The following is a 115,343-nucleotide window of genomic DNA, read 5'->3' on the forward strand; positions in this document are numbered from 1 at the left end:
GAGGGTCATCAATGTTCGAAAAGTACTTGAATAGCTGTAGTTGCGACATGGGTTAACTCACTTCTTACTAAAAAGAAGTATAAGATCACAAACTTAAGTCAAGGTAAAGCTTCGTGATCTTGCCCTGCTGTACGCATGAGCTCTTTTTTAATTGCCTTTGAGTGTACTCGCTTAGGTATGTTAGATAAAACCTTATAATTAACAATATGACCGTAACTATCTATATCAAACTTGACTTCAATCTGCGAGTTTACAACTTGACAGATTGGTGGCATAGAAGCAGCTATTTTGATTGAACCTTTAGGGAATAATTCAGGAGTGTTATCTAAATACACAATCTCAGTTTTAAACTCTTCTAATAGCTCAATACTGGGATCTGAACATCCTTTCACTTCTCCAAATTGAATAATACTTGCTAGAAAAATACTACCAAACATGTGCGAAACCTACAGCGTATTAGCGAGAATCCCGATAAACATCCTTAGATGTTTATCTAAAAAATCATCGTAAAAAAACACTTTAATTATCAATAATTTTAATAACTTATCAGCTTGTTTTTCACTAATCAATCACCTTTTAGTCTAGGTGAAAGCGAGAATTTAGATAGTTGAGAATAATACAAACTCGTTATGTAGCGTCAATATTTAACAAATTTTTATAATTCAATTGGATAGAATCATCCTTTAGGTAAAACCGAGATTTTTCGTAATGACATCACGAGAAACAACACTGTTATTTTAACAAACATGAATTATAACTGTATAGAAATAAGGGCTATCCACTTAGCACAACCAACCACTATATATTGTGGTTATCGATTTTTAATTAATTTATACGTTATCGGCTTAGTACGCACTGCTTGTTCAAGCAACCTGTAGAATAATAATCCCCGAGAATCTGACTTTCTTCTGTTGAAGCGAAATGTAAACTCATCTAAATAATAATCAAGTTGCTTAACCTTTACCGCACCTTGATAGGTACCTAAAAGCCATCTTTTACATAATGATGAGACTCGATGTACCCCAGGCATTGTTTCATGTGCAGGTACAGATGAACCTAAATGCACTATTCGGTTATGCTTATATCCTTTCTTGTCTATTTGTTTGTATGCTTGAGAGCCATCACTACAAATTGTACTACCAGGTTCAATTACATCTTGAATGAATTGATGGATATGTTCTTTGGTTGCACTTTCCACTTGCCTTAAACGTATCCGGCCAAATCCAGAGGGTGATAGCAGCTCAACAGCAACCAAAACGACAGCCTTACGCTTACCCTGTTGATTTTTAATAGATGATTGGGGAACTACGCCACCTATTAGTGTTTCGTCAACCTCTACGATGCCGGACAGTTTATCCCTTTCAGGATCAACCATGGCATGTCTTAACTTGTGCATTAATGACCAAGCGGTTTGATAACTCCCAAGACCTAATAGCCTTTGAACTCCAAGAGCACTGACACCATTTTTTTGATTTGTAATAAACCAGACGGCAGCAAACCAACTTTTCATTGGGGTTCTTGTTTTGTCAAAAAGTGTACTTGATGTAACTGAACACTGAGAACGGCAAGCATGACATTTTAACTTGCCATTACTTAACAGATAAGGTGATTGATGGCTTGAACAGTTTGGGCAAATGAATCCGTTTGGCCAACGAAGTGCGTAAAGGTAGCTGATGCAAGATTGTTCATCATGAAACCAATCAACAAATTCGTCCCAATTGGTAGGGTAATCAACGCCAGCTTTTAATAAATACGATGAAGTTTTCATTACTACATATTGACACTGGTGGTGCTAAATGGATAGCCCTTATAGAAATCCAGTACCCTGTCGTAAAGGTTTTTGATGTTAAGCGTAGATAAATTACCCCCCTCAAAATGGTGCTTTCATAAACTATCAATAACGATGTTAGAACAAAGTTTAATTGGATTTTTCTAACAAGGAATGGGACATAAATGAGTTACATGCTCTAACCATTTCCGATACATAAAGTAAGGCAGTATTACTTTTAATACTGCCGATTTGACATATTTAATGAAGGAACTATCGCCATAACCATTGAGATAATCATCATTATCATAATGATATAAACACTATTAACAGAGAAAATGTTGGCACTAATGTTTAATCCAAATTGAGTCATTAAATAATCTTCAGACACGCTTAAAGTCATGGTTAATATCAATCCTGCCGCGATGATACTGGTTAGGGTAATGAATAATGCTTCGACAGCAATCAGTAAAAACAGAAAGTGAGCTGGCGCACCAATAACTTGCAGTAATCGAATCTCATAATGCCTTTCACGCACAGAAGCCAATAACATGGCACAAACCCCTAAACAAGCAGAAAGAAATACCAATAACGACACGATAAGCAACGTATTTTCTAGCACGCCCATCATTTGCCACAACTCTGATAATACTACGCCGGGCAAAATGGCAATTAATGGCTCTGAGGGAAACTGATTTATGTCACGCTGTAGAGTAAACGTTGTGATTTTAGACTGGAGTCCCAACATAAAAGCGGTGATATGACTTGGTTGCAACATAGCTTGCTGATTAACCGTTCCAGACGGGTCTGCATGTATTGCATCGATACTGTGTAAACTCACATGAAGGGTATGATCGACTGGCGTACCTGTGGGAGATAAAATCCCTACAACAGTAAAAGGTTTATCTTTGTGTAAACTAAAGCTTGTGGCTGCAATACCATGGGCTAACACTAACTTATCTCCTAACTGATAATCTAATTTAGCCGCCACAGCAGATCCCAACACAACATCATACACATCAGAAAATACATGACCTTGAGCAAATACTAACGGGTGTTTTTGCCCATACTTAACGTATTTGAAAAAGTCCTGATTAGTCCCGAGTACCCGAATACCTTTATGGGAATCCCCAAGTGAAAGAGGCACAGCCCATTTGACTTTGGGGTTACCAGCAACCGTTTCAAACGATTGCCAACTGATATTATTTGTCGGTGACCCGATCCGAAATACAGAATAAAGTAATAAATTAAGGCTGCTCGTTCTGGCTCCCACAATTAAATCGACACCGGATACCGTATTCGCAAAACTCATTTTTGCTTGATGACGCACATGTTCTACACCCAATAACACCATGATACTGATTGTCATGGCCATCACAGAAAGCAATACAGAGCCTTTACGAACCGCAATGCTTTTCAAAGCAAGTTTTACAAACATGAAAGATGATCCTAGCGTTGATTTATATCACTTAATGCTTCAACGCGATTGAAGTATTGTGATAACGACATGTCATGACTAACAAATAACAAGCTGATATGACTTTCTGCGACAATCGACATTAACAATGCCATGAACGCATCACGATTTTCATGATCTAATGATGAAGTAGGCTCATCTGCAATCAATAGTGACGGTTTATTGATTAACGCTCGCGCAATTGCCACTCTTTGTTGTTGCCCTAAACTCAACTGATTAACCGGAACACCCCAATCTTGCGTTGGCATATTTAAGCTTGTCAGCAGTATGTTAATGTCATTGTTAAGGTGATGATTAGATGATTTTTTCGCAAAGTAGCTTGCTAGACGGATATTATCGATTGCACTGAGATATGGGATTAAATTGAACTGTTGAAACACATAGCCAATGTGCTTAGCTCTAAATTGGTTTCGTTGGCGGCCATTCATACGATCGATACGTTGATCTAAGATGATTAATTCACCAGAAGAAACTGGTAATACTCCACTTAGTAAGCCTAAAAGCGTAGATTTACCACATCCAGAAGGACCATAGATAAACGCTTGTTCACCTTGGGGTAATGACCAAGAAGGAATACTCAGTACTGGGAACTTTTGTTGTGGATAATGAAACGTTACATCACTGAGCACAATACTCATGGTTTATCTTCTCACAGAAATAAGTACAACAACAAAATGATACACTGTATCATTGATATATTACACTTATTTATACGGTAAACCAACAATGTTACGAACGATAAGACTAAGCAGTTTAACAATAGTGATAGGGTTATTAATGGGCTGTGATAATACCCATGCGTCTAAGAGTGAAATCGAGCACAGTGTCATTGATGATGCAGTGATTCATGATGCTGCACTCACTTATAAAACCGTAGAGTGGACAGACTTAATGCCGAAAAGTGACTTAGATGCATTATTAAATCCACCGGAGTATCTTGATGATATTGCAGATGGGTCATTTGAAGATATTATTAGCAATCAAGTGGTTAATGCCATTACATCGGCTAACGATGATCGCTATCAACAAGCGTTAATTTCAACTAATATCATCACAAAAATGGTAGACCAACCTATTAGAATTCCGGGATTTATTGTGCCATTAGAATTTGATGACCAGCAAAATATAACCCAATTCTTTTTAGTTCCTTATTTTGGCGCCTGCATCCATATGCCGCCACCGCCGCCCAATCAAATGATTTTTGTCAGCTCATCACTCGGTATTTCATCAAATGACCTATATGATCCTTTTTGGATTACCGGCATATTGAAAACGGCCATTATCGAAAATGAACTGGGTACCGCTGCTTATACTATGCAAATCACTACTATTGAACCGTACACTGAAGAGGAATAAGCAAAGTATTGGCTTAACATCCTCAAAAAAACGTGATGAAAGTGAAACATTATATTCCATCATCACGTTCATTACTGTGGCAATAGGATGATTAATTTACTCTGTAGAGCCGATATTACGTAACTATCATTAATGCACTAGCTCAATCACATTGAGCATTCATCCCCTTGATGCAGCGACTATTATGTTTGCAACGAGTAAAGTTAGCCCAATGTGCGATGATAACTAAGGTTGCACCTAACAGTGTTAATACTTTCTCACCAGACTCACCGACTAAATCATGTCCCAATAATGCAGCAAACATCAGCAACATTATTCCTGTTGCCCCAATCAATAAAAATCGATATTGATGATGCTTTTTAAAACCGGTGGTCAATGCGTATAGGCTAATGGGGATCACCGCAATTAATAGCCAAGTATGGAAGGCTTCATTATCGAGTTGCCATACGCCCAAACTGGGTAATAAAACTAATAATATGGGTAAAAATAAACAATGAATAACACATAAAAATGAGAGCGAAATGGCACATTTATCCATTATTGCTTGAATTGTTCTCATTAAATTTTTTTCCTCTATTTTCACTTAATTCGTATTTTTTGGGGTAGTGGCTATAACAAGCGACAGGTTAAAAAATCCATTTCCTTCATAATAATGACAATGCTTATGCCGCAGAGGCTAGACATTCATTACAGATGCAATTGATTTCTAACTGAGGGCTAACCAACTGAAAACCTGCGTTTTTGACAGTATTCTGAAGTTCAGCAATCGTGGACTTATTGATAGTAATCTCTTTAACGGTATGACAAGTACTGCAAATTAAAAACTGTGGAACACCGTGTTCGTGCTTACAAGTGATGTGAGAGCACGCTATATACTTGTTGGCTAACTTAAGCTTATGAACTAAATTCTCAGTTTCTAAAAAATCGAGTATACGATAAACCGACATTGCCGGTATTTTTTCGCCACTTTGTTGTAAAAACAAATCAATTAATTCGTATGCCGACAACGCTTTGCTCGACTGGACTAGCGACGACAGTATTTGTTTTCTCTTAATGGTTAAACGTGCACCATGACTTTTACAATTTTGTTCCGCTTGTTCGATAATCGTGTTGACGTTTTTCATTGGGTTATCTCAAACTAATCATGTTGTTTTTATCGCTCAATGTCACCGCACCCTGGTGTGTGTCGGTAATCCACATAGAACGAATATGATGAATACTAGGAAAAAGTGTAAATACTTTAACAGCAATACTCGAAAGTGCTGACATGTTTTCACAAGTAAACTGATAGTAAGCCGTGACATCATTATGAAGTTCATTAGCGCTATGTTCATCTATTTGACCGTGATTTGTGTCATCGTTATGTTGGATTTCAGGCTGTTCAAGTACATCCACACTGTGAGACACAAACTGACAAGCACCGCCATTAAGCACAAACAGTTCTTCTACTTTACCCAACACGGTGTGCATCTCTTTAATTGCACGTTTATTTGATTCAGAGTGGGCACGATGCTCAAACCCTACGAGATCAGATGTGGGAGTCGTTAAGGTGATATCAACTATATTGTTATCAACAGTAATAGTCATCGTCGATACCCCATGAGTATGAACATTTGCCGCGTAAACGTATGAACAGCTCAAACTCACAAACAAACTCACCAACAAACCCACCAATAAACTCTTAAAACAAATCGACTTCAGACAAGTAAATCGAATTAAGCGAGCTTGTAATCGTTTAGTGTCAACTATTGATATTTCCATCTTTCATTCTCTGTTTTATAGGGTAACCAAACACACGCCTAACAATAGATGTTATTGAATAAAGTCTAAGGTTAACAATAAACGCGACTCCCCCACCGCTAACGGTGGCGAACGATGGACCAAACCAGCGCCTTGTTGTTCATCCCACATTTCACCTTTTAATAATGCGACATCGCCACAATTCAGTTGTTGAATGTTGTGGGGTTTAGAAATCAGTCCCGATTGTTCATCAGGTAAACCTTGATTTCCTGTGCCTAATTTACTTCTATTGACCCCAGCGTGTTCCAACCATTGCGTTGCAACGCCTTGATAAGTAGTGATCAATCGACACGGAATACGGTCAACATGAAAACGGGGGCACATTGCATGTTCTAAAATAGTTAACCGAAGCCCTGCGTGTTCAATACCAAATAAACAGCAAAACATACTCACTAATTGCGCTATATCATCCGCAATGACAGTCATCGCAGCGCTTGGCTCAAATGCGCTAAATAACTGTTCGTGGACGTCTTGTTCGCTCACTTTTAAAACTGCTTGCTTCTTAGTAGACGTTTTCAGAAATTCGTCCACTGCCGATGTGAGCTCATCAGGTATCACACGCTGCCAAATGGCAATATTTGTCTCTTGTTGGTAAATCGACGGAAATACCTCCAACGACTTTCCCTGTACAGAATTGCGAATAATTCTATTGTGTAAATTAAGCGCCTCTAGCGATTCAACCATACTCATACACTATCTCCCCATTGAGGAAAGGGATCGTTAATTGTTAGCCAATAGCCTTGCCCTTTAAGCAACTCTTCATCAGATAACAAACAGTCATTAAGTGCTTGTTTCATCGCTGGGATATCAAGTTGTTGACCAATAAACACCAGCTCCTGGCGCATGTCGCCAAAGGGCTCCTGCCACTGCTCATTGATTGCCGCTAGCGATTCTTCATCTGTTGGCCATTCATCCACAGGTACCGCTTTCCAAAACATTCCAGAAATATTATAACGAGCAATACCACCAGCTTGATTCCATTGGCCAACAAACTCAGGTTGAGTTGCGAGCCAAAAATACCCTTTTGAACGAATTAATTTACCAAATGGCTCAGTATTGTGTAGAAAGTGATGAAATTTTTGCGGATGAAATGGGCGTCTCGCGACAAAATTGAAACTGCTGATGCCATATTCCTCGGTTTCAGGAATATGTTCACCACGCATTTCTTTGAGCCAACCAGGCGCTTGTTGCGCCTGTTCAAAATTAAATAAACCTGTATTTAACACTGCATCAATATTTATGTTACCGGCAACAATAGGAATAATTTTCGCATTTGTGTTAAGAACCTTGAGAATAGCAATTAGTCGATTAAGCGCAGCGCTATCAACTAGATCAGTTTTACTGATCAATAAAACATCTGCAAATTCAACTTGCTCGATCAATAAATCCGTAATGCTTCGTTCATCTTCATCACCAAGTGATTCGCCAGTATCTTGTAAGTCTTGTGCCTCATCGTAATCTTTTAAAAAATTAACCGCATCAACAACCGTTACCATAGTGTCTAACGTTGCCAATTCCGATAACGAGACACCATTTTCATCTGCAAAAGAAAATGTTTCTGCCACAGGTAAAGGTTCAGATATTCCGGTAGATTCAATAATTAAATAATCAAATCTACCCTCTTTTGCTAACTGGCCAACTTCTATCAATAAATCCTCACGCAAAGTACAACAAATACAACCATTACTCATTTCAATCAGTTTTTCATCACTGCGATTAAGCGATATCTCGTTTTTAACAACCGCGGCATCGATGTTGATTTCACTCATATCATTAACAATAACCGCCACTTTCTTACCTTGACGATTATTAAGGATATGGCTCAATACTGTCGTTTTACCTGCGCCTAAAAAGCCAGAAAGAACCGTAACGGGGAGTTTTTTTATTGGTGTCATGAAAATGCTCTCAAATAACTAATTGGGATATGTTACAACGTATCATTTTATCTTTCTAGATATATTTTGATAAATGAGCTTCCTCTAACCTAAATAACCATATGTTTTATTCAAAATGATCAATCAAAGCGAACTCATTAGTTGCAAGCGTTTAAGCGCGTCGATTCTGTACAAGACAGTAGTTAAGATTCATGTGCCGTTGAAAATGTTAGCGGCTTGTCAGACTAGCCTGTCTATAGCATTCAATTATTAGCATCTAATTATTAGTATTCTATTATGGCTTTAAACACGGATACCTATGCTTCTACTTGAGCTTATCCAAAATAGTGTTGATAACAGAGGCCTATGATCAGTAAGCTGGTCACACTGGCAACAAAATACAGATTTAGTCTTTCGGAAATCAATGATGACAACACTAACAATTTTAGACGGCGGTATGGGGCGTGAGCTCAAACGTATCGGCGCGCCTTTTTCTCAGCCGCTCTGGAGTGCGCAGGCATTAATTGAGTCGCCACAATTCGTAGCGCAAGCTCATCAAAGCTTTATCGACGCAGGGGCACAGATTATTACGATCAATAGCTATGCCTGTGTCCCTTTTCATTTAGGTGAAGCTCTGTATGCAGAGCAAGGAGCAAAGCTTGCTGAAAAAGCGGCAGAGATTGCACGTGAGGTTGTCAATCAGTCTCAACGACAGGTGCTTGTTGCTGGCTCAATCCCCCCAGCCTTAGGCTCCTATCGTCCTGAGTTATTTGAGGCAGAGCGAGCATACGAGATCTGTTCTACCTTGTTTACCGCTCAGGATAAGCAGGCCGACATCTGGCTTGCTGAAACGATTGCCAGTATTGCTGAAGCAGAGGTCATTGCTAAGGTGCTAGCCAATACCGATAAGCCCTGTTATTTCGCTTATACTCTGATTGATGAAGTTGACCAGCCGATTCGGCTACGTTCTGGGGAATTGCTCACCAATGCTGTTGCGGCATTGTTGGCAACGAATGCTACAGGTATCTTGTTTAACTGTTCGATCCCTGAAGTTATCGAGCAAGCCATTAAGGATGTTGTACAAGTATTAGCGCAACACAATAAAACGTTAACTATTGGTGTCTTTGCAAATAGTTTTACCCCAATCCAATCGGGCCATCAAGCCAATGGCACCTTGCAAACGTTGCGTCATGTTTCCGAAGAAGAATACCTTGAGTTTGCCAAGTGCTGGTACCAATTAGGAGCGACCATTATTGGTGGATGTTGTGGTATTTACCCAAGCCACATTAACGCGCTGTCCACATGGCGAGATAGCCTAGAATAAAGAAGCTCACCTGAACCTTTATAAAGAGTAAACCGCCGTTTGCAGAGTAACATGCTGGGGTTAGTGTGGCTGGGGGCTTATACCGCTAATACCTCCAGCTACCCGATGATATTTTAATCCACTTTAGTTGCTTCAATCACGATTGAACTACAATCCCCTGTAACATAAGGGCCAAGAACAAACTTTAACGACGAAAAATGATATTCTAAATCACAATTTTGGTATATCGATTCTATTGGGGAACCTTTGGTATTAAACCGTGCAACAATAAGAGTTTCACTTTGCTGAAGGATTACAGCTGAATGTGATGATAAAGCATTTTTAACGTCTTCTTGTAGCATCCCTACTTGTGGTTTTGGCGCGTTAACGAAAGTGGCAATTAGCGCATCCTTTACCTTCAAAGGGTTTTGTTGTTCAACTTTCATCACTTCTTTTAGTTCGGGTTTGTCGGTAGATGAACATGCACTGATTAACAATATTAATAACGCCCCTAAGCCAATTTCAATTTTTTTCACCAAACACTCCTTACAATACAACGATCAAAAACAGTGGCGACTTTATGCTTTCAACTGTTTGTGTAGCAACATTGCCACCTATTTTTTAAATATGATTAAACGTTTATTACACAACGACATGAGCTTCTCTAGCGCCCGCACCTAAGGCAATTTCCCTGAGTACACGATCTTCAATGTCTGATAAACCACCTTAAAGGAACTCATGTGGTTGAATAGTTATTTTGGGGGCACGTTTGAAAAAACTGATTGCGCCAAATTCTTTAAGTGCATTTTTGAGGAAACTTTCTGCAACAAAGAACTTACCGATAAGCAGTCTCGTTGTTGTGAATGGCTCTTTAGCGTAAAAAGTCATACTGCGGCCTTCAGAACTTAACACCATCTTATTAGAATACACATCGACTTTGATTTCCATATCACCTCACTCTAAAAACGTATAGATATAATGACTCACCACTAAAGCTCCTATTCACGAATGAATAAAGAATCATTGCCACCTATTCTTTTAACATTAATCGTTGAAAAAAGAGCTCGAATAGCCGGTGAATTATTCAAACTATTTTTCATTTTTAAGTTATTCACCTTTAAGATACTCACACCTACAGCCGGATAAAGAACGGTATCGCGACTAACACTACACCTATGATCAGTAAGCTGGTCACACTTGCAACAAAATACGGATACACGCATAACGTCATGCCGACACACAAAGGTACGATTGCTCGCTGGCGCTTTCCATAGACAAAAAAGCCCATTCCAATAGCACCAAACAATACACTCCACATCATCATTGTTGCATCCATTGTTGCTCCTTTATGGTTTTAATAGCTGTGCTGAGTTAAATGCATTTTACTGCTTATTACTAGCGCTAAATAAGGTTGCGCATTGAGTAGCGAAATAAAGAGTAATCAACTCGTAGCTCTCAATATTCTGACTCAGGGGTATCAATCAATATTCATTATTTTGCGTTTACGGCTGAGCAAAAGCGGTATTAGTCATATTCTTAAATCATACAGCGCCATAAATGACAGTCATATAAAGCGCTTAATGCCATAAATGACATTTTACCTGTACTCGCCTCTGTTAATTAACAACACCGACAATGAAAGTAATAAAATTAAAATATAAATTAATACTATTAAACAGTAGTTTACAGCTTTATTCAGTCAATTTAATACCATTAAAACAAAGTTGGCCCGCCCATTGCTATTACAAAGCAAGTTTGTAATCTAATTTTTAGATTCAAACTACCCTAACTTAATTTATTTGGAGTAATAACATGACTGAATCAATCGTATCTTTCCCACAACTTAACCGCCCTGCACCTGCGTTTAATACTAAAACGACTCACGGTATGCGCTCGTTAAATGATTATAAAGGTAAATGGTTAGTATTATTTTCACACCCTGCTGACTTTACCCCTGTTTGTACTACTGAATTTATGGGGTTTGCTCAACGTGCAGGTGAGTTTGCCAAGCTGAATACTGAACTTTTAGGTTTATCGATTGACAGTATTCACTCTCACATTGCTTGGGTACGTAACATTGAAGAAAACTTTGGTGTTGAAATTACGTTTCCAATCATTTCTGACTTATCAATGGAAGTCGCCAAAGCATACGGCATGATCCAACCCGGTGCTAGCGATACCGCAGCAGTAAGAGCGACCTTTATTATTGACCCTGAAGGTATTTTACGCGCAATGGTGTATTACCCAATGAGCAATGGTCGCTCAGTTGATGAATTTGTGCGCCTCGTTAAAGCATTACAAACCAGTGATGCAAATGGTGTTGCTACCCCTGAAAACTGGCAGCCTGGTGATGACGTCATTGTTCCACCACCAGCCACAACAGCCGACGCCAAAGCACGTTTAGGCCAAGGATATGATTATGTAGATTGGTACTTCAGCAAGAAATCTCTTTAATCCGTTACTGCACAGGGGGTATCCCCCGCCCCTGTGCATCTTTTTTATAGGAGATTTGTAATGAACTCAACATTTAGTGTCCATGAATTTTTAGATGATGACAGTGAAACATTCACCTATGTTATTGCAGATAATGCCACACGCTTTGCGGTGATTATCGATCCGGTTTTAGACTTTGATTATAAGTCCGGGCGAACAGACACTCGCAGTGCTCAACGTGTTCTGCACTGGGTTGAACGCCAAGAATTAAGTGTTAAATGGATACTTGAGACTCACGCACATGCAGATCATTTATCTGCTGCCAGTTATATCCGCGATCAAATAGGTGGTCAAATAGGTATTGGTGAACACATTACTCAAGTGCAACAAACCTTTAAGCAAGTCTTTAATCTTGAAAGTGATTTTTTACCCAATGGCAGCCAGTTTGACCGGTTATTTAAACACAATGAATTGTTGCAAGTGGGCAATATGGCTATTCGTATCATGCACACACCCGGCCATACCCCTGCAGACTTAGCTTACATCATCAATGAACAAGCCGCTTTTGTCGGCGACACCATATTTATGCCCGATGTAGGCACGGCTCGTTGTGATTTCCCAGGTGGTGACGCCAACACTTTATATGACTCAATTCAATCGCTGTTTAGCTTGCCTGAGTCTACGGATATCTATGTTTGTCATGATTATCCAACGGAAGGTCGCAGCCATCAATTTAAAACCCAAGTGGGCCTACAAAAAGCCAACAATATTCATGTTAAAAATGGCATCAGCAAAGCTGAGTTTGTGTCGCTACGTCAAGCTCGTGATGCCACCTTACCCATGCCAAGACTGATATTACCGTCTATTCAGGTCAATATTCGCGCGGGTAACATGCCAGCACCTGAATCGAATGGCACTGTGTATTTAAAAGTGCCGATTAACTTACTTTAAAACATAGGTTATCAATATGATACAAGCAGTTTTAGGTGCGTTAGTTATTGGCTTAGTGCTGAGCATGCTGGGTTCTGGAGGTTCAATACTCACGGTTCCTATGTTGTTATATCTTGTTGGGATGCAACCAGAGCTCGCAATAGCATCGTCTCTTTGTATTGTCGCAGCCATTAGCGCGGTGAGTAGTATCGGGTTTATTAAACAAAAAATGGTCTCATGGCCACATGTTTTTTTGTTTGGTGTACCCGGTATGGCGGGCACGTATTTAGGTGCTTGGATTAGTACCTATTTCACCAGCCAGATCCAACTGAGTGTGTTTGTGGGATTAATGCTGATCGGTGCGGTGATGATGTGGCGCAAACAAAATGCTCAATTCACCCAAGGCAAACTCAAGCTAGCTAACGTGCTATTGCAAGGATTATTAGTCGGTGTCGTCACAGGTTTTGTGGGTGTCGGTGGCGGATTTTTAATTATCCCTGCCTTGGTATTGCTCGGCGGCATTGAAATGTCGTTAGCAGTGGGTACCAGCTTGTTGATTATCACCATGAACTCTTCAATGGGGTTCATTAAATATTACAGCTTGTTGTCTGATAAAGGGCTGCAATTCGACTGGCCTGTTATTGCCATCATGATTGCTGGCGGATTTGTCGGAAGTTTAGCCGGACAGAAGCTCACTCAATACCTCCCTAAAGCCACATTACAAAAAGTATTCGCGGTGTTTTTAGTGGTAATGGCATTGTTTATTACAACTCAATCAATTATTTAGTATCACGAGGCACACATGAAAACTGCTCAAGAATATATTAGTGAAATCAAAACAACGATTGCTGAAGTCAACACGCAGCAATTACTCACAGCAATGTTAAATCCTGACATTATCATTATTGATGTGCGCGAACATGAAGAGTTTTTAACTGGCCATATCGAAGGTGCCGTTAACCTACCTCGGGGTGTATTAGAAATGAAAATTCATGAGCACCCATCAGTTAGCCATCATTGTGAGTGGGTTTTAGCGTTGAATGAGTTGGCAAACAAAGAGATTTATCTTATTTGCCGTACGGGCGGACGCTCTGCATTAGCTGCTGCCTCGTTGCAGAACATGGGCTTTACCAAACCATTATCGGTTGCTGGTGGCATGATGCAATGGGAGCAAGATGGCTTTCCCGTGATACCTCATAAAATATAGTCTGAGATTCACGGCTTTAATTCATAACGTCACCTTAAACATGAGCCTAATCTTAAACATGAGCTTATCTTTAAACCAAAGCTTATCCTCAAATTAACGCTCATAAGCATCAGTGTGAAGACATGAAGATTTATAGATGAGTTAATATCAGTGAGTCAGTACACTGCATAAGCATATAAAAATGAGCCATTTATGGCTCATTTTTATTATTGATTGTTAATGCTATTGCTTACTACTTAGCAGTACATTGTTACCATTGATTGAGCGGGATTTTTAGAAAGTAATTATCTTCACCTTCTGGGGGCGGTAAGTGTCCAGCCCTAATGTTGAGTTGTATTGCAGGTAATAACAATGATGGCATCGATGTACCTTGATGTTGCTCTTGGTGCAATTGAATAAACTCATCCAAACCTATTTTACCGCCTACAACCCGATTAGTGCGTTTTTGAGCCAGGATTGAGGTTTCAACTATGTTGCTTTGTGTCCACGCAGTTTGCGGCTGATGACCAACAAATACCCGAGTGCTATTAGGCAAGGCTAATATTTTTTGAATAGAGTGGTATAATGTCGCTGCACTGCTGTTGGGGAAATCAGCACTCACGGTACCAATGTCGGGTGAAGCAATAACATCACCAACAAATACAGCATCTTCGATAAGGTAACTCACGCATGCAGGTGTATGCCCTGGAGTATGCATGATGTGTACATCTAAGTGACCTAACTTAATCAGCTCTTCATCAACAAACAACTGGTCAAACTGTTCACCATTACAATGAAAGCTGTCATCCAGGTTAAGGATCCGCTTAAACATATGTTGCACTTTAGTAATGTGCTCGCCTATACCAGTAGAACCACCGCGTTTCTGTTTGATATAACATGCAGCAGAAATATGATCGCAATGAGCGTGGGTTTCTAAAATCCATTCAAGCTCGTAGCCATTACTGTCTAGATAGTCAATCATACTGTCTGCTAACACAGTCGTTATTTTACCCGAGGCAATATCGAAATCTAACACAGGGTCAATAATGGCACTTTGACGCGAAGCAAGATCGGTCACCACATAACTCACAGAGTGACTGCTTGGGTGATAGAAGGGATCGATGCGGATTTTGCTCATGAACAATTAACTCCCAACAAAAAGCATTGCATTTTTGTTAGATAAAACCCTAATTCAGCCTTTATTTAGCGACATATCAAGGCGGTTATTAACTACAGCATAATGTTAACTGAAAACAAAATAGTAAACTGCGGCGAGAGTCGCAACAAAGGCCCTTCGGCCGCAGAATATGTGATATCGCGGGGGTTGCGTTGGCTAATAGAGATTACCCATTAATACGCCATTAACATAACCCACCATACGCTCACCTTAAGGTTTGCCACTTATGGTTTTCAATTGTTCTGTACTGCTGATGACCTTTTGTAATGAAAATGCACCGCGTAAGTCGCCTAATTCAAAGTTTATGGCTTTATCTTCTGGATAAGCTTGTTTAATTAGCGTGCTTAGCTCTGGAGTAATGTTACTGCCATGGCAGCCTAAACACAGTTCTTGTGTTGGAATGGCTTTCATATAACGAAACTCAGTCGTGTCACCGTTAACAATGTATTCACTCGCAACAATGGGAGCATCAGCAGCTTGCTTGCCTGCGGCTTTTGTTTGTTCAAATTGCGTTAACTGTGCCAACTCCCAGGCATCTGGTGTGTTATCACTATTACGCACGCGCAAACTGGTTCGTTTGAGTGTCCAACCGTCTTTAGAGTTTTCAGCAGCAATGCTAGGGGCAACTGACTTGCACACAGACACTCCGGCAGGAAGTCCACCTTGCTTAATAGCAGCTTGTAGCTGCCCTTTTAATGCCTGACTAAATTGGGCAATTTTTTGATTGGCTTCTTGCTCAAGTTGTTGTTCGGTTAATGGTTGTGCATTGACCATGGAACTGACACAAGATAAAAGTGCAATACTGCTTATGGCTAGGGTTTTAACAAATAAAATATTAGGAGTCTTTGTTGCGTTCATTATTTTTGTTCCTTTTCCTCTTGGGACCAGATGCGGTCTTGAGATATTCAAGGATCTACCTACAAACTTTGTGCCATGTCACAAAATAAAATAAAAAGCCTATTTTATAACGCTATAGGCTAAATAGTCGTTATTGATTTAATGTCCGCGACGTATCTTGTTGACAAAAATGTCACACACTGTCATTTTTGGTGGCATTAATGACAGCTAATTTAGCGCGCATGTTTATGAGAGCTAGCACAATGAAAAATACTACCGTTGTACAATCGATGATCAACGCAATAGATAAGCCGGCCATATTCATCACCCCCGATTATATTATTCATGCCGTAAACCAAGCGTATATTGAAACCTATGATACAGAGGTAACGTTAGGTAAAAGTCGTTGTCATCAAATATCTCATCACAGCGATGAACCTTGTGACAAACATGGCGAGGAATGTCCGTTACAGCAGTGCCAAAAAACCACTCGCGCAGCAAACGCCGTTCACATACACAGTACTGCTCAAGGTAAATCGTATTGCGACATTTTAATGAAGCCCATTAAAGATGATGCTGGCATGATCATGGGCTTTCTTGAGATTTTAGATTCCATTGACTATGCATCAACTGAATCAAAAAAAGACACCATGGTGGGCCAATCGGCTCCGTTTAAACAAATGCTCAATAAAATCAACCGGGCATCGCAATCAAACATCGCTGTATTGCTGCAAGGTGAAACAGGTGCGGGTAAAGAGTTAGTCGCAAAAGCCGTACACCAAGCCAGTAATAGAAGCGACAAACCGTTTGTGGTCATTGAATGTACCGGACTTAGCGAAAATCTATTTGAAAGTGAGCTATTTGGTTTTGAAAAAGGGGCTTTTACCGGCGCGACCACCAGTAAAAAAGGACTCATTGAAATTGCCCATGGTGGGACAGTTTTTTTTGATGAGATTGGTGATGTCCCCATGAACATGCAAGTTAAGTTATTGAGGTTACTCGAAACACAATGTTATCGAGCGGTGGGAGGCTTAAAGCAAAAACGATCTGATTTTAGATTAGTCAGTGCCAGTCATAAAAACTTACTTGAATTGGTGGATAAAGGTGAATTTAGACGAGATTTGTATTATCGCATCGCTGGTTTCCCAATATACCTACCCTCATTGCGTGAGCGACAAGATGACATTCCAACCTTGATCAATCATTTTATGAAGTTGTCAGACTATAAACACAAAAAGTTTTCAGCCAATGCGTTACAACTCCTTAGCAGTTACTCGTTCCCGGGTAATATTCGCGAACTAAGAAATATTATTGAACAGTCTGCGCTGATTGCTAATGAAGATTTGATCCATAGTAGTGATTTACCTGAAAGCATCAATGCAACCGCCAGCAAAGCAGCGACTCAACATACACCAGGCTTTGATGCTAGTGCTGTTAATCTCACTGAGACGAAAATGATGAGTTTAGATGATCTTGAATCCGAGTATTTATCGCAAGTGTGTCTACAATTTACAGGTTCGCCCGCCGAATTGGCCATTATACTCAATGTCAGCGTGCGAACCTTATATCGTAAATTACAACGATACGGTTTAAAGCTGTAAGCTTGCGTGATACTTCTGCTGCAATGTGAGCGCTTAACGAATAAAGTATTAAACGAAGAAGTTTAACTACGACTTTCACTTGAGTCGTTTAATTCGCACGTAATAACGAATGCTTTTTCTGGCAACAGCGCTTGATATGCATGGGTTCGCTTAAGTCTATATCACTTTCGCCATGTTCATGAGAATCACAATGTCCGCCATGACAACCACTTTCACCATGGTTATGATCGCAACATCCGCCTTCACCTTGTTTAGCGATATGCTTAGTTGAAGGTCTGCCCTGCGATGCATCAAGATATGGCTCACATTCAGCTAAGTGTTCGTTGGCAAAATAAGCAATCTCTGTACGACCATTTTTGGCATGAAAAACATCGAGTTGTTGGTTAAGTAACTTAGACAACAATTGTTGGCCAATATTTCTCACAATCACTCGGGTCGCGCCATGGGCTTTGATAAGTTCAACTAACTTACGTTTACCTTCACAGCCATCGCTCAATGCCGGATTATCAAATCGCGCAACAATACTGGCTTGTTCATTAACCATAATGAAACTCTCTGCTTTGCTAAAATGGTTAGCAATATGCTCATCTTTAATAGGTATGACTGTAATCATTATGTCCTCTCTTGCAGTTAATTCACTGCGATAATTAATATTGTTTGGTACCAGTTACCCAATCCTTTTTAGATTACGCACACAAGTAAATGGCATATGCTATTTATATACCCATTAATGGCATATGCCAAATACTTTTTTGTTATTTTGATTCTTACATCACAGTGTCTTCATACAATCTTGTTTGAGGCACGATTTTGATTTTAGTGGGGCTTGACGTTATCAGCGTTCGCGATTGAGCTTATGGTTGGCTTGCAGGGCAAGCCTGTTATATGAAAACCACTTATAAACAAGCGTGGTATAGCGTATGCCTCATCGTATTAACATGCCACAAGCGTGAGTCTGGTCGATTATTTGAACAAAAAAATCATTACAGCTGCAATAATTAATAAAAACCGACAATAACGTCACAAATAGCTGCTAAAACTAATAATTGATATATAACAATTACTTATAAAAACCCAACTCAATCACCTAGCAATAAATTGACGCAGTTATAGTGATCTAAATCAAACAATCGCTTGATAATTAGAGGTCTAATCATTAGTATTGTTATTAATTGAACGTTCAATTAATAACGTTTCAGCCAAAAAAGGATGTCACTAATGTCAAGACCAGCAATGAAAAACGTCAGACAACAACAGCTCATAGATGCCACGTTAATGTCAGTCGAACGTCATGGATTACAGCACACCACAATTAATACGATCAGTGGTTTAGCGGGTATGTCATCAGGGATCATCAGCCACTACTTTGGTGGCAAACAAGGGTTAATTGAAGCCACGCAAAAATTCTTATTAGAAGAATTGAAGCAAGCCTTACTGACCAGAACGTCAGGCAAAACATTAACCCCAATGGCAAGATTATCAATGATAGTTGAAGCTAACTTTACTGAACTTCAACGTTCTAGTGCGGCAACAAAAACGTGGTTAAGTTTTTGGTCTCAAGCCATGCACGACCCAGGACTGGCTAGACTGCAATACATCAATAATCAGCGTCTATACAGCAACCTGCTTTATTCATTTAAACAATTATTACCCAAAACAGACGCGATTAATGCCGCCAAACAAACCGCGGCAATTATCGACGGGTTTTGGTTACGCAGTGCGTTAAGCCACAGCCCTGTAGAAGATTTTAAGCAAGCCCAAATTTTATCTAAAGCCTTTATAGAGGCTGTGATCGTGCAACACGGAGAAATTGAATGTCAGCGTTAATCACATACCAAAATTACGTTCATGGTAAGTACATATCTAATGGCAGCGGAGAAACCTTCGAAGTCGTTAATCCTGCAACAGGCAGCGTAAGTTATTTAGTAGAAGTCGCGACAGAAGCGGTACAACACGCCGCAATTGAGAGTGCCAAAACAGGTTTTGCCGTGTGGTCAAAGATGACGCCGATGGAACGTAGCCGTATTTTGCTTAAAGCCGTCGCCCTACTTCGTGAACACAATGACGAGCTTGCCGCAGGTGAAGTGCTTGACACCGGTAAACCCTGGCAAGAAGCCTCGGTTGTTGATGTCGTTACCGGCGCAGATTCAATCGAGTTTTTTGCAGGTTTAGCGCCTAGCATTGAAGGTAATCAACAATCTATTGGTGATGACTTTTACTACACTCGCCGTGAGCCGTTAGGCATTTGTGCTGGCATTGGCGCATGGAACTATCCATTACAAATTGCATGCTGGAAAGCGGCCCCTGCACTTGCTTGCGGCAATGTAATGATTTTTAAACCCTCTGAAGAAACGCCTCGCGGTGCAATGCGTTTAGCAGAAATATTCACTCAAGCAGGCGTACCCGATGGCGTGTTTAACGTTGTTCAAGGTGATGGCCGTGTAGGTGCCTGGTTAACTACTAATGACGATATTGCCAAAGTGTCATTTACTGGCGAAGTCGGCACGGGCACCAAAGTGATGGCTGCAGCATCAAGTACCTTAAAAGAAGTGACCATGGAGCTTGGCGGTAAATCACCGTTAATCATCTTTGATGATGCCGATGTTGAAAATGCGGTATCAGCAGCCATGCTGGCGAACTTTTATACCCAAGGTGAAGTGTGTACTAATGGCACACGCGTATTTGTGCAAAAAAACATGTACCCACAATTTATTGAGCGCTTAAAGCAACGCACTGAAAATAATATTGTTTGTGGCGATCCGATGGATGCAGAAACCAATTTTGGCGCATTAATCTCACGAGCACATCAACAAAAAGTGCTTGAGTATATCGCTATTGGTAAAAAAGAAGGTGCCACCTTATTAACCGGTGGTGTGGCATTAAGCCCTGATAATGCACCTCATGGGTTCTTTGTTGCTCCTACTGTCTTTACTGATTGCACTGATGACATGACCATTGCCAAAGAAGAGATTTTTGGCCCGGTAATGTCAGTCTTTACCTTTGATGATGAAGATGAAGTGATTCAGCGAGCCAATAACACTCACTTAGGTTTAGCCGCTGGCGTATTTACCCAGGACATTACTCGCGCTCACCGTGTGATTCACCAAATGCAAGCCGGTATTTGCTGGATAAACGCCTATGGTGCATCGCCAGCAGAAATGCCTGTGGGTGGCTACAAGATGTCTGGTATTGGTCGTGAGAATGGCTCTGAAACCTTAAAAGCGTATACCCAAATTAAAGCGGTTTACGTGGGTATGCAGTCACTTGAAAGCCCATTTTAGGAGTGACCCAATTAATGTCTACGCAAATGTCTCATGAATACGATTATATTATTGTTGGTGCTGGTAGCGCAGGTTGTGTATTGGCCAACCGCTTAACCGAAAACCCAGACAATAAAGTATTAATTTTAGAAACTGGTGGTAGTGATAAGAGTATTTTTATCCAAATGCCAACCGCCCTTTCAATCCCGATGAATACTAAAAAGTATGCATGGCAGTTTGAAACACAAGCCGAGCCACATTTAGATAACCGTCGTATGCATTGTCCTCGCGGTAAAGTGTTGGGCGGCTCATCGTCAATTAACGGCATGGTGTATGTACGTGGTCATGCACGTGATTTTGACGAGTGGCAACAACATGGTGCAAAAGATTGGAACTATGCCCATTGTTTACCGTATTTCAAAAAAGCCGAAACATGGTCATTTGGTGGCAACGTTTACCGCGGCGACACGGGTCCTTTAGCGGTGAATAACGGTAACGAAATGAAAAACCCGTTGTATCAAGCTTTTGTGGATGCTGGTGTCGATGCCGGATACTTAGCGACGAGTGATTATAATGCCAGTCAGCAAGAAGGCTTTGGCCCAATGCACATGACCGTTAAAAATGGCGTTCGTTGGTCTACTGCAAACGCTTATCTTCGTCCGGCGATGAAACGCGACAATTTAACCGTAGTGACTCATGCGTTAGTGCATAACGTCATAATGCAAGACAAAACAGCCGTTGGCGTGCGTTACGAGCGTAAAGGCCAAATGATTGATGTGCACTGCAATAAAGAAGTGGTGTTGTCTGCAGGCTCTATCGGTTCGCCACACATTTTACAATTGTCTGGTATTGGCGATAAGCAAATCTTAGCCGACGCAGGAATTGAAACCGTTCACCACTTACCTGGTGTCGGTCAAAATCTTCAAGATCATTTAGAGTTTTATTTCCAATTTAAGTGCTTACAGCCTATTTCACTCAACGGAAAGTTAGACCCACTGAATAAGCTATTCATTGGTACCCGTTGGATTTTAGATAAATCAGGCTTAGGTGCGACAAACCATTTTGAATCTTGTGGCTTTATCCGCTCAAAACCCGGTTTAGAGTGGCCAGATTTGCAATACCACTTTTTACCTGCAGCAATGCGTTATGACGGTAAAGAAGCGTTTGCCGGTCACGGATTTCAAGTTCACATTGGCCATAACAAGCCAAAAAGTCGCGGTGCAGTGACCGTTGTCTCTAAAGATGCCAAGGTTGCGCCACAAATTCAGTTTAATTATTTATCGCATCAAGATGACATCGAAGGCTTTAGAGCTTGCGTACGGTTAACGCGTGAAATTATTAATCAACCTGCATTAGATGAATACCGTGGTGAAGAAATTCAACCTGGCTTAGCCATACAAACCGATGAACAAATCGATTCGTTTGTGCGCAGTTCAGTTGAAAGTGCCTACCACCCTTCTTGCTCATGCAAAATGGGTGAAGATGCCATGGCGGTGGTCGATTCAGACACTAAAGTACACGGCATTAAGGGCTTAAGAGTGGTTGATTCGTCGATTTTCCCGACGATACCAAACGGTAATTTAAACTCGCCGACGATTATGGTGGCCGAGCGTGCTGCTGACATTATTTTGGGTAAACAAACGCTAGCGCCTAGCTTTGCCAAGGTGACTATCGCCGATGATTGGCAATCTCAGCAGCGGGTAAAAGCGCCGAAAAGATCGCTGAGTTAATCCATCAGTTTGAGGTAAAGGTCTTTGGTCAACCTACAATTTTGTGAATGACCAATTTAGCTATGTTCAATCTATCAGGGTTTAACTATCGACAGCGATACTTAAGGCTTGAGGGCATAACCGCCTTTAAACATTGTTCTATGGCATTAAATAAAACATACAACAAGGAGCCAACATCATGTTTGCACACACAATTAAATCAGGAGTTAAGTAATGACGACCTGGTTATCAATAGGTATTTTATTTACGTTCGCCGCTATCGCATTTGTGATTTATCGCTGGGGTAATATGCAATGTATTGGTGTGACGCCTGTACGTAAGTTTACTTTTATTGCGATTCTCTTTACCTCTGGTTTAGATGTGGGACTGATTATGTTCCCGCTGACTGAATTTGCGGGATATGCCGATTTAGCCGCCAGCCCTGAGTATGGTTTTACCAATCCCCTCGCCATTGAGTTTGGTTTTTGGGCTTGTTTAATTTGGGCTTTTTACTTTTTAACCTGTTTCTATTTCTGTGTTATTGAACCCAGAGTGAAGTATTTTGAAATTCCGTTAATCAAGTTTATTAATAACCTGGTTATTATCGGTACCTGTGCGTTTACTGCATATTTACTCCTAAGTAACTTACCATGGTATTTACCTAACTTAGGTGACGGTGAATCGGTTGTGAGTACATTCTATCTCATTGTATTTATGGTAATTGCCGCTGCAGTATATTCAAGCACCAGCATTAAATATGTACGCTACCTAAGTTTAGGCAGTACCTGGTTATTCTTTGGCTTAATCGCGCTAATGTGGTCTGGTGCATTTTTGTCAGACGATTCAAGTGTGGGTGAATTCTTTACCACTTTTGCATTAATCGGTAGCTACTTTTCAAATATGCATGAGTTTGTCTTACCCATGAATGATTATCACGAGTTCTACTTATTCTGGTGGTTTGCTTGGAGTATTATGATTGGTCAGTTTACTGCGCGTTTTGTTGGCGGCATGAAAACCTATCAAGTATTACTGGCGATGATGGTATTTCCGTCTATCCCAATTGCAATCTGGTTTACTGTACTTTATTACTACAGCGCGAATGGTATCGACACCTCAGGGTTCTATAACCTTGCGATGGTCATCGTGGGCATCACGTTTGTGATTAACTCATTAGACTCACTAGTGCGTTTATACACAGATAATTTAAACCTCACAGTAGAGCGTTTTGGTAAAGTGCCGTATATCATAGGTAATGTTGTGTTACTGAGCGGATTAACCTTATTATTTAAGTTAGACTTCTTAGAAATTCAATGGGTTGGAGCATTAGCCATCGGCCTGATATTAAGTTGTTTCTTCTTTATTTTAAAAGGTCACTTAACTAAAGTGGCAGACATTGAACGCTCGCCAAAAGCGAACAAAATTGATTTTACAAAAATTGAGTTACTGGATTAATTAATAATAATACCCAAGGAATGATAATGAACACTAAAATTAAAACACTGGCGCTATTAAGTTTATTTGCCCTACCAACATCAGTGATGGCGGGAGATTTAAGCACCACAGTTAACGCAACATCAGATTACACCTTTAATGGTGTAAGCCAAACAGACAATGACCCGGCACTACAAGCTAGCCTTGATTATGCAATGGATGACGGTTGGTATGTTGGTGCTTGGGCATCGAATGTTGATTTCGGTAGCGGCGAAGATACCTGGCTAGAGCTAGATTTCTATGCTGGTAAATACTTTGAGCTGAATGACCGCGTGTCGTTAGATGCGGGTATTGCTTACTATACTTACCATGGTGATGATGCATCAGATGATTATTACTACCCAGAAATCTACACTAAATTTGGCTACACCTCGTCGTTAGGTCAAAGTGAATTAAACTTCTGGTACTCATGGGATTACTTTGGTTTAGATGCTGGCCATTACATTGCAATGGTTGCTCACACATTTACAGTGGCAGAAGGCCATGACATTCGTGTCAGTTTTGATCGCTCAACATCAAATGACAAAAACAAATGGTCATGGGATGGCGACAAGTCATACAACCATTACCGTGCTGAGTACATGACGAGCTGGGAAGGTTTTGACTTTAATGTTGCTGTTGAAGACACTAGCATGGATACAGATTTAAGTGATACTCGCGCTGTACTTTCAGTCTCGCGCACATTTAACCTGTAATTTGATCTACGCGACATAAGCAGAATAACGGTTCGCTGTTATTCTGCTTTTTTTGATTTTACGCATGAGTAATGACCTTATATCTGTTAAGGTGCGGGCAAAATTGCTAACTCTGTGGTCTAGAGGACATTATGGAAAAGTACGAACAATTATTAATTTCATTGCGCCGAGTGATCAGAGCTATCGATATACACTCGCGTCAATTAAATAAACTCTCTGGTTTAACAGGGCCGCAACTTATGGTGATGAAGAAAATCCATGAGCTTGACGCACCATTAGCAAAACAAATTGCCCAAGAAATTAATTTAAGTGCAGCAACAGTCACCACCATTATTGATCGACTAGAAAGCCGAAATCTGGTGATCCGTACGCGTAGCGAAACCGACAAGCGTAAAGTGCATTTATCGTTGAGCGATGCGGGTAATGAAATACTCAGTAGCGCACCTAAACCGCTTCAAGAACATTTTATTAAGCATTACCAAAACTTAGAAGAATGGGAGCAAAGCCAGTTATTGTCTGCGGTTGAGCGAATTGCGTCAATGATGGACGCAGATGACATTGATGCTGCGCCAGTATTATTAGTGGGTCAAATTCAAGCAGAAGCAGCTCAGTAAACTGCCCTGCTGAATGTTAAGCATTCAGATACACAAACGCGAGCATTGGCTCGCGTTTTTTATGTCTGGTTTATACCAATGTTGCCAATGTTACCAAGGCAAATCTTGACCATTTGAATGCTTGAACACACCCGATGTCTCCATCGAAAGCGCATCAATTAAGCCGATTAATCTTGATGCTGAATCAGTAGCTGAAATATCCCCGCCATAATTCACCATCTCGGTTTGTACATATCCTGGGTGATAAATGCCTACCGCTATCTGTCTTGGTGCTAAATCATGGCTAAGCGACATTGACGCTGCATTTAACGCGGCTTTAGACATTCTATAGCCATAGCGACCACCTGAATTGTTATCGGTAATCGATCCCATCCGAGAAGTGATCATCGCCACTTTTGCACCATTGACTAAATGTGACTGTAAAGATGCAACAACCCGAAGCGGTGCCAGCGCGTTGACGTCAAATTGTTGTCTTATGGTATCGAGATTAAGATGATCAAGTCTTTCGTCGCGTAAAATGCCAGCATTACAAATTAACAGATCAATGTTTACGCCACGTAAACGGGTTTGCATGATTTCAATGCCAGCATCTTGCGTAACATCAACACCTTCAATGACTTTAACATTGTCACCTAGGGCAGCAAGTTCCACTGACGATTGACGACAAAGCGCATAAACAAGCTTATTTTGCTGCGCATATAATGTCGCGAGCGATAAGCCTATGCCGCGATTTGCACCAGTGATAACAACCGTTTTCATGCGGGTTCCTTATTATCATTTGATTTAACAGTAATCATTTTGCCTTTAAACGCGCCAAATAACGCTATACACGCACCAGCAAAAGCGGCAAATGAACAGATTAGGCGATAATCACTGTTTTCAAGAAAGAAATTGGTAACGCTAAACACCAATAGCAGCAACATGCCAATGTTTTTAATGCGCATCATTTTAGGTTCAAACATCAGCCAAGTGTTACATTTAGGGCATTGTGCTTCGACACCGTTATCGCCTTTGCGCACCACTTTTAATGCTCTTCTGGCAAATTGACTGTTACAGCTTGGACATTCCATTTTATCAACCTCATTTATCTCAATCACATTCAGCTCTATCACAATATGATACCGCGCTGTTGGTGTCTGATAAAGTTGCAATACAAATTATCATTTTAATGTGATTGAATATAATTATTGAATGAACGCTCAAAATAGTTATTGAACACTCGTTACAGTTAGTTTATAGTCATTACATCGTCTAAAGGTTGAGTGTTAACCTAATAAATACAGGATATAAGATGAACTATTCTATTGGTTTTGATGTGTACGGCACCCTTGTCGACCCAGTTGATATGGGGCAGCACCTTGAGAATCTTATTGGCGATAAAGCCTCTGAATTTGGCCAGTTATGGCACGACAAGAAAGTTGAATATGCCTTTAGACGCGCGCTGATGCAGCAATATGCTGACTTTACTGTTTGTACTCAACAGGCGCTACAATATTGTTTACGTGTTTATCAGATATCATTGACGTCTACCGAGCAACAGCAGTTAATGGCAAAGTTTGCTGAGTTAAACGCGTTTGATGATGTGATCCTTGGGCTTAAAAAGCTCAAAGAGCAAGGTCATCAGATAGCGGCATTTTCTAATGGACCTGAATTGTCTGTGCGAACGTTAATGGCTAACTCGCAGATTTTGCCACATTTACACCGTGTGATCAGTGTTGACGATTTACAGACTTACAAACCCAATCCGGATGTTTACCAATATTTAATGAGGCGCATGCAAGCTGATATGAACTCATGCATGATGGTATCGAGTAATCCTTGGGATGTGATTGGCGCTAAATCGGCTGGTTTACAAGCTGTATGGGTAAAACGAAGCCCCAGTAAAATATTTGACCCATGGGAAATTCAACCTGATTTGATCGTGAGTGATTTGATTGAATTAGCCGAAGTGCTCAAGGGTTAGGCGTAATAACTCACTTTTTATTGCAGCTGTTATGACTTATTTAAATAGTGATCGCTTAAACTGATGATACTCGTTAGTGATGCACGATTAATTAAGCATATTTAGTGCTAAGCCTATTTAGTGCAATAGAAATTAGTGAAATTGAACTTAGCGACAACAGACAGTTTGCAAACGATTATTGCGACAGATTGATGATAAAAAGATTATTTACAACACATTATTAGTATCACGCCATATTTAATGGTGACATTACATTATCGAATTTGAGGAGATTTTATGAGTAATCAATATGTTCCACCTAAAGTGTGGGTTAACGAAGCCAGTAGTGCTAACAAATGGGCCAATATTAACAGCCCTGTCGCTGGCGCCCGATTTGAAAAAACTCTGCCAGTTGGTGAACATGCATTACAGTTATATTCATTAGGCACGCCTAATGGTCAAAAAGTCACGATTATGCTTGAAGAGCTATTGGCGCTTGGCGTAAAAGAAGCGGAATACGATGCGTATTTAATTAATATCAGCGAGCTAGATCAGTTTTCATCCGGCTTTGTTGGGGTTAACCCCAACTCTAAAATCCCAGCATTGGTGGACAAATCAGGTGCTGAAGACATCAATGTGTTTGAGTCAGCCTCAATTTTGGTGCATCTAGCTGAAAAATTTGGTCATTTCTTGCCTAAATCAGGCCCTGCAAGAACGCAAACGTTTAACTGGTTATTCTGGGCGCAAGGCTCGGCACCGTTTCTGGGGGGTGGTTTTGGTCACTTCTATGCTTACGCCGATGAAAAGCAAGAATACCCAATCAATCGCTTTGCGATGGAAGTTAAGCGTCAGTTAGATGTATTAGATAAGCAATTAGCAAATAACACCTTTATCGCCGGCGAAGACTTTACCGTTGCCGACATGGCTATTTGGCCCTGGTATGGCAACCTGGTATTAGGCAACTTATATAGCGCTGCAGAGTTTTTAGATGTTGCCAGTTATAAAAATGTTGTCCGTTGGGCTAACCAACTATTACAGCGTCCTGGTGTGCAACGTGGCAAAATTGTCAATACATCATGGGGTGATGTGAGCTTAGCTGAACGTCACAGTGCAGCTGACATTGATGCTGCACTTAACAGTGAAAAATAACCTGTACTAAGGGTATTTTAAGCCAATAAAAAACCTAGCAATGATTGCTAGGTTTTTTTATTGGTTAATGCCTCAAAAGCCTTAACTGAGTTTAAATCACCATGGCCAACTCGGCACCCTGACGAATAGCACGCTTAGCATCAAGCTCTGCTGCCACATCGACTCCACCAATAAGATGAACAGGTAAGCCACTGGCTTTCATTTCATCCACTAATGTGGTGTTAGACACTTGTCCTGCACACAATACAACGTTATCAACGGCAAGAATTTCAGAGTGTTCACCCACTTTGATGTGCAGACCTTGCTCATCAAACTTTTCATAACTCACACCGGTTTTCATTTTCACTTCATGCTGCTTTAACACACTGCGGTGGATCCAACCTGTGGTTTTACCCAGGCCTTTACCCATTTTGGTGGTTTTACGTTGCAGCAGATACACATCACGACCCGGATGATGTTCAGCCTCTTCGGTTAAACCGCCAGCATGTTGGTAGGTTTTATCGATACCCCATTGCTGTAACCATTTATCGGTTTGTAAGCTGGTCGATTCACGTTCACATAAAAAGTGCGCCATATCAAAACCAATACCGCCAGCACCGATTAACGCAACAGTTTGACCAATTTCAACCTGACCATTGAGCACTTGTTGATAATCAACCACTTTAGGATTATCAAAGCCCGGTAATTTAAGTTCGCGCGGCACCACACCAGATGAAATAACCACTTCATCAAACTTTTCAGTGGCTAACACAGAAGCATCCAATTTAGTGTTTAAACGTAAATCAATCTTGTGTAATTTAATCTGATTAATAAAGTAACGAATGGTTTCGTTAAATTCTTCTTTACCTGGGATTTTACGCGCCAAGTTAAACTGACCACCGACTTCAGATTTGGCTTCAAACAACACCACATCATGGCCCCGAGTTGCGGCATAAACTGAAAACGCCATCCCTGCAGGGCCTGCGCCCATCACCGCGATGCGTTTCTTATTCGTGGTGGGTGTAAAGTTGATTTCGGTTTCGTAACATGCACGCGGATTGACTAAACAGGTGGCACGTTTCATCGAAAACGTGTGGTCTAAACAGGCTTGGTTACAACCAATACACGTGTTGATGAGTTCTGGGGTATTAGCCGCTGCTTTATTGACAAATTCAGCATCGGCCAAGAAAGGACGCGCCATTGACACCATGTCAGCTTGACCTGATGCAATAATCGATTCACCAATTTCAGGGGTGTTAATTCGGTTTGTAGCAATTAACGGCACCTTGACTTCTTTTTTAAGTCTTTCAGTCACCCAGGAAAATGCACCACGAGGAACACTTGTGGCAATGGTCGGCACACGCGCTTCATGCCAGCCAATCCCGGTATTAATAATGCTGACCCCGGCTTGCTCTAGCCACTTGGCTAATTGCACGACTTCATCCCATGTTGAACCGTTGTCAACTAAATCGAGCATCGACAGGCGGAACACAATAATAAAGTCTTTACCGACTTTTTCACGAATAGCTTCAACAATTTTTACTGGAAATTGTGCGCGGTTATCAAAACTGCCGCCCCACTCGTCACTGCGTTTGTTAGTGCGCGTGCTGATAAATTGGTTAATCAAATAACCTTCAGAGCCCATAACTTCAACACCGTCATAGCCCGCTTTTTTGGCTAATGCGGCACTGGTGGCATAATCTTTAATGGTGCTGCGCACTTGGCGGCCTGACATGGCGGATGGTGTAAACGGAGTGATCGGAGATTTTATTTTGCTCGGCGCTAAACTGAATGGATGGTAACTGTAACGGCCGGCATGCAATATTTGCATACAAATTTTTCCGCCGCCATCATGTACGGCATCGGTAACAATTTTATGTTTACTCACTTGCCAAGAAAAGCTTAACTGGCAAGCATTAGGCGCTAAACGCCCACGTAAATTAGGGGCGATACCACCGGTCACGATTAAGCCTACACCGCCTTCAGCACGTTCTTTATAAAACGCTGCCAGTTTCTCAAATCCGCCTTTTTCTTCTTCTAAGCCTGTGTGCATTGAGCCCATTAACACGCGATTTTTCAGCTGTGTAAAGCCTAGATCTAAAGGTTCTAGTAAGTGTGGAAACGACATTCAAACATCCTTTTTAAACAAGTGATTTAAACCAGCATACAACGACAATTTGAATTGCTCAATCATTTAAACGGTCGTTTGTTAAAAACCTTTACAATTGAGTTTCACATTTAGGTTGATTTTCAGTTAGGATGACTGCATTAGACTGATAAAGGAGTGGCTAATGTCCGCTAAACCCTCGTTTTTAAAAAGAATGTTTTTACTGTTGTGGAATACGGTAAACACCATTCGCAAGCTTATAATTAACTTTATATTTTTTGGTGTATTAGCCATCATATTTGTGGCGGTGCTCAGCAGTGAAGATGAAGTCGTGGTTGAAGATCAATCCGCTTTAGTCCTGAACTTATCGGGCAGCATTGTGGATCAAAAGCACTATGTTGACCCATTTGAAGCGGCATTAACCCAGGGGCAGGATAACGACCCTAGCGGTGAAATATTATTGGCAGACGTGCTGTACACCATTAATAATGCGACAGAAGATAAGCGCATTACTAGCATCGTACTTGATTTAGCCAACCTACAAAGCGCTGGGATCAGTAAAATGACCGCCATTGGTGAAGCGTTAACCGAGTTTAAAGCTGCCAACAAGTCAGTTATTGCCATGGCGAATGGTTATGATCAAGACCAGTATTTCTTGGCCAGCTTTGCTGACAAGATTTACCTAAATACTAAAGGTATGGTGTCACTTGATGGCTTAAGTCGCTACCGCTTGTATTACAAAGCGGCACTCGAAAAACTGAACATCACCACCCATGTCTTCCGTGTCGGTACGTTTAAATCTGCCGTTGAGCCATTTATTCGTGATGACATGTCTGAAGCAGACAAAGAAGCCAGTAAAGTATTACTCGGTGACATGTGGCAAAGCTACTCCACTATTGTTGCGAGTAACCGTCAAATTGCGCCTGATCAATTAGTGCTCAGCACTGATGCCTACCTTGAGCAATTAGAGCAAGCCGATGGCGACAGCGCACAAATGGCGATTAACATGAAGTGGGTTGACGAATTAGTCTCTGCTGATGCGTTTCGTTTAGCCATGATGCAGCGTGTAGGTGCTGATAAAGAAGGTAAAAACTATCGTCAAATTAGTTTTAATGATTACCGCAGCGTCACAGCTCCTATACCACAGTTTATAGAAAATGATTCTGTCGCAGTAATTGTCGCTAAAGGAAACATCCTTAACGGCAAACAACCTGCAGGTCAAATTGGTGGCGACAGTACCTCTGAACTGCTAACAAAAGCACGTTTTGACGACAAGGTGAAAGCGGTTGTACTACGTGTAGACAGCCCTGGTGGCAGTGCATTTGCGTCAGAACAGATTCGCCAAGAAGTATTGGCACTCAAAGCGGCTGGCAAACCTGTTGTGGTTAGCATGGGCAGTTTAGCCGCATCAGGCGGCTATTGGATTGCAGCCAGTGCAGACTATATTATTGCAACGCCAACCACCCTAACCGGCTCGATTGGTATTTTTGGTATGTTTGCCACTTTTGAGAAAGCACTGACTCATATTGGTGTCACATCAGACGGCGTTGCCACATCAGACTGGGCCGGTTTATCTCCAGCTCGCGAGCTGAGTCCACAAGTTGCTGCAGTGATTCAACGTCATATTGAACGCGGTTATCACGAGTTTATCTCGTTAGTGGCGCAAGAGCGCCATATGACCTTAGAACAGGTTGATAGCATTGCTCAAGGCCGCGTCTGGACAGGTAAACGTGCGCTGACCTTAGGGTTAGTTGATGAATTAGGCGATATGGAAGCGGCATTAGCCAAAGCAGCAGAATTAGCCAAAATGGATAAGTTTGATGTGAAGCTTATCGAGCAAGAATTATCTGCTGAACAACAGTTAATGCAACAAGTTCTCGGCGCGTCAGCATCATATATGCCAGAAAGTTTTGGTAAAACAACCATGGTTGAGAAAATGGTTAAGCAATGGGCGGGGGTTTATGAAGAGTTTTCAAAATTTGATGACCCAAATAATGCTTACCTTTATTGTGAACAATGTAGCTATTAATCACGGTTAGCCCTCTTTTGCAGAATAACCAAGCCGCATAAGATGAAGATTATTCAAAAAAAGCCTGCATTGCAGGCTTTTTTATTGGGTATCGTTAAATAAACTCGTATAATTTGCGATATCTTCAATGGTTGCTTTATTTGAGTCCAAACTTCATGACAAAACGCTCGATTTACGTTGCATATACTGGCGGTACTATCGGCATGCAAAAAACCGCGAATGGGTTTGTACCCGTTGCCGGTTTTTTAACAGATTGTGTTCAATCTATGCCAGAGTTTTATCATGATGAAATGCCTAATTTTGTTATCCACGAATACAGTCCACTCATCGACTCATCGAACATGGCACCGCCCGATTGGCAAATGATTGCCAATGATATTCAGGCCAACTACGACAAATACGACGGCTTTGTGATTTTGCATGGTACTGACACCATGGCATATACCGCATCGGCACTGTCGTTTATGTTGCAAGGTTTATCCAAACCCGTCATTGTGACAGGTTCGCAAATTCCATTAGCGCAATTGCGCTCTGACGGTCAAACCAACCTACTTAATTCGTTATACATTGCTGCGAACTACCCTGTGGCAGAAGTCTGTTTGTTTTTTAATAATAAATTGTTCCGTGGTAACCGCTCAACCAAAGCTCATGCCGATGGTTTTGATGCCTTTGCTTCACCGAACTTTCCGATATTGTTAGAGGCTGGCATAAAAATTAACCTTAAGGCGGGAAAAATCAGTGCGCCCACCGATCAGCCGCTCGAAGTGGTGACCATTAGCCCGCAACCTGTTGGCGTGGTGACGTTATACCCCGGTATTTCAACTGAAATTTTTATCAACATTTTGCAGCAACCCGTTAAAGCTTTAATCTTGCTCACCTTTGGCGTTGGTAATGCACCGCAAGATAAACAACTGTTAGACACGCTGAAACAGGCTGACGAACGCGGTATTGTGTTAGTGAACCTAACGCAGTGTTTTCAGGGGAAAGTCAATATGGGCGGTTATGCGACGGGTAATGCACTGGCTCAAGCTGGCGTGATTAGCGGATCAGACATGACCATTGAAGCCGCACTCGCTAAACTGCATTATTTACTATCAATTGGTTTGACATCAAATCAAATCAAACACCGTATGCAACAAAATCTGATTGGTGAGCTTACTGAAGGATAATCAATAAATCATTGATTTTATATCCTATAAAAAATAAAAATGCGAACCTAGCGGTTCGCATTTTTCATCAATTAATTTCACTCATGGTAGTGAGCGGTCGTACTCTACGCAGAATTTATCGGTTGCTAGCAATGGATAAATTACAGGTCTGCTTCTTTAAACTCAGCAATCGCTTCACCTTTAAACTGTTTTTTCAATTCAGTTTTAGACAGTTCATTAATGTTACCACCTGATGCGATGGTAAAATGCTCCGTTTGATTCAACTTACGCGCTTGATACATCATCACGACTTGTAACGTTGATTCTCGCTGCTGCTCGGTCAACACAGTTCCGTCATCCCATTTACCTAATTCAGTGGCAGACAATAAACGCTGGTACACTTCATCTGGCATTTCATCGATGACTTTATTGATATCGTTCATACTGATTTCCGTTTATGTAACACAATTCTGATCCGAGTGATCAAGTAACCTGTAAAACCTGCCACAAAGCTGGCCACAGCTAAGTACAAGGTGACACCTTGAGCAGGTTCGCCGCCCCAAAACCACACCACTACACCTGCAATGAATAAGGTCAAATAGATAAAACTTTGGTTCATTAAACTGTTTGAACGCTCTATATGACTAATAACAGACAAAGATTGCGTATTACCAGACAAATCAGTTTTACAATGCGGACATTGTTTGGCTTGGCTGGAAATACGTTTTTGACATTTAGGGCATGCAACTAACGCCATGTTATACCGTTCCTGCTGAGTTCAATTGAGATTATAAGCTATCAACGACAGCGAGCATGGCTACCAATGAAGCTTCGCCTAAATAAATACTGCGCTCTGGAGACCAACCAACAAATGGATCGGCTAGGTTTGCGTTGTCTTTAAACGGCATTTCTAATGTATTAGATAAACATGAGAATGTATTTGCTACCCAGTTAGAACCCACTGTTAAATTAGCTTTACCAGGCTCGTCTTTGTCATAACCAAACTCCGTTTGGAAATCCGCACTGGCAATGGTTAAAGCGCTAACAAACTGTTGTTGTAATGCGGCCATTTTATCATTGTAATTTGGCACACCTTCACAACCCGCTAAAAATACATACGGTAAACCTTCATCACCATGCACATCGTAAAATAGATCTACGCCAGTTTGCTGCATTTTGTTCACTACATAATACACTTCTGGGCTTTTTTCTAGGCTCGGCGTTTGCCATTCACGGTTTAAATTGGTGCCCACAGCATTGGTACGTAAATGACCACGTGCGCTTCCGTCTGGGTTCATGTTCGGTACGATATAAAAATTTGCCTTGTCTAACAGCGCTTTAGACGTTGGGCAATCGCCGTCTAGTAAACGGTTGAGTAAACCTTCTACTAACCATTCGGCCATGGTTTCGCCAGGATGTTGACGTGCGGTAATCCAGATATTTTTCTTGTCTGAGTCGCCATCACCAATTTTTAGCAACGTCATGTCACGACCATCTAAGGTTAAGCCTAAATGCTCAAGACTCACTGATGGGTGTAATTGGGCTTCACTGATGAGGTCTAGGTGACGCTCGTAGCTGTAAGGTGCAAAGTAGGCAATTTGCATTGCTTCACAGTCTAGCTCGGCTTGAATAGTGAGCACGCCATTTTCATATTGCGTTGGCAGTCTAAACCAGGTTTGACGGTCGTAACTTGCCACTGCTTGATAATCTTCCCAGCCTTTTGGATAAGATGCCGTGCCTGCGTTAAGGATATTTAAGGTATAAGTTTGACCGACTTCACCTTCTAAACGGAAATTAAACCATTGATAGAATTCATCGCCAAAGTCAGGACGAATAGCGAGTTGAATGTCATCGTGTTTGTCGATCTTGATGACGTTAATATTGCCACCGTCAAAGTTTGCACTGATCCGCATTGGAATTTCCTTTAATTTGCTTGCGCTTATATTTAACCTGAACTCGGTCTATACCTTTTTTTATGCGCCATAGCTTATCAAATGCGGCTATTAGTGTGAACCTTTTAAAAACTAAAGCTGTAACCTTGACCGCGTACCGTATTGATCATTTCTCTTGGCAGATTGCCTTTAACTAACTTACGCCGAGTATTACTGATGTGCATGTCTAAATTACGATCAAACCGGCCATGTTCTTTGTGTAGTACCCGTTGTTGTAATTCCGCTTTTGTCACGACCTCACCCTGATGTTCAAATAAATACTTAAACAAGCGATATTCAGTTTGTGTTAACACTAACGCGTTATCCACTAAATTGACCGTATAAGTGTCGTCTTCAAAGCTAATTTGGGCAGGTTTTACGTCATTAATTGCGGGTTGCGAACGGCGCTTGAGCACATTTAGGCGCAGTTGCAACTCACGAACGTTAACTGGCTGGCTCAAATAATCGTCGGCACCCAACTCAAGAGCATTAATACGCTCAAGTTCATTGTTCGCATCTGCAATGACAATAATCGGCGTCGGGGCTTGTCGGGCTACCAATAACCAAAAGGAATCCATTTTAGGCACAGAAAAATCAAGTAATATGGCTTCCAGGGTTAACGTTTCCATTTTGATCAGTGCATCAAAGGCATTATCGACTTGATGGACATAGTACCCTTGCGCGCTAAGTTGATGAAATAACTCATGAGCTGCAGAATGTAGATCAATTAATAGAATGTGTTTCATGCCTAACCACTTAATGATAACGATTTCTATTTAGATTATCACAACAATTAACAACTGACTATGTTCCTACATCACAATATGGGCATTCATTTTCATCAGGCATAAAAAATGGCCTGAACATTCAGACCATTTTATTTACACTCACGCAGCTTTGACGATTATTTTTCGCTCATTAATTGCTTAATGAACTTAACTGGCGCACTGCCATAACTTAAAAACTGTTCATGGAACTGTTTTAAGTCAAAATCATCATCTAACTTGGCTTTTTGCTGCTCACGGAAATCATAAATTTCACGATAGCCAGCATAGTAGCTCGTTAACTGGACCTGGCTTAACGTTGCACGGCGCCATTTTCCTTCAGCTTCTGCGCGTTGTTGGAACGCTTCGTTTTCAAGTAAATTAATCACGTCTTGTTCGCCCATACCATTCACCTGGATGCTGTAATCAAGAATGGTGTTGCAAATAACCCGTAAATTCCACTTGTAATACATCAGCCACATTTCAGGTTCAAAATCACCATAGCCCTCTTCTAACATCATGCGCTCAGTGTATACCGCCCAACCTTCAACCATCGCTCCGTTACCAAACAAGCTTTTTACCAGGCTTGGTGATTGGTTTGAATACACAAGCTGAGTGTAATGACCCGGGATCGCCTCATGAATATTAAGCACCTGTAAAATCCAATGATTATATTCACGTAAATAGCTTTCTGCAGATTCATCGCTCATGCCATCTAACGGCGATACGTTATAGTAGGTATTACCGCCTTGATCGTAAGGCCCTGGCGCACTGATTGACGCTCCTGCAAACCCGCGCATGTATTCTGGAGTCTCACGTACGATTAACGGCTTTTTAGGGTCGAGGGTGACTAATTGCTTGTCGTTAACAAACTTAATCAGTTCAGGAATTTGTTTGCGCACTTCTTGCACAAAATCTTCGCGCTTAACATGTTTAGCCGATAACACATCGATTAACTGACGAATGGCCAATTTGTCATCTGTTGGCTGTGGCGTTTTGATGTACTTAGACCATATTTGGGTGGTGATTTTAGCCATTTCTTGCTGAATTTGATTTTTATCTGCAACCGCTTTGTCAAATAGCTGTTTTGCTGTCATCCCAGACTGAATATCAAAGGCAAACTTTTCTTCGTATAAGGTTTCGCCAATACGAAAATCTCGCGCGCCATCTTTGGTCAGTTTGACTTCAAGTGCCGTTAACCATTCAATGTGCTGGGTTATCGCAGCAGTAGCCGCATCAAAACGTGAGGTAAACAACGCTTTTTGCTCTGCCGTTAAGCCGGAGTCTGCGACTTGTTTAACAAGCGCATCAGACAGTACTGAAAACGCACCTTGGTTTTGCATGATGGCTAATTGAGTATGCTCCAGTGTTGGATCACTAATGTTAGCTCTTGCCGCTTCGTAATAAGCAGGTACATTTTCTAATCGGGCAATAACGGAGGTTAAACGTTCATCTAGAGGGGCAAAATCTTCGTTAATGATTTGCGCAAAGCCACCAGACACATTGTAGTTAGACGGATCCCATTGCCAGCTTTTAAAACGTTGTACACCCCACTTCATCGACTCAATAAGGTTAACCAGTAATTTATAATCAATCTGCTGATTAGCCGTTAACGTTAATGGATCAAATTGTGCCAGTGCGGTTTCCTGTTTATCAACAAAAGCCAATGTGCTGTCACGGCTCTGCTGATTCGGAATATCAAGGTAGCCATCGTTTACGTGTTTACCACTGTAAAGCGCCCATGTTGGCGACAGTGTCCATAACTCATCAATAAACTGTTGTGAATAATCGTTAAAGTTTAATTCTACTGCAGCTACTGGTGTGGTAACGTCTTTTGTTGCTGTAGTTTGCTCAGTTGCTACACTCGTTTGATTGTCGCTACAGCCTAGCAAACTGGCTAGTGCAAATGAGACAGCCAACGGCAATAATGCTTTATTCATTTTATATCCCTAAGTTTATCGTTTTTGTATTTTTAATTGGTGTTTAATCGTCGCTTACATAGCGTTAACTATCTGGTTAACGCTCAAGTCGAAAAATAGATTCTCACAATGTCCATAGTTAACCATGTTCGTTTACTATTTGCAGCAACTAGACATCTTTTGTGACACTAAATGATACTTATGCCGTCAATAAATAGATATCCATTTGAGCCATTCACTCGTTATCTTTATCGTCTACCCTATTGTGTGTATCTATGAAGGAAAACACCATGCAAGCGAGCCACATTCGACTGATCCTTAACGGTAAAAAAGCGGCGATTGCCGAGATAAGACAAACCGTTATGCGGCTTCGGGATGAAGGTCATATTATCGATGTTCGGGTTACGTGGGAACACGCTGATATGCAGCGTTTTATCGATGAAGCGATTAACGATAATGTTGCACGAATTGTTGTGGGCGGCGGTGATGGAACCTTAAACGAAGCCGTCACTGCGTTGCAACTCAATGACGCTCCTGCAAATAACATAGCGCTGGCTTTATTGCCTTTAGGTACAGCAAATGATTTTGCTAGCGCTTGCCATATCCCTGTACATATTCCATCAGCTTTGCGGTTGGCTATTACAGGTAACGCGTTTTATGTTGATGTGATTAACGCATCAAATCTTGATGATAACCACCCAACACTGCAGTATTTTATAAACGCTGCAGTTGCAGGTTTTGGCGCACAAGTCACTGCCGAAACACCAAGCGAGTTAAAAGATTTTTTAGGTGGCGGCGCTTATACCTTAACCGGATTGGCTAAAGCGCTAGGATTTAAGCCTTATCAAGGAAACATCACAACCGTTAAAGGAAGGTTTGAAGGCGAGATTGTTGTTGGTGCGATGTGTAATGGCCGTCAAGCGGGTGGTGGACAGCTGTTAGCACCAAAAGCATATATTGATGACGGTTTGATGGATGTAACCTTGTTGAAGTCTTTTTCACCTTTAGACATTCCCACCGTGATAGAGGAAATATCCACTCTAAGTAGTGAAGCGAAATTTTGTTATCATTTTCAAACTCGTTGGCTTGAAATCGATTTCCCGATTGAGTTGCCACTTAATCTTGATGGCGAGCCATACCCAAGTAAGCAAATGCGTTTTGAAGTTGTACCACACGCGCTGCGAATGGTACTGCCAGATGACTGCCCTTGCCTGTCTGCAAAAACCACAAGTTAACTGGTCACAACATCATTACTAAAGCGCTTAACGTGTAAGCACCTCATGAGTGAATCTTTAATCCATAAGCAATAAGTTTATAGATTCCAAGGATTTGGCTTTGGTCCTTTCTTAACAGGCGCTTTCTGAGTTTTGGCTTTTCTAAAATCTGTGTTATAGCTTTTAGATTTACCTAAACTTAATGTCGGTCTTTCATCCTGCGTTTGGGGTTTATTTTGACGACTTTTAGGCATGTGATTGAGAATAGACTCTGGCACCGGCTTATTCGGCTCAAATCCATCAATGACTTTACGCGCTAACAAATGGCCCAAACGGCTCTCAATCATGCACAAGTTCTTAAAATCATCTTTAGAGACAAACGATATCGCTTCACCAGCAGCACCTGCACGGCCAGTACGACCAATACGGTGAATATAATCATCCGCAGGAAATGGTAAGTCGTAGTTAATCACCCGTGATAAATCGTCAATATCGATACCGCGAGATGCAATCCCTGTCGCCACCAGATACTTAATTTTACCCGATTTAAAATCCGCTAAAATTTGTTCACGCACAGGCTGACTGCGGCCACTGTGGATGCACTCCGCCTCGATATCACGTTTTTCTAATTGGCTGACTAACTTGGCGGCACCTTGCTTGGTTTCAATAAAAATAAGCGCTTGGTCCCAGGCTTCGGTTTTAATCAAATGACTTAATAAAGCAGATTTTTTGTCTTTATCAACCGTAGTTAACCATTGTGAGATTTTTGGCGCTGAGTTTTTATCAGCAATCACTGAGATTTCAACAGGGCGATGAATAGCCGTTTTAGCCAGTGCACGAACTTGGTTCGACAGTGTTGCAGAAAACAATAAGCTTTGACGTTCTGATGGCAGTTTATCAATGATTTTATTGATGTCTTCAATAAAGCCCATATCTAGCATGCGGTCAGCTTCGTCGAGCACTAATACTTCGACTTCGTCAAAATGCACGGCACGCTGGGTGTATAAATCGAGCAGACGCCCAGGGGTTGCCACTAAAATATCGACACCGTCGAGCAACGCTTGTTTTTGCGGCTTTTCATCAACACCACCATAAATCACAAACGAGCTCACACCCACATGTTTGGCATAAGCCACTATGTTACTTTGGATCTGTACAGCAAGTTCACGGGTAGGCGTTAAAATGAGGGCGCGAATGCGCTTTTTGCGTTCCGTTTGCGTGTCGGCTAAACGTTCTAATATTGGTAGCACAAAACTTGCGGTTTTACCGGTACCGGTTTGCGCGGCGGCAAGTAGGTTTTTACCTTGTAAAATCACCGGAATGGTTTGTTGTTGAATAGGCGTTGGGTTGCTATAACCCACTTCAGCTAAGGCTTTGACAATAGTGTCGCGTAATCCAAGTGTCGAAAATGGCATGAAATGAGTACTCAATAAGTAGGATAAAAAATAGCGTGGGGTCAGTATAGCATTCACTCATAGGTCAATACACTTGAGTGAAAATAATCTATTAGAAATGAAAAAAGACGTCCGAAGACGTCTTTTTTCATATTTGGCGGTGAGCGAGAGATTCGAACTCTCGTTAGGGATAAACCTAAACACACTTTCCAGGCGTGCGCCTTCAGCCACTCAGCCAGCTCACCAATTTGTCGGATTCAAATACATGACATATTCAAATCCATTTATTCGCTTTCATTAAATATACGCGTTATCAATCTAACCTTGCATATTTAATAAAGCATCACAGTGTTGTAGACGTTAACGTCCTATAGCAGCTGTGATGTTAATCGTGGCGTACTTTACGCAAATGCCGATAGCGGGTCAAGCGAAATAACCCCACTATACAAGCGTTTGCACAAATGCTCGGCAACTTAGGCAAAATCTACCCAATTAAGGTTGGAAATAAGCCTTTAACACCTGCGGCGATCACTTCAATGCCTAAAGACAACATCAGTAGACCCATTAGACGGGTAATTACGTTAATGCCAGTTTTACCTAATAATTTAAACAGCATTGGCGCCATCCGGAATAATCCCCAGCTGACAAGGCCTAAGGTAATAATGGTTAAAAACATACCAATGTAGTTGGTTATTTGGTGATGCTCCGCTGCAAACACAATCACCGCACTAATGGCACCGGGACCAGCCATTAATGGCAAAGCCAATGGCACAACTGCAACAGATTCCATACCTGAAGACTCACGGTCTTCTTCCTGGTTACGTTTCACTTCACTGATTTTACCTTGCAACATCGACATCGCAATAATACAAATCAAGCTACCACCGGCAATACGAAAAGCCGATAATGAAATACTGAACATACTAAGAATGTAATGCCCTGCTATTGCTGTCACCAATAAAATGATCACTACGGCAATATTTGCATCACGATTAGTATTTTGGCGATCCGCTTCAGTTTGATGGCTGGTTAAGCTCACAAATACAGGTAATAACCCTATAGGGTTAATGATGGCTAACAGTCCTAAGAAGAACTTGATATAAAGCATAAAATCCACTAACTAAACCCTCTTGATATTACCTGATTTGAAGCTCAATTCTGAGCGCGCTAATGTAGCCGAAACATGTGGATTTACATAATGAGATTTTTTGTTATTTCAGAGCCATTTTGCCATACAAAAGCTAATGCGAACATGCAGTAATCTCATTAATATAATCGCTAAACGAATTAAAAATTTAATATGGAAGTAATTTTATTACATTTTAAGCCGATCTGCTGAGTTTTTATGTCTGATCACTCTCATTATTGCTGAATATATACCCATAAAACGATTTTAGTGGCTGTATACCTTAAAGATATGTCGATAAATAACAAATCATAACATTGAACATAAAACCATCATGATGAAAAATTCTAACATTACTGTTATTTCGTTCATAAAAAAAGAGATGTCACCTTAAGTGACATCTCTGTTTAATTGAGTCTTACCGTTAAGTCATATTAACGGTATTGCGTCATTTCATCGTAATGACTATTTTGCTGTCCAGCGATCCATCCAACCGAGTACATTTTTGTACCATTGTTGCAGGTTGTCCTGGTTTAAAATCCAGTGATTTTCATCAGGGAATACTAACAACTCAGATGGGATACCATTACGTTGCATGTAAGTGTATGCCGCCAGGCCTTGACCATAAGGTACGCGGTAATCTTTTTCACCGTGAATGACTAACATTGGCGTTTTCCAGTTTTCAACATAGTTAACTGGGTTAAACTTCTCAAACAGTTCTTTGTTTTTGTCGTACGAACCGCCAAATTCATATTCAGGGAACCATAGCTCTTCTGTTACGTAGTACATTGAACGCATGTCAAATAGACCCGCATGGTTAACAAGACACTTGAAACCATCGTTCCATTTACCTTGGAACCAGTTCATCATGTATCCACCGTATGAGCCACCTAATGCACAAGCATTGTTTGCATCTAACCAAGGTTGCTGAGTGGTGACAGACGCCATGCCCTTTTTAAGATCTTCCAGTGGCTTGCCGCCCCAATCTTTACCGATTGAGTCAGTAAATGTTTGGCCATAACCGGTAGAACCGTGGAAGTCGACCATCACTACGCCATAACCTGCGCCAGCCCAAAGCTGGGCATTCCAACGACCACTGAATCCATTGCCAAATGAACCTTGTGGGCCACCGTGTACTAAATACGCGATTGGGTATTTTTTACCTTCTTCATAATTAGCCGGTTTTATCCAGTAACCATGTACGGTTTCATCATTCCAACCTTTAAAGTTGAACTGTTCAAACTCGCCAAATTTAATATTGGCCAATTTATCTTTGTTGACGTCAGTTAGCTTAGTAAGTTGCTCACCTTCTGCCGTTACGCTATATAGATCGCCTGGTTCAACCAGTGATGACTTTTGGAAAATCAATTTGTTGTTAGTGACCGCGATTAAACTATTGCTGCCTTGATTATAAATAGGACGCACATCACCAAATTGAGTGTTCACTTCAAAAATAGTGACCTGACCCACATCTTGCGCGGTGACATATAAAGTACGACCATCGGCACTGAAATTAAGCGAACTTGCACTGCGATCCCATAGAGGCGCGACTTCTTTTTCCTGTCCTGTGACATTGTCACGTAACATGATGCGGTAACGGTCTGCTTCATAACCTGGCTTGGTCATGGCTAAGTACGCTAAATAACGACCATCAGCAGAAAATGTAGGCTGTGAGTCCCATGCGGTATTGGCTTCGGTTAAATTAACAGTTTCGCCACCTGCCACAGGTACTTGCCATAAATCATAATTGGTTGTCCAGGCTTGATCGCTACTTGGCGCTTTTGCGCTATACACCACGTATTTACCATCTGGCGTAAAAGTCACTTCTTCCATTCCAGAAAATGGCTTAGGAGGCGTTTCAGTGTCGCGATTAGCGGTAACATTGGTTGGCTCAGTGATTTTTTTACCGTTTAATTGCGCTACAAATAAATGGTTACGTGCATGGTCTTCCCAGGTATCCCAGTGACGAACCATTAATTGCTTATATTCGCGGCCAGACGTTTTGCTTTCATCAATGGCAGTAAACTTGTCTTTAGAACACGCTAAGTCTTTACACTCAGGAAACACGCGCATGGTCATAACAACTTGCTTGCCATCTTGAGACAATTTGTAGCCATTCACATCTAACGGTAAATCCGTTACCGCGATGGCTTCGCCACCGTTGAGGGCTAACTGATATAACTGACTGCTACCCGTGCGGCTGGCAAGGAAATAAATCGACTGCCCATCTGATGAAAAACTCACATCATGTTCAGTACCCGCAGCAGCCGTTAGCTGTTTAGGTTTAGCGTTTTTGTTGCTTAAATCGAGCAAGTACAGATCCGAACTCGCCTCGCCTTTTTCATCAACGACTTTAACGCCATAAACGAGGTTTTTACCGTCGTTTGACACAGCAGCTGAATGAACTTTATTTAAATTAACGAGTTGCTGCACATTAAAAGGTGTCGGCTCAGCCGCCAGCGCTGACGTTGCCATTCCGGCGGCAACCAGTGCAAATAATACAGAGGACTTTTTCATTGTTATAGAGTCTCAGTTGTTTTAGGTAGAAATCATGCTGAACCTAATTTAGGATCAACATATCAATATCTATTGCAGACTAGCGAAAGCAAAACGCTCAAGCAACAGGCCTTTTGTAAAAAGCTGTAAACTTGAGCGTCTTATCACATGACATCTTGTTGTTTAACAAGCTTATCGATGCTTTCTAGCAGCATGCGATTACTTAGCTTTGCTATTTGCAATATTGATTTTCCATATTGCAGGTCCAGTCTCATGAGCGTTAACGCCATTAGAGTCTACAGCAACGGTAACCGGCATATCTTGAACGTCAAACTCGTAAATGGCTTCCATTCCCAAGTCTTCAAATGCAACAACACGGGCTTTTTTAATCGCTTTAGACACTAAATAAGCTGCGCCGCCCACAGCCATTAAATAAACAGCTTTGTGCTTTTTAATTGACGCTACGGTTTCAGGGCCACGCTCAGATTTACCAATCATGCCCATTAGACCGGTTTTGTCTAACATCATGTCGGTGAATTTATCCATACGGGTTGCCGTTGTTGGGCCTGCTGGGCCTACAACTTCATCACGCACTGGATCAACTGGGCCAACGTAGTAAATAAACTTGCCGGTAAAATCAACGCCTGCAGGTAAACCTTCGCCAGAATCTAATAGCGATTGAATACGCTTATGCGCAGCATCGCGACCGGTTAGCATTTTACCGTTAAGTAATAAGGTATCGCCGCTCTTCCAGGTTTCGATTTCAGCTTGAGTGATGTTATCTAGATTGACACGATGAGTGTTCTCGCCCGCTTCGCGAGTGATTTCTGGCCAATCAGATAATGATGGTGGTGCTAAATCAACTGGGCCTGTACCGTCTAAATGAAAATGCACATGGCGAGTTGCCGCGCAATTTGGGATCATCACCACTGGCTTTGAGGCTGCATGAGTTGGCGCTGATTTGATTTTAATGTCTAGCACTGTGGTTAAACCACCTAAACCTTGGGCACCTATACCTAGGTTGTTAGCGCGCTCAAAAATATCTAAACGTAATTTCTCTTCGGTCGTTACCGCACCGCGCGCCATTAACTCGTGAATATCAACCGGATCCATTAATGACTCTTTTGCCATTACTGCGGCTTTTTCAGCCGTACCGCCAATACCTATGCCAAGCATGCCTGGTGGACACCAACCTGCGCCCATAGTCGGTAAGGTTTTTTCAACCCAGGCAGCGATATCATCAGACGGGTTTAACATTGCCATTTTAGATTTGTTTTCAGAACCGCCGCCTTTGGCTGCAATCATTACTTCAACTTGATTGCCGGCAACCATATCAATGTGTACCACTGACGGGGTGTTGTCTTTGGTGTTTTTACGTGTGCCAGCAGGATCGGCGACAATCGATGCACGCAATGGGTTATCTGGATTGGTGTAAGCGCGGCGAACACCTTCATCGACCATTTCTTGTACTGTCATGTCTGTTTTATCCCACTGTACAGACATACCAATTTTAACAAATGTGGTCACAATACCGGTGTCTTGACACAGCGGACGCTTACCTTCTGCTGACATACGCGAGTTAATTAAGATTTGTGCAATCGCATCTTTAGCTGCAGCACTTTGTTCACGCTTGTAGGCATTGTACATCGCATCAACAAAATCTTTTGGGTGATAGTAAGAAATGTATTGCAGTGAATCAGCGATACTCTCAATAAAGTCGGCCTGTTTAATTACAACAGGAGTATTGGAAATCGTTGTGGGGGTATTGCTCGACATATGGGGCGCTCCAGCAGCCATTGCGGCCTAACATTATTATCTTTATCAACAGAAACGTTTGGGTAACCATCTCGTTATTATTAACTGACTCAATCACGCGTCATTAAACGGCTACCAAACGAGGTTAACTATTTAGACCAATATGATACTCTTTCCATCCTTTTTGGGCTACATCACATTTTTAGATAAGGGTAATCGATGTTTGCGCGGGTAAAAAACGCACTCTATGGGCAAAAATTAGATTGGGAAATTGACACTAAACAACTGTTTGCATTATTTAGTGATAACCCCTGGGCCATATTACTCGACTCCGCCAATGCCGCGCACCCAGATGCGAAGTTTGACATTATTGCCTTTAATCCTATTGCGACCTTAACTAGCGATGATGGCCAGTGTCAATTTACCCCAATCCATCAGGATATTGCGCAACTGAATATTACGCCTTCTGCTGCGCTGTCGCCCCTTGAAAACTTAGCCCACATTCACACTTTGCTTTATCCCACTCAACAAGCATGTGAACACCCATTTAGTGTTGGCGCCGTCGGCGCATGGGGTTATGATTTAGGCCGGACAATTGAAAAACTGCCAAAAATTGCCAACAAAGATATTCACCTGCAAGAGATGAATATCGGGTTTTACGATTTTTGCTTGCTTTATTGCTATACCGAAAAGTGCTGGTTTGCTTACCATTATAATGGAAAGATAGCGCTTGAAACTGAAGTGAATTTAATTCAATCAAAAATAAAAAATCAGTATAACCTCAATAAAGTGTCTCAAGCGGCCACACAAGATTTCACCTTAACCTCAGCATGGCAAAATCAACTCACTGAGCAGCAATACCAGCAAAAATTTGCTCAGGTACATGAGTATTTACTTAGCGGCGATTGCTATCAAATCAATTTAACTCAGCGTTTTGAAGCACACTATCAAGGTGACGAATGGCAGGCTTATTGTGCATTGTCGCATGCTAACCAAGCGCCCTTTTCAGCATTTATGCGTTTACCCGAGCATTGTGTGTTATCCATTTCGCCTGAACGCTTTATACGTTTACAACATCAATACATTGAAACAAAACCTATTAAAGGCACCTTGCCACGCAGTCTTGACCCCGTTCAGGATCAGCTTGCTGCCTACACCCTAAGCCATTCTGAAAAAGATCGCGCTGAAAATGTCATGATTGTGGATTTACTGCGTAACGATATAGGTAAAGTAGCAGCGCCTGGCAGTGTTAAGGTGCCGACATTATTCGCTATTGAAAGCTTTCCTGCGGTGCATCATTTAGTGAGCACAGTTACCGCCACACTGGCAGCCGATCATAATGCCTTTGATTTACTCCAGGCCGCCTTTCCTGGCGGTTCGATTACTGGCGCGCCTAAAATACGCGCCATGCAAATTATTGAAGAGTTAGAACCATCAAGACGTAATCTTTATTGCGGCAGTATTGGTTACATCAGCCAGGACGGTAATATGGACACCAGTATTACCATTCGCACCTTAGTTACAGAGCAAAACCGTATTTATTGTTGGGCTGGCGGCGGTATTGTGGCGGATTCTGATGCGAAAGCGGAGTATCAAGAAAGCTTTGATAAAGTCAGTAAAATCTTGCCCTTATTAGAGAGTCTTAATAAACAATAGTATAGGTCGTTAAATCTCAGTATTTAATTGAGCCAAAAAGCTTTTCATATACTCAATTCTTTTGCTGGCTTCTATTTTTGCAGATTCAGTGTGCATAGTGTCAGCAAGCTTAAATAATTTTGTGTAAAAGTGGTCAATCGCAAAAAGACGATCATTAGCTTGTCTGTTTATACAAAATGGATCATCCACATTATACAAGCTCACACCAAGGCTGGTGCTGACTTGAAGACACCTTGCAATACCTATGGCGCCTAATGCATCTAACCTGTCGGCATCTTGAACAATTTTAGCTTCTACACTTTGTGGAGCAACATTGGCGCTAAAGCTGTGCGCAACTATCGCATGGTGAATGGCAGGTAAAAATTGAGTTGGATAATCTATACTGCCTAAAAACGCGATGGCTTTATCTGCCGCATAACGTGAACTTTGAGCACGCTCTGGATGATTTTTAGCAAACGAGAAGCAATCGTGTAAATAAGCTGCTGGTATGACTATCGCAGAGTCAGCGCCTTCACTGACACATAATGCTTTAGCCGTGTTAACCACTCTAAACACATGATTAAGATCATGGGCTAAATCTTGTTGCATCTCAGCGTTAATAAACGCAATCAATTGATATTCATATTCCTCTTTCATGTTATTCCTCACGTATCGCGTTAGCCAACCTAATGAACCCAATCTGCATAGTCAATTTTTTACAGCAAGGTATTTTAACTAATAAGCATTAGCCGGCAATAACTTTAATTGGTTCAGCGAGTACCCACTTTTGAACCATATACCCGAGAAACGAAGGCGTTTATATGCTTAATTTGCGCTGTGATATTCCGCGACAAGCATTAACATCTTTGACCACTCGCTCAAATACTTCTTGAGCATTCACTCAAAACCTGTTTCAATATCAGCCTTAACTGAAAAAGGAGTTCACATGCTTAAGTTTTATTTCCACCCTGGCCCTAACCCAATGAAAGTTGCTCTATTCTTAGCTGAAACAGGTTTACCGTTTGAGCTTGTGCCTGTAGATACTCTTAAAGGTGAGCAACATACTGCTGAATTTAAAGCGATTAACCCCAATGCTAAAACGCCTGCGATTGATGATAATGGCGTAAGAGTTTTCGACTCTAACGCGATTTTGTTATACCTGGCTGATAAGTCTGGCCAGTTAACGGGTAAAGCGGAAGATCGCGGTGAGTTGTTGTCGTGGTTAATGTTTATTGCCACTGGTCTTGGTCCTTTTTCTGGTCAATCCGTGCATTTTAGACACCATGCTCCTGAAAAAATCGCCTATGCCACTAACCGTTATTCACGTGAAGCACAGCGCCATTACGAAGTATTAAACGATCATTTAGCGGGTCGTGAGTACCTAGTGGGTGATGAATACACCATTGCGGACGTTTCTGCATGGGGTTGGATTGATAAAGCGACGGTTGTGCTTGGTGAGGAAGGTTTAGCACCATACCCTAATCTACAGCGCTGGTTTGATCGCGTGAGTGCACGCCCTGCCATTGAAACGGCTCGTAATTTTGGAAAAGATGTTGCCTTTAAAGGCGAGTTTGACGAAGAAGCAAAACGAGCTTTCTTCCCACAGAACTTTCCAAAAGCTTAAACAGTAAAAGCCCCATAACATACTATTAGTTAAGTGCTTTAGGACAACCTTAGGGCAACAAACGCGTATTACTCAGTAGTACGCGTTTTTTTATGTGACGGATCCCCTCTTCACGGTCGTATATTAATGGCATTAATAGGTTATTAATATGTATTGATTTGGTTATTTAACCAGTAAATATCGTAATTTTACTTGTTCTTATGCCGTTATTTTTCTACTGTTAATGCAGCAATTGAAAATGATTATCAATGAGGTTGATCATGAATACCCACTTACAGCATCAAATTCATCACTGGTTACAACAAGACCCCGATCCTAGCACTCAAGCTCAATTACAAACATTACTCGACAATCAAGACGAAACAGCTTTAACCAACATGTTTTCAGGTCGTTTAGCCTTTGGCACCGCAGGACTTCGTGGTGAAGTGGGCCCAGGCCCCATGGGAATGAATCGCCTCGTTGTTAGACAAACAACGGCAGGTCTAGGTGCCTATTTATTGGCACAAATTAATGATGCAGCCAGCCGAGGCGTGATTATTGGCTATGACGGTCGTCATGATTCGTATGCATTTGCTCACGATGCTGCCAGAGTGCTGACCGCAATGGGCATAACCGTTCGGTTAACGGCTCGGGTTGCCGCTACACCATTAGTGGCCTTTGGGGTAAAACACTTTAACGCTGCTGCAGGCATTGTGGTGACCGCAAGCCACAACCCACCACAATACAATGGTTATAAGGTGTATTGGGAAAATGGTGCGCAAATTATTCCGCCACATGACTCAGGTATTGCCGCACAAATACAACAGGCTGCCATCCAGAGCATCCCGTTTATCTCGCTTGATGATGCCCAGAAACAAGCCAAGTTGATTTGGCTCGAAGATGATTTTTACCAAACCTACCGCGAAGGCATTCATACTGCGAGTGTATTGCAACAACATGCTAATACCCAACCGGTAAGCTTAGCGTACACCGCTATGCATGGTGTGGGCGCTGACATGGCTGAAGCCGTGTTGAAAGATGCAGGATTCACCCAAGTCTATTCTGTCGCGGCACAACGTGAACCTGACGGCGATTTCCCCACGGTTAACTTCCCTAATCCTGAAGAAAAAGGCGCAATGGATTTAGTCATTGCAGAAGCTAAAAAACATCAGGCCATGCTCGCGTGTGCCAACGATCCTGATGCCGACCGTTTTGCTGTGGCAGTGCGTACTGCTGAAAACGACTATAAAATGCTTACAGGCGATCAAGTCGGCGTATTGTTTGGCGAGTATTTATTATCACACGCCCCAACCCACCAACGTCTAGTGGGCACCACCATCGTGTCGTCAAGTTTGTTGTCTAAAGTTGCACAATCGATGCAAGCAACATGCTATACCACCCTCACCGGCTTTAAATGGTTGATGAATGTAGGAATAAACAAATGCGAGGCTGATAACCAATTCTTGTTCGCTTATGAAGAAGCGCTGGGTTATACCGTGGGCAGCATGGTGTGGGATAAAGATGGCTTATCTGCATTAGTCGCGTTTGCACAGTTGTGCGCTGAATTGGCCACCAAAAATCAAACTGTGTGGGACAAGCTAGAGCAAATTTACCGTCTGCATGGTTTTCACCTTAATGCGCAAGTCAGTATTGCCCTAAAACCTGATACGCCAAACATTGGTGAGCATTTACGCCAACAACCACCAGCCAGTATTGCCGGTTTGGCGGTAACGTCAAGCGATGATCTAAGACAGTCTTTACGAACATTTTCCGATGGTTCTACTGCGGTCATTGACTTACCTAAAAGTGATGTATTGATTTACTGCTTAGAAAATGGTGCCAGAGTCATCGTAAGACCCTCAGGCACAGAACCTAAAATTAAGTGTTATTACGAAGTCGTTGAAACCATGACAACAACTGACACTTGGGCCACTGCGCAACAACGAGCCGAACAGACGATGGATAAATTTATTAAAGCTCATCAAGCAAGTTTGCCTAGCTAATCAATTATCGTGAGCGACACCGGCTACACTGTTAAACACCTGTTAAATTTAACAGGTGTTTTTATTTGTGTTAAAAAGTAAATTAACAAACTGTTTGCATTAGTATATTTCACTATACCTGTGTGTCATTACATATGCCGTATTAAACTAACTCACCATATATTAAACAGATCTAATCTCCAGCAAAACTGGTCTATAATGTTATATAATTTCTATTAACGTTATCGCAGGATTGCTAATGTATAAAAGTCTCGTATCTTTGGCGGTCATCGCCAGTATTTCCGCCCCAGCAGCTATGGCTGAAGAGGAAGGTCTGAATCTTGAGCGTATTCAGGTCATTGGTTCACGTATTGCCCTGCGCACAGCCACTGATAGCCCAACACCTGTTGATATTATTACCTCAGAGCAACTTGAAGCGACCGGGATTACCGAAACCGCAAAAGCGCTACAGTTTGCAGCACCCAGCTACAGCTTTCCGTTTTCATCCATTACAGACGGCAGTGATGCGGTTCGCCCTGCTAGTCTTCGCGGCATGTCACCAGACCATACTTTAGTGTTGGTTAACGGTAAACGTCGTCACGGTTCTGCGTTAGTTCATTTGTCGGGCACTGTCGGTAAAGGTTCTTCTAACGTTGACTTAAATGCCATTCCAATGACTGCAATTAAGCGCATCGAAATTTTACGTGACGGCGCGTCGGCACTTTATGGCTCAGACGCCATTGCCGGCGTGATTAACGTTGTACTTAAAGACAGCGACGAAGGCGGCAGCATTTCTACCCAAATAGGCCAAACCTATGAAGGTGATGGTGAGCAAGTACGTGTAGGTGTTAACCAGGGCTTTAGCATCAGTGACGACGGCTTTGTTAACGTATCGTTAGAAGCGCATCAAAAGAATTCAACCAACCGCGCTGGTTTAGATTCTCGTCAACAATACCCGAAACTGGCTGATGGTAGTTTAGATCCTCGTGAAGACACAATTAATCTTAAAAACCACCACGTTGGTGACAGCGATTATGATAACTACGGCTTATTTGTGAATGCTGAACAAGCCATCACAGACACCAGTAAAGTGTATGCTTTTGGTGGCGTAAGCCAACGCGAATCTACCTCTGGTGCTTTTTACCGTCGCGCGATAGATTCACGTAATATTATTGAAGTATACCCAGACGGTTATTTACCGCAAATTAGCCCTGAAATCCTCGATTATTCATTTGTAATGGGTTATGACGCTGAATTAGGTGATTGGAACATTGATGCCTCTGCCGGTTACGGTAGCAACAGCTTTGAATATAACGTTGAAAACACCATTAACGCCTCTTTAGGTCCAACGAGTCCAACCGATTTTTATGCTGGCACCCTGTCTAATAGTGAGTTAAACCTCAATCTTGATGCGTCTACCTATTATGATTTTTATAATGATTCAGAAATCATGGTCGCCACAGGCGTCACTTTCCGTGAAAGTGGCTATGAGATTGAAGCGGGTCAAGAAGAGTCCTATATTTTAGGTGACTACGAAAATAAAGCGGGTGGTAGCCAGGGCTTTGGTGGCTTTACCAAAGAGTCTGAAGTCGATGAAGACCGCACAAACGTTGGTTTGTACATTGAACTTGAAAATCAACTTACCGATGACTTTTATTGGGCGGCGGCGATACGCTATGAAGATTATTCAGATTTCGGAGGCAATACCAGCTGGAAATTGTCGGGTCGTTATGATTTGACCGATAAGTTAGCGTTTCGCTTAACCACTGACACTGGTTTCCGTGCACCAAGCGTGCAACAGTTATACTTTACCAACGTGTCGACCTTTTTTGACCCAGATCCAGTCACTGGCGAATTTGTACCGCGTGAATCAGGCACCTTTAACCAGTTATCGCCAATTAAACAAGCGTTAGATATTCCCGATCTTAAAGCGGAAATCTCACACTCTTACAGTGCTGGCCTAGTTTATAACGGTGACGATGGTTTTACCGCGACATTAGATGCTTATCAAATTAATGTTGATGACCGCATTATTTTGTCTGGCTCTGTTGATCAAGAAAGTTCACCTGTTATTGCTGCAGCGCTTGCTGGCACCAATGCTGAATCTGCGCGTTTCTTTATGAACGCAGTTGATACAGAAACCCAGGGTATTGATTTAGTTATGACGCAACAATTTGACCTAGGTCAGTTTGGGGATGTGTCGGCTAATCTTGCTTATTCATACAAAGAAACCGAGATTAAGTCTGTTAATTTACCGACTATTCTCGATGGCTTAGAAAGTGAGTTATTTGATCGCATCGAAGAAATTCGTATGACAGAAGCAACCTCTAAGCATTCTGGCAACATTGGTTTTACCCATCATTATGATGACTTTACCACTAACTTACGTTTCAGCTACTTTGGTGATTACACGGTAGGTTATTCGTCGAGTGAAGTGGAATACGATGCAAAATGGACCACAGACTTAAGTACCCGTTATCAAGCCACTGATTCACTTGCGGTAACACTTGGTGTGCAAAATCTGTTTGATACCTACCCAGAGAAACGTCCTGAAGACAATAACTTCAATGGTATTTTTGTTTACCCATTAACCAATACTCCATTTGGTTTTAACGGTGGCTACTATTACTTAGATCTACGCTACACCTACTAAATAATCGTTATTAGTAAGCATTAATCAGCCGATAACTCACGCTGAAAAATAAAAAGCCAATCATGTTTGATTGGCTTTTTATTACCTCAAGCTGAACAGAGAACGATGGGGTAATAACATTAACTTACGTTGTCTTGCTAGCGGAGTAATGCTTACTGACCGTGTTTACTCACTAAGTTTAATGATCAATAGCATTAGTGACATAAAGCTTTTCAAGATACTGCTTCGCGACATCGTTCCAGCTAAACCGCTGTTTGGCAGCATTGTGCTTCACCTGTTGCCAAGTATCACTGCCATATAACTCGAGCACTTGATTAACTCGCTCAACCAGAGCTTGCGCTTGCGCTGCTAGCGTTTCACCATTAAACACCCAACCACTGACATTATCTATAATCGTGTCATTCAGTCCGCCCACGCCATGAACCAAACAAGGCTGCCCTTCCCGCATTGCCAGCATTTGACTTATCCCGCATGGCTCAAATGAACTTGGCATTAAAAATAAACTGCCCGATTGATAAAGTTGCTCAGACAATGCTTCATCATAACCGTTTAAAAACAGAAAGTTATCATAACGCGCCGCGGTAGCTTGGAGTACCTTAGCAATATGCAGATCACCACTACCAAGCAACATAAATACCCCACTCGGTTGATGTCGCTGAAGCGATTCGACTATCGCATCTAGCACTGTTTTTGTGGTGGTTCGACCTTCAGCATCAATAAATGGTTGTAATAAAATCAACATTTTTTGTTCTGTTAAACGTCCAACAAAAGTCAACAGAAAACGGTCTGTATCGGGAACAACCTGACTGTTTTTTAGCAACTGGGTGTTGGCCATTAGTGCATGTTTATATTGGTTAATGCGAGTAAGTGCAATGGAATCGATCACATTGACATTAGCAACCTTAGCTTGCCATTTAATAAGGGTATTTTCAGCTTTAAGTAACAACGCCGCATAATCATGATGAGGTTCATCGGTGTTATTAACCTCATCATAAACACAACCATTAATGATCCCGACTAACTTGCCTTGCTGACATCTAGCAATTAAGTCGTTCTCTAAACCTTCTCCACCAAAAAAACCTTTAATATAGTCAGATGGTATGAGCACTTCTCGAGCATAGGTCGGTGACACCAAATGCACTTTGTCACTCAGTACAATCCCCATTCGCATAGGATTGATGCAATTGTCATAACGAGGATCAAACAAGCTGTTATCCGCAATTGGGTTTAATTTACCCATATATTGCGGAAACCAATGGCCGAATGAAGAATCATCTCCGGTAAAGGGGCGGATCCCTTGTAATGCCAAGTTGTGAATCGTAAATACACAAGGTAAAGCCTTTAAGACTGCAAATTCATCAACACAACTGCGAAGCATTGCCACCATGGCAGTGTGCCAGTCGTGAAGGTGTAACACATCCACTCGCGGTAATACTCCTTGCACTAAACTAGTGGCCGCGCAGAGTGAAAACAAAGCAAACTTGGTCGCATCTTCGGCAAACGGTCTGTCGGCGGAACCGTTACAATAGATTTTACCGTGATGGTTAAATAACGGATGATCAAATAAATAGATTTGCGCGATTGAATCGTCAGCATCATTTTGGCTGGCCGCTGCGATGTCATCTTTGTTTTGCGGTCTAGGCATCCGATACACCGCTACAGAGTGGTGTTCACCCGCAAAGCACACCTCAATATCAACCATATGCATAGCATGATATCGCTGGGCTAAAAAACCATAATTTGGCATAGCAACATCGGCTATCACTTCGCACATGGCTAATGCTGGGGGCAAATCGCGGATAACATCCGCCATGCCACCCACTTTAGCGCCGTGAAGTGCATCGTTTTCTGCTGCCACCAGCAGTACTCGTTTTACACTACCTTGAGTCATTTCCAGTCCTTATTCGTAGCCAACAGGTAAACCCAACATTTTCCGTGTTACTAAAGTAACGCCTTTTTCGGATACCCTAAAACCCTTAGCCCTATCGTGATCATGATTATAACCAATCACCATTCCTTCAGGGATAATGCAACCCCGATCTAAAATGGCATTTTGGATTTTACAATTCTTCAATACCACCACATCGGGTAATAAAACCGAGTCTTTTACAAATGAATAAGAACATACCCTCACTTCATCAAACAACACACAACGTTTAACTTTAGCACCTGAAATAATACAGCCTCCAGAAACGATAGAGTCCACTGCCATACCGCGCCTATCATCATCATCAAACACAAATTTAGCGGGTGGTAACTGCTCTTGATAGGTCCAAATTGGCCACTTGGCATCATAAAGGTTGAGTGGAGGTGTGGGTAATAACAGCTCCATGTTTGCTTGAAAAAACGAATCTAATGTCCCAACATCACGCCAATATGAAGGTTGTCCAGCAACCGCACTGGAAAATGGAAATGCAAACACTTTGTGATTTTCAATAATGGCTGGAATGATGTCTTTGCCAAAGTCACGATCTGATTTTTCGTTGTTGGCATCTTTTTTTAACTGTTCAAATAAAAACTTAGTGTTGAATACATAGTTGCCCATCGAAGCTAAACACATTGTAGGATCACTTGGAACCGGTTTGGGCTCAGCGGGTTTTTCTTCAAAGCCAATCACCCGATGATCGCTATCAACTTCCATAACCCCAAACGCTCCAGCGGCTTCGTCAATAGGTGTTTCTAAACAACACACAGTCATCTCAGCACCTGATTCTGCATGGGCGGCTAGCAAGCCTGCATAGTCCATACGATATATATGGTCACCTGATAGGATCATCACATATTTCGGAATTTCCTGTCTAATAATATCAATATTTTGGAATACCGCATCTGCAGTACCTTGATACCAGTTACCTGATGTTTGTTGAGAAGCCGGTAATATTTCAACCGACTCCCCTAGCTCTTTTTTAAAATGTCCCCAGCCACGAGTAACATGACGAATTAATGAATGCGACTTATATTGTGTCACCACCCCTACTCGGCGTATTCCAGAGTTAATACAGTTTGATAATGGAAAATCAATAATGCGATATTTACCCCCAAAATAGAGTGCGGGCTTAGCGCGCCAATCGGTTAATTCGTACAAGCGAGAACCACGTCCCCCCGCTAAAATCAACGCATAGGTATCACGGGTTAAATTACTAATATAACGAATATTACTCATAAGCAGACTCCATTTTGCTATTTAAAATAGCCATTAATAAATAAACATTGATACATGATTTAACTTATTTGTGGCATCACATCACTTACCTGTTTACTTTTTCATCCAAATTTCGTCGCGGTAGCCCGCTATGGTGTTGTCGCTTGAAAAACGCCCGCTTGCGGCGGTATTTTTAATACTCATTTGTTGCCAGCTATCTTGATCAAGATAGGTTTTTGCCACCAGCGCTTGTGCTTGGCAATAACTGTCAAAATCAGCGGCCGTCATCCATTGATCATTAGGATCGATAATCGAGGCAATAATGCTGTCGAAAATCCCCGGTTCGACCAAATTAAAATGACCACTTTCTAACATATTCATCACCCCTTGGAGGGCTGGCGAATGATCAATAATGTGTTGAGGCTGGTAATCCATACGAGTTTGCGTTACTTGACTAGCATTTAAGCCAAATAAGAAGAAGTTTTCATGGCCAACCTCTTCAAGCATTTCTATATTGGCGCCATCTAATGTGCCAATGGTCAAGGCACCATTCATCATGAATTTCATGTTGCCTGTACCTGAAGCTTCTTTACCCGCTGTTGATATTTGCTCAGATAAATCAGTGCCCGGGCAAATTTTTTCCATCGCACTGACGTTGTAATTAGGTATAAATGCCATGCGTAAATATGGCGTAACAAGAGGATCAGAATTGACCATATGGGCTACATTATTGGCCAGCTTAATAATTTGTTTTGCCATGGCATATCCAGGAGCAGCCTTGCCACCAATTAACACACAACGTGGCACCATATCCTCGGTGTCTCCGTTAAGTATGCGGCGATATAAATGGATAACATGAAGAATATTCATCAATTGGCGTTTGTATTCGTGGATACGCTTAACTTGCACATCAAACATCATCTTTGGATCAAACTCGACGCCACACTGCTGTTTCACAAATTTGGTTAATGATTGTTTATTCTCAAATTTTACCAAGGCCCATTCTTTAACAAATGCTTTGTCACTGATACAGTCATTTAGTCCCTTAAGCCGTGACAAATCCTTAATCCAATCGTTGCCTAAACGACTACAAATCAACGAAGATAATTTTGGGTTACAAAATGCTAGCCAACGTCTAGGGGTAACACCGTTAGTTTTGTTGTTAAACTTGTGAGGCCATAATTGATAGAAGTTATTAAATAACCCCTCTTTGAGTAACTGAGTATGTAACCCTGCCACACCATTAACAGAAAAACTGGCAACGATGGCTAAGTAGGCCATTCGTATTTGCTGTTCTCCGCCCTCTTCAATAATCGACATCTCAGTCAGCTTTTGAATGTCACCAGGCCAATGATGTGCAACCAACTCTAAATACCGTGCATTAATTTCAAATATGATTTCGACAATACGAGGAAGCATATTTTTCATCATAGGAACTGACCAACGCTCTAATGCCTCAGGCAATAAAGTATGGTTGGTATATGCCATTGACTGACTTGTAATGGTCCACGCTGCGTCCCAACTTAAACCATATTGATCAAGCAACAATCGCATCAATTCAGGCACAGCAATGCTAGGATGAGTATCGTTAAGCTGCATTACGTTTAGCTCACTGAAGTGGCTAAAATCTTCACCAAACTTGTTTACATAACGGATTAATAGGTCCTGTAAACTGGCTGAAGATAAAAAATATTGTTGCTTCAACCGTAATTCTTTACCATTAACGCTAGCGTCATTGGGATACAACACCATGGTAATTTGTTCAGCCAAGTTTTTAGTTGCTACCGCTTCTGCATAATCACCTTCGTTAAACTCTGCTAAATCGAAGTCATCATTGGCTTCCGCTTTCCATAAACGTAAGGTGTTAATACGATTATTTTTATAACCTGGAATAGGCATATCATATGGAATAGCTAATACTTTTTGAGTGTTAACCAAAACATGATGCCGATGACCCTGCTTAAAAGAATGAGTTTCGGTATGACCATAAAAAGGGACAGAAACAATATGATTAGAAATTCGGACTTCCCAAGGGTTACCATTTCGTAACCAACGATCGGGTCGCTCTATCTGATAACCATCTATTATTTTTTGTACAAACATGCCGTATTGATATCGGATACCATAACCCGTAACGGGTAAATCCAAACTAGCACAACTGTCGAGAAAACAAGCCGCTAAGCGTCCGAGCCCACCATTGCCTAACCCTGCATCATGCTCAACTTGTTCAATATGTTCTAAGTTAGTGGCGTACTCTGTGAGTACTTGTTGAGCATCCTCGGTAATGTCTAAACTTAATAATGCATTACCTAATGCTCGGCCCATCAAAAACTCTAATGACAAATAGGCCACTTGTTTTTGTTGATATTGATTATCCTTGAGCCGTGTTTGTCGCCAGTCATCAAGCATTTGTTCCTTAACGCTTTGTGCTAAGGCATTAAACAATTCATGTTTATCATGGTCGTCTCTGCATAATTCGTAGCGCATATGCCTTGCTAATAAGGCCTTTAAGCTATCGCAAGGTTCTTCGTGAGAACAATTTTGTTCGTCTATTAATATCTCGGCAGTGACTTCAACTTTACTATTGGTTTTACTGATATTGGCACTGGCGTTATCTTTCGCTGTGGTCATCAATTGCTCCTTGTAAACTCGGTATGAAATAACATTAAACTACGACTCATTAAACTGACTTGCTGATCCTCATTCACTGAAGGCTCACTTTCTTGGGTATGTAATAAACAATGCCAATATCGAAGATGGGGTAATTGTGGCAGAGTAAAGGTATGAGCTAATTCATCTGTATTAATCATCAATAACAATGCTTCTGTACTCTCAGCGGCAGCACCAATATCAGCATGAGCTAAATTCCCCGTTAAAATGACACTCAAGGTCCGGATTTGATACTCACCCCAATGGCATTTGTTCATCACCTCACCCTGGCGGTTAAACCAGGCTAAACCATTATCAAAAAGGGCTTCTGGCTTATGAATAAACGCTTGATGGCATAACATTGGAAAGCGTTTACGTAAGCTGATTAATTGCGCCGTAAAGTTCACTAATGGCCAATCGATATTGTCCCAGTTAAACCACCCTATGGGATTGTCCTGACAATAGGCATTGTTATTACCTTGTTGAGTTTGGCTCGATTCATCGCCTGCCAACAACATCGGTACCCCCTGAGACAACAACAAACAGGTTAATAAGTTACGTTTTTGTCGACTGCGGATGGCATTAATGGCGTCATCGTCGCACTCACCTTCGATGCCATAATTACTACTGCAGTTTTCTTGATGTCCATCGCGGTTATCTTCACCGTTGGCCAAGTTATGACGATCGCCATAACTGACTAAATCATGCAAACTGAAACCATCATGGCTGGTGATAAAATTGATGCTCGCGGCAGGGCCACGACCGTTATGTTCGAAAAAATCGCTTGAACCGTGGAACCGCTTGGCAAACTCAGGTGATAAACCACTGTCGCCACGCCAGAATTTGCGCATGGCATCTCTATAACGGTCATTCCACTCACTGAATGCCACTGGGTAATTGCCTAACTGATACCCCCCAGGGCCAATGTCCCAAGGCTCAGCAATCAATTTGACTTTGCACAACACAGGATCTTGAGTGATGGCATCAAAAAAGCCACTTCCACGATCAAATCCATAGGCTTCTCGTCCAAGGCAACTGGCTAAATCAAATCTAAATCCATCAACGCCCATCACTTCTACCCAGTAGCGCAACGAATCCATGACCAGCATCAGTACTTGAGGATGATTAAGGTTGAAGGTATTACCGCAGCCAGTATCGTTAATGTTGAAACGTTTTTCATTGGGTAATAACCGATAGTAGCTAGCATTATCGATACCACGAAAACTGAAAGTGGGTCCCAAATGGTTTCCTTCGGCGGTATGGTTAAAAACCACATCGAGGATCACTTCAATCCCAGCAAGATGAAGTGTAGAAACCATTCGTCTGAATTCGCCAATATCTCCCTCATCCGATAAATAAGCAGAATGTGGAGCCATAAAAGCAATGCTGTTGTATCCCCAGTAATTAGTCAGGCCTTTTTGCACCAAAAAGGGTTCATCAAAAAAGCCATGCACGGGTAACAACTCTATGCAGGTAATCCCTAAGTTCTGTAAATAGTCAATTATCGGTTGGCTAGCTAACCCAGCAAACGTCCCTTGTTGGGACAATTGAATATTGGGGTGCTGTTGAGTAAAACCCTTTACATGAGTCTCGAATATGATGCTTCTAGCGAGACTAATATTAAGGGGTGCTATTGGAATATCGTTTACAAATCGACTGTCTAACACCATACATTTGGGCATATATGGTGCGCTATCTTGAGTATCAAATGATAAATCTTCATTTAAAGCATCAATGTCATAACCATAAATCGCAGGGTGGTATGTCACTTCCCCCACTAATCTTTTGGCGTAAGGATCGAGCAGAAATTTATGATGATTAAAACGGTGCCCGAGTTCAGGCTGGTAAGGCCCAAAAACTCGATAGCCATAAAGCTGTCCCGCTTTAGCACCCGATAAGTGGCAATGCCAAATCTGTCGTGTTTGATGCTGCATAATATATTGCGCTATTTCAACACTGCCTGTGGAGTCAAAAATACACAGCACTACTTTTGTTGCATGCGCCGAAAATAACGAAAAGTTCACCCCGTTATCATCGAGTGTTGCCCCAAGTGGATAAGGATAACCGCTGGTCATATCCATAACATGCCCTTGTAAAGTTGAAACCATTATTTCGTCACCCACTTATTGCGTAGGCTGATCTTGTTCGTCTAGTTCTGGAACCCAAATACTGCAACCCAACGGTGGTACTGTGATAACAATACTGTGTAACATGCCTTGCCATGGAGTAGCCTGAGCTTCACAGGGATTATCATTGACGACATCACCGCCACCATAGTGCCGATGGTCACTGTTGAGCAACTCGCGATAGTTTTGCGCCGTGGGTACACCCACTCTGAAGTCGTAATAAACCTGTGGAGACATGTTGACCACAATCACGACATGTTGTTGCTTGTCCATGCCAAAACGACAAAACACCAAAATGTTATTGTCAGCATTGTTGCAGTCGAGCCATTGGAAACCGTCGCTATGGTGATCGCGTTGATATAATGCAGGATATTGTTGATAGCATTGATTGAGATCGCGCACCCAATCTTGCACACCTTGATGTGTTGCATAGGTTAATAAATGCCAATCTAGGCTCTGGTTATGGTTCCATTCGTTGTGCTGGGCAAATTCGTTACCCATAAACAATAATTTTTTGCCCGGATGAGTCCACATAAAGCCATAATAAGCGCGTAATGTGGCGAACTTCTGCCAGTCATCACCCGGAATTTTATGCAGTAACGACCCCTTACCGTGAACCACTTCATCGTGACTGAGTGACAAAATAAATTGTTCGGTGAAGGCATACACTAAGCTAAAGGTAAGCTCACCATGATGATAACGTCGGTAAAGAGGGTCACAACTGATGTAACGTAAAGTGTCATTCATCCACCCCATGTTCCATTTAAAGCCAAAACCTAGGCCATTATTGCTGGTGGCTTGCGTCACACCTGGCCATGCGGTTGACTCTTCAGCAATCATGTTAATGCCTGGGAAGCATTGGTACATGCGCGCATTTAACTCTTGTAGAAAGCTGATAGCTTCAAGGTTTTCACGCCCGCCGAATTTATTTGGGATCCATTGATCTGCTCTTCTGCTGTAATCGAGGTAGAGCATAGACGACACAGCATCAAGCCTTAAACCATCAAAATGAAATTCATCTAACCAGTAATGGGCATTACTGTATAAAAAACTGCGAACTTCTGCGCGACCATAATTATAAATTAGTGTGTCCCAGTCCGGTTGTTCGCCTTTGCGGGGGTCAGCATGTTCGTATAAGCAACTACCGTCAAACCTTACCAATCCATGAGGATCGCGAGGAAAATGTGCTGGCACCCAATCGAGCAACACCGCAATACCTTGCTGATGGCATTCATCAATAAAAGCTTTAAGGCCATTGGCATCACCAAAGCGATAAGTCGGGGCAAATAACCCTACAGGTTGATAACCCCAAGATCCATCGAACGGATATTCGCTGATTGGCATTAACTGTAAATGAGTAAAACCCATCTCTTTTATATAAGGTACTAACTCGGCAATTAACTGCGAGTAATCAGTATATTCCTGGCCGTCATCCCCATTGCGACGCCACGAGGCTAATTGCACCTCATAGATAGACATAGGTTGTACGTGTGGCTGATGACTTGCCCGCTCTGCTAACCATTGACTATCTTGCCAGTCATAACGTTCGACATGAGGGATTTTCGACGCATTATGAGGTGATGGTTGCATGGCGACCGCGTAAGGATCGGACTTAATAACGCGATTGCCATGCATATCGCTAATGGCATATTTATAGTGTTGATCGGGTTCAACCTCAGCAATGAAAATATCCCACAGCCCACTAGCAGGATGGTGACGTAATATATGACGCTTGTTGTCCCATAAATTAAAATCCCCCATCACCGCCACTTGCTTAGCATTTGGCGCCCACACACAAAAATGAACCCCTTTCAGACCCTGATGTTCACGCCAATTAGCACCCTGAAAATGGTATGTTTGCAACTGGCTGCCTTCGCCAAATAAATACACGTCATCAGGGTTGAGTAAGCTGTCAAATTGATATGGGTCGTTAATGAGCTGCTCACATAAGGGATATTGCACCCGCAATAAATAAGCAAAAGGCTTCACTCTTCGGCCCATTTTACCGGCAAATAGACCTTGCTCGTTCACTTGCTCAAGTGTTGCCACTTTACGTCCATCTTTAGCGCTCAATACATCAACACTGATCGCACCAGGTATTAAGCAACGGACAACCAGTGTTTTACCATCATTAGCACTGTGCATGCCAAGCAGTGAAAACACATCTGTGTACTCACCATTTAATAAGGCTATTTCACTACCTTGTTGAAAATACGGGGTCGCTACAGTCATATTCAATGATCCATTAATAGGCACGTTTATCGGATGACGATGTGTTTTCTGCATTGGTTTTTACTGTTGTGTTTACGGTACTTGTGTTAACTGGATTGGCTTGAGTTCGTGACTTTCGGGCTGATGCTATCGCTTCAAGACGTTGCTGTACTTTAGGGCTTTGGGACATTTGTTTGATTGAAAGGGGTAATCGACGCTGCCAATTAGGGAATGCTTTCCAGGTGCCGGGAATATTTACTCCGTGTTTATCGGCGACTAAATCACTTAATTGCACACTAAACAGTTGTGCATTGCCTTTTGCGGCAACTCGGATCCAGGCCAATAACACACTGTCAAAATCTAATTGTTCAACCGATGTAGTAGAGGTTGGTAGCTCAAATTCCTGTTCGCGGATAAGCAAGTCAATTAATTGCTGTTTCTCTTGCTGACGCTGAGTGTTGGCCTGCTGTAACTTGTCATCGGTTTCAATCAATTCGAGCTGACGTCGTAGACGTAAGTCCGCACCAAACCACCACGCAGAAAGCGTTGGTACATCATGATTGGCCAGCATCATTAGGCTTTGACGATTATAGTTTTTTGGTGATTTAAAGTTATTGTGGTCTTTACAAAAATAAAATAATTCATTAGATAAAATGCCGGCTTCGTGCAAACACGCCACAATTTCCGGTGGTACTATGCCTAAATCCTCGCCAATCACAATGCAACGAGCGCGCTGGCTTTCTAAACAAATAATGGCTAACAAGGTTTCTAATGGATAATAGACATAACAGCCATTACCGAGTTCTTCATGTAGAGGCCACCACCACAAACGCAGTAATCCCATGACATGATCAATTCTCAATGCTCCGCAACTTTGCATATTACTGCGAACCAACTGGATAAAATGACCATAATCAAGTTGTTTTAATTTAACCGGATCGAATGGGGTTAAGCCCCAATTTTGGCCATGTTCAGCAAAAGGATCTGGTGGTGCCCCAATACTGGCGTTGCCACAAAAAAAATCGGCATTGGCACTAATTTCGGCGCCATGACTCACCGCCCCGACAGCCAAATCACGAATAAGCCCAATACTCATTCCACACTGTTTTGCATTCAATTGGCAAGCTTGTAATTGTTCATTAGCGACAAATTGTAGATACAAATAAAAGCCAACATCTTGAGTGAAATATTTAGGTGCTAATTCCACCTCGATGGTAACAAACTGCATCAGCGCAGTTTCATCTTGTGCCAAAAACGCCTTATAGGCTCTGTATCTTGGTGTTTCTAACTTGACGTGATAAGAACAAAATATTTGATACAACTTATCGAAAGCGGCATATTTCAGGCTATGCACTTCATCGTAATTAATAAGGTGTGCTTGATTCAGCACTAACCTTTTTTGCTGCCATTTTTGTGATAAAAGTTCCCCATTGAGGGCGTTATACTCATCAACGGCTTCAATTTGTATGTATAAAGGGTTTAATCGACGGCGGTCTGTCGGGCTGTATGGACTGGGGTTATCTGGCTGGCTGATGTCTACAGCATGTAGTGGATTGAGAAGAATAAAATCTGCACCAGCATGGGCAGCGTACTCTATAAGTTCAGCTAAATTGCCAAAATCACCAATCCCCCATTGCGCCTCATTACGTAAAGCATACAGTTGCGCATTAAGTCCCCATGTTTCTTTATTGTTGTTAAATGGCTGCGCTGAACGACCTTGATAAGCCGTAGACGGCGCAACCATCAATTGTCCCTGTAAGGTGTTTTTACGCTGAGGATCATGATTAAACACTAAATCAACTTGGTGATAACCTAAATGCAATGCCGAGTTATCAAGCATTAAGCGATATTGGCAATAACGCTTGTCATTAATATGATATTCGCCAGCAATAACACAATCACTTACATTGGCACTCACCGAGAGTGTGTCAATATTTTCACCGCTAATGGTCACCACAAACCCAGATGCATAATTCTCTGGCAGATAAACATCGACATAAAGCTTTTCAATGGTACACCATTGAAAAGTATGTAACGGAAGCAACCAAGGCTGTACATCGAGTTGCTCTATTCGCGCGTCTATCTTTGGTGGTGATAATTGCTGCTGAGTAAAATCCTGTATATCAAATGATTGAGGGTCGGACTCATCATGAAGATGTTCACGTTGATGAAACGATGATTGCAATAACATCGTAGTTAAAATCCCCTGCCTGTCCCTAGCGGGTATGTGAACAAGATTACCGAAACAATCGATAAATTCTGCCCCTACACCTTGCAAATATAGCAACTTCTCTAGTCCCATATTTGTCTTCCTCGCGATAATTAACTGCATTCATTCCAGCAGTTACCATGCCAGTTCATCATAACAAATTGAAGACAGATTAATGGCAATAAAATGACAACGATTACTAAATATAAATCAGCAACTTACCAATCGATGTTGACGTTTAAATGTTTAAACACACAATCATTTTAGGACTATTAAATGCACGATAATCGGGCACGTGTCACAAAATGGCGCAATTAAGCAATCAATGTCACTATAATTATTATTACTCGGTTTATTGCGTAGACGGTTGATATTAAGTAGGAACGGTTAATCGTGCAGCAAACAAATTACCTAAACTATTGAGCATTCTGATAGGCTTGTTCAAATGTTATACAATGAGTTGCTGGGCGCGACTCATTGTTGGATGTTTAAACCCATTTTATTAATTATCTGGTATTAAGTGGAAATTCTGCGGCTTATAGATAAATAATAAGATTGTTAGGCATCGTTGTTTTTCGGCAACGGCTCCTGCGTTACTCTATCTCCTACATCTGACTGCTATAGATGGTGGAAATGTTTTAATTTTATGGCAAAAATAAGACCATGCAGTTGTACCTAATAAACATATTAAGCAGCATAGAAGGTGCAGAAAACCGCCCTTAAGAATCACATAGGCTTTCCATTTATTTGTTACATTGTTTTACAAAGAAACAACCATATTTTCAACAATGCGTCTCAAACTGAAATCTGAGTGACTCTGATCGAACATATAATTAATTGAATATGTATAACACTCAATAAACTATTAATTGGATTCAAACACATCAATGAATAAACACGAATTTCAAATACGCTACCGATTACATCAATTGAGTGCCGCGATTGCATCCGCACCAACATCGTATTTGGGACGCCAAGCGGCGGTGTTAATTCCGATTATTGAAATAGATCAGCAACTGCAAATTGTATTGACCCAACGGGCAATGCATTTACGTCATCATCCTGGGCAAATTAGCTTTCCTGGCGGTAAAGTTGAACCTACGGACATAAATGCCATTGATACTGCATTGAGAGAGGCCCATGAAGAAATAGGCTTAAGCGCCGAAAACGTTGAGGTATTAGGTTTATTTCCGCCGCACAAAACATTTACGGGATTTGAGATAACCCCAGTGGTGGCTTTTGTAAAACAGCCCTTCGAGTTAATCATTGATCCGGGCGAAGTAGCAGACTGTTTTACCGTACCATTAAGCTTTTTTATTGACAGAAATAATCGACATGAGGTGTTTCATTATCGACATGGAAAACGCTATCACGTTCATTTTATGCCGTTTGAAGACCGTTTTATATGGGGAGTAACGGCAGCAATAATCGATTTATTATGCCGCCATGTCACGCAAGATTGATTTTTAATTATAATTTAAATCATGTAACGAATGTATAACCCAGCAGATTACGACACCTGCAGTAGCAGTGGCAATAGAAAAAGGATATTGACCCAAAAGCCATTCCTCGTGGTCGTTTGGCAGCAATAATCGATTTACTATGCCGCTATGTCACGCAAAATTGATTTTGATTATCATTTAAATCATGTAGCGAATGTATAACCCAGCAGATAACGACACCAACAGTAGCAATAGAAAAGCATATTGACCCAAAAGCCATTCCTCGTGGTCGTTTGGCAGAAATAATCGATTTACTATGCCGCTATGTCACGCAAGATTGATTTTTAATTATAATTTAAATCATGTAACGAATGTATAACCCAGCAGATAACGACACCAACAGTAGCAAAGGGATATTGACCCAAAAGCCAATTCTAGTGGTTGTTTTAGCATAAAAATTAACCAGCAAGTTTAAAAAACTCACGCCCGCACAACACCAGATTAAATACTCTAACTTAACCGTCAAATCGGGTTCCCAATAAAGACGCACAGACACACCTTTACTCAAAAAATACCCCACGGCGCGATCTGGCCTCGCCTCACCATAAATAATTAACGCATAAATGGCCAAACTCCACCCTAAAATCGATAATACGGTCAACACAACTTGCAAAGTACCTAATCGAGACATGTCCTAATCCTTGGTTTACACAATATGCCAACCTCATACCTCTTCATTAATTTTCACACTGATAATTAATTAAGATAGGAGTGATGACGGTAATCGGCATTGGCTTAACTTGCTCATTTGCCAAATATTTAACCGACTTAATCAAAAGTAACACAATAATCATTATAGAATAGCGTTTTAAGCTTGAGAAAAGCCACCAGCAAGGTAAGATAAACGCAAATTTATATTCATAATTCGATACGTTGGAGAATTAAGCAACAATGAGCATTACATCTGTCGCTTCTGTATTTAAAGGTGAACACGCAATCGGTTCGCAAGTCACTGTACGTGGCTGGGTAAGAACTCGCCGTGATTCTAAAGCTGGTATCTCTTTCTTGGCCGTTTACGACGGTTCATGTTTCGACCCTATACAAGGTGTCGTACCAAATAGCCTAGCCAATTACAATGACGATGTATTGAAATTGACTGCCGGCTGCGCTGTAGTCATGACCGGTGAAGTGGTGGCTTCTCCTGGTGCTGGCCAAGCATTTGAACTGCAAGTCTCTGGCGTTGAAGTCACCGGCTTTGTTGATGACCCAGATACCTACCCAATGGCCGCTAAGCGTCACTCTATTGAGCATCTTCGTGAACTTGCTCACTTACGTCCACGTACCAACATTATTGGTGCTGTAGCGCGAGTGCGTAACTGTTTGTCACAAGCTATTCACCGTTTTTACCATCAAGAAGGGTTTATTTGGGTATCGACCCCACTGATTACCGCTTCTGATTGTGAAGGCGCTGGTGAAATGTTCCGAGTATCGACTTTAGACATGGAAAACTTACCTCGCACAGATGCTGGTAAAGTGGATTATGACAAAGACTTTTTCGGTAAAGAAGCATTTTTAACTGTTTCTGGCCAGTTAAACGCAGAAACCTATGCTTGTGCTTTATCTAAAGTGTATACCTTTGGCCCAACTTTCCGCGCTGAAAACTCCAACACAACTCGTCACCTTGCAGAGTTTTGGATGGTTGAACCGGAAGTGGCTTTTGCTACATTAGATGATGCGGCTGAGCTGGCTGAAAAAATGCTTAAGTTTGCGTTTAATGCTGTGCTTGAAGAGCGTATGGATGATTTAAGCTTCTTCAACGAACGTGTTGATAAAACGGTTATTGAACGTTTACAAGCTTTTGTAAGCAGTGACTTTGCGCAAGTTGATTATACTGATGCAGTAGAGATCCTTAAAAACTGCGGCAAGACGTTCGAGTTCCCTGTTGAATGGGGCATTGATTTACAATCTGAGCATGAGCGTTATTTAGCTGAAGAACACTTTAAAGCGCCGGTTGTAGTGAAAAACTACCCTAAAGACATTAAAGCGTTCTACATGCGTTTAAACGATGATGGCAAGACTGTTGCCGCCATGGACGTGTTAGCACCAGGCATTGGTGAGATCATTGGTGGTGCGCAACGTGAAGAGCGTTTAGATGTGCTTGATGCACGTTTAGCTGAAATGGATTTAAGCCAGGAAGATTACTGGTGGTACCGTGACTTACGCCGTTATGGCACAGTGCCTCACTCAGGCTTTGGTTTAGGGTTTGAACGTTTAGTGTCATATGTGACTGGTGTGAACAATATCCGTGATGTGATCCCTTTCCCACGTGCGCCACGTTCTGCAAACTTCTAATCCGCTAGTGTCATAGTCAATAATAGATGTTAAAACGCGCCTTTACGGCGCGTTTTTTTATTATCTGATTTATGCCTTGAGTAACTCAAAATCAATGTCAGGCAAACATTCAAAACCGGGTTTAGCAAAAAGATAACCTTGCATTAGCTCGATACCGGCATTTTTTAACCAAAGATACTCCTCCATGGTTTCAATCCCTTCGGCTAAAACCGTGATTTTGAGTTCGTGCATCATATTCAAGCAATGGCTGACGATGATCTGACGCGTTGTATTTAAATGAATATTGCGGATAAGCCCCATATCAAGCTTAATAATATCCGTTTGGAAGTCGGCTAATAAATTCAACCCAGAAAAACCAGAACCAAAGTCATCGGTCGCGGTTTTAAATCCTAACGCTTGATAATAATTAACAATTTTTTTGATGTGTTCGCTGTCTTCAATCTTTTCAACTTCAGTAAACTCAAACATGATCCGTTCAGTCGGGAACTGATATTTTTTAGCCGCCTCAAGCGTAGTGCGAATACAGCGCTCGGGTTTATAAATCGCATTAGGTAAAAAGTTAATGCTCAACATGGAATCGATCTGCAACTTTGCAGCTAAAGCGATTGCTTTGATGCGGCAGAGTTGATCGAACAAGTAGCGATTATCGTCGTTAACCTTAGCGATAATGGAATAAGCCGATTCATTATTGACGCCGCGCACTAGCGCCTCATAACCAAAAACATCCATGGTTTGGCAATTGATAATCGGTTGGAATGCCATGGTAAAATCAAAGCCGAGCTCATTATCATCGATACAATGATTACACACTACTTTATCGCAATTTATATCGTCTGATGTCATATTTATACCAGTTCATTCTCTGTCGTTTGCGCATCAATGCGTCATAAGCAGTTCAATTAAAGCACTTTACATAAAGTGTAGTCTACTCAGATTGGCTAGCTGTTTAAAATAATTTGCTCACGTAGTTGTTTAACTTCATCGCGAAGCGCTGCGGCTTGTTCAAATTCTAAGTTTCTGGCAAATTCGTGCATTTGCTTTTCAAGTGCATCGATTTGATGGCTCAAATCAGCAACACTGGTGTACGTTGCACGATTGTCTGCCACTTGTGCATATTTGCCTTGTTGTTTGTGCTGACCTTTGGCTTTTTTAGGATCGCCTACATCCATTACGTCGGTGATACTCTTCACGACGCCGCGAGGTACAATCCCAAGCTTTAAATTGTGCTGATGTTGTTTTTCACGTCGACGTTCAGTTTCACCCATGGCTTTTGCCATTGAATTGGTAATTCTGTCGGCATAGAGAATCACTTTACCGTTAACGTTACGTGCAGCGCGGCCAATCGTCTGAATAAGCGAACGTTCAGAGCGTAAAAAACCTTCTTTATCGGCATCAAGAATACACACTAACGATACTTCGGGTAAATCCAGGCCTTCACGTAATAAGTTAATCCCGACTAACACATCAAAATGGCCTAAGCGAAGATCACGAATAATTTCAATTCGCTCAACAGTGTCAATATCTGAGTGTAAGTAACGCACTTTAACGCCATGTTCGTCGAGGTATTCAGTTAAGTCTTCTGACATACGTTTAGTTAACGTTGTCACTAATACCCGCTCATTAACCGCCACGCGTTTATGAATTTCAGATAATAAATCGTCGACTTGGATCCCAACAGGGCGAACCTCAAGTACCGGATCAAGTAATCCGGTTGGACGAACGAGCTGCTCAGCAATTTCGCCATCACTTTTATCAAGCTCATACTGGCTAGGTGTGGCCGAAACAAAAATGGTTTGCGGCATTAAACGCTCGAACTCTTCGAACATTAACGGGCGGTTGTCGAGTGCTGAGGGTAATCTAAATCCGTACTCGACTAGATTCATTTTACGGCTACGATCGCCTTTGTACATGGCGCCTATTTGTGGCACCGTCACGTGCGATTCGTCAATAATCAACAAACCGTCTGCAGGTAAATAATCCAGAAGCGTCGGAGGTCCTTCACCGGTTCCCCGCCCTGACAAATAACGTGAGTAGTTTTCGATACCTGAGCAATAACCTAATTCAACCATCATTTCGACGTCGTATTGCACTCTTTCGGTGATCCGTTGCGCTTCGATAAGTTTGTTGTTGTCGAGCAAGAATTGCCGACGCTCACGCAATTCTTCTTTAATGTCTTCTGTTGCCGCTAATATTTTTTCACGTGGAGTGACATAGTGCGTTTTAGGATAAATAGTGGTCCGCACGATGCGCTTATTTATTTGTCCTGTCAGTGGATCAAATTCGCTCAAACGTTCTATTTCATCGTCAAACAATTCAATGCGGATGGCTTCACGTTCCGATTCTGCGGGGAATATGTCAATCACTTCACCACGCACACGATAAGTGCCACGCTGCAATTCGATATCATTGCGCTTGTATTGTAATTCACTGAGGCGAATAAGAATGTCACGTTGCCCCATAAAGTCACCCTGACGGAGATGCAGTAACATTTTCATGTATGACTCAGGATCACCCAGGCCATAAATCGCAGACACTGAGGCAATAAGTACCACATCTTTACGCTCTAATAATGCTTTGGTCGCTGATAAACGCATTTGCTCAATATGGGCGTTAACCGATGCATCTTTTTCAATAAAGGTATTTGAGGCGGGTACATACGCTTCTGGTTGATAGTAGTCGTAGTAAGACACAAAATACTCAACGGCATTGTGTGGAAAAAATTCTTTCATTTCGCCATAAAGCTGAGCCGCAAGCGTTTTGTTAGGTGCCATGATAATGGTTGGACGCCCCATTTGCTTAATCACATTAGCAATAGTGTAAGTTTTACCTGAGCCTGTCACCCCTAATAAGGTTTGGCTGGCAATGCCTGAGTGAAGACCCTCGACTAATTGATTGATTGCGGTGGGCTGATCGCCCGCGGGCTCAAATTTGGACTCTAAGGTGAAAACTGACTCTGACACTGCATGACTTCCTTAATAATTGAACTGTTTATGATATACCTAAACACTAATGGGTTGCGACTGTAAATATTGATATGCCTTGATGCAGTGCTGCAGTGCTGCAGTGCTGCAGTGCCAACCTATCCATGACAAATAGGCGATACCAATAAATAACGAAAAATAAATAACGATAAATAAGCGATTTCACAAGCTGAGCATTACTGGTAGCGGGGATTGACGCTATGGTAACTAAAGTGATCTATTTGGGTGGTACTTTTATCAGATTGATATCTCTTCAATATAATTGAACAATGTACAGCGCTAAATCGTTGAACGATGAATTCAACCCACTCAAGCACAAGCGTACTCGTTAGCGTAATGTCTGTATATGCAGGACGATTACGATCGTTTACCGCCATACAAACATTGATTATGGCAACGATGCGATCCTTATATAGACGTTATCGATACAAGCCGTTTAGTGTTAAATACCGCGAGTAAATCGGTGAAAAACTAAACTAAACTGCAATTTAATACACAATCTACAATGCAAACGGATTACAATTTTGCAATCCACAGAACAGTGAAAAAACAAAACAGTTGATTTTTGTATTCATTTGAATTTAATCAAGTTAATTTATCGCTAATGAATAAGTGCATTTTAAGTCCAAGCCTTGCTCAGTAAGGGATTGAAGAGCATTTATAGAAGAAGTCCACATGTTTATCCACAGATTTAGTGGATAACTCACTAAACACCAATGTGGCTGCGGGATAGCGCGATAGCAAGGTTCATAAAAACGTAAGAATGTTTTGATGAAATTTAATTACATTTGATATGCAATACGAAACAGCAAGACAATCGGTTCATTATTTCCTAATGTAAGAGTGCCCACAAACGACGTTAAAGGGTTTGATCAAAAGCAATATCAATTAACACATCTCGGTAGGTCCTTTAAATCGTTAACGGTATTGGTCATCCCCTTATGTGTACAATGAATGTAACCGAAAAATGGATGTAACCGAAAACTCACAGCGTCAATGCATGAGTGCTAACCCCAGTAGAGAAACAATCTAGGCTGCCAATGCCACTCATAAAATAAGTAAATGCACTCATCGCTACTGTCTTTTAAAAAATTTTGTACGTTCAAAGCACAGACTCACTTTAGTGCTTATCCATAGCGTGACCCAATAGTGGCCATCCCTGGAGTCAATTACTTCGTGTTACGACTGGAATCAAAATGACACCTAAGTGATGAGCACCCTACTGCGCTTTTGATTTCACTCTTCTTTAATGAGCACAAGATCAACAAAGATCTGAATTGAATATATAAGTGTTTCATTTTCTATTCATTGTTTAAAAATCGACATAAACGCCCAAAAGTCGTGCACGATGTGTATTTGATAACCAATTAGTCACATAAATGCGTTTTTTTTTATAACTCGAGTTGACTCAGTTACCAGAGCGTTTTACTATGCGCTCCGTTCTCAGCAATACATTGCTAAAAACGTTTCCCCAGTAGTTCAGTTGGTAGAACGGCGGACTGTTAATCCGTATGTCACTGGTTCGAGTCCAGTCTGGGGAGCCAATTTAGTATGTAAGTTTAGAATATAAGCGTAATTCCCCAATAGTTCAGTTGGTAGAACGGCGGACTGTTAATCCGTATGTCACTGGTTCGAGTCCAGTTTGGGGAGCCAACGTTTATAATTATCGAAATAATTCCCCAATAGTTCAGTTGGTAGAACGGCGGACTGTTAATCCGTATGTCACTGGTTCGAGTCCAGTTTGGGGAGCCATCGAGATAATGCATTTGAAATAATACGCTTCCCCAGTAGTTCAGTTGGTAGAACGGCGGACTGTTAATCCGTATGTCACTGGTTCGAGTCCAGTCTGGGGAGCCATTTCAAGTCAAAATAGTTCGATAGTAAATAGTTCAATCGTAATAATACGCTTCCCCAGTAGTTCAGTTGGTAGAACGGCGGACTGTTAATCCGTATGTCACTGGTTCGAGTCCAGTCTGGGGAGCCATTATTAACATCAGCTTCATTCCTCGAAAAAATTCTCTGTTACTTTATACCCTCACTTTCATTTGAAACTTTATTGATTGATAATGTCGCTAACTTAATGTCTTCTGCACCGTCATTCTACTCATCTAATTTACCTGTTTTTTCCTGTGATTATAGTGCTTTAGGTTAATAATAATTTAATACTACACCTGCTATAATATTATTGGTTATTATATACACTATTGTGACAACACATTTATCATCATGCCCATCTAGATGACACTGTTATTAACGACAGCATTTGGCTGAATGGCATAAATTGGCAACTCGTAAGGAATGGATGTTTTATGGGCTTATCAAAATCCTTTCAGCTGGTTCTGTTAATTGTTTTCGGCCTATTGGTTTTCCGTATTTACTCGGTTGAAAATAATGAAGTTCAAGAACAAGGTGAAATCGCACGCGCAAGTTATTTGCAATATGTGCAAACATATCGTAACTGGGATGGTGACGGCGAAGCCCTATATCAGCAAATGTCGAGTACATTTACTTTTCAATTCTTCCAATTTATTCATAATACTGACAGTAATCTAAACTTCACTCACGGTAGCTTACAACGTCCAAGTGATGACTTTGCCAGCAAAATTTTCGATATTGAGCTCGGTCACATAGACTCTTTTCCCCAAGCACGCTTGCAAGTTCGACTAGACACATCGAGCGTACTTTCAGCGAATATTGCCGATCTAGAACAAACCGCCACCTTATTAATTGGTGCGTATATTCTGCTAATGTTGTTGTTTGCTGCATTAGTACAATTACATAAAAACCACATTCGGTATGCAGCGGAGTACATTACACATATTCCTGATTTGTCTTTTTTAGCACTAGAACGTTCTCGTTTCCCTGGGGTTTTACGCCCATTAGGCAATGCCCTTGAAACTTGCCGTAGCCAATTGAAACTTAGCCTAGACAGCGTCAGAAAAGAAAACGAATTACTCACTAAAGCCGCTTACCAAGACCCCGTCAGTGGTTTTTCTACTCGGCAACGTTTTACTCAATTTTTAGAAGACTTAAGCAAATCAAATAAACAGCAATATGGCGTCTTGATCATGGTAAAAGCCGCAGAGCTTGCGAGCATTAACCAACTACATGGACGAGCCGCGGGTGATGATTATTTAGCTAAATTGGCTAATTGTATTCGTAAAGCGGTTTCATCATTAGGGGTAAATGAATGTTTTAGAGTCTCCAGTGGTGACTTTGCAGTCTTTATCGATGGCTTAACACTTAAAGAAGGTGAAAAATGTTTAGAGAGTCTTAAACGTCATCTCGATGAGTATGCTCAAAGTACTCGTAGTGATTCCATTGCCCATGCAGGCATGGTGCCTTATAAAGAAGGGTGTGAACCTTTAACGTTAATGGCATTAGCGGACACTGCAGTCAGCATTGCACAAACATTAGGGCCTAACCGATATTATCAACTTGAGAAGCTCTCTGGTGATGAGCAATTGGGTGATGACCATTGGAAAATTACCATTGATGACTTAATTAATCGCCGCAGCATTAACTTTTATCAACAACCTATTCAGCCTTGTAATAATCAAACAGACGTCTATCGTGAGCTGTTAGCACGTTTTTATAACGCTGAAGGTAAACACCTGCCTACAACCACAGTGATTGCGATGGCTGAGCGTTACGGCTTGAATGTCGAACTTGATAAAATGATTGTGATACAAACCATTAAAGTGTTAAGTGAAAACCCAAGTGTTATCGGCAACATGGGAGTCAACATTAGCGCATTATCGGCGTTACAAGATGGCTTTACCACCTGGTTAAAAGACCTATTGACCAAGCATCGTCAAATTGCATCTCGGATCATATTCGAACTTAATGAGTCTGGTATGCAAGCCAATTTAATTTCCAGTCATCAATTTGTCAGCGAAATGCATAAAGTCGGTGCTAAAGTGGCTATTGAGCGTTTTGGCTTAGGATTTACCTCGTTTAAATTTTTCCGAGAAGTGCGCCCAGACTTTATCAAATTAGACAGTAGTTATAGTGATAATATTGAGCAAGATAACAACAATAAGTTTTTTGTTCGTATGATTGTCGATATCGCTAAGCGTATCAGTATTCGGGTAATTGCTACCGGTGTTGAAAAACAAGACGAAAAACTAACTTTAGAAAAATTACTCGTTGACGGCCTACAAGGATATTACATTGCAAAACCTGAATTACTGGTCAAAAAACAGTAATTATTGTGTTATAAAAAGGTAAAATTGAGCATTTTATTACAAGGTTAAGCATTTTATGTTTAACCTTGTTTTTTATCCGTTGTTTCTCAACGCTAAACCTTAGATAATACTAAGATCTATTGGTCAAAAAAATGTAGCAATGACAGAGTACCTTCTTCTATTAATCGGCACAGTACTGGTTAATAACTTCGTCCTAGTTAAATTCTTAGGTCTATGCCCTTTTATGGGGGTGTCGAGCAAATTGGCGTCTGCGATTGGTATGTCAATGGCGACCACGTTTGTATTAACCCTCGCCTCAATTTTAAGCTATCTCACCAATGAATTTTTATTACAGCCTTTCGACCTCAGTTACTTACGTACCATGAGCTTTATTCTGGTGATTGCCGTTGTAGTCCAATTTACTGAAATGGTCGTACAAAAAACCAGTGCATCACTGCATCGTGCTTTGGGTATCTATTTACCGCTTATTACCACTAACTGTGCAGTATTAGGTGTGGCTTTACTCAATGTAAATGAAGACCATAACTTTATTCAATCTGCTATTTATGGTTTTGGGGCAGCGGTTGGCTTTTCATTAGTGTTGATTTTATTTTCGGCTATGCGTGAACGCTTAGCCGCTGCCGATGTGCCCGTCCCCTTTAAAGGCGGCGCAATAGCGATGATCACCGCAGGACTAATGTCGTTAGCGTTTATGGGGTTTGCGGGGCTGGTTAACTAATATGACAAGTATATTTATTGCCGTTGCTGTGCTGAGTTTATTGGCATTAGTGTTTGGTGTTATTTTAGGTTTTGCCTCAAAGAAATTTAAAGTCGAAGGTAATCCGGTTATCGATCAAGTCGAAGCCTTGCTACCGCAAACGCAATGCGGCCAATGCGGATACCCAGGTTGTCGGCCTTACGCTGAAGCGATTGCGAATGGTGACCATATCAATAAGTGTCCTCCTGGCGGTACTGCGACCATGGAGAAAATTGCCGAATTGATGGGGGTTGATCAAGAACCTTTAAATGCCGAAGCCCAATCTACAGTAAAAAAAGTGGCTTACATCCGTGAAGACGAATGTATTGGTTGCACCAAATGTATTCAAGCTTGCCCAGTAGATGCCATTTTAGGCGCGGGTAAACTCATGCACACCGTCATCGCCAAAGATTGTACGGGTTGTGATTTATGCGTAGAACCTTGCCCTGTTGATTGTATCGACATGATCCCTGTTGAAACCACTCTGCAAAATTGGGATTGGAAATTAAACACAATCCCAGTCAAGGTGATTCATTCTGAGCAAGAGGAACAAGCGTGCTAACGTTATTAGAACAACTTGATAAAGGGTCGTTGTGGCAATCTCCTGGTGGGATCCATCCTCCTCAATTAAAAACACTTTCTAATCAATCTGCGATTGCGCGCTTACCCCTTGCTAAGCGTTTTGTCGTACCGGTACCGTTAGTTGGTGAGCAAGCTACGTTGACCGTGGCAGTGGGCGATAAAGTGTTAAAAGGTCAGGCACTGACAGAAGGTGCTGGCTTTACTTATTTGCCGGTTCATGCGCCTACGTCAGGACAGATTATTGCCGTAGAGCAACACGCAACTAACCACCCTTCTTCACTTCCAACATTGAGTTGTATTATTGAGGCCGACGGGCAAGACACCTGGTGTGATTTAACCTCTAATAGTCTTGAGCAACTGTCTAAAGCGCAAATATTAGATAAAATTAAACTAGCAGGTATTGCAGGCATGGGCGGCGCGGCATTTCCAAGCCATGTCAAACTCAATCCTGCCAGTGAAATTAACTTAGTCATCATCAATGGTATTGAGTGCGAACCCTATATCACCTCAGATGATCGACTAATGCGCGATCACAGTGATGAAATCTTGTCTGGCGTAGGGGTGATTAACCATCTACTTAACCCTCAGCGGATAATTATTGCCATTGAAGACAATAAGCCTGAAGCGGCGCAAGCCATGCAAGCAGCGGTTAATCGAAGCGATTTGCCTAAAGGCGTCGTTCGCGTCACGGTCATTCCGACAAAGTATCCTTCTGGCGGTGAAAAGCAGTTAATCCAAATTATCACAGGCAAAGAAGTGCCCAGTGGCTCGATACCTGCTCAACTCGGTATTGTGGTTCACAACGTTGGTACCGCCTATGCTATTCAAGAGGCGATCTATCAGGGTAAACCGCTTATTGAGCGCGTTGTCACCTTAACCGGCGAACACATTGGCCAACCGGGTAATTATTGGTTACCCATTGGTACTACAGTGGCAGATGCATTGCAGTCGGTTCATTTTATCGAATCTGCCGAGCAGAAAGTCATTGTCGGTGGCCCGATGATGGGTTACGCCCTAGCTGAGTTAGATGTACCTATTTTAAAAGGCACTAACTGCTTGTTAGTACCAAGCCAAAATGAAATGGCTCCTGTTGTTGATGAAAAAGCCTGTATACGTTGTGGTGAGTGCGCAGTAGCCTGTCCTGCATTGTTATTACCACAACAACTTTTTTGGCATGCAAAAGCCGAAGAGTACGATAAAGCGGCCAGTTTTAACTTAAAAGACTGCATTGAGTGTGGTTGTTGCAGTTATGTATGCCCAAGTGATATTCCGTTAGTTGAATATTATCGCGTTGCTAAATCGGCATTAAAAATAGAAGCGGAAGAGAAACGTCAAGCTGAACAAGCTAAAATCCGTTTCGAAACACGCTTACAGCGCTTAGAAGATGAAAAGAATGCGCGTGAAGCGAAAGCCAAAGAAGCGGCCGCCAAACGTCAAGCAAGCATGAAGTCAACAGACAAAGACGCCGTTGCGGCCGCCATGGCACGCATTGCGGCTAAAAAAGCGCAAGATGCGGCAATATCTTCAACAACTGCGTCAGTTGAAACAACAACACCAGCTCCGCTAACCGCAGTCGATCCGAAAAAAGCCGCAGTCAATGCAGCCATTGAGCGCGCTAAAGCCAAAAAAGCGGCCCAAGCAACAGCATTAAGCAGTGAATCGAATAACACTACTCACGACACTGACGTTGTCGTCGATGACAAGCAAGCTAAGATTGCCGCCGCGGTTGCACGCGCCAAAGCCAAGAAAGCAGCTCAAGCCAGTCAAACCGACGCGACGGCAGCAGGTTCTGAGCCAGCAACTGAAACTCAATCAACAATTAGTATTGAATCATCAACAGATGCCATTGATGATAAAAAAGCCCGCGTCGCAGCAGCCGTTGCCAAAGCAAAAGCTAAAAAACTTGCTCAAGAAAGTCAAACTGACGTCACATCAGCAGCATCTGTACCAACATCTGAAATTGAATCAACGGTTAATATTGAATCACCAATAGATGCCATTGATGATAAAAAAGCCCGTGTCGCAGCGGCCGTCGCTAAAGCAAAAGCTAAAAAACTTGCTCAAGCCAGCCAAACGGACGTGACGGCAACAGGACCTGTCCCAGCAACTGAAATGGAGTCAACGTATATTGAACCACCAACTGATGCCATTGATGATAAAAAAGCCCGTGTCGCAGCGGCCATCGCTAAAGCAAAAGCTAAGAAGCTTGCTCAAGCCGGTCAAACGGATAAAGCCGTTACCCCTGATGAATCAACAGAAAGTGAATCATCATTAGAGGCTATACCTGCAATATCTCAAACAATAACAAATGATAACGTGGCTAGCTTGCACACTGAAACGACACCAACGTTTGAACATGAAATAGTATCTGTTAGCAATACCACTTCAGTCATTAACAATGACGATGCTGTTGAGTTAACCCCTGAACAAATCAAAAAAGCCAAAGTCGCGGCAGCTGTTGCCAAAGCAAAAGCGAAAAAGCTCGCTAAAAGTGCTGAGCAAGAGGAACAATAATCATGGCATTTAAAATTGCCTCGTCACCCCATGTGAGTACCAGTTTACACACCAATACCGTGATGAAACGGGTGGCCTTATGCCTTATTCCGGGTATTGCTGTTCAAAGCTATTATTTTGGTTTGGGAACCTTAATTCAATTACTCTTGGCAGTGAGCGTGGCATACCTCGCTGAAGCTGCGGTAATGAAGTTACGTAACAAACGCATTAAAGCGACGCTGAGTGATAACAGTGCACTGGTTACGGCGTCATTACTTGCTGTTGCCATTCCACCATTAGCGCCTTGGTGGTTAATTGTTATCGGGACCCTTTTTGCCATCGTCATCGTAAAACAACTTTATGGTGGTTTAGGCAATAACGTATTTAACCCGGCAATGGCTGCATATGTATTACTGCTTATTTCATTTCCCGTTCAAATGACCTCATGGGTTGCACCGCAAACCATTGCAATGAATCACGTTTCTTTGCTGACCAGTGTGCAAACTATTTTTGAAATCAATCAATCTTTTGCGCCTGAGTATTTTCGTTTAGGTATAGACGGCATAACCATGGCGACGCCTTTAGATACGCTCAAAACCGATTTATCCATGGGGTTAACCACCACGGAAAGTTTAGCAAAACCTATATTCTCTGGAATGGCTGCTGAAGGCTGGTTTTGGGTTAATATGGCCTACCTTGCTGGTGGGCTTATCATGTTAAAACTCAAAGTGATACGCTGGCATATCAGCGGCGCTATCATTGCCAGTGTGTTTGTATGTGCTAGTTTCGGCTTTTTAATCAGTCCCGATACCTTTGTCAGTCCGTTAATGCACCTATTTAGTGGTGGCACTATGCTTGCGGCTTTTTTTATCGCTACGGATCCGGTGACTGCGGCAACCAGTCCACGAGGTCGATTAATATTTGGCGCCATGATTGGTGTATTGATTTACCTTATTCGTACTTTTGGTGGTTACCCAGATGCGGTGGCATTTGCGGTATTGCTCGCCAATATGTGTGCGCCATTTATTGACTACTATGTCCGCCCACGTAGCTACGGTCATCGCACAGGAAACTAACCATGTCTATTAATGATAATCCGATGATTAAAAATGGCTTATTGTTAGCCCTGTTTGCATTGTGTTGCACGGGTTTAGTGGCGATCGTTAATGCCCTCACCCACGACATTATCGCACTACAGCAACAAAAGCAGCTAACCGAAACCTTAACTCAAGTCATTCCAACTCACTTACATGACAATGTGTTATTTGAACAATGTATTTTAGTACACTCACCAGAGTTACTGGGCAGCAAAAATGCCTTACCCGCTTACTTAGCTTATAAGAATCAACAAGCTGTTGCGATTGCCATTGAAGCTATTGCCCCCGATGGTTATAACGGTGAAATCAAACTGATTATTGGTATCGATAACAACGGCCAAGTATTGGGGGTGCGCACGCTATCGCATCAAGAAACACCTGGCCTTGGTGATAAAATTGAATTACGTAAATCAGATTGGGTGACTCACTTTAGTGGCAAACTGTTTAAAGATAATACGGACTTGTGGAAAGTGAAAAAAGACGGTGGTCAATTTGATCAATTCACTGGCGCCACTATTACGCCACGCGCCTATGTCAAAGCCATCAGTAAAGCGTTAAGTTTTGTAGAGCTTCATCGTCAAGATTTATATAAAAGCCATGTAAAGTGTGAGGGCGACCATGAGTAATTATCGCGAAATAGCGAGCCAAGGTTTGTGGAAAAATAACCCAGGACTTGTCCAGTTACTTGGTTTATGTCCCTTACTGGCTGTCACCGCAACCATCACGAACGCATTGGGTTTAGGGGTTGCGACACTATTGGTATTAATGGGTTCAAACATCTTAGTATCATTAGTACGTGATTATGTACCAAAAGAAATCCGTATTCCGGTGTTTGTCATGATCATTGCTGCCTTAGTGACCTGTGTGCAATTATTAATTAATGCTTATGCTTATAATTTGTATATTTCATTAGGCATTTTCTTACCGCTCATCGTCACAAACTGCGTCATTATTGGTCGGGCAGAAGCATTTGCATCGCGTAACTCACTAGCACATTCAGCTTTTGACGGGTTAATGATGGGCTTAGGTTTTACAGCAGTATTAGTCGTATTAGGCGCAAGCCGTGAGCTATTAGGCCAAGGCACGTTATTTGATGGAGCCGATTTATTATTAGGTGAATGGGCCAGTATATTGACAATACACGTCTGGCAAGTTGATACCCCCTTCTTACTCGCCATGTTGCCACCAGGCGCATTTATCGGCATGGGCTTACTCATTGCCCTTAAAAATGTTATCGACAGCAGAATTAAAGCTAGGCAGCCTAAAGTGGAGTCTGTTGGAGTGACTCGCGCTCGGATCACTAAGGTAAGTTAACTACATTATTATGAATAAAGAAAAACGCATTCAGATATTAACGCGACTACGAGATAACAATCCAAAACCAGAAACTGAGTTGAATTTTTCCAGCCCATTCGAATTATTAGTGGCAGTGACATTATCAGCACAAGCAACAGATGTTAGCGTAAACAAGGCAACGGATAAGTTATTCCCGGTAGCGAATACCGCTCAATCGATTTATGACTTAGGTGTCGATGGGCTCAAGCAATACATCAAAACCATTGGTTTATATAACAATAAAGCCATCAACGTGATTAACGCATGTAAAATGTTAATCGATTTACACGGCGGCGAAGTCCCCGAAAATCGTGAGGCGTTAGAAGCATTACCTGGTGTTGGCCGTAAAACGGCTAATGTGGTCCTCAACACGGCCTTTGGCTGGCCTACGATAGCAGTAGATACCCATATATTTCGAATGGCAAATCGCACTAAGTTTGCACCCGGTAAAAATGTCGACCAGGTCGAGCAAAAAATGCTAAAAGTAGTTCCAAGCGAGTTTAAGGTGGATGTACATCATTGGTTTATTTTGCATGGCCGTTATACTTGTATTGCCCGTAAACCACGTTGTGGATCTTGTATTATCGAAGATCTTTGTGAGTTCTCTGAAAAGATTTACCCTGAAGAATAGCCGCAAAAAAATGACCAATACACATAATGTGTTTTGGTCATTTTTTTATAATTCATTGTATGTTAACTCATCAACTAACATGCAATAAACTAGCGTTTTAGTCACAAGGATTGAATCTATTGATTACATCCCAAGTGATTTATCATTGAATCTTTGTCGCTTAATCTGTAGCACTGTTTAATACTGATTTAAAACATCGCCACAAAAAATGCGCTAAAACAAATTGCGATTACAACGGTAGTGCCTAAGGCCATTTTTAATTCTGTTGTCATTGTCTTGCCTCCATGTAGGTATAAAAGAAGAATAACGCCTTTTGCTTATGAACCCAAAAAATATCATCACAAATGTGAGCTAAAGCAAAAAAATAACGGTATTCATTTTAATGCTGTTATTTACTGGGTCGGATTATCCCGTTTTTTTGTTGAATAATGAGATTTAATAACGAGTTTTAATAGCGCTCTGTCGAGTCTGGTAAAATATAAATTGTTACAGATCAACAGACACTCATCTTTTCATTGTCATCTGAGCTTGATACAGTCAGGTATATTTTTATTTAAGAGAGAACATTATGTCGCAATTACTTCACACTATGATCCGCGTTGGCGATTTAGATCGCAGCATCACCTTTTACACTGACGTAATGGGTATGAAACTACTGCGTAAGTCTGAAAATGCTGAATACAAGTATACCCTCGCCTTCGTGGGTTTTGGTGAAGAAACCACTGGCCAAGCTGTTATTGAATTAACGTATAACTGGGGCGTAGACAGCTACGACTTAGGTAACGGTTTTGGCCATTTAGCCATAGGTGAAGAAGATATTTATGCCCGTTGTGACGCTATCACTGCCGCAGGCGGTAAAGTGACTCGCAAGCCAGGTCCTGTAGCAGGCGGCACGACTGAAATCGCTTTTGTTGAAGATCCTGATGGCTATAAAATTGAATTAATTCAGAAAAAGTCAGCGACTTCGGCTTTAGGCTAAACGGTTCGCATATACATTTTATCATTAAGTATAATAAAGCCATCAATTAGCTTAATGCCGATCAGTTAATAACTGAAGCTATACAACATAAAAAGATCTCTTGACCGATCTTTTCAGTCTGCCAAAATCCGATGATCTTGATTATCGGATTTTTTTATGGAAGTTTCAGAAGCGCTTGCCCGTACTTCAATTAACGACCAGATCGAATCTCATGCCTTCCTGATGTCCATGAACCCGCTATTATTCAATCTTGTCTAGACCCACATTAATACCAATTCCAGCAATTATCTGGCCATTCAGCGGGAATTCTGTGTCTTCTAGGCAAGTAATAGGATTGTAGGCATAGTTGCTCTCGGCAACTGCTCCTGCGTTGCTCTACCTACTGCATCCATGCAGTCGCACCTCAAAATGCTATTAAGCAGTATAGAAGACACAGAAACCCGCCTTGCAGGAGACACTCAGACTTTCCATTTCTTTGTTGCATCGCCTTAAAAGGGAATAACCATTCTTTCAACAATGCGCCTCAAACTGAAAAGTCTGAGTGGCTCTGATTGGTCACATAATTAATGGAAATGGTATAAGACGGCGAAACTCCCCATGGACGCTATGGTTTGAGCTGATATAGGTATGTATTTCGCAATGAACCCGCTCGTCAATTGATTAAGAAGCTTGATATTGTCTGATCACGAAAAGTTGATTACGTTTCGAGAAGTGCTGCAAAACAGGACAGCAAAATGTTGGGAAGTCATGTGGTTCGCGATATATTCCATCGCTCAGCCGTCACTTGGCATCAACGTGCTGAGCATCCTGATTGGTGTGATTTGATTATTTTTGGCGTTGATGGCGTGGTATAGCGAACTCCTGAAACGAAAGAAAATAGCGTAGATTTGGCGCGCACAGCAAACCGAGATCAAGTTAACGAATAAAAGGTCCAAAAAAAAAGCCTCGTTGAAGAGGCTTTTTAGGGTAATCGTTACCACATTAAATCATCTGGAATCGCGTAATCTGCATATGGGTCATTAGCATCACTGACTTGCGCAACGGCATCTTTCGCTGCTTTGTCCCACAAATAGCCACACCACTGAGGGACTAATAACTTCACGCGCTCAGCGAGTTTATGTGGCACCAGGTAGCTTTTGTCTTCGTGGCGTACAATTCCTAAAGTGCCATTAAGCAACTCGGCTTGAATTTTATCGGTAATGTACAACGAATAAATTTTGTTTTCTAAGGTGTAGTTAAATTTAAGCTCAGCATCTTTAGGGATCTTGATGGCAAATTGAGAAAACTCACTAATTAAGCCGCGCACTTGGCCTTTTTCAGACGCCTCTGCAAAGCGTTGTTCATTTAAGGCTTTGTCTTTTTTAGCCTGTTCTAATTTCTGCTCGGCAATTTGTTGCTTAAGCTCTGAACTGCCATCATCGACTTTGGCTTTTTTATTACGACGTTGCTGGGTCTTCACATCGCGCACTTTTTGTTTACTGGCAAGACCGGCTTTGAGTAATTGATCTTGTAATGCATTTGCCATGATTTGTTACCTTTAAATAATAATGTTTATAAGCCATGTTTGGCGGCAATGTCGCCTAATTCGGTCATCGCAATACTGGCGCCACCTAATGACCAACCGCCATCAACGGGCAATACCACACCGGTAATGTACGATGCCATGTCGGATGCAAGAAATAATGCTGCGTTAGCAATATCTTGGCCTTTGCCGTTACGCTTTAATGGCACGCTATTAGCCACACGTTGTTGTAATTCATCACTGGGCGCTAAACGGTTAAAGCCTTCTGTGTCGGCAATTGGGCCTGGCACAATTGAGTTAATTCGAACCCCTTCAATGCCCCACTCTAGCGCTAAGGTGCGGGTTAACATATCAACACCCGCTTTTGCGGCACACACATGAACTTGCAGTGGCATCGCAATATAAGCTTGTGGCGCTGAAATTTGAATAATGCTCGCGCCTGGGCGCACCAATAACAGATAAGCTTGTTTAAGCACCTGAAAACTGCCAATCAAATCAATATCAATGACAGACTTAAAACCGTTATTAGACAATTTTGCGGCGCTTGCAGGGAAATTACCTGCTGCGCCACTGACCAACACATCGATTGTTCCAAATGCATCAGCAATAGTGCTAAAGCCAACGGTTAGCGCTTCATTATCGCGCACATCAAAGCTAACACCGATATGCTGCGCTTGGGGATTGGCGTGCTTAAGTTGCTCTACTGCAGCATTGACTTTGTCTATGCTGCGACTGGCAACTGCCACATTGGCGCCGGCTTTGGCAAACGCTATCGCGACTTGCAGGTTGATACCTGATGTGCCACCAACCACAACCACATTCTTGCCTGCATAACTAAAACCGTTGTCAGTAAACCCTGTGCTAGTAACCATTGTCATCCCTTATTAGTTTGTTTTGATTGACGTTAAAATGTTTATACTTGAAGCGATTGATGTATCGCTTTTAGCGCAGCTAGCGGATCTGCCGCTTGTGTAATAGGACGGCCAATCACCAAATAATCCGAACCAGCTGCAATAGCTTGCGGTGGCGTCATGACCCGATGTTGATCGCCGGCATCGCTGCCTGCGGGACGGATCCCTGGTGTGACTAGGGTAAAATCCTGGCCGAAAGATGATTTAAGCAGTTTCGCTTCTTGAGCGGAACACACCACACCATCAAGACCAGCTTGATGAGTTAATTTAGCGAGACGCAATACATGTTCGAATGCGGGCACATTAATGCCAAGCAACGCTAAATCCTCATCCGACATTGACGTTAATACAGTCACTGCAATCAGTAAGGGTGCATCTTTACCAAACGGCACTAACGCATTTTTCGCCGCTTGCATCATGGCTAAGCCACCACTGGCATGCACGTTTGTCATCCACACACCTAAATCAGCTGCAGCGGCGACCGCTTTAGCGACAGTATTAGGAATGTCATGGAATTTTAAATCGAGGAATAAATCAAAATCACGACTGTGAATGTCTTTGACTAATTGGGGGCCAAATAAGGTAAACATTTCTTTGCCGATTTTTAAACGACACATGGTTGGATCGAGTTTATCAATAAAAGTCAGCGCATCGGCTTTATTGTCATAGTCGAGGGCAACTACAATGGGTTTATCAGTCATTTGGACTCCAGCGGCAATAGCTTTTGTTAATTATTATAGAATGTTTTTTGAAGGGTTACTCACCGTCAAGGCCTTTGATCCGTTTTATACTGCCCCATTGCTTACATGACGGACAATGCCAATATAAACTGTGAGATGGAAACCCACAGGCAGTACAGCGGTAGCTTGGACGGAATTTAATTTGTTGTTCTACAAGCTGCTCTAGCATTGATAAGCTTTGTTTCGCTTGGCCATCTTCTGCTTGTTTAATGTGTAACTTCATTAAATGCTGAAAACCTTTCATGGTCGGATGGCGATATAAATTATCGAGCATCATGGTTTCAGCACTTTGATGTTGATTAACACTGATTTTATGTTCGGCTAACGCCACGACCACACTGGCCCCTGCACCATCGGCAATCGCTTTCGCTAATAATTCGTGAAAACCGTCAGGATCTTGAGTGTCTCGGTACACTTGCTTTGCAATAGCCACTACATCGGCGAACAAATCAATATCAGCAACTTTTAACTCAGATATTGCCTGCTTGCATAAATCATGTTGGCCTGCATCGAGGTAAATTTTTGCTAGCGTTAACCAGGCACGACCGCATTTGTTGTCTTGTTTAATGGCTTGCTGTAGTTTTTTTATTTTATCAGCGTCGTTGCTGGCTTCATCTGCCAGTTGACAATAAAAATGGGCGGTGGTGCATTTAAGCACTTGCTGACGTTTGCGCGGTAAACGTTTGGTGATATCAATGGCATTTTGCCATTCTTTGGTCACCTGATAAATCAAGATAAGCTGAGTTTCAGCTTCTTCACTGTGATCGTCCTGACTAACCAGATTGAGAAATATCTCTTCTGCACGGTCGTAAAACCCCGCAGCCATGTAATCTTTGCCCAATTCCATCATCGCAATATCGCGCTGTTCGTTGGTGAGACTTGGACGGGCAATCAAATTTTGATGAATGCGGATAGAGCGGTCAACTTCGCCGCGTTTACGAAACAACGACCCTAATGATAAATGGGTATCAATGGTTTCATCATCGACATCTAGCATACTAATAAACAAGTCTACGGCTTTATCAGACTCATTAGACAGTAAAAAATTAAGCCCAGTAAAATAATCCCGGCTTAATTTTTTACTTTGTTGGCTATCGCTATGGCGAATACTGCGTCGCCCCATATACCAACCGTATCCGGCAGCAATGGGCAATAACAAGAACAAGATTTCTAGCATACTAGACAGCTTGATCCTTTGGGGTTACGTCAATGTTTATCGCATCGACTGCAGTGAATTTTTTCAAGGCTTTATTACTCTTACGTAACGCCATTTTGAGCTTGATAATGTGATAACTTGCAAATACCCAACTAAGAATAAACCCGCTAAAAAACACGGTAGCAAGTACAACCGGCAAGCGGTATTCACCTTCTGCGATAAAGTAACTCAACGTTACGACTTGTTCGTTTTTAGCCCCAAATAGTAAAGCTAAAACAAAGAGTAATCCAATTAGTACAATAACAATAAAAGATCTCACGCTATTCTCCATGTATACGCATCAATATAATGATTATCCAAGAAATTTACTGAGCTGACCAGCGTTGACTGTCATTAGATACAAAAAAGCCTCCAAAAGGAGGCTTTTTTTAAAGCGTTAATCAAACATTAACAGCATCGACACGTTCGCGCAGTTCTTTGCCTGGCTTAAAGTGCGGTACATACTTGCCTTCCAAATCAACAGATGTGCCTGTTTTTGGGTTACGACCAGTACGAGGTGCACGATAGTGAAGAGAAAAACTACCAAAGCCACGGATTTCTATACGATCACCGCCTTCTAATGTTGTCGCCATTTGCTCCAACATCTCTTTGATTACACTTTCCACTTCTTTCGCCGACAATTGCGACTGCCTAGTGGCGAGTTTTTCGATCAGTTCAGATTTTGTCATCTTAGCTATCCTATATTATCAAGCCAAACACAGTCGCCTAATGGGGACGACGTCCCCATACAACAGGCGATTTTCGATTACTTACGAGCCGCTTTGAAGGCTTCAGCCATCGCGCTGCTCATTACAACGTCATCTTGCTTGTTCAGAGTAGCAATCGCTTCTTTCTGTTCAGCTTCATCTTTCGCTTTGATAGATAAGCTGATAGAACGGTTCTTACGATCTACACCCATGAACTTAGCTTCGATTGCGTCACCTACTGAGTAAACAGTAGATGCATCTTCGATGCGCTCTGCAGAGATGTCAGCTACACGGATGTAACCTTCAACAGTGTCTGCTAATTCAACTGTAACACCTTTAGCATCAACAGCAGAAACAGTACCGTTAACTACGGTGCCTTTCTTCTTGTCAGCTAAGTATGCGTTGAATGGATCATCTTCAGTTTGCTTAACACCTAAGCTGATGCGCTCACGCTCTGGGTCTACAGATAGAACCACTGCGTGGATTTCGTCGCCTTTCTTGTATTCAGAAACTGCGTCTTCGCCAGTACCGTTCCAAGAAATGTCAGATAAGTGAACAAGACCATCGATTCCACCGTCAAGACCGATAAAGATACCGAAGTCAGTGATTGACTTGATCTTACCAGATACTTTGTCGCCTTTGTTAAACTTAGTAGCGAAGTCATCCCATGGGTTAACTTTACACTGTTTAAGGCCTAGAGAAATACGACGACGTTCTTCATCGATGTCTAGTACTAACACTTCAACTTCATCACCTAAGTTAACAACTTTAGATGGGTGAATGTTTTTGTTAGTCCAATCCATTTCAGAAACGTGTACTAAACCTTCAACGCCTTCTTCGATTTCTACGAAGCAGCCGTAGTCAGTAAGGTTAGTTACGCGACCAGTAAGCTTAGTGCTTTCTGGGTAACGCTTGCTGATTTCTAACCATGGATCTTCGCCAAGTTGCTTAAGACCTAGTGATACGCGAGTACGCTCACGGTCATACTTAAGAACTTTAACGTTGATTTCGTCACCAACATTAACGATTTCAGATGGGTGCTTAACACGTTTCCACGCCATATCAGTGATATGTAATAGACCGTCAACGCCACCTAAATCTACGAATGCACCGTAATCAGTAAGGTTCTTAACGATACCTTTAACTGCTTGGCCTTCTTGTAGATTTTCAAGAAGTGCATCACGCTCAGCACTGCTTTCAGATTCGATAACTGCACGACGAGAAACAACAACGTTGTTGCGCTTCTGATCAAGCTTGATAACTTTGAATTCTAATTCTTTGTACTCTAAGTGAGCTGTGTCGCGAACTGGGCGCACGTCAACTAGAGAACCTGGTAAGAAGGCGCGGATACCGTTTAATTCAACAGTGAAACCACCTTTAACTTTACCATTGATGATACCGATTACAGTTTCAGCATCTTCGTACGCTTTTTCTAGAACGATCCAAGCTTCATGACGCTTAGCTTTTTCGCGAGACAATTGAGTCTCACCGAAGCCATCTTCAACAGAGTCAAGGGCTACGTCAACTTCATCACCAACTTGAATTTCTAGAACGCCTTGTGCGTTTTTGAATTCGTCAGCGTTGATTGGGCTTTCAGACTTAAGACCAGCGTCTACAAGTACCATACCGTTTTCGATGGCAACAACTGTACCACGAACGATAGAACCTGGACGGAACTCAAGAGTTTGAAGGGATTGTTCAAATAGATCAGCAAAAGATTCAGTCATGTTTTAGGTTACTTTCATTAAATAAACCACCATCCATCCTAGATGTGGAGTCTAGTAATATTATTCGTATCATCCTTAACACGAATACCTACTGTGCGCGTTAATCGGGAATTCGATTAGGCTACAGTAATTTTTTGTTCAACATATTCAAGCACTTGCTTCAATACATCGTTAATGCCTATGCCGCTTGTATCAATAACAAGTGCATCTTTAGCAGGCACTAGCGGCGAGGCGGCGCGATTAATATCACGGTCATCTCGTTCAATAATTTCTGCTAAAAGGCGGTCGATTTTAACATCGAAGCCCTTGTCCTGCAACTGATTATAGCGTCTTTGCGCCCGTTCTTCAGCGGACGCCGTTAAAAATATTTTTACTGGGGCTTTAGAGAAAACCACTGTGCCCATATCGCGACCATCGGCCACTAACCCTGGGGCGGTACTAAAAGCACGTTGACGACGCAATAATGCTTCACGTACGCGGGGTAATGCGGCTACTTTTGAGGCGGCATTAGAGCATTCTTGAGTGCGGATAGTCGTCGTGACATCTTCTCCTTCTAAAATCACTTTAATGGCATCTTGCTCAGTGCCAGTAAGAAACTGCACATCAAGGTGGGCTGCCAGCAGTGTTAATGCTTCTTCATTTTCTAATTCTACATCATGATGCAAAGCAGCTAACGCTAACACACGATAAATTGCACCACTGTCTAATAAATGCCAGCCTAAATGGTGTGCCAATAATTGGCATATCGTCCCTTTCCCTGCACCGCTAGGGCCATCAACTGTGATCACTGGAGACCGTTCAGACATAATTTCCTCCGAAAATAATCTATCTTCCCTGACAATAATAAAGGGGTTCGCCAAAATTAAGCGCGCGCATTGTATAACAAATAAATATTAATTACTGATGAATTTTCGATAATTAAAACCAAGATCGCCCTTTTATATTGTAAAAAAACGCAAAAGGACGACAGCGATTCTGAGGTGTTGAGGCTATTTGGCTAATCGAGAAAATTGGGCAAAATAGTCTGGGAACGTTTTAGAGGTACAATCTGGATCGTTAATGGTAATGCCACAATCAGCAAAGGCCATCATTGAAAAACACATTGCCATACGGTGATCATTATACGTATCAATATCAGCCGTGTTCAATTTGGCTGGCGGTGTAATGGTGATGTAATCATGTCCTTCATCAACAATCGCCCCTACTTTACGCAGTTCTGTCGCCATTGCAGCTAAGCGATCGGTTTCTTTAATCCGCCAGTTGTAAATATTAGTCAGTTTGGTAGTGCCTTTGGCAAATAACGCAGCCGTAGCAATGGTCATGGCCGCATCAGGAATATGGTTCATGTCCATTTCGATGGCCGTTAACGACGATTTACGGGCAATAATGTAATCATCGCCCCACTCTATATCGGCGCCCATTTTAGCTAAAGCATCTGCAAACTTAACATCGCCTTGAATGCTTAATCGCCCTACGCCAGTAACTTTAACTTCACCACCTTGTATCGCACCGGCGGCTAAAAAGTACGATGCCGATGATGCATCGCCTTCTACTAATACTTTACCTGGTGACACATACTGTTGACCGGCTTTAATTTCAAATCGTTGATATTGGTGGTTAATAACCTCAACACCAAACTGTTTCATTAGCGCAATCGTAATATCAATATAAGGTTTTGAAACTAATTCGCCTTTGATTTTGATGTTAACGCTGTCTTTAGTTAATGGCGCAACCATCAATAAAGCCGTTAAAAACTGACTGGATAAATCTCCAGCAATATCAACATCACCACCATTAAGGCCGGTTGCATTAATGGTTAATGGCGGAAAACCGTCATTTTTAAGGTAAGTCACATCAGCACCTAATTGACGTAATGCATCAACTAAATCGCCGATAGGACGCTCTTCCATGCGAGGCTCACCGGTCAGGGTAAACTTACCCTGACCGAGTGTTAATGCTGCACATAATGGACGCATTGCCGTGCCAGCATTCCCTAAAAATAAGCTCTGTACTGTGGTAGATGATATTGGGCCTGCATTACCTTCAACGACACAAACGGTTTTATCGTCACTTAACCTGTATTGAATACCTAATTGCTTGAGTGATGCCAACATATATCGGATGTCATCTGAGTCAAGCAAATTAGTCAGAGTCGTGCTGCCCTTGGCAAGTGTGGCTAACAATAATGCACGATTGGAAATGCTTTTAGAGCCAGGGATATTAATTTCGCCGTTTATGCAGGTAATTGGATCAAGACGCAGTTGCTTCATTTGCTTTCTTCTTTTGCTACAGATTAAGTTCACGTTAATCTTGGTGGTAAACATCACTCAGTTATTGCCGAACAGCGTAAATCAAGTGGCACAAATTCATATTAATAGGTACACACCTATCGACGTCATTTGATGACGATTTCACGTTACAAAATACGGATTACGGCAGTAATATCAAGCATAAATTTGATTATTTACGCCGCCAATACTCACGATTGACTTAAGATAAATCCAAAACAATGTAATGGCCAGCCATTACATCAGATAATCTCTCGATATGACAGTATTATTTGTCTGTTCAATTAACTTTCCAAATGAAAAAATCTCAAGGCGTAATTAATCATCCCAACCGACAATAATCACTTTAACTCTGTGTTTAAAGCACGTTATGCTTAGTACAAATAGCAAATACAAGGTTCTATTCATGTTCGATACCCTAAAAGCCCTACCTGCCGATCCAATTTTGGGTCTACTGACACAATACCGCGAAGACAGCCACGCCAATAAAGTTGACTTAGGTGTGGGTGTTTATAAAGATCCTGTGGGTCACACGCCTATTTTAGATTGTGTTAAAGCGGCTGAAAAAATTCGTTTAGACACCGAAACGACCAAGGTATACATAGGTCCGACCGGTTCTGCGCCCTTTAACCAATTAATGGGCGAATTAGCCTTTGGCGCAAGCCACAGTGCCTTGATTACGAATCGTGTTAGAACGGTATCGACACCCGGTGGAACAGGCGCACTAAGAGTTGCTGCTGACTTTATTAAGCGCTGTAATCCTAATGCTGTATTGTGGGTGAGCGACCCAACCTGGGCCAACCACACGGGGTTATTTGAAGCGGCGGGTATTACGGTAAAAACCTACCCATATTACGATTACGACACCAAGAGCCTTAAGTTCGAGCAAATGCTGGCAACCTTAAATACCATAGGTAAAGACGATGTGGTGTTATTACACGCTTGTTGTCACAACCCTAGCGGCATGGATTTAAACACGCAGCAATGGGATGAAGTCGTTAAGGTCACCGTTAAACAAGGCTTTACACCACTTATAGATATGGCCTATCAAGGCTTTGGTGATGGCGTTGATGAAGATGCTTACGGCGTACGTCAAATGGCAGCAGCGGTAGAAAGCATGATTTTATGCAGCTCATGCTCTAAAAACTTTGGCCTTTACCGTGAACGTATTGGCGCTTGCTCAATTGTGGCTAAAGACAGTGCCACAGCTGACATTGCGCTATCGGTCTTGCTGTATGTCATTCGCTGTATCTACTCAATGCCGCCAGCACATGGTGCAGCCATTGTAGAAACTATCTTAGGCACCCCTGCCCTTAAACAGCAATGGTTGCTCGAGCTTAAAGAAATGCGTGACCGCATTAATGGTAACCGTGAAATGCTAGTCAATCAGCTTATTGCTAATGGTGTTGAGCGTGACTTTAGCTTTATCGCTCGTCAAAAAGGCATGTTCTCATTTTTAGGTGTTAACCCAGAGCAAGTTGCAACGCTTAAACAGCAATACAGTGTGTATATGGTCGGTTCAAGCCGCATTAGCATTGCCGGTATTAGTGAAGCGAACGTTGATTATTTGGCAAAATCAATTGCTGCGGTGATCAAATAACCCGAGTTATGTCATTGCAGATACAATAAAGCCGACTACTTAAGTCGGCTTTATTGTTTCATTATAGTTTGTCGCACTATAGTTTATTGCATTATAGTTTGTCTCATTAGACTTTATAAAATGTGCTAAGTAAAATTTGGCCAACTATCAAAAGGTTGCTTTTCTAATACCATGTTGCCTTTTTCATCTTTAGAGATGTTTATCCACGCTTGCCAGTTTTCGTAATCAATATCGGGACAGTCTAAACGGTAATGACTGCAGCGACTTTCTTTACGCATAATGGATGCTTTGAGCTTCATTTCTGCGGTGATAATCATATTCTCAGTTTCGTGCGCCAAGCGAAGTGCATGTAAATCGTCCGCCATTAACATCGGGACATGGTGCTCATATAGCTCCTCAACATACGCTAACGCAGCTTGCATCATGCGCTCTTTTTTAATGTAAAGCACAAAGTTAGGGATCATCACGCCCTGTAACACCTGAGTCACCCAAGCTGGGCTATAACCACGTTGACGCTTTAATGGCGCTAAAATTTGTTGGTTAACCAATGCCAAATATTGTTCAGACACATCCAACTTACTGGCCATTCCGAGACTTTCATTTGCCGCAGCAGCCCCTGCGATGGCCCCTTGTACAGCAGAGCCCGCCAACGATGAACCGATTTGGGTATAAATACCACCCGACATATAAGACCCTAGCGCATCACCTGCTGCATATAAACCAGGAATCGTCGACAACCCTTGGGCATTGATTGGCACCAGACCTTCTGACTTATGGATTGCCATCCCGGCACTCGAACCGCCGACTTGCTCGCCGCCCATACCAGGTGGGCCAGAATGGCCTTTACTTGACACTAAACTGCGTAAAAAACCTTCTTCTGGTGGTTTAGGTGGAGGACCAGATTGTTTAAATGCTTCTGGCACAAACGGTCCCGCGGGAAAGACATTGGTTTGACTAACCGTTTGCTGCTTAACCGCTTCACCTGGGCGTTGTGGCCTTGGTGGCATCATCATAACGGGCGCACCTTGAGTGTATGCTTGATAATTCATATCGACACCCAAATGATGATTAATTTGCGCAGAGGTAATCGACGGCTTTTCTTCTATTTGTCCATGCCAATTATCATAACTTGAACCTGAGTTTTTAGCCGAACCAGGATGCCCATCATTCCATTCTTTACCCGTGACTTTAGCACCAATTTTATAGGCCATAATCGTACCGTCATGGGTTAAATCACATACCGGAAAACCATTGGGTTTAAACCCACCAGAACCAGTGCATAACACCACGGTTTTCGCATGATAATGGACGATTTTTTGCCTATCTAAACTAAAACCTGATGCGCCGACTACACGGCCATCTTGTTTGAGCAGATGAGTGATCATCATGCGCTCTTCAATCGGTATATTGCGCTCACTCAGAGGCTTCATAAAACTGTGGTGGTAAAGTGGCGAGTCAAAAAAGCCCCAATCCTTTAATTCTTGTACCCGCGCATAAGAATGTTCGGCAAGTTGTCTGGTATACACTGGGTTGTTGGTTTGTATTGCAGATTCGGTCACTGTGTCGACAAATTCATCAATGCTCATGCTGGCATTGGCTTTATCGTAACTAAAAATACCTTTGGCAAAAGGGGTTAACCCGGAGCTGCCAACACGACCTTTAGACACCATCAACACGTTAGCGCCAGCGTCGTGGGCTTTGACCGCCGCAAACACACCGGCCATGCCGCCGCCAATGATCAATACATCAAGGTGGCGATTTTCAATCGTAAAATCATCACTGTCTATTTTGGGTTTGTTTTCTTGCGCGGGTGCATCAAACGAAATATTCGCTAATGCTGCAGCCCCTGCAATACCGCCAGCAATACCAATAAACTGACGGCGCGATAAGTTAGCTTTAGGGTTCATCATTACCTCCAAGAAACCATAACAGGGATACTTTTATCTGGCGTGATAGTAATTGCCCCTACAGGGCAATACAGTCTGCACAAATGACAGATTTGACAGTCTTCTGGATAACGAATTTCTGCTTTATTTGTCTCTTTATTCATATGGATAACATCAGTTGGACAACTTTTAACGCAAGCTTCACAACCAATACACCCAGAAATTTGTTTAATTGGCATGCTGCGCTCCTAAAAGGCAAGTTGTTCAAAATGGATTTGCGATTGAACCATTCCTAACTGCTGTAAATGGGTGGTCGTTGAAGAAATCATCCCTTTCGGACCACATAGATAAAACGACCATTGTGATTGTTTTCCTGGTGTCATCGTGTCATTGATAAGCGTTTGATTAATCAATCCTGGGACGAGGTAATTGGGTAGGTTTTCATCATGCACATTAAGCTGTTCGCATATAAGTTGTACTTTAAAATCAACCATGGTCTTTTCAAGCTCAACTAACTCATCGACGTACACCATGCGCGCCTGGTTACGGTTAGCATAAAGCAGCCGAATCACTCGTGGATCATGTTGCGTGGCAAGCTGACGTAATAGACTTAACATCGGCGCAATCCCCGCTCCACCTGCGATTAAGGTTATACCGCTAGCAAGCTGGCTTTGATCTAACGTCATACTGCCGTAGGGGCCATCAACAAACACGGTTTGACCTGCCGTGAATTGATCAAGTGACGAGGTATAATCGCCAAGTGCTCTAATAATAAAGCCTAATTGACCTTGTTCAGCACCTGCCACAATTGAAAACGGATGCTGCTCAATACTGTAAGGGTTGCCCGTAGTATTGAGCCACACAAATTGCCCAGGTTGATATGGCAGAGTATTTGAGGTCGTCGGGGCAATGTTAACCTGCCAATCACACTCATTGATTTTTTCAATGTGAGAAATAGCATAAGGACGTTGCTTAATTAAACGCGGCTTAATCACATAGTTGTAAACAATTAGTGTCATAGACATGGCATAAAGTAGCCACCAAATCCCATTAAACTGTTGATTATACTGGCCATGGCTGCCCACAGTGGTGATATGCAGCGTTGCCAGGGTGGCGATAATGCTAAAGCCAATCACATGCAGAAGACGCCAGGTTTCATAGTTGATATTAAGCTTATCTTTAAACACCGACATCAACACCCATACAGCCATCGTTAGCCAGGCGAGAATTCCGGTTAATAAATTGGGTGACGTGATTGCACTGACGAGGCTGACACTCAAGTCGTCAAATGACATCATTGCTTTAGGAAGTAAAATCAAAATGGGATGTAAGAAAAAGAATAGGCCTAAATACTGCCCGAGCTGCTTGTGCTTGGTGATCCCCCAGTCGATATTGGCGAACAAAGGTAATTGCTTGATGCGACCCGCAAGCGGAAATTGCATAAAAAACACACTCATTGCAAGTAAGTTAACCGCACTTAATATGCTGGTATAAATACCTTCAATTTGCATACCTAAAAGTTGTCCTATGACAACCGGCACGATGACGACTGAGAAATAAGCCACTGCCAACTTGGTGCTTTTAGGCAGTTGTAATGGGTTAATACTGGCTTTAAGGATAGGCAATTTTGTTGCTGTAGGACTGGTCATTATTTGTCTCCATGAGTGTCAGCACCATGGAAAGACTATAAAACTTATGCGGTTAAAAAGGGGTTAACGAACACGTATTTAAGGGTAAAGCTATGCAAAGATAAGTGATAAAAAATCCACATTTACCCAGCAACAAAAAAGATCCACAAGGGATCTTTTATCATTTTACGCCTCGATAGAGACATTAGAGTCGCAACAACCGTTAAGCGTGTTGAGTGGCAAATTGATTCATAAAGTTAACCAGTTTTTGCACACCGGCTAATGGCATAGCATTGTAAATACTGGCGCGCATGCCGCCAACAATACGATGACCTTTTAGCGCAACTAATCCCGCCTGCTCTGCTTGTTTTAAAAACTCGCCGTCAAGAGTGTCATTCACCAATTGGAAGGTGACATTCATGCGCGAGCGATTGTGCGGCGCAACACCATTTTTATAAAATGGATTTGAATCGATACAATCATACAGTAATGCCGCTTTTTGCTGATTAACGTCAGCCATTGCCGTCACGCCACCATTTGCCGCTAACCAGGCAAACACTTCTGATGCAAGGTACCATGCAAACGTTGGCGGGGTATTAAACATTGAGCCATGCTCAACCGCAACACGATAATCCATGATTGATGACTGTGGTAAGCTGGGTAACTTCAGCATATCGTCACGTACAATCACAATCGATAAGCCTGATGGGCCAATGTTCTTTTGCGCACCCGCATAAATAAGCCCATATTTGCTGACATCAATGTCATGCGACATGATGGTTGATGACAGATCGGCCACCACTGGCCATGGGCTCTCTAGTTCTTCAAAGATTTCAATCCCATCAACCGTTTCATTTGAGCAGTAATGCACATAACGATAGTCTTTATCGATAGCATTGAGATCTGGTAAGTTAACTTGATTTAATCCGTCAACATTTTCAACAATATTAAGGCTGTCTATTTGGCTTTCACCAACTAATTTGTGTGCTTCGGTCACCGCAGCAGACGACCACTGGCCACTGACTAAATATAAGGCACGACCGTTATCACCTAAAAAGTTGTTAACGACATTTGAAAACTGGGCGCGGCCACCACCGTGCATAAAAAGCACATGGTAGTTTGTCGGAATGTTCATTAACTGGCGCAAGGTTACTTCCGCTTGCTCCGTTAACGCGATAAATTCCTTACTACGGTGACTAATTTCCATCACGGAAACGCCAAGGCCATTCCAATCAATTAATTCCTGTTGTGCTTTTTGCATCACAGCTTGAGGTAACATCGCAGGACCCGCACAGAAATTATAAATCGCGCTCACAGACAACTCCTTGACTCAGTTTGTATTCATAGCAATCATATTTACTCTCTGATCTGCTCAGATAATCCATACGATTGGTATCATTATGTTTAGCGGTTAATACTAAGGACTTTATTTGCAGTTGAATAGGCCTTTATTTGCCTATTTTGATGAATAATTTTCCGTAAAATAAAACGAGCGCCATTAGGCGCCCGTTATCGATGTGTTGAAGTTAACTGACAGGTTATTCCTGCTCGTCAGCCTCTGCATCATCTTCTACATCAGAACTTGCAGACTCAACTGTTTCACCTTCGGCGACTTCGCCTTCAATGATGTCAGCAGGCACGATGACATTGCCTTCTTCATCTAACAACTCTTCTGTTTGGATTTCATCAATACGCTGCAAACCAACGACTTTCTCGTCATCTGCGGTACGAATGATGGTCACACCTTGTGTGTTACGGCCAATAATTGATACGCCTTCAGCAGGTGTACGAACCAATGTGCCTTTGTCACTGATTAGCATGATTTCGTCGAAATCACCAACTTGAACCGCACCGACAACTGAACCGTTACGCTCGCTCACTTTAATCGATACCACACCTTTAGTGCCACGGCTCTTCGCTGGGTATTCACTTAGCTCTGTACGCTTACCGTAACCATTTTCAGTTACCGTTAAGATTGCGCCATCACCTTTAGGAACAATCAGTGAAACCACTTTTTGACCGTCTTCAAGCTTAATACCACGAACACCCGTTGCTGTACGGCCCATTGGACGTAGAGCAATGATTTCTTCGCCAGTTTCAGCATCAATCTTCACTTCACCAGTCACTGAGTCACGGGCTTTTTCGTTAAAGCGAACCACTTTACCTTCGTTAGAGAACAACATGATGTCGTCGCTACCTTCAGTAATATCAACACCAATCAATTGATCGCCGTCTTTTAGGTTTACAGCAATAATGCCGTTTGCACGAGGGTTACTGTAAGCCGTTAATGCTGTTTTCTTAACGGTGCCGTGTGCGGTTGCCATGATGATAAATTTATCATCAGCATACTCACGTACAGGTAAGATTGCAGTAATGTGTTCACCGTCAGAAAGTGGTAACAAGTTAACAATTGGGCGACCACGAGCAGTACGGCTCGCAAGCGGTAATTGATACACTTTTAACCAATACATTTTACCAAAGTCAGAGAAGCACAAAATGGTATCGTGAGTGTTAGCAACCAGGAGTTTTTCAACGAAGTCTTCGTCTTTTACTTTAGTCGCCGCTTTGCCTTTACCACCACGACGCTGCGCTTGGTAGTCAGACAATACTTGGTACTTGGCGTAACCTAAGTGCGATAAGGTCACAACAACGTCTTCTTCATTGATTAAGTCTTCAAGACTCATGTCAATTTCATTAGCGTTGATAATTGTGCGACGTTCATCACCGTATTGCTCAAGAATTTCTGCTAACTCTTCTTTAATCACTTCCATTAAACGTTCTGGACTGCGAAGAATTAATAACAATGCCGCAATAACAACTAATAGCTCTTCGTACTCAGCTAAAATCTTGTCATGTTCTAAACCGGTTAAACGGTGTAAACGTAATTCAAGGATAGCTTGCGCTTGTTGTTCAGTTAAATAGTATTTGCCGTCACGGATACCGTACTCAGGCTCTAACCATTCTGGGCGCGCTGCATCATCACCTGCTTTTTCAAGCATGCCTTGTACATGGCCTAATTCCCAACCTTCAGCCACTAATTTAACTTTAGCTTCTGCTGGTGTTGGAGAGGCTTTGATTAATGCAATGATTGGGTCGATGTTAGCCAGTGCAATCGCTAATGCTTCAAGGATATGAGCACGTTCGCGGGCTTTACGTAATTCAAATACAGTACGGCGGGTAACCACTTCACGACGGTGAAGAATAAAGCACTCTAGCATTTCTTTAAGGTTAAACAATTTAGGCTGACCGTTAGTCAACGCCACCATGTTAATACCAAAAGAACACTGCATTTGCGTTTGAGCGTATAAGTTGTTTAATACAACCTCACCCACTTCACCGCGTTTGATTTCAATCACGATACGCATGCCGTCTTTATCAGACTCATCACGTAATCCGCTAATGCCTTCTAATTTTTTATCTTTAACAAGCTCAGCGATTTTTTCAATCAAACGTGCTTTGTTAACTTGATAAGGAATTTCGTGAACAATAATGCGTTCGCGGCCGTTCTCTTCCGTTTCTACTTCCGCTTTCGAACGCATAATTGCGCGACCACGGCCAGTATTATACGCATCGATAATGCCTTTACGGCCATTAATTGACGCAGCTGTTGGGAAATCAGGACCTGGGATATATTCCATTAACTGTTCAATTGATAAGCTTGGGTCATCAATTAATGCTAAACAGCCTTTAACCACTTCAGTTAAGTTGTGAGGTGGAATATTGGTCGCCATACCTACCGCAATACCTGATGAACCGTTAATTAACAGGTTAGGTACACGTGTAGGTAAAACAGCAGGAATAAACTCGGTGCCGTCATAGTTAGGTACGAAATCGACAGTTTCTTTTTCAAGGTCGGCAAGCAGTGAATGCGCCAACTTCTTCATACGGATTTCGGTATAACGCATTGCTGCTGCAGAGTCACCGTCGACCGAACCAAAGTTTCCTTGTCCGTCAACCAGTGTATAGCGTAGCGAGAAAGGCTGTGCCATACGTACAATTGTATCGTATACAGCGGTATCACCATGTGGGTGATATTTACCAATTACGTCACCAACGACACGAGCGGATTTTTTATATGGTTTGTTCCAATCGTTTTTCAATTCGCTCATTGCGAACAATACGCGACGGTGAACTGGTTTTAAACCGTCACGGACGTCAGGTAATGCACGACCTACAATTACACTCATGGCGTAATCAAGGTAAGAATTCTTAAGTTCGTCTTCGATATTAATTGGCGAAATAGATGATGCCAGATCAGTCATAAACTGCGCGTTCCCCTAAAGTGAGCTGACAATAAATCTTCCATATTATTATCTAGCTTAAAAACGTGATTTGGCATTCTAACACAGATATTTAATGTCGCCAGAGCAAACACTAGCCAAATGCCCACTACTGTATAAAAATTATAAAAAAGCTAATATTTTCAGCTGGATTAGATTAATCACACCCTAATATACGAACAATTTTATGCCGACATAAAGGCCAAATTGCTGACGGTTTAAGCGCTTTGTATTATAAAAAATGTTCATACTGGTTCTAAACGGTGATTTTATAAGCAAAGCTAAGTCGCAAAAGCACAATGTTGACTTCTATTCGTGAAGGTTATCGTTATAATAACGCCCATACATTATTAGACAGTTAGGTTAACTTATGTCAGACGCTGAACAATCAACAGCCAATGTTGATCCGCATGAGATCGCAAAATTTGAAGCCATGGCACAAACCTGGTGGGATCTTAATGGCGAGTTCAAGCCATTGCATTTACTTAATCCGCTGCGATTAAATTATATCGACCAAACCGTGAGCGGATTGTTTGGTAAAAATGTCTTAGATGTGGGCTGCGGTGGCGGTATTTTATCTGAAAGCATGGCGCGTATTGGCGCGAATGTTGATGGTATCGACATGGGCACAGAGCCATTAGAAGTCGCCAAGTTGCATGCCTTAGAAGCCGGTATGACTGTCAATTACCTTAAAACCACCGCAGAAAATCACCGTGACACTCACCGAGAATATTATGATGTCGTCACCTGCATGGAAATGCTTGAGCATGTACCAGACCCACAATCGGTGGTCCAAGCGTGCTGCGACATGGTCAAACCCAATGGTTTTGTCTTTTTCTCAACCATTAACCGCAATATGATGTCTTATCTGCAAACCATTATTGGCGCCGAATACTTACTGAAAATGTTGCCAATTGGCACTCACGACCACAGTAAGTTTATTCGTCCATCTGAGTTAATTGCACTAGTCGATAACACGGACTTATTGTGTAAAGATGCATTAGGCATTACTTACAACCCACTGTCTGGCGTATTTAAATACACTAACAGTGTTGATGTAAACTATATGATCGCCACCCAGAAAACCGACTAAATTGGCTTAGCTCAACACGCTTCGCAACAAAAAGCCGATAACGCCATGTGTTACCGGCCCCTTCTCTGTGTTCATCTTCGCGACGGTTCAACGCTGATATAAGGAATAATAAAGTGCATAAACACGATGTTAAAGGGGTGTTATTTGACCTTGACGGCACATTAGCCGATACCGCACCAGATTTAGTCCATGCACTTAACCTCAGTTTAGATGATGCCGGGTTTAGCGCTCAGCCACTGGATAAAATGCGTCATGCCGCATCACACGGCAGTTTGTTCTTAGTTAAAACAGCAATACCCGATGCCGATGAAGCATTGCAAGTGCGTATTCAACAAGGTTTATTACAACATTATGGCCGTATAAATGGCGATCACAGCCGTTTATTCGATAACTTACCTGAACTACTGACATTATTAGACCAGCAAGGCATCCCTTATGGTGTGGTTACCAATAAGCCTGCTCGGTTTGCTCGTCCATTGATCGAAAAGCTTGGGTTAACCTGTCAGTTAAAAGCCATGATCAGCGGCGACAGCACTCGCCATGCCAAACCCCACACCGCACCGATGTTGTTAGCTGCACAACAAATTGCCACGCCACCTGAACATATTTTGTATTTAGGTGATGCAGAACGTGACCTCGTCGCGGCGCACAATGCCAACATGCTTGGAGGCATAGCACTTTGGGGTTACTTATCAGCCACAGATACGCCAGATTTATGGCCATCGAAGCATCAATTTGAACATGGTGAATCCTTGAGGCAATTTTTTAGCGAATAACCCATTTATCATCAGGTCATATCAACGCACGAGAACATGGTTACAGATGAATGTGTCTGTTTGTTGTAGTCCACAATCCACTTTTTTACTTGCGGATCAAATACAGCAAAAGATCAATCTAAAAATGGACATAATTTTTTGATCGCTGCTTATTTTAGCGATCAAAATTTTCTAATCTATCGCATAAAAAAACATCAACCATGAAAAACACTATATAAATTTGGGCTCTAGGGTTAGCCGTTACTAACCCTGCTCTTTATCCTCAACTTATCCACAAGAAGTTAATGTAATTGTGGCTTGCAAATCAGCTCAAACCTCACTATCTTGTATCTCAGTTTATAAATAACACCATATCTTGTGTGTGGGTGACAATCAAAACACTACGCTGTGTGGGTATTAAAAGTGTAGATGTTTACTGAACGTACAGTAGATGTACATTGCCGTAAGTGGCATTCAGGATGATTGTTTTAACATGGAACTGTTTTGTGATTTGTTCTGATCGAATAAAGTAACACTGCATCCTGAACGCGATCACATGACCGGATATCGAACCAAGGCCTCTCTTCAATGAAAAGCAATATGACAGTCACTAAACGCAGTGGCGAACGTGAAACTATCGATTTAGATAAAATTCACCGCGTGATCACTTGGGCAGCCAAGGGATTAAAAAACGTCTCTGTATCTGAAGTTGAACTTCGATCTCACCTGCAGTTTTTTGAAGGCATTCCAACAGAAGCCATTCATGAAACCATTATTAAAGCCGCTGCTGACTTAATCTCGCCAGAATCGCCAGATTATCAATTCTTAGCAGCTCGCTTAGCAGTATTTCATTTACGCAAAAAAGCCTTTGGTCAATTTGAACCACCTAAGTTATATGACCATGTGACGCGTCTAGTGGAAATGGGCAAATATGATAAGCATATTTTGGCCGATTACACGCGCGAAGAAATTGAAACATTAGACACCTATATCGATCACTGGCGCGATATGAACTTCTCTTATGCAGCGGTTAAGCAATTAGAAGGCAAATACCTAGTGCAAAACCGTGTGACTCACGAAGTCTACGAAAGCGCTCAGTTTTTGTATATTTTAGTGGCAGCGTGCTTATTTGCGCGTTACCCAAAAGAAATTCGTCTGAAGTACATTAAAGACTTTTATGACGCGACGTCTCTATTCAAAATTTCATTACCTACACCTATTATGTCTGGCGTGCGCACTCCAACACGTCAGTTCAGCTCTTGTGTATTAATTGAATGTGATGACAGCTTAGATTCAATCAACGCGACCGCATCGTCTATCGTTAAATACGTCAGCCAACGTGCTGGTATTGGCATTAACGCTGGTCGTATCCGTGCGTTAGGTAGCCCTATTCGTGGCGGTGAAGCATTCCACACTGGTTGTTTACCTTTTTACAAGTATTTCCAAACTGCGGTTAAGTCGTGCTCTCAAGGCGGCGTACGTGGCGGTGCAGCAACACTTTTCTATCCGTTATGGCACTTAGAAGTCGAGTCGCTACTGGTGCTTAAAAACAACCGTGGTGTTGACGACAACCGTGTTCGTCACCTTGACTACGGTGTGCAGTTAAACAAATTAATGTATCAGCGTTTGATTAAAGGCGAATACATCAGTCTATTTAGCCCATCAGACGTGCCAGGTCTTTACGATGCTTTCTTTGAAGATCAGGTAGAATTTGAACGTTTGTACTTACAGTATGAGCAAGACAGCAATGTCCGCAAAAAACAAATCAAAGCGGTTGAACTGTTCTCGTTAATGATGCAAGAGCGTGCCTCAACTGGCCGTATTTACATTCAAAACGTCGATCACTGCAATACTCATAGCCCGTTTGATTCTAAAGTAGCGCCAATCAAGCAATCTAACTTATGTTTAGAAATTGCATTACCGACAAAACCATTGAATAACATCAATGATCCAGACGGTGAAATTGCGTTATGTACTCTGTCTGCACTTAACTTAGGTGCCATTGAAGATTTATCTGAACTTGAGCCATTAGCCGATTTAGCAGTACGTGCGCTAGATAACTTATTGGATTACCAAGATTACCCAATTATTGCCGCGCAAACGAGTTCGATGAATCGTCGTACTCTTGGTATAGGCGTGATTAACTTTGCTAACTACTTAGCGAAAAACGGTAAAAAGTATTCAGACGGTTCAGCAAACAACCTGACCCACAAAACCTTTGAAGCAATTCAGTATTACTTATTGAAAGCCTCAATGAACTTAGCTAAAGAGCAAGGTGCATGTCCGTTATTCCACGAGACAACCTATTCGAAAGGTATTTTACCTATCGACACCTACAAACGCGACTTAGATAAGATTTGTGACGAGCCATTACACATGGATTGGGAAACATTACGTAGCGACATTAAGCAATACGGTTTACGTAACTCAACCTTATCGGCATTAATGCCGTCTGAAACCTCATCGCAAATTTCAAATGCGACTAACGGTATTGAGCCTCCACGCGGATTAATTAGCGTTAAGGCCAGTAAAGACGGACAATTAAAGCAAGTTGTACCTGACTTTGACCTCCTCAAAGACAAGTACGAATTGCTTTGGAACATGCCAAACAATGATGGTTACATCCAACTTGTTGGGTTAATGCAGAAATTTATCGACCAGGCTATTTCGGCTAACACTAACTACGATCCAAGCCGTTTTGAAGGCGGTCGTGTACCAATGCAAACCTTGTTAAAAGACTTGCTCAGCGTATACAAACTGGGCATTAAGACATTGTATTATCATAATACTCGCGACGGTGCTTCGGATCAGTTTGACGACATTATTGCCGTCGAAGAAGAAGACGATGGCTGTGGTGGCGGTGCGTGTAAGATCTAGCCCCTTAGTTTTTATAAAAGTATCACTTTATGTATATTTAGCGGGGGCCTTCCCCGCTTTTTGAAAATGCGTTTTCAGGACACCTAAATAATGGCTTACTCAACATTTTGTCAAACACCTAACGATTCGACTAAAGAACCGATGTTTTTCGGTCAATCGGTTAACGTGGCACGCTACGATCAACAGAAATATGAAGTCTTCGAAAAACTCATTGAAAAACAATTATCGTTTTTCTGGCGTCCAGAAGAAGTTGATGTCAGCCGTGACAAAATTGATTTTGGTAACTTACCTGAACACGAACAGCATATTTTCTTATCTAATCTGAAATACCAAACCTTACTTGACTCAATTCAAGGTCGCTCACCAAATGTGGCATTTTTGCCTTTGGTATCGCTACCCGAATTAGAAACGTGGATTGAAACATGGTCGTTTTCTGAAACCATTCACTCGCGTTCGTACACGCACATTATTCGTAATATCGTTAACAACCCATCAGTGGTGTTTGACGATATTGTGCAAAATGACGAAATCTTAAAGCGTGCCGGTGATATTGCCGCTTATTACGATGACTTGATTAACCTTACCCAAATTAATAACTTGTTAGGTGAAGGAACGCACGTCATTAACGGTAAAGAAATCACCGTTAATTCACGTATCCTCAAAAAGTCATTATATTTGTGCATGATGTCAGTCAATGCGTTAGAAGCGATTCGTTTCTATGTCAGTTTTGCGTGTTCATTTGCCTTTGCTGAGCGTCGTGTAATGGAAGGTAATGCTAAGATTATTCGTTTGATATTGCAACAGAACCACTCCCGTAAACACCAATATGAAGACAAAAAACCTTACTTTACATGGCCTTCAGCAAATGACAACTTATGGGCAGCTCCCCATATATGCAAACTTTCCGCTTAATGTTAACTTATGGGCTATAAACTAATATGAAATATTCGACCTTCAATGTCACTAAGAACGACCAACTTAAAGAACCAATGTTCTTCGGTCAAAACGTTAACGTTTCTCGCTATGATCAACAACGGCATGAAATTTTTGAAAAATTGACCGAAAAACAGTTGTCGTTTTTCTGGCGTCCGGAAGAAGTTGATGTCAGCAAGGACAGAATTGACTTTTCGGGTATGACTGATAGTGAAAAGCACATTTTCACATCTAACCTTAAATATCAAACTCTACTAGACAGTGTGCAAGGCAGATCTCCAAATGTTGCGTTATTACCAATTGTATCAATTCCAGAACTTGAAACTTGGATTGAAACTTGGTCTTTCTCTGAAACAATTCACAGTCGCTCATACACTCACATCATCCGCGCACTGTATACAGATCCTAACGAAATTTTCGATGATATTGTTCAGAATCCAGAGATCCTGAAGCGAGCCGTTGACATCTCGAAATATTATGATGATTTGATATTTCATACACAACTATATCAAACGCATGGTGAAGGGATATGCAACGTTAACGGTAAAGAGTTCAATATAACTATCAGAGGGCTTAAAAAGAAACTGTACTTATGCGTTAATTCAATTAATGCTTTAGAGGCTATTCGCTTCTATATAAGTTTTGCATGTACTTTTGCTTTTGCAGAGAGAAATTTAAATGAGGGTTGCTCAAAAATAATGCGTTTGATAAGCAGGGATGAAAGTCTTCACCTAACTGCTACACAACATATTATTAACCTTTGGGCTAGCGGTAAAGATGACCCTGAAATGAAAGAAATATCTATTGAGTGCTTTCAGGAAGCTCAAGAAATATTTCTTGAAGCAGTCAAACAAGAAAAGGAATGGGCTCGTTATTTGTTTAAAGATGGGTCAATGATCGGTCTTAACGAAACGATGCTATGTGAATATGTGGATTACATCGCTAATCAAAGGATGTCAGCGATCGGGATGCCAAAAATGTTTGAAGTCAAAAGTAACCCCTTACCTTGGATGGATAAATATTTAAAATCCGATAACGTACAGGTTGCACCACAGGAGGTTGAAGTCAGCTCGTACTTAGTTGGGCAAATTGACTCCACTGTATCGGATGGTGCGTTTGATGAATTTGACCTTTAAGGTTAATGCTAATGATCAGCAACTGGTCTTTCGTGAAATCGAAGACCAGACGTTGCTTCAATGCTTACACAACAATGGAATTAAATCTACGCATCATTGCAAAGATGGTTATTGCGGCACTTGTCGAGCAAAATTAAAATCAGGCTCTATCAAATACTTAAAAAGTCCTCTTGCTAGTCTGCGCGAGGGCGAAATACTTACGTGTTGCACTAAACCATCCTCTGATTTAGAAATCGAAGTATCTTTATAATAAAATGTCTAATTGTTTGGAATGTATAAAATAGTCTGAACATCGCCTTTTTAGTATAATTATTGTAATTTTGAGTAGGTTACTCAAGATTACAATAATTTTTCATAGGGTCAATTATCGCTTAGATCATATATACAAGGCTCACTGGGCGGAAAATCTGTCATGTCTGCGTCATATGAGTTTGAATATGCTACGAGCAGAGGCGACGAAGATAAGCATTGTTGGAAAACAAAAGCGATGCATGATGAATCCATCGATGCTTGAAGCAGCATTAAAGGCTAGATTTAGCTTTGTGGTTAAAATTAAACACTCATGCGGTGATCCTGGTATTTACCTCTTACCATTTTCCTAAACAATTAATGGTATTGTCGATGTAGACCTTTTAGCATACTTACATCTATATATTCATGATATTATCAACTTATTTACCCGTCTCTTATAATGATAAACAATACTTATTTTATGTTATAAAAGATTAACACTTAACATTTTATAAGTAAGTAAAGCATTACTTATTAGTCACTTACAAAGTGATTCATGCGTTACATTATCATTATGTTCAAAATTAACTAAAAATATGAAGGCACATCTAATCTACTTTAACTTGGTACTTATATCTAGAAGGCATTATGTCTTCAAATTCGCAATCAAGTGCTATAGCAATTTTATATAGGGTCTCTAATCTAATATTGACAAGTCCCCTCTCCATTTTTCCATAGTTACCTCTTTCGATACCGACCAATGTCGCAAAATCTTCTTGAGAGTATCCTGAACTTTTACGTTTTGACCTCAACATTTTGCCAAACTGGGCAACTAAATCATTCACCTTAACACTCCTTCAGGTAAATTGTTTAGATTTTCATATTGAGGTGAAAAGCACCACGCCCTATAATACCCATTATTAAGTTTATTTTAGGTTAGGTCATCATGTTAGACCCAGTTGTAGCTCAAATAATTAAAGCAGTGAACTTCGACAATTTCACAACGAGTGAAGTGAGATCTGCTTTTTTCGCTTTGAAGAAAGATCCGAAACTTGAGCCTACCCATGTAAGACGAATGATCTATGCTGAACTTATAAAACTCGTTAAGACTGGATGGCTGAAAAAGAACATTCCTAAGTTAAAAGGTCAAACCAAGTTCAGTAAAACGAAACTGTTCGATCCCAAAAGCATACCTATTAAGCCTATAGTGATTGAGAATATTAATACTGCTACATCAGATAACAACCATCAAAAACTAACCAGAAAATTGAATGCTTACAAGACAGAGCTGTTACAAAACTTAGGTGAATCAGAAGCATACAATGATATCTATCGCGATATGCCGGAGCTAATTTCTGAAATTCAACCTAAATACGACATAGCAAGAGATAATGCTACCAAGCTGCTTGGTAAAATTAAGGCTGTAGAAGAGATGATTAAACAGAGACCAATATGAAACTTAGAGCCTGGCAATCGGAATGCATTACGAAAATTTTAGAACAATATAACAACGGAAAAAATCATTTTTTAACTCTTGCAACACCCGGAGCTGGTAAAACATTGATGGCCTCGGTTTTAGCTGATCGACTCTTAAAAAGTGATCTGGTTGATTTGGTCCTTTGTTTTTCACCGTCCTCAATTGTGGCTCAAGACTTTGCTGAGAGTATGACTTTGACTATAAAAAGTAAGTTTGATGGTCTAATGGGGGCAAAAGGTGACTCTCTCACATACCAGAGCTTGTTACATCTCGATGAAAATTTTTGGCAATTATTTGATAATAATAGAATGTTGGTAATTTTCGACGAAATTCATCACTGCGCGGGCTCTAATCTTGAAAATGCTAATGCATGGGGTGAGCAAATACTGCTCAATATTCAAAATAAGGCTAAATATACCTTGGCACTAACAGGCACGCCTTGGCGTTCAGATACCGCTCCAATCGTTTTATCTCAATACTTAAATTCAGATAGCAAAATCTCATGTGATTATATCTACGGTCTTGCTGAGGCCCTTAGAGATAATGTATGTCGCTTACCTCAAATTGTTGCCATTGATAACAATCAAATCTCATTAGTAGAGGAAAATGAAACATTAGCTTTTAACAGCTTTAGCGATTTACTTTCAAATTCCAATACAGCCTATCAAGAAGTTATTGAGCATGAAGATGTGATTAGATACCTCATATCAGCGTCAAATATAAAACTGACACAGATTAGGCAGGTAAACCCCGATGCTGCAGGACTTATTGTAGCCTCATCAATTAAACAAGCTTATAGAATTTCATTACTGGTTAAATCATGGTTTAACGAAGATGCCATTGTCGTCACTTGCAAAGAAAACAATTCAAGTAACATCATTATAGACTTTCGTAACACACTGACTAAGTGGATTATTTCAGTAGGCATGATAAGTGAAGGAACAAATATTCCACGCCTACAAATTTGTTGTCATCTGACCAACATTAAAACCGAAATGCATTTTCGACAAATCTTAGGACGAATTTTAAGAGTGACTGAATCGGTCAATCAACAAGCAATTTTGTATATGCCAGCAGAACCAAAGTTGTTGGAGTATGCTTATAGAGTTAAAGATGACATTCCTTTTGAAGCCGATGTTGTTAAATTCCAAACAATGCAATCAAGTGATGTGTTAAGTGAAAAGCTAGACAGTTTACCTGTGTTTTTCGATACCCCTAAGCCGAAACCAATAGATATTGATGCCAATTTAGAGGTAGCTTTTTCTGAGCTTAATGAATCATTTAATAATCCATATTCAGAAACTGTTTATGAAGAATATGCAAATCAAAAACCTGACCATCAATTATCGACGGCTTATAATAGCTGCATAAATATATTAGGTCGTTTCAAACTCGAAGCCATAGCGCTAGGTTTAACTGATTTAAGATAATTAAATACATTAACGAATTTACACGTTATTTTATTGCTAATCATTGTTTAGTAATCTTACCTCTTGTGTTATTAAGTAAGCCAAATTATTTTTAAGATTAGACAGGCAAACGCTACGGATGAGGTTGACGATTAATGGCAAATGGGCAACAAAAAGCACAACAAAACATTGATGCATTTCAAGCATGGAGTGCTACTCAACAAGACGACGACTTTAAACAAATACTATATAGAGGTCAGTTAAGCAGAAATGAAATCGCTAAAGCATTAGGTTGTGGCAGATCTGCGTTGAATCAAAATCCTGATTTACGAAACGCATTAAAACAATTAGAAGATAACTTGCGCGATAAAGGTGTATTACCGCCATTAACCGACATGGCAAAAAGTGAAATTGATAAGCCCAAACCATACGATAACAAGGCCAATCGTAAAGCACTTGACTCAAGGCATTTATCTTCATTAGAGGCTGAAAATATTGAGCTAAAAGCCAAAGTAAAAGAACTTGAAGGTCAACTTCAGCGATTTGGCGAGTTGTCTGAGACCTTGTCAGAAATGGGGTTTATGCCACGATGAACTCAGTCCTCAACGAAGATCAATTTCGCGTCACCAGCATCCAATTCACCTCAAAAAAATTGCTCATATTCAGCGGTATACCACTTAACAAAAGCTCTTACAGAACCTACAGCGGTAAATACTATGTCACGATAAAAATAAATCCTGACGCATTGCCTACACAACCGGCAATTGGCCAGTATTGGTCTGTAACAGGTGAAAGAAAAATCCAAGACATGGATACGGGTGATTACCTCATGAAGCAACATGTCTATGAGTCACCAGAACATGTTGAATGTCGATTACCAGAAACAGGCGAACAATTGATCCGATTCATCGCCAGTGAAAATGCATTCAAAGGTATTGTTGAAAGTAAAGCCAGGGCGCTTTGGGAGCGTCTAGGCAAAACATTTCACGCAACGTTAATCAATGACACTCCCGAGTCAAGAACGTTACTTAAAGACATACTGAGCGAAGATTCCATTACCTCGTTATTTGAGGGCTATGCTAAATACAAAAATCTCTCCCACTGTAACTGGATGTCTGAACATAAAATACCAGGCACCGTTCAGCAACGTTTACTCAAGTATCATAATGAGCAATCCATTACCGCGATTAAAGCAAACCCTTACGTATTAATTGGTTTTGGTATGCGTTTTAGTGTGGTTGATGAACTTTTTCGAAAGCAGCTTAAAGGGTCTGTATATGATGACAGACGATTGAGTGCAGCCCTTGAAATAACACTTCGCAAAGAAGTGTCGAAAGGTCACACTTATACCAGTCAAGCCAACTTACGCCCTCTGTTATTCAAGTTACTCCAAGACAAAGAGTTAGTAGCAAAAGCTTTTCAGGCTGGACATGACAAA

95 protein-coding genes, 6 tRNA genes and 2 pseudogenes (1 of these 103 running past the window's edge) are annotated in these 115,343 nt (G+C 41.7%); 50 read left to right on the top strand and 53 right to left on the bottom strand.

Annotated elements, in window-relative coordinates; all coding sequences use genetic code 11:
- Positions 1-98 precede the first annotated feature (98 nt).
- From AC19MV_RS14175 to AC19MV_RS14190, 4 genes are all read right to left on the bottom strand, one after another.
- Complete coding sequence (locus tag AC19MV_RS14175; protein ID WP_498308343.1) at positions 99-437, bottom strand: hypothetical protein; 339 nt, start codon at positions 435-437, stop codon at positions 99-101.
- 374 nt (positions 438-811) lie between these two features.
- On the bottom strand, positions 812-1,768 hold the full coding sequence (locus AC19MV_RS14180; protein WP_498308345.1) for an IS1595 family transposase: 957 nt from the start codon (positions 1,766-1,768) through the stop codon (positions 812-814).
- Positions 1,769-2,006: 238 nt separating this feature from the next.
- Positions 2,007-3,206, bottom strand: coding sequence for an ABC transporter permease (locus AC19MV_RS14185; RefSeq protein WP_498308347.1), 1,200 nt, complete (start codon positions 3,204-3,206; stop codon positions 2,007-2,009).
- A gap of 11 nt (positions 3,207-3,217) precedes the next feature.
- Complete coding sequence (locus AC19MV_RS14190; RefSeq protein ID WP_498308348.1) at positions 3,218-3,883, bottom strand: ABC transporter ATP-binding protein; 666 nt, start codon at positions 3,881-3,883, stop codon at positions 3,218-3,220.
- A 124-nt stretch (positions 3,884-4,007) separates the two neighbouring features.
- On the opposite strand from AC19MV_RS14190, the gene AC19MV_RS14195 reads away from it, so the two are divergent.
- Positions 4,008-4,601: a DUF3299 domain-containing protein gene (locus AC19MV_RS14195; protein ID WP_498308350.1), complete on the top strand. Its 594-nt coding sequence runs from the start codon at positions 4,008-4,010 to the stop codon at positions 4,599-4,601.
- A gap of 142 nt (positions 4,602-4,743) precedes the next feature.
- Here the strand turns inward: AC19MV_RS14195 and AC19MV_RS14200 are convergent, their stop codons facing one another.
- The 5 genes from AC19MV_RS14200 to zigA form a co-directional block, all read right to left on the bottom strand.
- On the bottom strand, positions 4,744-5,160 hold the full coding sequence (locus AC19MV_RS14200) for a MerC domain-containing protein (protein ID WP_498308352.1): 417 nt from the start codon (positions 5,158-5,160) through the stop codon (positions 4,744-4,746).
- A gap of 103 nt (positions 5,161-5,263) precedes the next feature.
- Positions 5,264-5,725: a Fur family transcriptional regulator gene (locus AC19MV_RS14205; protein ID WP_498308354.1), complete on the bottom strand. Its 462-nt coding sequence runs from the start codon at positions 5,723-5,725 to the stop codon at positions 5,264-5,266.
- Between the two features lie 4 nt (positions 5,726-5,729).
- Entirely contained in the window at positions 5,730-6,362 is a 633-nt protein-coding gene (locus tag AC19MV_RS14210) for a ZrgA family zinc uptake protein (RefSeq protein WP_498308356.1), read from the bottom strand.
- Positions 6,363-6,413: 51 nt separating this feature from the next.
- Positions 6,414-7,091 carry a DUF1826 domain-containing protein gene (locus AC19MV_RS14215; protein WP_498308358.1) on the bottom strand — a complete coding sequence of 226 codons (678 nt, stop codon included), beginning with the start codon at positions 7,089-7,091 and terminating at the stop codon, positions 6,414-6,416.
- Positions 7,088-8,296, bottom strand: coding sequence for a zinc metallochaperone GTPase ZigA (zigA, locus tag AC19MV_RS14220; RefSeq protein ID WP_498308360.1), 1,209 nt, complete (start codon positions 8,294-8,296; stop codon positions 7,088-7,090). The genes AC19MV_RS14215 and zigA overlap by 4 nt, the downstream gene beginning before the upstream one ends.
- Before the next feature lie 406 nt (positions 8,297-8,702).
- On the opposite strand from zigA, the gene AC19MV_RS14225 reads away from it, so the two are divergent.
- Positions 8,703-9,599, top strand: coding sequence for a homocysteine S-methyltransferase family protein (locus AC19MV_RS14225; protein WP_498308529.1), 897 nt, complete (start codon positions 8,703-8,705; stop codon positions 9,597-9,599).
- 113 nt (positions 9,600-9,712) lie between these two features.
- On the opposite strand, the gene AC19MV_RS14230 is transcribed toward AC19MV_RS14225, so the two are convergent.
- From AC19MV_RS14230 to AC19MV_RS14240, 3 genes are all read right to left on the bottom strand, one after another.
- Positions 9,713-10,114, bottom strand: coding sequence for a hypothetical protein (locus tag AC19MV_RS14230; protein WP_498308362.1), 402 nt, complete (start codon positions 10,112-10,114; stop codon positions 9,713-9,715).
- A gap of 190 nt (positions 10,115-10,304) precedes the next feature.
- Entirely contained in the window at positions 10,305-10,526 is a 222-nt protein-coding gene (locus AC19MV_RS14235; protein WP_498308364.1) for a hypothetical protein, read from the bottom strand.
- A 184-nt stretch (positions 10,527-10,710) separates the two neighbouring features.
- Positions 10,711-10,914, bottom strand: coding sequence for a hypothetical protein (locus AC19MV_RS14240; RefSeq protein WP_498308366.1), 204 nt, complete (start codon positions 10,912-10,914; stop codon positions 10,711-10,713).
- A gap of 476 nt (positions 10,915-11,390) precedes the next feature.
- Between AC19MV_RS14240 and AC19MV_RS14245 the strand changes: the two genes are divergently transcribed.
- The 4 genes from AC19MV_RS14245 to AC19MV_RS14260 are packed head-to-tail and all read left to right on the top strand — an operon-like array spanning position 11,391 to position 14,148.
- Positions 11,391-12,032 carry a peroxiredoxin gene (locus AC19MV_RS14245; protein WP_498297483.1) on the top strand — a complete coding sequence of 214 codons (642 nt, stop codon included), beginning with the start codon at positions 11,391-11,393 and terminating at the stop codon, positions 12,030-12,032.
- Between the two features lie 60 nt (positions 12,033-12,092).
- Complete coding sequence (locus AC19MV_RS14250) at positions 12,093-12,962, top strand: MBL fold metallo-hydrolase (protein ID WP_498308368.1); 870 nt, start codon at positions 12,093-12,095, stop codon at positions 12,960-12,962.
- 16 nt (positions 12,963-12,978) lie between these two features.
- Complete coding sequence (locus AC19MV_RS14255; protein WP_498308370.1) at positions 12,979-13,728, top strand: sulfite exporter TauE/SafE family protein; 750 nt, start codon at positions 12,979-12,981, stop codon at positions 13,726-13,728.
- 15 nt (positions 13,729-13,743) lie between these two features.
- Positions 13,744-14,148 carry a rhodanese-like domain-containing protein gene (locus AC19MV_RS14260; protein ID WP_432401887.1) on the top strand — a complete coding sequence of 135 codons (405 nt, stop codon included), beginning with the start codon at positions 13,744-13,746 and terminating at the stop codon, positions 14,146-14,148.
- A gap of 250 nt (positions 14,149-14,398) precedes the next feature.
- Here AC19MV_RS14260 and AC19MV_RS14265 read toward each other — a convergent pair whose 3' ends face one another.
- Together AC19MV_RS14265 and AC19MV_RS14270 are read right to left on the bottom strand one after the other, a co-directional pair.
- A complete protein-coding gene (locus AC19MV_RS14265) occupies positions 14,399-15,265 on the bottom strand; it encodes an MBL fold metallo-hydrolase (RefSeq protein WP_498308372.1) in 867 nt (288 codons plus the stop codon).
- A gap of 249 nt (positions 15,266-15,514) precedes the next feature.
- Positions 15,515-16,162 carry a Tll0287-like domain-containing protein gene (locus AC19MV_RS14270; RefSeq protein WP_432401891.1) on the bottom strand — a complete coding sequence of 216 codons (648 nt, stop codon included), beginning with the start codon at positions 16,160-16,162 and terminating at the stop codon, positions 15,515-15,517.
- A gap of 242 nt (positions 16,163-16,404) precedes the next feature.
- On the opposite strand from AC19MV_RS14270, the gene AC19MV_RS14275 reads away from it, so the two are divergent.
- Entirely contained in the window at positions 16,405-17,742 is a 1,338-nt protein-coding gene (locus tag AC19MV_RS14275) for a sigma-54 interaction domain-containing protein (RefSeq protein ID WP_498297473.1), read from the top strand.
- An 88-nt stretch (positions 17,743-17,830) separates the two neighbouring features.
- Here the strand turns inward: AC19MV_RS14275 and AC19MV_RS14280 are convergent, their stop codons facing one another.
- A complete protein-coding gene (locus AC19MV_RS14280) occupies positions 17,831-18,355 on the bottom strand; it encodes a NifB/NifX family molybdenum-iron cluster-binding protein (protein ID WP_498308374.1) in 525 nt (174 codons plus the stop codon).
- Positions 18,356-18,960: 605 nt separating this feature from the next.
- Between AC19MV_RS14280 and betI the strand changes: the two genes are divergently transcribed.
- The 6 genes from betI to AC19MV_RS14310 all read left to right on the top strand — a co-directional run bounded on the left by betI (position 18,961) and on the right by AC19MV_RS14310 (position 25,511).
- Positions 18,961-19,569: a transcriptional regulator BetI gene (gene betI, locus AC19MV_RS14285; RefSeq protein WP_432401897.1), complete on the top strand. Its 609-nt coding sequence runs from the start codon at positions 18,961-18,963 to the stop codon at positions 19,567-19,569.
- Positions 19,557-21,023 carry a betaine-aldehyde dehydrogenase gene (betB, locus tag AC19MV_RS14290; RefSeq protein ID WP_498308376.1) on the top strand — a complete coding sequence of 489 codons (1,467 nt, stop codon included), beginning with the start codon at positions 19,557-19,559 and terminating at the stop codon, positions 21,021-21,023. The genes betI and betB overlap by 13 nt, the downstream gene beginning before the upstream one ends.
- A 26-nt stretch (positions 21,024-21,049) precedes the next feature.
- On the top strand, positions 21,050-22,732 hold the full coding sequence (betA, locus tag AC19MV_RS14295) for a choline dehydrogenase (protein WP_498308531.1): 1,683 nt from the start codon (positions 21,050-21,052) through the stop codon (positions 22,730-22,732).
- Between the two features lie 213 nt (positions 22,733-22,945).
- Positions 22,946-24,163 carry a BCCT family transporter gene (locus AC19MV_RS14300; RefSeq protein WP_498308378.1) on the top strand — a complete coding sequence of 406 codons (1,218 nt, stop codon included), beginning with the start codon at positions 22,946-22,948 and terminating at the stop codon, positions 24,161-24,163.
- A gap of 26 nt (positions 24,164-24,189) precedes the next feature.
- A complete protein-coding gene (locus tag AC19MV_RS14305) occupies positions 24,190-24,897 on the top strand; it encodes a TorF family putative porin (RefSeq protein WP_498308380.1) in 708 nt (235 codons plus the stop codon).
- A 131-nt stretch (positions 24,898-25,028) separates the two neighbouring features.
- Positions 25,029-25,511, top strand: coding sequence for a MarR family winged helix-turn-helix transcriptional regulator (locus tag AC19MV_RS14310; RefSeq protein ID WP_432401905.1), 483 nt, complete (start codon positions 25,029-25,031; stop codon positions 25,509-25,511).
- Between the two features lie 90 nt (positions 25,512-25,601).
- Here the strand turns inward: AC19MV_RS14310 and AC19MV_RS14315 are convergent, their stop codons facing one another.
- A complete protein-coding gene (locus tag AC19MV_RS14315) occupies positions 25,602-26,270 on the bottom strand; it encodes an SDR family oxidoreductase (RefSeq protein WP_498308382.1) in 669 nt (222 codons plus the stop codon).
- Positions 26,267-26,608, bottom strand: a complete 342-nt coding sequence (locus tag AC19MV_RS14320; protein WP_498308384.1) for a zinc ribbon domain-containing protein — start codon at positions 26,606-26,608, stop codon at positions 26,267-26,269. The genes AC19MV_RS14315 and AC19MV_RS14320 overlap by 4 nt, the downstream gene beginning before the upstream one ends.
- 194 nt (positions 26,609-26,802) lie before the next feature.
- Here AC19MV_RS14320 and AC19MV_RS14325 point away from each other — a divergent pair, with 194 nt between their 5' ends.
- Together AC19MV_RS14325 and yghU are read left to right on the top strand one after the other, a co-directional pair.
- Positions 26,803-27,474 (top strand): haloacid dehalogenase type II, encoded by a 672-nt coding sequence (locus AC19MV_RS14325; protein WP_498308386.1) that lies wholly within the window; start codon positions 26,803-26,805, stop codon positions 27,472-27,474.
- Between the two features lie 276 nt (positions 27,475-27,750).
- On the top strand, positions 27,751-28,602 hold the full coding sequence (gene yghU / locus AC19MV_RS14330; RefSeq protein WP_498308388.1) for a glutathione-dependent disulfide-bond oxidoreductase: 852 nt from the start codon (positions 27,751-27,753) through the stop codon (positions 28,600-28,602).
- Positions 28,603-28,693: 91 nt separating this feature from the next.
- Here the strand turns inward: yghU and AC19MV_RS14335 are convergent, their stop codons facing one another.
- Positions 28,694-30,709: an oxidoreductase gene (locus AC19MV_RS14335; protein WP_432401915.1), complete on the bottom strand. Its 2,016-nt coding sequence runs from the start codon at positions 30,707-30,709 to the stop codon at positions 28,694-28,696.
- A 163-nt stretch (positions 30,710-30,872) separates the two neighbouring features.
- Here AC19MV_RS14335 and sppA point away from each other — a divergent pair, with 163 nt between their 5' ends.
- Together sppA and ansA are read left to right on the top strand one after the other, a co-directional pair.
- A complete protein-coding gene (gene sppA, locus AC19MV_RS14340) occupies positions 30,873-32,717 on the top strand; it encodes a signal peptide peptidase SppA (RefSeq protein WP_498308390.1) in 1,845 nt (614 codons plus the stop codon).
- 155 nt (positions 32,718-32,872) lie between these two features.
- The gene (ansA, locus tag AC19MV_RS14345; RefSeq protein WP_498308392.1) at positions 32,873-33,886 is read left to right on the top strand and encodes an asparaginase; all 1,014 of its coding nucleotides are present in this window, start codon (positions 32,873-32,875) and stop codon (positions 33,884-33,886) included.
- A gap of 140 nt (positions 33,887-34,026) precedes the next feature.
- Here the strand turns inward: ansA and AC19MV_RS14350 are convergent, their stop codons facing one another.
- The 5 genes from AC19MV_RS14350 to AC19MV_RS14370 all read right to left on the bottom strand — a co-directional run bounded on the left by AC19MV_RS14350 (position 34,027) and on the right by AC19MV_RS14370 (position 38,500).
- Entirely contained in the window at positions 34,027-34,308 is a 282-nt protein-coding gene (locus tag AC19MV_RS14350) for a YeaC family protein (protein ID WP_432401921.1), read from the bottom strand.
- Entirely contained in the window at positions 34,305-34,622 is a 318-nt protein-coding gene (locus tag AC19MV_RS14355; protein WP_160054759.1) for a zinc ribbon domain-containing protein, read from the bottom strand. Before AC19MV_RS14355 ends, AC19MV_RS14350 begins: the two co-directional genes overlap by 4 nt.
- Positions 34,623-34,653: 31 nt before the next feature.
- Positions 34,654-35,778: a M14 family metallopeptidase gene (locus AC19MV_RS14360; RefSeq protein ID WP_432401924.1), complete on the bottom strand. Its 1,125-nt coding sequence runs from the start codon at positions 35,776-35,778 to the stop codon at positions 34,654-34,656.
- A gap of 104 nt (positions 35,779-35,882) precedes the next feature.
- Complete coding sequence (locus tag AC19MV_RS14365; RefSeq protein ID WP_498308394.1) at positions 35,883-36,542, bottom strand: response regulator transcription factor; 660 nt, start codon at positions 36,540-36,542, stop codon at positions 35,883-35,885.
- 158 nt (positions 36,543-36,700) lie between these two features.
- Positions 36,701-38,500 (bottom strand): DUF885 domain-containing protein, encoded by a 1,800-nt coding sequence (locus tag AC19MV_RS14370; RefSeq protein WP_498308396.1) that lies wholly within the window; start codon positions 38,498-38,500, stop codon positions 36,701-36,703.
- Between the two features lie 269 nt (positions 38,501-38,769).
- On the opposite strand from AC19MV_RS14370, the gene yegS reads away from it, so the two are divergent.
- Positions 38,770-39,714 carry a lipid kinase YegS gene (yegS, locus tag AC19MV_RS14375; protein WP_498308398.1) on the top strand — a complete coding sequence of 315 codons (945 nt, stop codon included), beginning with the start codon at positions 38,770-38,772 and terminating at the stop codon, positions 39,712-39,714.
- A gap of 77 nt (positions 39,715-39,791) precedes the next feature.
- Here yegS and AC19MV_RS14380 read toward each other — a convergent pair whose 3' ends face one another.
- From AC19MV_RS14380 to AC19MV_RS14400, 5 genes are all read right to left on the bottom strand, one after another.
- On the bottom strand, positions 39,792-41,108 hold the full coding sequence (locus tag AC19MV_RS14380; RefSeq protein WP_498308400.1) for a DEAD/DEAH box helicase: 1,317 nt from the start codon (positions 41,106-41,108) through the stop codon (positions 39,792-39,794).
- Between the two features lie 134 nt (positions 41,109-41,242).
- A tRNA-Ser gene (locus AC19MV_RS14385) sits at positions 41,243-41,332 on the bottom strand.
- Positions 41,333-41,571: 239 nt separating this feature from the next.
- Positions 41,572-42,195 (bottom strand): YchE family NAAT transporter, encoded by a 624-nt coding sequence (locus tag AC19MV_RS14390; protein WP_498308402.1) that lies wholly within the window; start codon positions 42,193-42,195, stop codon positions 41,572-41,574.
- 483 nt (positions 42,196-42,678) lie between these two features.
- Positions 42,679-44,730 carry a dipeptidyl-peptidase 5 gene (locus AC19MV_RS14395; RefSeq protein ID WP_498308404.1) on the bottom strand — a complete coding sequence of 684 codons (2,052 nt, stop codon included), beginning with the start codon at positions 44,728-44,730 and terminating at the stop codon, positions 42,679-42,681.
- 198 nt (positions 44,731-44,928) lie between these two features.
- Positions 44,929-46,485, bottom strand: coding sequence for a fumarate hydratase (locus tag AC19MV_RS14400; protein WP_498308405.1), 1,557 nt, complete (start codon positions 46,483-46,485; stop codon positions 44,929-44,931).
- A 198-nt stretch (positions 46,486-46,683) separates the two neighbouring features.
- Here AC19MV_RS14400 and pabB point away from each other — a divergent pair, with 198 nt between their 5' ends.
- Positions 46,684-48,120 (top strand): aminodeoxychorismate synthase component I, encoded by a 1,437-nt coding sequence (gene pabB, locus AC19MV_RS14405; protein ID WP_498308407.1) that lies wholly within the window; start codon positions 46,684-46,686, stop codon positions 48,118-48,120.
- 9 nt (positions 48,121-48,129) lie between these two features.
- Here the strand turns inward: pabB and AC19MV_RS14410 are convergent, their stop codons facing one another.
- Positions 48,130-48,756 carry an HD domain-containing protein gene (locus AC19MV_RS14410; protein ID WP_498308409.1) on the bottom strand — a complete coding sequence of 209 codons (627 nt, stop codon included), beginning with the start codon at positions 48,754-48,756 and terminating at the stop codon, positions 48,130-48,132.
- A gap of 289 nt (positions 48,757-49,045) precedes the next feature.
- On the opposite strand from AC19MV_RS14410, the gene AC19MV_RS14415 reads away from it, so the two are divergent.
- The 3 genes from AC19MV_RS14415 (at position 49,046) to AC19MV_RS14425 (ending at position 54,337) form a co-directional block, all read left to right on the top strand.
- Entirely contained in the window at positions 49,046-49,723 is a 678-nt protein-coding gene (locus AC19MV_RS14415) for a glutathione S-transferase family protein (RefSeq protein ID WP_498308411.1), read from the top strand.
- A 260-nt stretch (positions 49,724-49,983) separates the two neighbouring features.
- Positions 49,984-51,705 (top strand): phospho-sugar mutase, encoded by a 1,722-nt coding sequence (locus AC19MV_RS14420; protein ID WP_498308413.1) that lies wholly within the window; start codon positions 49,984-49,986, stop codon positions 51,703-51,705.
- Between the two features lie 238 nt (positions 51,706-51,943).
- The gene (locus AC19MV_RS14425; protein ID WP_498308415.1) at positions 51,944-54,337 is read left to right on the top strand and encodes a TonB-dependent receptor plug domain-containing protein; all 2,394 of its coding nucleotides are present in this window, start codon (positions 51,944-51,946) and stop codon (positions 54,335-54,337) included.
- 178 nt (positions 54,338-54,515) lie between these two features.
- Here the strand turns inward: AC19MV_RS14425 and AC19MV_RS14430 are convergent, their stop codons facing one another.
- From AC19MV_RS14430 to malQ, 6 genes are all read right to left on the bottom strand, one after another.
- A complete protein-coding gene (locus AC19MV_RS14430) occupies positions 54,516-56,228 on the bottom strand; it encodes a glycogen synthase (RefSeq protein ID WP_498308417.1) in 1,713 nt (570 codons plus the stop codon).
- A gap of 9 nt (positions 56,229-56,237) precedes the next feature.
- Entirely contained in the window at positions 56,238-57,500 is a 1,263-nt protein-coding gene (glgC, locus tag AC19MV_RS14435; RefSeq protein WP_432401954.1) for a glucose-1-phosphate adenylyltransferase, read from the bottom strand.
- 93 nt (positions 57,501-57,593) lie between these two features.
- Positions 57,594-60,110 carry a glycogen/starch/alpha-glucan phosphorylase gene (locus AC19MV_RS14440; RefSeq protein WP_498308419.1) on the bottom strand — a complete coding sequence of 839 codons (2,517 nt, stop codon included), beginning with the start codon at positions 60,108-60,110 and terminating at the stop codon, positions 57,594-57,596.
- Entirely contained in the window at positions 60,110-62,209 is a 2,100-nt protein-coding gene (glgX, locus tag AC19MV_RS14445; RefSeq protein WP_498308421.1) for a glycogen debranching protein GlgX, read from the bottom strand. The genes AC19MV_RS14440 and glgX overlap by 1 nt, the downstream gene beginning before the upstream one ends.
- A 42-nt stretch (positions 62,210-62,251) precedes the next feature.
- Positions 62,252-64,486, bottom strand: a complete 2,235-nt coding sequence (glgB, locus tag AC19MV_RS14450; protein ID WP_498308423.1) for a 1,4-alpha-glucan branching protein GlgB — start codon at positions 64,484-64,486, stop codon at positions 62,252-62,254.
- A gap of 13 nt (positions 64,487-64,499) precedes the next feature.
- Positions 64,500-66,767, bottom strand: a complete 2,268-nt coding sequence (gene malQ / locus AC19MV_RS14455; protein ID WP_498308425.1) for a 4-alpha-glucanotransferase — start codon at positions 66,765-66,767, stop codon at positions 64,500-64,502.
- Between the two features lie 794 nt (positions 66,768-67,561).
- Between malQ and AC19MV_RS14460 the strand changes: the two genes are divergently transcribed.
- Positions 67,562-68,137, top strand: coding sequence for a CoA pyrophosphatase (locus tag AC19MV_RS14460; protein WP_498308427.1), 576 nt, complete (start codon positions 67,562-67,564; stop codon positions 68,135-68,137).
- A gap of 334 nt (positions 68,138-68,471) precedes the next feature.
- Here the strand turns inward: AC19MV_RS14460 and AC19MV_RS14465 are convergent, their stop codons facing one another.
- Entirely contained in the window at positions 68,472-68,807 is a 336-nt protein-coding gene (locus tag AC19MV_RS14465; protein WP_432401966.1) for a hypothetical protein, read from the bottom strand.
- A gap of 260 nt (positions 68,808-69,067) precedes the next feature.
- Between AC19MV_RS14465 and asnS the strand changes: the two genes are divergently transcribed.
- Entirely contained in the window at positions 69,068-70,468 is a 1,401-nt protein-coding gene (gene asnS, locus AC19MV_RS14470) for an asparagine--tRNA ligase (RefSeq protein WP_432401968.1), read from the top strand.
- Positions 70,469-70,537: 69 nt separating this feature from the next.
- Here the strand turns inward: asnS and AC19MV_RS14475 are convergent, their stop codons facing one another.
- Both AC19MV_RS14475 and uvrB read right to left on the bottom strand, forming a co-directional pair.
- Positions 70,538-71,311, bottom strand: a complete 774-nt coding sequence (locus AC19MV_RS14475; protein ID WP_498308429.1) for an EAL domain-containing protein — start codon at positions 71,309-71,311, stop codon at positions 70,538-70,540.
- 95 nt (positions 71,312-71,406) lie between these two features.
- Positions 71,407-73,428 carry an excinuclease ABC subunit UvrB gene (uvrB, locus tag AC19MV_RS14480; RefSeq protein ID WP_432401972.1) on the bottom strand — a complete coding sequence of 674 codons (2,022 nt, stop codon included), beginning with the start codon at positions 73,426-73,428 and terminating at the stop codon, positions 71,407-71,409.
- A gap of 1,489 nt (positions 73,429-74,917) precedes the next feature.
- On the opposite strand from uvrB, the gene AC19MV_RS14485 reads away from it, so the two are divergent.
- From AC19MV_RS14485 to gloA, 14 genes are all read left to right on the top strand, one after another.
- Positions 74,918-74,993, top strand: a tRNA-Asn gene (locus AC19MV_RS14485).
- A 33-nt stretch (positions 74,994-75,026) separates the two neighbouring features.
- A tRNA-Asn gene (locus tag AC19MV_RS14490) sits at positions 75,027-75,102 on the top strand.
- Between the two features lie 23 nt (positions 75,103-75,125).
- Positions 75,126-75,201, top strand: a tRNA-Asn gene (locus tag AC19MV_RS14495).
- Positions 75,202-75,230: 29 nt separating this feature from the next.
- Positions 75,231-75,306: transfer RNA gene (locus tag AC19MV_RS14500), tRNA-Asn, on the top strand.
- A 51-nt stretch (positions 75,307-75,357) separates the two neighbouring features.
- Positions 75,358-75,433 (top strand) — tRNA-Asn (locus AC19MV_RS14505).
- Positions 75,434-75,758: 325 nt separating this feature from the next.
- Positions 75,759-77,657 (top strand): EAL domain-containing protein, encoded by a 1,899-nt coding sequence (locus tag AC19MV_RS14510; protein WP_498308431.1) that lies wholly within the window; start codon positions 75,759-75,761, stop codon positions 77,655-77,657.
- Between the two features lie 139 nt (positions 77,658-77,796).
- The gene (gene rsxA, locus AC19MV_RS14515; protein ID WP_188916400.1) at positions 77,797-78,375 is read left to right on the top strand and encodes an electron transport complex subunit RsxA; all 579 of its coding nucleotides are present in this window, start codon (positions 77,797-77,799) and stop codon (positions 78,373-78,375) included.
- Between the two features lies 1 nt (position 78,376).
- Positions 78,377-78,955 (top strand): electron transport complex subunit RsxB, encoded by a 579-nt coding sequence (rsxB, locus tag AC19MV_RS14520; protein ID WP_432401977.1) that lies wholly within the window; start codon positions 78,377-78,379, stop codon positions 78,953-78,955.
- Positions 78,949-81,489: an electron transport complex subunit RsxC gene (gene rsxC / locus AC19MV_RS14525; RefSeq protein WP_498308433.1), complete on the top strand. Its 2,541-nt coding sequence runs from the start codon at positions 78,949-78,951 to the stop codon at positions 81,487-81,489. The genes rsxB and rsxC overlap by 7 nt, the downstream gene beginning before the upstream one ends.
- 2 nt (positions 81,490-81,491) lie before the next feature.
- The gene (gene rsxD, locus AC19MV_RS14530; protein WP_498308435.1) at positions 81,492-82,544 is read left to right on the top strand and encodes an electron transport complex subunit RsxD; all 1,053 of its coding nucleotides are present in this window, start codon (positions 81,492-81,494) and stop codon (positions 82,542-82,544) included.
- Between the two features lie 2 nt (positions 82,545-82,546).
- Positions 82,547-83,191 (top strand): electron transport complex subunit RsxG, encoded by a 645-nt coding sequence (gene rsxG, locus AC19MV_RS14535; protein ID WP_498308437.1) that lies wholly within the window; start codon positions 82,547-82,549, stop codon positions 83,189-83,191.
- Entirely contained in the window at positions 83,184-83,879 is a 696-nt protein-coding gene (locus AC19MV_RS14540; protein WP_498297415.1) for an electron transport complex subunit E, read from the top strand. The genes rsxG and AC19MV_RS14540 overlap by 8 nt, the downstream gene beginning before the upstream one ends.
- Before the next feature lie 10 nt (positions 83,880-83,889).
- The gene (gene nth, locus AC19MV_RS14545; protein WP_432401985.1) at positions 83,890-84,531 is read left to right on the top strand and encodes an endonuclease III; all 642 of its coding nucleotides are present in this window, start codon (positions 83,890-83,892) and stop codon (positions 84,529-84,531) included.
- A 568-nt stretch (positions 84,532-85,099) separates the two neighbouring features.
- Positions 85,100-85,510, top strand: coding sequence for a lactoylglutathione lyase (gene gloA, locus AC19MV_RS14550; RefSeq protein WP_432401987.1), 411 nt, complete (start codon positions 85,100-85,102; stop codon positions 85,508-85,510).
- Positions 85,511-86,483: 973 nt separating this feature from the next.
- On the opposite strand, the gene AC19MV_RS14555 is transcribed toward gloA, so the two are convergent.
- From AC19MV_RS14555 to aroA, 9 genes are all read right to left on the bottom strand, one after another.
- Positions 86,484-87,035 (bottom strand): DUF2058 domain-containing protein, encoded by a 552-nt coding sequence (locus AC19MV_RS14555; protein WP_498308439.1) that lies wholly within the window; start codon positions 87,033-87,035, stop codon positions 86,484-86,486.
- Positions 87,036-87,061: 26 nt separating this feature from the next.
- Positions 87,062-87,904 (bottom strand): SDR family oxidoreductase, encoded by an 843-nt coding sequence (locus AC19MV_RS14560; RefSeq protein ID WP_498308441.1) that lies wholly within the window; start codon positions 87,902-87,904, stop codon positions 87,062-87,064.
- Positions 87,905-87,945: 41 nt separating this feature from the next.
- The gene (gene pyrF, locus AC19MV_RS14565) at positions 87,946-88,644 is read right to left on the bottom strand and encodes an orotidine-5'-phosphate decarboxylase (RefSeq protein ID WP_498297406.1); all 699 of its coding nucleotides are present in this window, start codon (positions 88,642-88,644) and stop codon (positions 87,946-87,948) included.
- A 55-nt stretch (positions 88,645-88,699) separates the two neighbouring features.
- The gene (gene lapB, locus AC19MV_RS14570) at positions 88,700-89,860 is read right to left on the bottom strand and encodes a lipopolysaccharide assembly protein LapB (RefSeq protein WP_432401997.1); all 1,161 of its coding nucleotides are present in this window, start codon (positions 89,858-89,860) and stop codon (positions 88,700-88,702) included.
- Position 89,861: 1 nt separating this feature from the next.
- Positions 89,862-90,158: a LapA family protein gene (locus AC19MV_RS14575; protein WP_432401999.1), complete on the bottom strand. Its 297-nt coding sequence runs from the start codon at positions 90,156-90,158 to the stop codon at positions 89,862-89,864.
- 121 nt (positions 90,159-90,279) lie between these two features.
- Entirely contained in the window at positions 90,280-90,567 is a 288-nt protein-coding gene (gene ihfB / locus AC19MV_RS14580) for an integration host factor subunit beta (protein WP_432402001.1), read from the bottom strand.
- 77 nt (positions 90,568-90,644) lie between these two features.
- Complete coding sequence (gene rpsA / locus AC19MV_RS14585; RefSeq protein WP_432402003.1) at positions 90,645-92,312, bottom strand: 30S ribosomal protein S1; 1,668 nt, start codon at positions 92,310-92,312, stop codon at positions 90,645-90,647.
- A gap of 116 nt (positions 92,313-92,428) precedes the next feature.
- Positions 92,429-93,118, bottom strand: coding sequence for a (d)CMP kinase (gene cmk, locus AC19MV_RS14590; RefSeq protein ID WP_498308443.1), 690 nt, complete (start codon positions 93,116-93,118; stop codon positions 92,429-92,431).
- Positions 93,119-93,301: 183 nt separating this feature from the next.
- Positions 93,302-94,582 (bottom strand): 3-phosphoshikimate 1-carboxyvinyltransferase, encoded by a 1,281-nt coding sequence (gene aroA / locus AC19MV_RS14595; protein WP_498308445.1) that lies wholly within the window; start codon positions 94,580-94,582, stop codon positions 93,302-93,304.
- 424 nt (positions 94,583-95,006) lie between these two features.
- On the opposite strand from aroA, the gene AC19MV_RS14600 reads away from it, so the two are divergent.
- Positions 95,007-96,200 (top strand): amino acid aminotransferase, encoded by a 1,194-nt coding sequence (locus AC19MV_RS14600; protein WP_498308447.1) that lies wholly within the window; start codon positions 95,007-95,009, stop codon positions 96,198-96,200.
- Positions 96,201-96,325: 125 nt separating this feature from the next.
- On the opposite strand, the gene AC19MV_RS14605 is transcribed toward AC19MV_RS14600, so the two are convergent.
- The 5 genes from AC19MV_RS14605 to gyrA form a co-directional block, all read right to left on the bottom strand.
- The gene (locus tag AC19MV_RS14605) at positions 96,326-98,110 is read right to left on the bottom strand and encodes an FAD-binding protein (protein ID WP_498308448.1); all 1,785 of its coding nucleotides are present in this window, start codon (positions 98,108-98,110) and stop codon (positions 96,326-96,328) included.
- Positions 98,110-98,325: a 4Fe-4S dicluster domain-containing protein gene (locus tag AC19MV_RS14610; RefSeq protein WP_137227248.1), complete on the bottom strand. Its 216-nt coding sequence runs from the start codon at positions 98,323-98,325 to the stop codon at positions 98,110-98,112. The genes AC19MV_RS14605 and AC19MV_RS14610 overlap by 1 nt, the downstream gene beginning before the upstream one ends.
- Before the next feature lie 9 nt (positions 98,326-98,334).
- The gene (locus AC19MV_RS14615) at positions 98,335-99,735 is read right to left on the bottom strand and encodes a ferredoxin reductase family protein (RefSeq protein WP_498308450.1); all 1,401 of its coding nucleotides are present in this window, start codon (positions 99,733-99,735) and stop codon (positions 98,335-98,337) included.
- Between the two features lie 202 nt (positions 99,736-99,937).
- Positions 99,938-101,029, bottom strand: a complete 1,092-nt coding sequence (serC, locus tag AC19MV_RS14620; RefSeq protein WP_498308452.1) for a 3-phosphoserine/phosphohydroxythreonine transaminase — start codon at positions 101,027-101,029, stop codon at positions 99,938-99,940.
- A gap of 223 nt (positions 101,030-101,252) precedes the next feature.
- Positions 101,253-103,976 carry a DNA gyrase subunit A gene (gyrA, locus tag AC19MV_RS14625; RefSeq protein WP_498308454.1) on the bottom strand — a complete coding sequence of 908 codons (2,724 nt, stop codon included), beginning with the start codon at positions 103,974-103,976 and terminating at the stop codon, positions 101,253-101,255.
- Positions 103,977-104,364: 388 nt separating this feature from the next.
- Between gyrA and ubiG the strand changes: the two genes are divergently transcribed.
- From ubiG to AC19MV_RS14660, 7 genes and pseudogenes are all read left to right on the top strand, one after another.
- On the top strand, positions 104,365-105,087 hold the full coding sequence (gene ubiG / locus AC19MV_RS14630; RefSeq protein WP_498308455.1) for a bifunctional 2-polyprenyl-6-hydroxyphenol methylase/3-demethylubiquinol 3-O-methyltransferase UbiG: 723 nt from the start codon (positions 104,365-104,367) through the stop codon (positions 105,085-105,087).
- A 113-nt stretch (positions 105,088-105,200) separates the two neighbouring features.
- A complete protein-coding gene (locus tag AC19MV_RS14635; protein ID WP_498308457.1) occupies positions 105,201-105,863 on the top strand; it encodes an HAD family hydrolase in 663 nt (220 codons plus the stop codon).
- 567 nt (positions 105,864-106,430) lie between these two features.
- On the top strand, positions 106,431-108,719 hold the full coding sequence (gene nrdA, locus AC19MV_RS14640) for a class 1a ribonucleoside-diphosphate reductase subunit alpha (RefSeq protein WP_432402023.1): 2,289 nt from the start codon (positions 106,431-106,433) through the stop codon (positions 108,717-108,719).
- 90 nt (positions 108,720-108,809) lie between these two features.
- Positions 108,810-109,514 (top strand): annotated as a pseudogene (nrdB, locus tag AC19MV_RS14645) (class Ia ribonucleoside-diphosphate reductase subunit beta); the annotation flags it as partial.
- A gap of 143 nt (positions 109,515-109,657) precedes the next feature.
- Entirely contained in the window at positions 109,658-110,788 is a 1,131-nt protein-coding gene (nrdB, locus tag AC19MV_RS14650; protein WP_498308459.1) for a class Ia ribonucleoside-diphosphate reductase subunit beta, read from the top strand.
- On the top strand, positions 110,772-111,038 hold the full coding sequence (yfaE, locus tag AC19MV_RS14655) for a class I ribonucleotide reductase maintenance protein YfaE (protein ID WP_498308461.1): 267 nt from the start codon (positions 110,772-110,774) through the stop codon (positions 111,036-111,038). The genes nrdB (AC19MV_RS14650) and yfaE overlap by 17 nt, the downstream gene beginning before the upstream one ends.
- Before the next feature lie 130 nt (positions 111,039-111,168).
- A pseudogene (locus AC19MV_RS14660) lies at positions 111,169-111,390 on the top strand (hypothetical protein); the annotation flags it as partial.
- A gap of 237 nt (positions 111,391-111,627) precedes the next feature.
- Here the strand turns inward: AC19MV_RS14660 and AC19MV_RS14665 are convergent.
- Positions 111,628-111,864: a helix-turn-helix domain-containing protein gene (locus tag AC19MV_RS14665; protein WP_498308462.1), complete on the bottom strand. Its 237-nt coding sequence runs from the start codon at positions 111,862-111,864 to the stop codon at positions 111,628-111,630.
- A 101-nt stretch (positions 111,865-111,965) separates the two neighbouring features.
- On the opposite strand from AC19MV_RS14665, the gene AC19MV_RS14670 reads away from it, so the two are divergent.
- From AC19MV_RS14670 to AC19MV_RS14685, 4 genes are all read left to right on the top strand, one after another.
- Positions 111,966-112,475, top strand: a complete 510-nt coding sequence (locus AC19MV_RS14670) for a VspR family transcription factor (RefSeq protein WP_498308464.1) — start codon at positions 111,966-111,968, stop codon at positions 112,473-112,475.
- Complete coding sequence (locus AC19MV_RS14675) at positions 112,472-113,926, top strand: DEAD/DEAH box helicase (RefSeq protein ID WP_498308466.1); 1,455 nt, start codon at positions 112,472-112,474, stop codon at positions 113,924-113,926. Before AC19MV_RS14670 ends, AC19MV_RS14675 begins: the two co-directional genes overlap by 4 nt.
- Positions 113,927-114,060: 134 nt before the next feature.
- Positions 114,061-114,498 carry a VPA1267 family protein gene (locus AC19MV_RS14680; RefSeq protein ID WP_498308468.1) on the top strand — a complete coding sequence of 146 codons (438 nt, stop codon included), beginning with the start codon at positions 114,061-114,063 and terminating at the stop codon, positions 114,496-114,498.
- Positions 114,495-115,343 carry the 5' portion of an AAA family ATPase gene (locus AC19MV_RS14685; protein WP_498308470.1) on the top strand. The gene runs 1,305 nt beyond the window's last position, so the window shows 849 of its 2,154 coding nt (coding positions 1-849); the start codon lies at positions 114,495-114,497; its stop codon lies beyond the right edge, outside the window. The genes AC19MV_RS14680 and AC19MV_RS14685 overlap by 4 nt, the downstream gene beginning before the upstream one ends.

This window comes from Shewanella sp. MF05913 (assembly GCF_059758095.1).

Coding starts and splice junctions, on each gene's coding strand:
- rpsA (WP_432402003.1), bottom strand. CDS start 92,312: ATGACTGAATCTTTTGCTGATCTATTTGAACAATCCCTTCAAACTCTT.
- nrdB (WP_498308459.1), top strand. CDS start 109,658: ATGAAATATTCGACCTTCAATGTCACTAAGAACGACCAACTTAAAGAA.
- AC19MV_RS14205 (WP_498308354.1), bottom strand. CDS start 5,725: ATGAAAAACGTCAACACGATTATCGAACAAGCGGAACAAAATTGTAAA.
- AC19MV_RS14555 (WP_498308439.1), bottom strand. CDS start 87,035: ATGGCAAATGCATTACAAGATCAATTACTCAAAGCCGGTCTTGCCAGT.
- AC19MV_RS14465 (WP_432401966.1), bottom strand. CDS start 68,807: ATGTCTCGATTAGGTACTTTGCAAGTTGTGTTGACCGTATTATCGATT.
- AC19MV_RS14560 (WP_498308441.1), bottom strand. CDS start 87,904: ATGGTTACTAGCACAGGGTTTACTGACAACGGTTTTAGTTATGCAGGC.
- AC19MV_RS14400 (WP_498308405.1), bottom strand. CDS start 46,485: ATGTCGAGCAATACCCCCACAACGATTTCCAATACTCCTGTTGTAATT.
- AC19MV_RS14395 (WP_498308404.1), bottom strand. CDS start 44,730: ATGAAAAAGTCCTCTGTATTATTTGCACTGGTTGCCGCCGGAATGGCA.
- AC19MV_RS14460 (WP_498308427.1), top strand. CDS start 67,562: ATGAATAAACACGAATTTCAAATACGCTACCGATTACATCAATTGAGT.
- AC19MV_RS14605 (WP_498308448.1), bottom strand. CDS start 98,110: ATGATGAACCCTAAAGCTAACTTATCGCGCCGTCAGTTTATTGGTATT.
- aroA (WP_498308445.1), bottom strand. CDS start 94,582: ATGAAGCAACTGCGTCTTGATCCAATTACCTGCATAAACGGCGAAATT.
- AC19MV_RS14615 (WP_498308450.1), bottom strand. CDS start 99,735: ATGACCAGTCCTACAGCAACAAAATTGCCTATCCTTAAAGCCAGTATT.
- betI (WP_432401897.1), top strand. CDS start 18,961: ATGTCAAGACCAGCAATGAAAAACGTCAGACAACAACAGCTCATAGAT.
- AC19MV_RS14675 (WP_498308466.1), top strand. CDS start 112,472: ATGAAACTTAGAGCCTGGCAATCGGAATGCATTACGAAAATTTTAGAA.
- malQ (WP_498308425.1), bottom strand. CDS start 66,767: ATGGGACTAGAGAAGTTGCTATATTTGCAAGGTGTAGGGGCAGAATTT.
- AC19MV_RS14365 (WP_498308394.1), bottom strand. CDS start 36,542: ATGAAACACATTCTATTAATTGATCTACATTCTGCAGCTCATGAGTTA.
- AC19MV_RS14540 (WP_498297415.1), top strand. CDS start 83,184: ATGAGTAATTATCGCGAAATAGCGAGCCAAGGTTTGTGGAAAAATAAC.
- AC19MV_RS14240 (WP_498308366.1), bottom strand. CDS start 10,914: ATGGATGCAACAATGATGATGTGGAGTGTATTGTTTGGTGCTATTGGA.
- AC19MV_RS14440 (WP_498308419.1), bottom strand. CDS start 60,110: ATGACCACAGCGAAAGATAACGCCAGTGCCAATATCAGTAAAACCAAT.
- AC19MV_RS14475 (WP_498308429.1), bottom strand. CDS start 71,311: ATGACATCAGACGATATAAATTGCGATAAAGTAGTGTGTAATCATTGT.
- AC19MV_RS14310 (WP_432401905.1), top strand. CDS start 25,029: ATGGAAAAGTACGAACAATTATTAATTTCATTGCGCCGAGTGATCAGA.
- rsxG (WP_498308437.1), top strand. CDS start 82,547: ATGTCTATTAATGATAATCCGATGATTAAAAATGGCTTATTGTTAGCC.
- AC19MV_RS14680 (WP_498308468.1), top strand. CDS start 114,061: ATGGCAAATGGGCAACAAAAAGCACAACAAAACATTGATGCATTTCAA.
- AC19MV_RS14380 (WP_498308400.1), bottom strand. CDS start 41,108: ATGCCATTTTCGACACTTGGATTACGCGACACTATTGTCAAAGCCTTA.
- rsxD (WP_498308435.1), top strand. CDS start 81,492: ATGGCATTTAAAATTGCCTCGTCACCCCATGTGAGTACCAGTTTACAC.
- AC19MV_RS14670 (WP_498308464.1), top strand. CDS start 111,966: ATGTTAGACCCAGTTGTAGCTCAAATAATTAAAGCAGTGAACTTCGAC.
- AC19MV_RS14280 (WP_498308374.1), bottom strand. CDS start 18,355: ATGATTACAGTCATACCTATTAAAGATGAGCATATTGCTAACCATTTT.
- AC19MV_RS14600 (WP_498308447.1), top strand. CDS start 95,007: ATGTTCGATACCCTAAAAGCCCTACCTGCCGATCCAATTTTGGGTCTA.
- AC19MV_RS14275 (WP_498297473.1), top strand. CDS start 16,405: ATGAAAAATACTACCGTTGTACAATCGATGATCAACGCAATAGATAAG.
- AC19MV_RS14315 (WP_498308382.1), bottom strand. CDS start 26,270: ATGAAAACGGTTGTTATCACTGGTGCAAATCGCGGCATAGGCTTATCG.
- AC19MV_RS14185 (WP_498308347.1), bottom strand. CDS start 3,206: ATGTTTGTAAAACTTGCTTTGAAAAGCATTGCGGTTCGTAAAGGCTCT.
- AC19MV_RS14410 (WP_498308409.1), bottom strand. CDS start 48,756: ATGAAAGAGGAATATGAATATCAATTGATTGCGTTTATTAACGCTGAG.
- nth (WP_432401985.1), top strand. CDS start 83,890: ATGAATAAAGAAAAACGCATTCAGATATTAACGCGACTACGAGATAAC.
- AC19MV_RS14300 (WP_498308378.1), top strand. CDS start 22,946: ATGACGACCTGGTTATCAATAGGTATTTTATTTACGTTCGCCGCTATC.
- AC19MV_RS14355 (WP_160054759.1), bottom strand. CDS start 34,622: ATGGCGTTAGTTGCATGCCCTAAATGTCAAAAACGTATTTCCAGCCAA.
- yfaE (WP_498308461.1), top strand. CDS start 110,772: ATGAATTTGACCTTTAAGGTTAATGCTAATGATCAGCAACTGGTCTTT.
- glgB (WP_498308423.1), bottom strand. CDS start 64,486: ATGACTGTAGCGACCCCGTATTTTCAACAAGGTAGTGAAATAGCCTTA.
- AC19MV_RS14200 (WP_498308352.1), bottom strand. CDS start 5,160: ATGAGAACAATTCAAGCAATAATGGATAAATGTGCCATTTCGCTCTCA.
- AC19MV_RS14225 (WP_498308529.1), top strand. CDS start 8,703: ATGACAACACTAACAATTTTAGACGGCGGTATGGGGCGTGAGCTCAAA.
- rsxA (WP_188916400.1), top strand. CDS start 77,797: ATGACAGAGTACCTTCTTCTATTAATCGGCACAGTACTGGTTAATAAC.
- lapB (WP_432401997.1), bottom strand. CDS start 89,860: ATGCTAGAAATCTTGTTCTTGTTATTGCCCATTGCTGCCGGATACGGT.
- gyrA (WP_498308454.1), bottom strand. CDS start 103,976: ATGACTGATCTGGCATCATCTATTTCGCCAATTAATATCGAAGACGAA.
- AC19MV_RS14235 (WP_498308364.1), bottom strand. CDS start 10,526: ATGGAAATCAAAGTCGATGTGTATTCTAATAAGATGGTGTTAAGTTCT.
- AC19MV_RS14510 (WP_498308431.1), top strand. CDS start 75,759: ATGGGCTTATCAAAATCCTTTCAGCTGGTTCTGTTAATTGTTTTCGGC.
- ansA (WP_498308392.1), top strand. CDS start 32,873: ATGACAAAACGCTCGATTTACGTTGCATATACTGGCGGTACTATCGGC.
- sppA (WP_498308390.1), top strand. CDS start 30,873: ATGTCCGCTAAACCCTCGTTTTTAAAAAGAATGTTTTTACTGTTGTGG.
- betB (WP_498308376.1), top strand. CDS start 19,557: ATGTCAGCGTTAATCACATACCAAAATTACGTTCATGGTAAGTACATA.
- AC19MV_RS14260 (WP_432401887.1), top strand. CDS start 13,744: ATGAAAACTGCTCAAGAATATATTAGTGAAATCAAAACAACGATTGCT.
- AC19MV_RS14415 (WP_498308411.1), top strand. CDS start 49,046: ATGCTTAAGTTTTATTTCCACCCTGGCCCTAACCCAATGAAAGTTGCT.
- cmk (WP_498308443.1), bottom strand. CDS start 93,118: ATGTCTGAACGGTCTCCAGTGATCACAGTTGATGGCCCTAGCGGTGCA.
- nrdA (WP_432402023.1), top strand. CDS start 106,431: ATGAAAAGCAATATGACAGTCACTAAACGCAGTGGCGAACGTGAAACT.
- AC19MV_RS14265 (WP_498308372.1), bottom strand. CDS start 15,265: ATGAGCAAAATCCGCATCGATCCCTTCTATCACCCAAGCAGTCACTCT.
- yghU (WP_498308388.1), top strand. CDS start 27,751: ATGAGTAATCAATATGTTCCACCTAAAGTGTGGGTTAACGAAGCCAGT.
- AC19MV_RS14270 (WP_432401891.1), bottom strand. CDS start 16,162: ATGAACGCAACAAAGACTCCTAATATTTTATTTGTTAAAACCCTAGCC.
- AC19MV_RS14425 (WP_498308415.1), top strand. CDS start 51,944: ATGTATAAAAGTCTCGTATCTTTGGCGGTCATCGCCAGTATTTCCGCC.
- AC19MV_RS14255 (WP_498308370.1), top strand. CDS start 12,979: ATGATACAAGCAGTTTTAGGTGCGTTAGTTATTGGCTTAGTGCTGAGC.
- yegS (WP_498308398.1), top strand. CDS start 38,770: ATGCAAGCGAGCCACATTCGACTGATCCTTAACGGTAAAAAAGCGGCG.
- AC19MV_RS14305 (WP_498308380.1), top strand. CDS start 24,190: ATGAACACTAAAATTAAAACACTGGCGCTATTAAGTTTATTTGCCCTA.
- pyrF (WP_498297406.1), bottom strand. CDS start 88,644: ATGACTGATAAACCCATTGTAGTTGCCCTCGACTATGACAATAAAGCC.
- AC19MV_RS14180 (WP_498308345.1), bottom strand. CDS start 1,768: ATGAAAACTTCATCGTATTTATTAAAAGCTGGCGTTGATTACCCTACC.
- zigA (WP_498308360.1), bottom strand. CDS start 8,296: ATGACACCAATAAAAAAACTCCCCGTTACGGTTCTTTCTGGCTTTTTA.
- glgC (WP_432401954.1), bottom strand. CDS start 57,500: ATGAGTAATATTCGTTATATTAGTAATTTAACCCGTGATACCTATGCG.
- rsxB (WP_432401977.1), top strand. CDS start 78,377: ATGACAAGTATATTTATTGCCGTTGCTGTGCTGAGTTTATTGGCATTA.
- ihfB (WP_432402001.1), bottom strand. CDS start 90,567: ATGACAAAATCTGAACTGATCGAAAAACTCGCCACTAGGCAGTCGCAA.
- AC19MV_RS14215 (WP_498308358.1), bottom strand. CDS start 7,091: ATGAGTATGGTTGAATCGCTAGAGGCGCTTAATTTACACAATAGAATT.
- AC19MV_RS14360 (WP_432401924.1), bottom strand. CDS start 35,778: ATGCGGATCAGTGCAAACTTTGACGGTGGCAATATTAACGTCATCAAG.
- AC19MV_RS14250 (WP_498308368.1), top strand. CDS start 12,093: ATGAACTCAACATTTAGTGTCCATGAATTTTTAGATGATGACAGTGAA.
- asnS (WP_432401968.1), top strand. CDS start 69,068: ATGAGCATTACATCTGTCGCTTCTGTATTTAAAGGTGAACACGCAATC.
- betA (WP_498308531.1), top strand. CDS start 21,050: ATGTCTCATGAATACGATTATATTATTGTTGGTGCTGGTAGCGCAGGT.
- AC19MV_RS14335 (WP_432401915.1), bottom strand. CDS start 30,709: ATGTCGTTTCCACACTTACTAGAACCTTTAGATCTAGGCTTTACACAG.
- AC19MV_RS14610 (WP_137227248.1), bottom strand. CDS start 98,325: ATGCCAATTAAACAAATTTCTGGGTGTATTGGTTGTGAAGCTTGCGTT.
- pabB (WP_498308407.1), top strand. CDS start 46,684: ATGTTTGCGCGGGTAAAAAACGCACTCTATGGGCAAAAATTAGATTGG.
- AC19MV_RS14390 (WP_498308402.1), bottom strand. CDS start 42,195: ATGCTTTATATCAAGTTCTTCTTAGGACTGTTAGCCATCATTAACCCT.
- gloA (WP_432401987.1), top strand. CDS start 85,100: ATGTCGCAATTACTTCACACTATGATCCGCGTTGGCGATTTAGATCGC.
- ubiG (WP_498308455.1), top strand. CDS start 104,365: ATGTCAGACGCTGAACAATCAACAGCCAATGTTGATCCGCATGAGATC.
- AC19MV_RS14210 (WP_498308356.1), bottom strand. CDS start 6,362: ATGGAAATATCAATAGTTGACACTAAACGATTACAAGCTCGCTTAATT.
- AC19MV_RS14175 (WP_498308343.1), bottom strand. CDS start 437: ATGTTTGGTAGTATTTTTCTAGCAAGTATTATTCAATTTGGAGAAGTG.
- AC19MV_RS14430 (WP_498308417.1), bottom strand. CDS start 56,228: ATGACTCAAGGTAGTGTAAAACGAGTACTGCTGGTGGCAGCAGAAAAC.
- AC19MV_RS14350 (WP_432401921.1), bottom strand. CDS start 34,308: ATGAACGATATCAATAAAGTCATCGATGAAATGCCAGATGAAGTGTAC.
- AC19MV_RS14245 (WP_498297483.1), top strand. CDS start 11,391: ATGACTGAATCAATCGTATCTTTCCCACAACTTAACCGCCCTGCACCT.
- AC19MV_RS14420 (WP_498308413.1), top strand. CDS start 49,984: ATGAATACCCACTTACAGCATCAAATTCATCACTGGTTACAACAAGAC.
- AC19MV_RS14370 (WP_498308396.1), bottom strand. CDS start 38,500: ATGAATAAAGCATTATTGCCGTTGGCTGTCTCATTTGCACTAGCCAGT.
- AC19MV_RS14325 (WP_498308386.1), top strand. CDS start 26,803: ATGAACTATTCTATTGGTTTTGATGTGTACGGCACCCTTGTCGACCCA.
- glgX (WP_498308421.1), bottom strand. CDS start 62,209: ATGGATATGACCAGCGGTTATCCTTATCCACTTGGGGCAACACTCGAT.
- AC19MV_RS14190 (WP_498308348.1), bottom strand. CDS start 3,883: ATGAGTATTGTGCTCAGTGATGTAACGTTTCATTATCCACAACAAAAG.